Here is a 115,343-nt window from a genome sequence, read left to right as displayed (position 1 = left end):
CTCGGTGTCTTCCGTCACGAGGGTCCCATAGGCCCCGACGGTGAGCGTGCCGTATCCACGGTTCGCCCCCACGCGCAGGAGCCCCTGGTTGGTCCACGTGCCGCCCCAGCCGCTCACGGTCGCGTGGCTGTTCAGGAGGTCATCGCCGTCGATGCTCGCGCCCACCGTCAACAGCTCGCCGCGGTGAACGTTCAGGAGGCCACGGCTCGCCACGCCGAGGACGAACTCCCCCGTGCTCACCCACTTCGTCGCGGAGCCCGTGATCACGACCTCGCCCCCGCAGATCGAGCAGCCGTGGACGCCGCCGATATAGACGTCATGGGAGAAGAGGCTCCCTCCTTGCTTGAGCTCGACGTAGCCCTGCCCGAGGTCGCCGATGTAGGTGTTTCCTCCGCTCGTCAGGGTGGCGTCGTACCCCTCGACGAACAGACGACCATGACCTAGCGTGCCCCTCGCGCCCACCACGAGGTCATCGGTGATCACCTCGGCGCCGTTCCGGACGACGACCCAGCCCTCGGAGAGGTTGGCTCTGCCGATCCCCATGGATCCATGGTTGATCCATGTCGAGCCATACCCCTCGATCAAGACGGTGCCGAAATCGGCGTTCCCCCCGTTCACGGACGCGCCGGGGCTGATCAACGTCCCACCATCGGTCACCTCGACCGTGCCGGATCCCACGACGAGCTGGCTCGTCCCCAGGTCCCAAGGATCGGATGGATTCTGAGGAGATACGCCTCCGGCGATGGTCACGGCTGCGTGGGCCTGTTCTGCCGCGCCCGCCGACGCGGCAGCGAGCAGCACCGAGAGAGCGCATCGAGCTTGGTATTTCGTCATTCTCATCCCTCCACGAGAAGGTTCCGTGCGCGTGAGAGCGCGCCATTGCCTGATGCCCCAGCAGCGCCGGAGCACCATGCGAATGTGGTCTCCCACGATGAAATGGATAGGCGAATCGATTCACCATTGCAATGAATTTCGCCGTGTCATCGCGACCTGGGCCCGCGTGCGAGCGGATGGTAGAAATCGAGTCACACAAGCCCGGCAGCGTGCCTGTTGGTGCCTGTTGATCGACGTGCGACGTGCGACGCGCGACGTGCGCGCTGCCCCGGGGCGCGGTGGGCATGAGCCCCGAAGCCTTCGCGCGGTGTCCGCCTGTTCGGCGTTCTAGCCGCTCGGCGGCGCGCCCTCGGGCGCCACCTCCCGTTCGGTCGGCGCGGCCGCGCCGGAGGTGTCCGCGGGCTCGGTCGCGGGGTCGTTGGAGGACGCGGCGCGGCCGCCGCGGCCCTTGTAGAGCGACGGCGCGATCGTGTCGGCGTCTCCGTCGTTCCAGCGCAGGTAGGTCACGGCGCGGCGGGTCTGGTCATAGGCGTGCACGAGCAGCGCGAAGGCGCGCGCCCGCTTGTCCGCGGCCTCGGTCGGCCCGGGCGCCTTGCCGTGCTCCCGCGCGCCGAGGGCGGTGAGGAGCTGCGGCCCGATCTCTCCGGCGCGCTTCACCTCCTCCTCCGTCGCCGCCGTCTTGCCGGCGATATCGGACCAGCGCCCGCCGAGGAGGGCCGAGAGCGCGACGAGGTCGTTGGCCATGTCGATGTGCCCGTGGCCGGCGCGGATCTCCGCGACGGCCGCCGCGTCGAGCAGGCCGCGACGGGCGAGCGCCTCGGCGTCGCCCAGCAGGTTCTCGCGCAGCGCGGCCGCCTCGGCGAGGAGCGGCTTCAGCGCGTTCTCGCCGCCTCCGCTGGACAGCCACAGGAGGTGCGCGTACCAGGCGGCGAGCGCGTACGTCTCGAGCCGGTCGAGCAGCGCGAGCTCGTGCTGCTGCAGCTGCGCGGCGATGGCGGGGCGCAGCGCGAGCAGGCCTGGCAGCACGCCGAGCACCTGGGAGACGGCGCGAGGGATGTCGATCTTGATGGAGACGAGTCGATCCGGGCTCAGCGACTCGATCTCGGGGAGGGTCCTGTCGAACGCCGCCGCCGCCTGGGGCGGGGCCGCGAGCGCGCTGGGCGCCGGCTTCTTCTTGCTGACCGGAGAGGAAGGCTTGGCCATGAGGGGAACACCTCTCGTCGAAGTCCTTCGCCGGGCGGCGAAGGGACACAAGCGCCGTGCTCCCTACTCCCCTGCGCTGGACGTGTTGTGCGCGTCCGGCGCGCGCCGGACGTTCGTGCCAGGGGTAAGCACCCGTACCGCTCGGTCAACGGACATGGCAAGATTTCGACGGCCCATGGCCGAGCGCCGCGGTGTCGTGCCTGCGCAGCGCGGCCATTGGGGAGCAGGGCCGCCTCCGATGCCGGAGGAAAGCTCAGCTATCGTGGCAGGGCCGCCTCCGATGCCGGAGGAAAGCTCAGCTATCGTGGCAGGACCGCCTCCGATGCCGGAGGAAAGCTCAGCTGTCGGAGCGGGGCCGCCTTCGATGCCGGAGGAAAGCTCAGCTATCGGCGCCGGGTCGCCTCCGATGCCGGAGGAAAGCTCAGCTATCGGAGCGGGGCCGCCTCCGATACGTGGGTCAACATGAATCCATCGAGATCGGCACGAGCCACTTCGAGAGTTGGGTCATCATCCGTAACGGCGCCGAGGCGATCACCGATGATCTCGTGGTGGGCGCCAGGGGCTCGACGGGCGATGGCCATCTGCTCGTCGAGGGGTACGACGCCACCATGACGAGCACAGCGAATACCTACATCGGTCACACTCGACAGGGCCGCGTCCAGCTCAAGCAAGGAGCGAGCCTCTTCTCCCACAACGTCTATCCAGGTGGGCGGGGACCTCCTCCTCGACGGGGCGCTGAGGGTGCTCCCGGACGACGGTTCGGCGTCGTTCCAGGTCGGCGACACCATCGCCCTGCTCGGCTGGAGCGGCGGCCTCACGGGGACGTTCGCCGCGGTGGACATCGCCGTGCCGCTCGCCCCAGGGCTCGCCTGGGACACCTCCGCGCTGTACACGACCGGCGAGATCACCGTCGTGCCCGCGACCTGAGCGGCCGTCGGCGTCACGCGCGGGGCCGATCCTGCGACCGGGGCGAGCTCCTGCACGTCGCCGGCGGCGACGATCTCGGGCAGACCAGGCCGACCCCGATCTCCGCGTCCGATTTACCCGCCGCATATTTCGGCGAAACTCATGGGAAACACGGCGACCGCTATACCCGGTCCGGCGTGTTCGTCGAGGACGGTCACGCCCCTCCTCCATGGCCGCGCGCTCCTCCCTCCACCTCAAGGTCGTCACCTCCGAGACAACGCGGACCCATTGCCCGTACTGCGCCTTCCAGTGCGGCATGGTCGTGACCGATCTGTCGCCCTTCTCCGGGCCGATCGAGGTCCGGCCGGACGAGGAGTTCCCCGTCAACCGCGGGCAGATGTGCATCAAGGGGTTCACCTCCGCAGCGCTGCTCGATCACCGCGAGCGGCTGACGTCGCCGCTGCTCCGCGGGCGCGACGGCCGCCTCCTCCCGGCGCGGTGGGAGACGGCGCTCGATTTCATCGCCGAGCGACTCCTCCAGCTGCGCGAGGCCCACGGCCCCGCGGCGCTGGCCGCGTTCGGCAGCGGCGCCCTGACGAACGAGAAGACCTATCTCCTCGGCAAGTTCGTCCGCCTGGCCCTCGGGTCGCCGAACGTCGATTACAACGGCCGCTACTGCATGTCCTCGGCGGCGGCGGGGCAGAACAAGGCGTTCGGCGTCGATCGCGGCCTGCCGTTCCCCGTGTCCGACATCGCCCAGACCAAGACGCTCCTCCTGTGGGGCGCGAACTGCGCGGAGACCCTGCCGCCCATCATGCAATGGATCTACGCCCAGCGCGACAACGGCGGCGCGCTGATCGTCGTCGACCCGCGGCGGACCGACACGGCGCGCGGGGCGGCGCTGCACCTCCAGCCCACGCCCGGGTCCGACCTCGCGCTCGCCAACGGCCTTCTCTACCTGGCGCTGGAGGAGAAGCTCGTCGATCCGGCGTACATCGCCGCGCGCACGGAGGGCTTCGACGAGCTCCGGCGCGTCGTCCTCTCGTATCACCCGGCGCACGTCGAGCGGCTGACCGGGGTTTCGACGCAGGACCAGCTCCGGGCCGTGCGGCTGCTGGCCGAGGCGCCGAGCAGCATGCTGCTCTCGGGCCGCGGGCCGGAGCAGCAGTCCAAGGGCTCGGACACCGTCCTCTCCTTCATCAACCTGATGCTCGCGCTCGGCAAGGTCGGCAAACCCTACAGCGGCTATGGCTGCCTGACCGGACAGGGCAACGGCCAGGGAGGCCGCGAGCACGGCCAGAAGGCGGATCAGCTGCCGGGCTACCGGCTGATCGAGGACCCGGAGCACCGGCAGGCGATCGCCCGCGTCTGGGGGATCGACCCGGCGGAGCTGCCGTCCAAGGGGAAGAGCGCCTACGAGCTGCTCGACGCGCTCGGCCCCCAGGGCGGGATCCGCGCGCTGCTCGTGTTCGGCTCCAACGTGGTTGTCGCGTCCCCGAACGCGCTCAACGTCGAGCGCAAGCTCGCCGCGCTCGACCTGCTCGTGGTCTGCGACGCCTTCGTGAACGAGACCGCGGCCTCCGCCCACGCCGTGCTCCCCGTCGCCCAGTTCGCGGAGGAGGAGGGCACGATGACGAACCTCGAAGGGCGGGTGATCCTCCGGCAGCGGGCGCGCCGGCCGCCCCCCGGGGTGAAGAGCGATATCGAGATCTTCTGCGAGCTCGCGCGCCGGCTCGGCGCGGGCAAGCACTTCCAGTACGAGGGCGCGGAGCGGGTGTTCGACGAGCTGCGGCGGGCGACCGCGGGCGCGAAGGCGGACTACAGCGGCATCACCTACGACAGGATACGGCGCGAGCGAGGCGTCTTCTGGCCGTGCCCGTCGACCGAGCACCCGGGGACGCCGCGCCTCTTCGCCGATCGCTTCTATCACCCCGGCGGCCGGGCGCGCTTCCACGCCGTCCACCACCGGCCGGCCGCCGAGCTCCCCGACGACGCGTATCCGCTCTACTTCACGACCGGACGCTACAAGGAGCATTACAACTCCGGCGCTCAGACGCGCCGGGTCTCCGCGCTGGACGAGCCCAAGCCCGAGCCGAAGGTCCAGGTCCACCCCCGGCTGGCGGCGCGGCTCGGCGTGGTCGAAGGCGACTGGCTGCTCGTCGAGAGCCGCCGAGGGTCGGTCGTCTTCCGGGTCTCGGTCACGCCGGAGATCCGGCCCGACACGCTGTTTGCGCCGTTCCACTGGGGCGGCAAGAAGGCCGCCAACGTCCTCACCAAGCCGGCGCTGGACCCGACCAGCCGGATGCCGGAGTTCAAGGTGTGCGCCGTCAGGGCGCGCCGGGTCTCGGAGTCGAACTGATGCGAAGGAAGGACCTTGTCGTCGTTGGCAATGGCATGGCCACCTGCCGCCTGCTGGACGAGCTCGTCTCGCGCGGCGCCCGGGACCGCTACAACATCACCGTGTTCGGCGAGGAGCCCGGCGGCGCGTACAGCCGCGTCCTGCTCAGCAAGGTGCTCGCGGGCGAGGCGCCCGACTCCATCGTGACGAAGCCGCCGGCGTGGTACGAGCGGAACGGCGTGAAGCTCGTCAGCGGGACGTCCGTGGCGCGGCTCGACACCGCGGCGAGGATGGTCGTGACGGACGGCGCGGCGGCCCACCGTTACGACGTCGCGGTGATCGCTACCGGGAGCCGGCCGCTCGTCCCGCCGCTCGAGGGGATGACGACGGCGGAGGGCGATCTGCGTCCGGGCGTCTTCGTCTACAGGACCATGGACGATTGCCTCCGGATGCGCGGCCACGCGCGGGCGGGCGACAACGCCATCGTGGTCGGCGGCGGGCTGCTCGGCCTGGAGGCCGCCAAGGTGCTGAGCGACATGGGGCTGCACGTGACCGTCATTCACGTCGCCAAGGGCCTCATGAACGCGCAGCTCGACCAGATGGGCGGCGACATGCTCGAGCAGCAGATCGAGCGCTGCGGGATCTTCGTCCGCACCGGGCGCACGGTCGAGGCGATCTGCGGGGACGAGGTGGTGGAAGGGGTCCGGCTCGACGACGGCAGCGTCTTGCCGGCGGACATGGTGATCATGGCGTGCGGGGTGCGGCCGCGCGTCGACGTCGCGCGCGCCTCGGGGCTGCCCATCAACAAGGGCATCGTGGTCAACGACACCATGGCCACCCAGGTGCCCGGCGTCTACGCGATCGGCGAGTGCGCGGAGCACCGGGGCAGGCTCTACGGCATCGTGACGCCGATCTGGGAGCAGGCCGCCGTCCTCGCGGATCTCCTGACGGGCGCGAACCCGCAGGCGCGCTACCGGGGCTCGAAGCTCTACAGCCGGCTGAAGGTGGCGGGGGTCGACGTCACCTCGATGGGCAGCGTCGAGCCGGAGCTCGAGAGCGACGAGGTGCTGCAGATCGTCGAGACGCGGAAGTGCACCTACCGGAAGCTCGTCATGCGCGACGGGCGGCTCCTCGGGGCCATGTTCGTCGGCAACACCGCGGCCTCGGCGGCGCTCGTGCAGCTGTTCGATCGCAACGATCCGCTGCCGGCCGACCCGCTGGAGGTGCTCTGCGCGGGCGGCGGCGGCGGTGGTGGAGGGGCGGCGGCGCAGGGCGAGCGGATGGTCTGCAATTGCCACAAGGTCAGCGAGTCGGCGCTCCGAGAGGCGATCCAGGGGGGCGCCTGCACGCTCGAGGCGGTGTGCGCGGCGACCAAGGCGGGCACCGGGTGCGGCTCGTGCCGCAGCGAGGTCGCGCAGATCGTGGCCCGGCACGCCCCCGCGGAGGAGCCGCCCGCGGGACGCATCGTGGCCGCGGGGTAGGCGCGGGTTCCTGGCTTCTCGTGGGGGTTCGCGCGGCGCGTACCGGAGGAGCAGGCGATTCCGCGCGAGCCCGGGCGCTTACCTCTTGTTGATGTTCGACACGGCGAACTGGCTTCGAACCGGATAATGCACGCCGACCTTCGCGGTCACGTCGACGTTGGCCTTGCGCTCGAACACCATCACGCAATCCGAACCGCCGAACTGGAAGTACGAGAACATCTCGCCTTTGCCCAGCGGCTTGCCCACCAGCTCGGCTCGGATCTTCTGGTTCAAGAGATCGACCTGCTGCTGGTAATCGCGCCCCTTCTTCTCCTCCGGCGTCAGCGTGATAGGCCGCTGTCCGTCGGCCGCGGGGGTCACGAACACCACGGAAGAGACCTGCGCCATGCCCATGGGCAGGACCGCGACCTTGCCGATGTCGGACTCGAGCACCAGGAGGCCGCGGCACTGCACGAACTGGTATCCCGTCGGGTCCCCGGCGTCCAGGTAGCGCTGCGGGATGACCGCTCGCGCGAGATCGCCGTTCACGTCGTTCCCATCCTGCGTCTCGAGCGCCACCTCCAGGTAGACCTGCCCCGGGATGAACTTGGCCTCCAGCACCCTGCCCGCCACGGGCGTGTGCTGCCGGTGGTAGTCATAGGTGTTCAGGAAGCTGTGGCAGAAGACGCCGCCCTCGAAGAAGCTCGCATACTCGCTGTCCTGGAGGAGCTCGCGGATCGACCACTCGATGTGCTTGACCACGATCGAGGGCGGCGCCGGCAGCGGCTTGCCCACCTTCGTGCTGACCGTCCACTGCCCCACGAACGTCGATTCGGCGGGGAACACGATGACCCGATCGTCCTTCGCGGAGGCGACCGGCCGCTGTCCATCGATGTCCCTGAATTTGCGCGCGAAGAACTCGTTGAAGGTGGTGTATTCCTCGGGCGCCTTCTCGTAGTCCTGCCAGGCATACTCAGGCGCGTACTTGAAGCTCTCGATGTACTTCATCGACTCCGGCGTGTCGAGGAATGCCCCCCACTCGACGGCGAAGTCGCGCAGCCAGCGTGAGACCGGGGAGAGCTTCGCCCCGTCGAGCGGCGCGATCGGGCTCTGCAGGACCTCCAGCGACGGCTGGTTGAAATAGTAGTAGAACTGCGTGATCCGCAGGTACACCGTGCGCTCGTGCAGCTCCTCGCCATCCCAGTCCCAGACGCGGATCTCCGGGATCCAGGTCACCAGCGCGTCCACGTAGAAATAGAATTGGTCCAGGGTCTTGATCTGATCCAGCTCCGGGACCCTCTGGGCGCTCACGGCCTTGATGGCGTCCTCGAAGGCGCCACGATAGTAGTTCGCCTCGATGATGGACTTGAGCTCCTTCGTCGCCCGTTGCTGGGGCTCGTAGGCCACCCCCTCCTGGGGCAGGTCTCGCAGGAACGGCGGCGCCTGCGGCGGAAGCTGCTTGGCCGCCGCGGAGGCGAGCTCGCCCGTCGCTGGCCCTGCGGTCTCGTGGGAGCGCTTCAAAGCCCGATCCAGGTCCTGAGCGGACGCGACGCGCCTCCGTCGGACGGAGCTGGGAACGATGCGGTGCTTGCTGCTCATAGGCCTCTCCTTGGCGCGAGTCGTTGGTTGGTGGCTCGAACGTTCGACGTCCGGCGCGCGCCGACACGAGAGCGCTGGCGCTGCGCGTGTCGCCGCGATGCTTTGCAGTGGGCGTGCCATGGCCACGGAGACTCGAGAGGCGGCTGAGACACCGGACGGCACGCACCTCGGGACGGCCCCGCGGTCGGCCTAGATCGCGCAGACCGGCGCAACGGCCCGCGCGCATCGGGGGCGCCCGGGAGCTCTTGCCGACGGCAACGCCTGGCAGATCCTTGCCGGCCGGCAACGACTTGCCGGCAAATCCTTGCCGGATGGAGCGCCGCCTGCGAACGGTCCAGCTAGCTGCGGGCGCGCCGGGCTCGCGCGTGAGCCCTGCGAAGCGTTGGTCGGGCTCGGGCGCCTCGCGGGCTCACCGCCGGAGCAGCGTCTCCGCCCCCGCCTGCGAGCTGCCCAGGCTGGCCCATCGCCCGGTGAGCTGCCTGCCCTCGATCGCATAGCTCACCACGCCGACCGGCTGCCCCGGCGACCAGCCCACCACGAGCTGGTCTCCCGAGCGGAGGCCCACCCCCTTCAGCGCGCCGGTGCTCAGCGTCCAGGTCACCGCGTACGTGTCGCCCGTGCGCGCGATGGCGACCGTCCCTGTCCGGCTCCCCTCGACGATGCGGTAGCTGCCGGTCAACCCCTCGGGCCCCTGCAGCGTCTCGGCCTCGACCTGGCCGGGCCGATCGCTCGCGATCCACTGCCCGCGCAGGCGATCGCCCTCGATGCGGTAGGCGGCCGCGCCGTACGGGCCGCCGCTCGCCCAGCCCACGGCGAGGGTCTGCCCCTGCAAGAACGCGATCCCCTCGTAGCCGGCGCCCTTCGTGATGATCCAGGCGATGCGGTACGTGTCCCCGCTCCGCGACAGGAGGACGTTGCCCGCATAGCTGCCCTGCCCGCCCGGGTTGCGCGACGCGGTGATGTCGTACGTGCCGGCCAGGTCGACGTCGCCGGCCGTCGCGGCGCCCGGAGGCCGGGCCGGCGGCGTCGGGGCGCCGCCGGGGGCCGCGCCGGCGCTGCCCGCGCTGCCGGCGCTGCCGTACGGCGGCGTCGTGCTCGTCGCGCGCAGGCGCGCGACGAGCACGACGCCGCCGACGGCGAGGGCGGCGACGGCGAGCAGCCCGCCGCCGGCGATCGCGAGCAGCAGGCCCCAGGGCGCCCTGCGCGCCGGTCGCGCCGGGACCGGCACCAGGGTGCCGCCGGCCACGCCGCCGACGCCGGTGCCGACGAGCGTCGGGTAGACCGCGCCCGTGGTCGCCGGCGGGGCCGGCGCGAACGGCCCGGGCAGCGGGGCCGCGGGCCGGTGGGCGGCCGCGGCGAGCACGGGATCGAGCGCGGCCATGGCCTGCGCGGCGTCGGCGAAGCGAGCGCGGGCGTCGCGCGCGACGCACCGGGCGAACCAGGCGTCGAAGCCCGCCGGGATCAGGTGCGGGCAGCCGAGGCGCGCGGCGCGGGCGGACGCCGGCTCCAGCGGGACGAACAGCACCTCGCGCATCAGCGACATGACCGAGGCGCTCGGCCCGCGGCTCGGCTCGAGCCAGTACATGCGCCCGGTGAGCACCGTGAAGGCGAGCAGCCCGAGCGCCCAGACGTCCGACGCCGGGGTGACGTGCTGCGACGCCTCGGTCTGCTCCGGCGCCATCCAGAGCGGTGTCCCGACCGACGCGGTCAGCGCCGTGGTGGCGCGCGCCTCGGCCACGATCTTCGCGACGCCGAAGTCGAGCACCTTGACCTTGAAGCGGACGTTCTGCTGCCGCGGCCGCGCGATGAAGACGTTCTCGGGCTTGAGGTCGCGGTGCACCACGCCCGCGCGGTGCGCCGCCGCGAGCGCGTGGCACAGCTGCCCCATCAGCTCGCGGACCTCGTCGGGCGGCAGCGCGCCGCGCTGCGCGATCACGGTCGACAGATCGGCCCCGTCGAGCAGCTCCATCGCGAGCCACGGGGTCTGCGTCGCCGGATCGACGCCGGCCGCGACCACCTCCACCACGTGGTCGCTCTCGATGCGCGCCCCCGCCCTCGCCTCCTGCTCGAAGCGCTCGCGGAACCGCGGGTCCTGCGCGAGCTGCGCGTGCATCAGCTTCACCGCGCGCTGCTTGCCCGTGGAGATCTGCTCGGCCACGAGCACGGCGCCCATGCCCCCCTGGCTCAGGGGACGGACGATGCGGAAATCGCCCCCGAGGACGGCGCCGGGGGCGAGCGGTGCGGCTGTCGTGAGGTCGACCATGGCGAGAGGGAAGCCTCCGGGCGGCGTCGCGGGCGACGCGCCCCCGTAGCCTATCCCCGGACGCCCGACCGAGGGGCGCCGCAAAGCGCCCGGCGCCGCCGCCCGAAGGGTCGGGTCCCGGTCGCGCCGGGCGCGATCGGCCCCCGGCCCGCTCGAGCTGCACCACGATCTGGTTCGTCGCGCTCAGACGGACCGGATAGGTCTTGAGCCCCGGCCCGCCGTTCAGGGCCTCTCCCGCTTCCTCTGCATGGCTCAGATCTCCGCCAGGCCGATGTCGATCGTCGCGAGGCCGCGCGTCCCTTCGGGCGCGCCGACGAACAGCTCCAGCACGCTCTCCGGGTGGATGTCCTCGACGATGACGAGCTGCACGTGGATCGCCCCCTTGGCGCCGATCGGGAAGTAGCGCATCGGGTGGCCATCGCGCTTGAGCAGCAGGTAGATGAGCTCGGACGTGGAGTTGCCCGCGCGCAGGTAGATGAGCTGCGCGCGCTTGTCTCGCGGGACGGTGTACCCGATCGCGGGACGGAGGGGGACCGGCCGCTCCAGGCCCTGCCCCTCGAACCCGTAGACACCCTGTATGAACCTCGGTGTTTCCAATGTGGCCTCCCGGGCGAGTCGCCGGACGGGCGCGCGCCGCCGTCGGACGGGCGCACGCCGCGTGGGACGCGATGCAATTGCACCGCAGTCGTACAGCGCAGCCGGTTTCGAGCGGACGCTGCGGGCGACGCGATTCCGTGTAGGCCCAGTTTCCAGGGTGTTTCGGACGTCGTTGTCCACTTCGTCTTCATCCCGCTCTTGCAGCGCCGCAGAGGTCCTCGCGGTAGGGCCCGGCTCGGTGGTGGCCGCATCGAGGTCAAGGAGCGATCGGGGCCGCCGTCGCTGCCTGGAGCGGGCCGCTGGGCGGATCCGTCGTCTCGGCGGGGGCACCTGGAGGCCGGGTGCCGTGCACCAGGGCCTGCCGGGAGGCGTCCAGGAGCAGAAAGTAGACAGACCTGGCTCCGGGAGCGCGGCCGGAAGCGAGAAATCAGGCAGAGCAGGCTGTTTTGCCGGACCTCGGTGTGGGCTGGCACCCACGATGGGCTGCGAGACGAGGGGGGAGGCGTGGCTTGGGATACAAACCTGCCTCCTCGGGCGGTCGCGCGCCTTCCCGCGCAGGCCGGGGTGCCTGATTGGCTACCTCGAGGTCCACCGGCGTGGGCCGGGGTGCCTGATTGGGTGCCTCGAGGTCCAGCGCCGGAGGGTTTCCCGGCTCCTGGCTGAGCCTGGTAGCTTCGGCGACCATGGCGAAACCCAAGATTCGACCCGAGAAGTCCCCGGCGCAGGCCGGTGGAGAGCAGGGGGCCCGGAGCTACCAGGCCCTGTACAGGCAGTACCAGCCGATCGGGGCGGGGCTCCCGCCCGGGGAGGTGCAGGCGTGCCGCGCCGATCCGCGCCTCGTGCTGGTCAACGTCAAGCGCGGTGTCGCGGCGGTGCTGGGCACGAAGGAGCAGGTGAAGGCCGTGCGCGAGCACCTGCCCAGGATCGCGGTCGACGTCGAGAACAGCGGTCAGCCGCAGCGGCCCGCGCTGCTGGTCTTGCCGGGGATGAACGACGACGTCGAGGAATACGACAACCGGGTCGTGCCCGTTCGCATCCTGTGAGGGAAAGCAGCTCAGGGGGCCAGCAGGAGCACCTTGGTCTGGCTCGGGGTGACGCGCACGCCGGAGCCGTTGGTCACGTTCTGCTGGCTCATGCTGGTGAGGCGCGTGGCCGGCATGCCGTCGAACAGCACGGTGGACGCGCCCGTGACCGGGCGCGCGGCGCCGCCCACGGTGCCCGAGGAGACGCCGGCGACTCCGGCGTTGTTGCCGTCGCTGAGGGGGACCTTGGTGGCCATGTTGTGCGCGGGCATGCCCTGGAGGAAGACGTTGCCGGCGGGCGGGACGCCCTGGGCGCCGTGGGCGGTGTTTGCATACGGCACCGGCGCCATGGCGGGCGGGGTCAAGAGCACGTCGGGGAAGGCGGAGTCGATGCCTCCCGCTTGTGTATTAGCGAACATGATTTCTCCTCAGCCCAGGTGGATCTGCTCGGCGTCGACCTTGACCAGCTCCTCGGCGGTGAGGAGCGTGTGCTCGCCGTGGACACGGACCGTCTTCTCGGCGGTGTAGTCGATGCGCTCGGCGCGGAGCTGGTCGGTCTCCACGACCGTGCGGTACGAGCGCTGGACGCGCTGCGAGAGGCGCTCGAGGACCGAGTCGACGCGGGCGGCGAGCAGCTTCACGGCGCCGAGTTCGGCGCGCACGAGATCGCCGAGGAAGGAGAGGCTGCGCACGGTGACGTGGCCCTCGTCGGCGTCGGCGCGGAGGACCGGCGCGACCACGCTCACCTCGCGGCCAGCCGCGACCTCCACGCCCTGCTGCGCGGCGATGCGGAGGCGGCCGCCGGCGAGGCGCAGGTCGAGGTCGCCGTCCACCGCCATCGTCTTCGCCGCGGCGGGATCGCGCCGCAGCACCGCGAGGACGAAGGCGCCATCGCGCGGCGAGCGGGCGAGGAGCACGAGGTCGTCGACCTCGGCGGCGATGAGGCAGCTCACGGCGCGGCGGGCCTCGTGGTTGCCCGAGGCGGTGCGGACGACCACGGCGCCGTCGTCGCGCAGCGCGAGGACGCGGCCGGTCTCCTGCACGGCGCGGTCGGCGAGCGGGCCGGGCTCGTCGTCGTCGTTGTGGATGTGGATCTTGCGCGCCAGGTTGCTCATGTTTCTCCGTTCGTTCGTGCCGGTGCTCGTTCCTTGGGCTGCCACAGCTCCGCGGCGGTGAGCTCGGCGTCGTCGGCGAGCGCCGCGCTGCGATCTCCCCACTCGGTGTCCTCGTCCATGACGCGGTGCAGGCGCGCGCGCCCGAGCGCGGCGCCGGTGAAGACGGCGCGCGCGACGTCGGCGCGCGAGAGGTCGGCGTGGCGCAGGCTGGCGCCGTCGAAGCGGGTGCCGAGGCACGTGGCCTCGGCGAGGACGGACCGATCGAGGTTGGCGCCGGAGCAATCGGCGTCCGAGAGATCGGCGCGGAGGAAGATCGACTGAAGGAGGTGCGCGCCGGCGAGGTTGGCGTCCGCGAGCTTCGCACCGGTGAAGAGGGCGCGCCCGGCGCGCGCGCCGCTGAGGTTCGCGCCGGCGAGGTTCGCGCCGGTGAAGTTGCTCTGCGTGAGGGTCGCAGCCGACAGATCGCAGCCCGAGAGATCGGCGCCGATGAGCTGCGTCATCAGGATCTCCAACCCGGCGAGGCTCTGCCCAGCGAGGCGCGCTCCGGCGAGCATGGCCAGCTCGAAGCGGGCGCCCGAGAGCGACGCGGTCGTGAGGTCGGCCTTGTGGAGCACCGTCTGCTTGAGGTTCGCCTCGGCGAGCGAGAGCGAAGCGGTCACGGCGTCGAGGATGGCCGCGCGATCGAGGTTCGTGCGGGCGAGGCAGGCGGCGCCGAGGTCGACCTGGTTGAGCAACGCGAGCGCGAGCTTGGCGCCGGTGAGATCGGCGCGCGCCAGATTCGAGGCGAGGAGCTTGGCCTTGAGGAGCGTGGCGTCGCGGAGCGCGGCGCCGGCGAGCGAGCAGCGCGTGAAGACCGCCAGGGTGAGGTTCGCGCCCGTGAGGTCGGCGCCGGCGAGATCGCAGCCGGTGAGCAGCGACTCCTTGAGGTTCGCGCCCGCGAGCCGCGCGCCCTGGAGGCGCACGTCCTCCAGGATCGCGCCGCGGAGATCGGCGCCCGCGAGATCGGCGCCCGCGAGATCGGCGCCGGTGACGATCTCGCCGCTGTGGATCAGGTCGATCAGCTCAGCTCGCTGCACGCGCCCTCCTGGTGACCCGGGCCCGGGTCAGGTTCGCTTCGTCCAGCACGGTCGCGTCGTCGGCCTCGATCTTCGAGAGGTCGGCGCGGAAGAGGTTCGCCCCGCGGAAGCTCGCGCCGCGCACGTTGGCGCGATCGACCAGGGCGAGCATCAGGTTGGCGTCGACCAGCCTCGCCCCGGAGAGGTCGGCCTTGGTGAAGCGGGCCTCGTGGGCGATCGCGCGGTCGAAGCGGGCGCCGCGCAGATCGCAGCCGGAGAGGTCGGCGCCGCCGAGGCGGGCGCGGGCGAAGCTGCAGCCGGCGAGGTTCATGCCGCGCAGGTTGGCGCCCTCCAGGGCGGCGCCGGTGAAGTCGGCGCCCTCGAACGAGGAGCCCTGCACGGCGCGCAGCCTGGTCAGGGTGGCGCCGCGCAGCCTCGCGCCGGCCGCGTCGGCGGTGACGAAGGTAGCGGCGCTGAGGTCAGCGCCGGTCAGGTCGGCGCCGCGGAGATCGACCTCGATGAAGCTGCACTTCACGAGCGACGCGCCCGCGAGCTTGATGCCGCGCAGCTCGGACCTGAGAAAGGTGAGGCTCGTGGCGGCGACGCCGCCGAAATCCGTGTCGTCGAAGATCGCCTCCTCGAGATCGACGCCGTGCAGGCGCGCGCCGCGGAAGCGGGCGCGGGTGAGATCGGCGCCCGCGAGCACCGCGCGGGTGAGATCGGCGCCCGCGAGGTCGGCGTCGGTGAGCGAAGCTTGACCGAGGTTGCAGCCCGCGAGCCTGGCGCCGGTGAGATCGGCGCGGGTGAGATCGGCGCGCGCTAGCACCGCGCGGGAGAGGTTGGCGCCGCTCAGGTTGGCGCCGGCCAGGCTCGCGCCCTCGAGGAACGCCGAGCCGAGGTCGACGCCGCGCAGATCGAGGCCCGCGAGGTCGGCGCCGGTGAGATCGCGCCCGGCGAAGCTGACGCCGCCCTGCGCGCCGGACGGCAGCTCGACGCGCGCGCGCTCGCTGACGGACGCCGCGGCGGGCGGCGCGGCAGGGAGGCGGTGCGCGGCCGCGCGGTACTGCTCGCGGAGCTGCTCCTCGACGGCCTGGAGCTTCTCGCGCAGGCGCGGGTCTGCGAGCCGGGCCTCCACCGCGGGCAGGGGCGTGCCGGCGTTCTGCGCGAGCTGCAGCATGTCGCGGAGGCGCTCGTTCTCGGCCTCCGCCGAGAACTTCGGAGGGCCGCCCTGCTGCTTCTTCTGCTCGAGCAGCGCCTTGTCGTAGTCGATGCCGGCCGCCTGCGCCCGGCGGCGCGCCTCCGCTTCCGTCGCGAGGCGCTCCTCGGCCGCCTCGGCCTTTCGCCTGGCGGCGTCTTTCTGAGCGCGGGCGAGGATGCCCTCGATCTCGTCGAGCGTGGGCGCCGTCGCGCTCGGCCCGGGCTCCGCGGGCGGCGCCAGGGGGAGGTGCTCGTCCGGGTCGAGACCCGCGGCCTGGATGCGGGCTCGCACCTCGTCGCGCTGGCGCGCCGTCTTCCGGCGCATGTTCCTGGCCTTGAGCTGCTCGCTCTGCACGGCCAGGTCCGGGTCGGTGAGCTCGTCGAGCGCCACCTCGGCGGCCGGGCCCGGCGGCATCAGGTCGCCGTCGCGCAGCGCGGCGAGGGCGCCGCGCTTCCTGTCGAGGCGCTCGGCGAGCACCGCCTGGTAGTGCGCGAGCGGCCGCGGCGAACCAGGGGCCTCGCAGGCCGCGATGAGCTGGAGCACGTCGGAGGCGTCGTCCTCGGCGACGGGGGTGACGCCGCGGAAGAGCAGCAGCATGCGCTCGGCCGCGGGGAAGAGCTGCACCGTCTCGAAGCGCATCGGGACCTCGCGCAGCTCGCCCTCGCGCAGCTTGACGAAGGCGCGCGGCCGCAGGCGCGGGAGCCTCCCCGTGAGCACGGGTTGGTCCGGGTGCATGTGCTCCAGCGTGAACGGCTCGCCGCCCGCGAAGGGCTCGTCGAGCTGCTGATCCGCAGGGGCGGTGTTGTGATAGGCGGGGTCGAAGTCGAGCGGCAGATCCGGCGATCGCTCCTCGAGCCAGGCGTCGTCGTAGGTGCCGGCCCTGGCCACGCGCTCGGGCGCCATCGCGTCGAGCGGCCCGAAGCCCGTCGCCTTGCCGCTCACCCGCATCGCCTTGTCGATGGGGCCGAGCGAAAGGCGCAGCGGCCGCTCCTCGCCCTGCGGGTACGCCTGCCCGATCACCAGCACCTCGGCGCGCGGCTTGGGCATGCCGGCGTCGGGCGGCGTGTCCGGGCCCAGCTCCGCGGCGAGCAGCTTCCACAGGTTGGCCTCGTGCAGCGGGCTCTCGGGCGCGTCGAAGGGGGCCGCGAGCAGCACGGTCACGCACAGCTCGACGCGCCCCGCTGCCTCGAACGTGCGGTAAAAGACGCTGAGCTTCTGCGGCTTGATCGCCTTCATGAGACGATGAAGAAGCTGGTCATGGTGAGGTGGAGCCCGGCGTGCGCGAGGGCGAGGGCCTGGTCCTTCAGGTCGAGCGAGGTGTGGCTGAGCGATGTCCCGGTCTCCGAGATCGAGACCTCCGTACCCGAGACGTTCAGGGTGTTGTACGAGAAGCTTCCCGCGAGCTTCGCGGAGACCGTGGCGCCGATGAAGAGCTCGGCCGTGGCCCCGATGGTGAGGTTGGCCTTGCCGCCGATGAACACGCCGGTCTTGCGCCCGAACACGACTTCGTCGGAGATCCCCCCGGTCAGGGACAGCGAGCTCCCGTCGGTCCTGAGGATCATGTTGTGGCCGTCGTTGGGCGCGCCCATGCGCAGCACGGTGTTGCAGTAAGGCGTCTGCAGCGTGATGCGCTGATGGCCGGCCTTGTCCTCCAGCTCGAATCGGTTGCGCCCACCCGTCTGGATGACGTTGGTGGTGTCGTTGCTGCGGGTGACGGGGCTCGGCGTGAGCATGTTGGGGACGACGCCGGCGATCACCGGCCGGTCCGGATCGCCGCCGAGGAACGTGAAGAGCACCTCGGTGCCCTTGCGCAGCGGGAAGTGCCAGCCCTCGATGCTGCCGCCGTGGGGCTGGAGCATGCGCACCCAGGTGGAGGCCTTGCCGTCCTTGAGGTCGCTCTCGTCGAAGTGGAACTTCACGCGGTAGCGCCCGGCGTCGTCGATCTGCGCGTACTCGCTCTCCGCCGGGCCGCAGATGGTGCCGCTCTCGGAGCCGTAGATGCGCGGCCACGGCGTCCGGCTCTCGGCGCGGAACTGCACGCTGGCAGGGATCGCCTGCACCTCCACGCGGTACCCCTCGGAGCCCTCGACGCCGGTGAGCGCGCGCAGCGCCGGGTCGGCGATCGCCTGGTTGCCCTGATGCTCCACGGCGACGGCGAGGTACTCCATGTCGAACGCCGCGCGCGGGTGCTCGCGCAGCTTGAAGCGGTAGCCGGACCGCAGGCCCAGCGCGCCGCCGGCGCCGCGGTACACCACTTCCAGCGCGCGTAGCTCCTCGGCGCGGATCGCGGCCAGGCGCTTGCCCTCCTCCGGCGAGAAGAAGCGCCCGCCGTGCACGTTGATCTCGCCGAGCCCGACCCGCGACACCGCGGCGCTGCCCGACACGTCGAGCGTCGGCCGGCCGTAGTCGTAGTCGCGGAGGCGCACGCTGCCGGTGAGCGCCTGGTGCTTGCACGTGAAGGTGTTGAGCGCCTCGCCCGCCGTGACGTCGCTGCCGCCGAGCGCGAAGAAGCGCACGCCCCTGCCGTCCACCTCGGACTGGAACGACTTGTTGTCGGTGATGACGAGCTGCTCCGCGGCCTCGCCGTGCCGGAAGTAGTAGTACATCCCCTCGCGCTCCATCCAGCGGGTGATGAAGTCGAAATTGCTCTCCTGGTACTGGCAGACGTGCTCCTGCGGCGGGTAGCGCTCGAGCAGCTCGAAGGCGAAGTCGCCGCTGTTCAGGCCGCCGTCCTCGAGCACCTCGCGCAGGATCTCGGGGACGCTCATGTCGGTGAAGATGCGGCTGTGGCGCGTCTTGGTCAGGTGCCACAGCTGCGGCACCAGCGTGGCGCGGAACAGCGAGTGCTCGTCGGTCTCGTGGAGCAGCTCGAACGCCGCGAGGACGCCGTGGAGGGCGAAGGGCGGGCGGCCGTCCTCGCGATCCACCTGGAGCGTGGCCCTGGTGCCGACCACGTCGCCGAGGTCGAGCTCTCGCCCCTCGGCGCCCACCAAGAGTAAGATCTCGAACGCGTAGAGCCGCGAGATGCCCTCGCTCCCCTGGAAGGCGGCGACCGTCGTGGTGTCGGGCAGCGCGCTCGATTGAATGGTGAAAAGGTCCTTCATCCGTCGCTCCGTTCGCCGGGGTCGATCTCCACGAGCCCGCGGGGGTTGGTGCCGAGCTTGGCGGTCTTGCGGGACGCTCCGAAGACGTTGGCGCCGGCCAGGTCGGCGTCGCGCAGGTCGGCGCCTTCGAGGTCCGCGCGCGCGAAGCTCGCCCCGGCGAGGCGCGCCCCGCGCAGGCTCGCGCCCGCGAGGTCGGCGTGATCGAAGCGGCAGCCGGCGAGCTCCGCCTTGGTCGCCGAGAGGTCGCGCAGCACGGCGCGCTCGAAGCCCGCGCCCTCGAGCCGCGCCTGCCGCAGGTCCGCGCCCTCGAGCCGGGCCTCGCGCAGGTCGGCGCCGTCGCCCGTGAGGCGCTGCAGGTTGGCGCCGCCGAGCGAGGCGCGCGCGAAGCTCGCCCCGGCGCAGCGCGCGCGGCGCAGGTTCGCGCCCTTCAGGTCGGCGCCCGCGAACGAGGCGCGGTCGAGCGTCGCCTTCTCCCAGACCGATCCGGGCGCGTCGACCTCGGCCAGCGAGGCCCCCGCGAACGCCGCGCCCGTGGCCCGCGCCTGCGCGAGGCGCGCGCGCTCGAAGACGGCACCGGGAGCGCGCGCCTCGTCGAAGCACGCCGCGGCCAGGTTCGCGCCCTCGAAGCGCGCGCCCGCGAGCGAGGCCGCGGTGAAGTCCGCGGCCGCCATGTCGGCCCCCGCGAAGCTGGCCTCGTCCCATGTTCCGCGCGCGAACGTGGCGCGCGCCGCCGTCACTCCGTGGAAGCTCGCGCCCTGCCCCGCCGCGCCGGCGAGGCTCGCGTCGGTGAGCACGGCCCTGTCGAGCTGCGCCTTCGCCAGCACCGCGCGGCCGAGATCGGCGTCGCTCAGGTCCGCGTCCGTGAGGTCGGCGCCGCTGAGGTCGGCGTCCGCGAGCTGCGCCGCGCCGAGGCGCGCGCGCGCGAGCTTGCAGCGGCCGAGGTTGGCGCCGGTGAGGTTGAGCTTGGCGAGCGTGGCGCCGGTGAGATCGAGGCCGTGCAGGTCCGCGCCGACGAGGTCGAGGTCGAGCAGGGGCTCGCGGGCGGCGATGCGCGCGAGCACGATGGCGCGGAGGCCGGTGGGCGGCGGGTCGGCGGCGGGGGATGCGGGGGCGGTCGATGTCGGTGGAGGTGCGTACGAGCTTGTCGCTGGGAGCAGCTCCGCCGCTGCTGGGGGCGGCGCGAGGAACGCCGGCGGCGCCACGGCGGGCGGCGGGGCGAGGAACGCCGGTGGCGCCACCACCGGCGGCGCCACCACCGGCGGCTCGGCCGCGAGCGACGACAGGGCCACCGCCGGAGGCGCGCTCGGCCTCTCCGGCTCGCGCTGGAACGGCAGCGCGGGACCGCGCGGCGCGCCTTCTCCCGACCGCAGCTGCAGCGTCGCCGAGCCCGCCGTCTGCTCCTGTCTCGGCTCCGGCTCGCGCCGGAACGGGAGTGCTTCGTCGGGCGCGCGCAGCGCGCCTTCTCCCGACCGCAGCTGCAGCGTCGCCGAACCCGCCGTCTGCTCCTGCCTCGGCTCCTCACGCCTGCTCGCCGCCTCGTCCCGCGGCGTTCCGGGCCGGAACGGGAGCGCGTCCTCGGGCACGCGCAGCGCTTCTTCCCCCGATCGCAGGCGCAGCGTCGCCTGACCCGCCTCCTCCTGCCTCGGCTCCGGCCGGGGCTTGAACGGCAGCGCGCCCTCGGGCCGGCGCTGCGCGGTCTCCTCGAGGCGGAGCACCATCGTCGACCCGTCGGCGGCCGGCGGCGCTTCGGCCTCCGGCGCGACGTCGATCCGTGGCGGCCGGCCGGGCAGCGGCCTCGCAGCAGCCGCCGGAGGCCCCTCGGGGTCGGGCATCGTGAAGCCGCGGGCGGCGAGCTGCTTCGCCAGTTCGCTCGCGCTCATCCTGATGGTCGTGGGCGCGGGCCGCTCGGGCGCCGTCACCGGCCACGCCACGGGTCGCTCCGGCAGCTCGATCCCGGCCGTGATCTGCAGGGACCGCAGATCGAGCCCCGTGGCCGGGAAGTGGCCGCTCCACAGGATCGTGCAGCTCCGCGCCAGCGTGTCGATGTGCACCCGGTCGGGCCAGAGCTCGATCGGCTTGCCCGCCTGGAGATCGTGCGCCGGCCCATAGAGCCGCGCGACGCCGCGCGCGGACGGGAGCTGCGTCTCCACGTGCGGCAGCTCCGGGTGCAGGCCGTCGAGCACGATCCACTCGTCGCCGCGCAGCTTGTCGAGCCGCTGATCGGCCGGCGCCGCCTGGAAGTAGGCCCAGGGGAAGTCCGCTTGGAGCGTCGGGACCAGCGCCTCCAGTGCGGCGATGTCGACGTCGCGGAGCAGCCTGGCGCGCGAAGGCCAGACGCACGGGATGGGCGCGAAGCCCGCCGGCAGCGCCCGCCCCTCGGGATCGAGCAGGTTCGGCGAGCGCTCCGGCCCCACGCCCGCCGGGTTGTCCGTGCCGGGACCGCCGAGCGCGCGCTCGTACACCAGCGGCATGCGCTGAAAGGGCCGCGGATCGGCGCCCTCCTCGGCGCGCTCGCCCTGCACCTGGATCGCCTTGTCGATCAGCACCGCGCCGTCACGCAGCAGGCGCAGCCGGGCAGTCACCGCGCTCGCGCTCTGACCCGGCGGCGCGTACGCGTCGCCGGTGAGCAGGACATCCACCTTGCGCACGTGCGGCGCCAGCTCACCGGCGGCGCGCAGGCTGCGCTCGGGGACATCGCCTTCGTGCTCGTCGTCGCGGACGACCGGCGCGGCCGCCATCGGCGTCATCGGCCCGCCGTTCACGAGGGCGAACGTGCCCTTGACGACCGCCGTCACGCGCAGGTGCCCGCGACTGCTCCACAGCCGCGTCCCACAGGCGGCTTCGCCGAGGGGGATGACGCGGACTGGCCACATTTGCAGGGAGGTCGTCACCTTACCTCACTTGCGCTGCGCGCTGTGCAGACTGCCGCGTACACAGACATCACCCGCCCGCCCACCGGTGTTGATCCGATCCGACTCCGCTCCGGTGGGATCGCGTTATCGATGCTGCCTGGGTGCATGGCAGAGGGACACTCTCGCAGGTAATGTGCCACTCCGTGATCCCCTTGCTGCGCCGGAGATCGGCCTCGTCGGGTGAGGTGTGCCGTCCTCATGTGCTGAAAGCAGGCTGCTGTCTCGGAGGATCGCCCCCGCGTTGCCTTCGATCGACCAGAAGCGGTTGCCTTTCCACGTGCGAGACGACGCCGACGTGACCCTGCCACGAGCCCGGCTCGCCGCGGGTCCAGACCACTACCATGCCCGGGCGGAGCGCGCCCAGATCCTCGCGCAGGCAGCGGCCCACCTCGGGATGAGCGCCGCCTCGCTGAGGATGACGCTCGAGGGCCGTGCGATTCTGGTTCGCGCACCGGTGGCAGCCGCGGGCGCTCTCGGCCGCCGCCGAGGTGCCCGACGCCGACGACCGCGGCGAGCTCGAAGACTACCTCGGCACGGCCGTCGAGCGCCCGAGCCGGACGTGGCGCGCCAGGGCCTGCCTCGAGATCGAGGTCGCAAGTCAGTGCGAGACGGTCGAGGAGGCACTCGCTCACCTCAAGGAGGCTCGAGCTCTACTCAGCGAGGGTTCGTTGCCCGGCGGCGCGATCCCGTGTAGGTCGAGTTTCCAAGATGTTTCGATCGTCGCTGCCCTCTTCGCCCGGCCCGGCTGGCGCCGCAGAGCTCGTCGTGGTCGGCGCCGGCTCGGCCGGCGCGGTGATCGCGGCGCGCGTCACGGAGCGCGCCGATCGCGAGGTGCTGCTGCTCGAGGCGGGCCCGGACTACCCGGACCACGCGCGCCTGCCCGCCGACCTGCGGGACGGCACGCGCAACTCGTGGCTCGCGCACGACTGGGGCTACCGCCACCGGCCGACGCCGGGGCAGATCATGTTCCTGTTCCCGCGCGGCAAGGTGGTCGGCGGCTCGTCGGCCGTGAACACGTGCATCGCGATCCGCGGCATGCCGTACGACTACGACGAGTGGGCCGCGCTCGGCCTGCCCGAGTGGGGCTTCGACGCCTGCCTGCCCTACTTCAAGCGCCTCGAGGACGACCGCGACTTCGGCGAGCCGTGGCACGGCAAGGGCGGCCCGGTGCCCATCCGCCGGGCGCGGCGCGAGGAGCTCGTGCCGTGGCAGGCGGCGTTCGTCGACGGGTGCAGGGCGCTCGGCTACCGCGAGTGCGCGGACACGAACGATCCGCAGGCGCCCGACGGAGTCGGGCCGCACGCGATGAACAAGATCGACGGCCAGCGCATGAGCGCGGCGCGCTGCTACCTGACCGCCGAGGTGCGCCGGCGGGAGAACCTGCGGCTCCGGCCGCGCACGACGGTGCGGCGGGTGCTGGTGCGGAATCGCCGCGTCGAGGGGGTCGAGGTCGAGACCGACGGGCGCGTCGAGGTCGTCGCGACGCGGAAGGTGGTGTTGAGCGCGGGCGCGATCGCGACGCCCGGGATCCTGCTGCGCAGCGGGATCGGGCCGCGCGACCAGCTCGCGCGGCTCGGGGTCGAGCCCGTGTCCGACGTGCCCGCCGTGGGGGCGCGGCTGCTCGACCATCCGGGGGCGGCCATCGGCCTGTGGCCGCGCCGCCGCGGGCTGATCGACGTCCTGCGCCAGCCGCTCGTGCAGACGGTGCTCCGCTACACGTCGCGCGGCAGCCCGTACCCGAACGACATGCAGCTCCAGCCGGGCTCCTTCTTCCCGGTGCACCCGCGCCTCACGATCCCGGCGTTCGCCATCGCGTGCTGCATCGGCAAGCCGCGCGGCGCTGGCCGCATCGAGTACCTGAGCGCCGACCCGCACGCGCGGCCGCGCATCGTCTCCAACATGCTCGTCGACCGCGACGATCGCGCGCGGGCGGTCGACGCGCTGGTGCTCGCGTACGAGGTCGCCCGCACCGCGCCGATGCGCGATCTCGGCTTCTTCCTGTGGCCCACGGAGCGCACGCTGCTGCGGCGCGAGGCGCTGGAGCGGTGGATCACCCGGAGCTGCGGCTCCGGGTATCACCCGTGCGGGACGGTCCCGATGGGGCCCGAGGGGGACGCGGCGGCGGCGGTCGACGGGCGCGGGCGGGTGCGCGGCGTCGAGGGCCTGATCGTCGCGGATGCGAGCATCATGCCGACCATCCCGAGCGTGAACACGAACCTGACCGCGCTGATGATCGGCGAGCGCTTCGGCGAGTGGCTCCGCGAGGGCGCGGTGTAGCCGGCGGCGGACGCGGACCAGCGCGCGCAGCGTGACTGTCTGGGGGAGCGGCCAGCTGTGGAGTGCATGGGCAGCAGCGCGGGAGGAACGTCATGAATCGACCGGAGCAGCTACACGAGCGGCTGGACGCGATCGGTCGCTCGCTGGAGAGCAGCGGCAAGGCGCTCGCGTTGATCGGACTGGGCTCGCTGGGCGTCGAGACCGCGCGGGCCGACAGGTACTCGGACCTCGACTTCTACGCCGTCGTGCGCCCCGGCCACAAGGCTGAGCTCCTCCGCGATCTTCGCTGGATGAGCGCGGCCCATCCCGTGGCGTGGTGCTTCCAGAACACGCCGCACGGCTACAAGCTGCTCTACGAGGACGGGATCTTCTGCGAGCTCGAGGTATACGAGCCAGAGGAGCTGCCCAAGGTGCGCTATGCCGAGGGGCGGTTCGTCTGGAAGGCGCGGGACTGCGATGCGTCTTTGCGGATCCCGGCCCAGGAGATCGGAGATCGAGAGGAGCGGTCGGTCGCGTGGAACGTGGGCGAGCTGGTGACCAACCTGTACGTCGGCCTGTGCCGGTATCGACGCGGGGAGAAGCTCTCGGCGTACCGGTTCGTGCAGGGATACGCGGTCGATCGGGTGATGGAACTGCTCCCGCACATCAGGACGCCCGAGCCGGTGCACCGCGATCCGTTCGGTCGCGAGCGGCGCATCGAGCAGCAGTATCCGGACATGACGGCTGATTTCGCCTCGTTCATGCAGGGCTACGAGAGGACGCCGGAGTCGGCGCTTTCGCTCTTGCGCTGGGTGGAGCGGTACTTCGAGGTGAACCCCGCGATGCGCCGCCTCGTCGAGGAACTTTGCCTGCGGTGAGGCACGGCGGGGGCCGCGCGCGATGATGTCAGGCGGTGGTTGCGGATGGCGCCGCTCGGGCCGACGGTGCACCCGCCGCCGCTCGATCTCGCCAGCTTCTGGTTCGCGCTGATCTGGCGTCGGCGCGCGCAGAACGAGCCGGCGCAGCGCTGGCTGCGCGACCAGGTCGTGAAGGCAGCTTCCCGACGGCGGCGTCCCTCGGAACGAGCGCCTCGTTCCTGTAGGCTCGGCCGTCATGCGCACCCGATACCTGATCTTTCTCGCCTTCACCTCGGCCACCTTTTCGCTTGTCGCCTGCGGGGATGATGCCGGCGCAGACCCCCAGGCCGAGGGCGGCGGCGGCGCGGGCGGCGCGGACCCCCAGGCCGAGGGCGGCGGCGGCGCGGGCGGCGCGGACCCCCAGGCCGAGGGCGGCGGCGGCGCGGGCGGCGCGGACCCCCAGGCCGAGGGCGGCGGCGGCGCGGGCGGCGCGGACCCCCAGGCCGAGGGCGGCGGCGGCGCGGGCGGCGCAGACCCCCAGGCCGAGGGCGGCGGCGGCGCGGGCGGCGCAGACCCCCAGGCCGAGGGCGGCGGCGGCGCGGGCGGCGCGGACCCCCATAGCTCGGACGACATCCTCGATCAGCTCCAGGCCGTCGAGGGGCTCACGGTCGAGGAGCAGGACTCGGGCCTTCCGGGCTACCGCTACTTCGTCATGGAGATCGACCAGCCTGCGGATCACGATGAGCCGGACGGCGCGCGGTTTCGCCAGCGCCTTGTGCTCCACCACCGGGACCCCGCCGCGCCCGTGGTGATCGCGACGGAAGGCTACAACCTCTGGCCGGACTACCAGTGGCTCGACGAGCCCACCGAGCTGCTCGCCGGCAACCAGATCCGCGTCGAGCACCGCTTCTTCACGCCTTCCCGCCCGGAGCCTGCGGACTGGTCGCAGCTCACCATCGAGCAAGCCGCCGCGGACATTCACCACGTCATCGCGTCGTTGAGGCCCTTCTACGAGGGCAAGTGGATCTCCACCGGCGGGAGCAAGGGCGGTATGACCTCGATCTACCATCGTCGCTTCTATCCCGACGACGTGGACGGCACCGTGGCTTACGTGGCGCCGCACAGCATGGGCAACCCCGACCCGCGCTACCTCGAGTTCCTGGCCGAGCGCGGCGATGCGGCCTGCCAGGGCGCGCTCCGGGAGTTCCAGCGCGAGGTGCTGCTGCGGCGCCCGGCGATGCTGGCGCGCATGGAGGCCGATGCCGCGGCAGAGGGCTTCTCCTACGACCTGCTCGGCATCGAGAGGGTCCTGGAGACCGCGGTGGTCGACTCCGTCTTTGCCTTCTGGCAGTACATGGACGCGACCCTCTGCGGCGCCGTCCCGACCGCGGCGTCGGACGACGAGGACGTCTGGGCCTTCCTCGATACGGTGAGCCAGCCCTCGTTCTACAGCGATGCTTCCCTCCTCGTGTACGAGCCGTACTACTGGCAAGCTGCGGTCCAGCTTGGTTATCCGGCGATCGCGACGGAGCACCTCGCCGACCTCCTCGTGTACCCCGACGCCGACACGGCCACGTCGTTCATCGTCCCTGGACCCGGCAAGGATCCGGTCTTCGATCCCGGGGCGATGCGGGACATCTCCGCTTGGCTCACCGCCGAGGGCGAGCGGCTGATGTTCCTTTACGGCGAGAACGACCCGTACACGGCCGCCGCCTTCGACGTCGGGGAGGCTCGGGACACGCACCGCTTCGTCGTGCCGGATGGAAACCACCTCTCCAGCCTGGGCGATCTCTCGCCGCCCGAGCGCGATATCGCCTTCGGTGCGCTCGCGTCGTGGGCGGGTGTCCCGCCGATCGACGTCGACCGCGCGCGCGCGCGTGCGCCCCGCATGCTGCTCCGCGGCCGTCGGTGGATCATGCGGCGCTGACCGCAGTCGCCGGTAGTGATCAACTTTGCCCGGAGAGAGTCCACATGAAGGCGGGAAGATCATGAAGGTTTTCTTCCCGCCTTCCCGCCTTCATGTTCAAATTTGACCACTACTCAGTCGCCCGTCCTAGAGGGCGGAGTTCCTGACGGGCGGAGCTAGGTGGCCGACTGCATGCTCCCCCGCGCCGCGCGGTAGTCGGTGAACATCGAGCCCAGGATGTTGGCGGCCCCTGTGGCAATTTGGACGAAGGCGGCGAGCGGTGCGCGCTTCGTGTACCCGAGCGCGAACGGCGCCGCGATCACCGAGGCGCTCCACACATAATCGAGCACCTCGTGCGCCTGGATCGGGATCAGCTTGGCCAGGCTCATCCGGTAGTCGGTGAGCAGGGACACGGAGATCACCGAGGCGCCGAGGATCGCACCGGCGACCTTTGCCTCACGTCGGTTCGAGGCGAGGCCGGCCAGGGCCACCACGAGGCCGTTCGAGTAATCGAGGGCGGAGTGGACGTCCTGGGGGACGAGGCGCCGGATGGGCAGGACGCCGAAGAGCAGCTTGGAGGGGATCGCAGCGTTCCTCTGGACCGCCGGCGCGGCGGCGCCCGGCCTGGTCACCTCCGGCGACAGCATGTCTTCGGTGCTCGGATAGATCGCGGACTGTGTCATGAGAAACCTCCCGCCCCGCGGCTTAGCAATCCGCGGACCGAAGGCCGTCAAAGCCGCGTTCGTCCGCTCGGCGAGCGAGCGCGAGCGCGGTTACCGCAGGATCTCCTCGAGCAGTCGGTTCGGCTCGCCGCGGAGATCGTCGCCGAACGACGCCACGCCGAGCCCATAGTACTTGCCGTCGCCCTCGCGGATGGCGTCGAGCCGCGCCGCGAGCGCCGCGGTCTTCTGGCCGAGCCAGCAGTTGATGGCGGCGAAATCGAGGTTGCTCTCCTCGATGATCCTGTATCGGCCGCCCTCGGTCGCGCGGTCCAGGGTGCCGGCGCCGTGCTGGGAGGCGTGGTAGTGCAGGCCGCTCTCGGGCCTGTGCGCGAGTCCGACCTTGGCGCGGACGTCCTCGGGGATGCACCGGTATTCGAGCTCGGAGCGAGCGTCGTCGAGCATGTGGGTGACGACGCGCGTCACGTCGCATCGAATGACCATGACCAGGAGATCGATCATGACGTTCGCGTGGTCTTCGTGCTTGTACTCGCCGGCCTTCGTGCTGTCTTCCTCGGTGAGCCCCTCCCCTGCCCCGGCGGCTCGGGCACCATCCCGCGCTCGGCGATCGGCGCGCAGCCCAGGTTGCCCGGGATCGTCGACTGGACCCGGGCCACGTTCTTCTCGATCTCCCGCAGCGAGTCCAAGGTACAGGCCCCCTCGGAAGTCAAGCACCTCGCCGCGAGCGCCTCTCTCCAGGTCCTCCCCGGAGCACGACCCGGCGTCTCCCCTCCAGCAAGAGGAATTCCGGCGGCGCAGAGGACTCGGAGAGAATCCCAGAGAGCCTCTGTGCTCTCCGTGCCCTCTGTGCTCTCTGTGCCTGCGCGGCGCGGATCTCGGGCTTTCGCGCCCCCCGGCGCGAGAGGCCTCTCCCGGAGGGCCCGCGGCTTGCTCTCCCCAGCGCAGGTGCGCGCTTCGTGGCACCGGGAGGGGCTCATGCGGACTTCGAAGACGGGGAGAAACAGCGGTAGGTCAACAAGAGGGAGAGGCGTCGTGGGGGGGCTCGCCGGGCTTCTCGGGCTCGGCCTCTGTCTCGGCATCTCCAGCGCTTCCGCGGGCGACGCCGCACAGGCCACCTCGCTGCAGGCGCATGCGCATGCGCAAGGCCGCCTCGGGCCGCAGCGGGCCTCGATCGGCGCGCAGCAGGCCGCCTCCACCTACGTCGCGAACCCCCAGAAGCGGCGCTGGATCGTCGCCGGAGCGTCCACGCTGGGCGGCTTCTGGACCGCGTCGGCCATCTACGGCGCCGCGCTCAGCCTCGAGCGGCCGCACTCCCGGCTCGTTCCCCATTGCACCAAGTGCGCGTGCTCCCTCGTCCGGCAGCGCGACAGCGCCTCGGCGAGCCCCACCACGCTGCTCATCCCCCTCGCCGGCCCCTGGATCCACCTCGGCACGGGGCGGCACTCGGCGGCAGGCGCGGTCGGCCTCTCCGTCTTGGGCGCCGGCCAGGCCGTCGGCCTCGGGATGCTGCTCGGCGGCATCGCCATGCCGCGGCAGGTGCGCGTGCCGATGAAGCGCGGCAGCGTGCTCCAGGTGGGCGCAGCGCCGGTCGTCACCCCCGACGGGCTCGGGCTCTCGATCCACGGCTCGATGTAGCCGCGGATCGAGGTCCCCGCCCGCGCCCGGATCGCGGAGCGCCCGCGGCGCGCCGGCGCGTACTGGTCAAATTTGAACATGAAGGCGGGAAGGCGGGAAGAAATCCTTCATGATCTTCCCGCCTTCCCGCCTTCATGTGGACTCTCTCTGGGCAAAGTTGACCACTACCCGCCGGCGCGCGGGTCACGGCGCGAGGCCCAGGATCGCCCGCACGCGCAGCCGCTCCTCGGGCGTGAACGCGCGCGCGAGCAGCGCCTCCTCGGCGGCGCGGCGCGCCTCCGGATCGGCCTCGGTCGCCTCGATCTCCGCGCGCGCGCCCTCGAACGCGTCGAGGCGCCGCTGCCAGTCCGCCCGCTGCCGGTCGAGCTCCGCGAGCCGGTCCGCGGCCGCGGAGCCCACGGTTGCGACCCGGTGCGCGTAGAGCTCCTCGTCCGAGGCGCCCGCGTCGCGGAGCGCCTGCTCCTCGGCCTGCTGGACGAGCGGGCGCACCGCCGCCTCCCGCGCCTCGCGGAGGTGCTCGGGCAGCGCCGCCTCGACCTCGGCGAGCCGCGCGTCGCGCTCCTCGGGCGAGAGGGTCGCGTCCGCGAGGACGCGCGACGCCTCGATCGCCGCCTCCCCCTCCCGCTCCTCGTCGCCGAACAGCTGCGCCGCGACCTCGTCGCCGAAGTGCGCCCGCCGGATCTCGCGCAGCGCGGCGAGCCGCTCGGCCGGATCGGCCGCCTGCGCGGCGCGCGCCGCGCCGGCCGCCTCGCGGTAGCCGAGGTACCGGTCGAGCAGGGCGATCGCCTGGTCCGCCGCGGGCCCCTCCGCGCGCTCCCGGATCGCCGCCACGATGCGGGCGCGGATCGCCGCGGCCGGCGCCTCGCCGGTCGCGCTCAGGAAGTAGTCGAACAGCGCGAGGAGCTCGGGCCCGACGATCAGATCGCCGTTCGCGTCGACGAGCACCGCGCCGTCGACGTCCGTGCCGCGGAGCGACGGCGCCGCGGCCGTCCGCGGCAGCGCGGCCGCGGGGGGCGCGACCGACAGCGCCTGCCGGACGCGCGCGGGGGCCGCAGCCGTCGACAGCGCCGGCCGCGCTTCCGCCGGGAGGGAGCGCGCGCAGAGCCCGCTCGTCCGCGCGGCGGACGCGGCCGGTCGGGGCCGCTCCCGCGAGAGGAGCCGCCCGGCGCCGAGCAGCGCGGCGACCGCCATCGCCGCGACGAGGACGTTCCTTCTACGACGCTCCACGGGCCCTCACCGGATCAGAGACCGAGGTTCTTCAGGCGGCTCGCGTGCGCCCGGAACACGGATTTCGGGTTCGGGCCAGACAGGTTGATAAACCCGAACAGCTGATTCACCTCGTCGAGGTGGTTCATCCCGTAATCGTCGCGGACCACCTCCCCGAAGTGGGCGCTGCACCTGCCCACCATCCCGTCGTTCGACTCCGAGTACAGCTTGGAGATGAGCCCGAGCGTCACGTCGGTCGGATCGAGGAGGCTCGTGATGATCCCGGTCCCCGACCACGAGAAGAAGCGCACGCCGTTCTCCTCGGCGGCGCCCTGCCCGCACCGGTCGGCGGGCAGCCCGGCCGGGTAAAGCGCGTTGAACTCGCGCATCCCCTCGGCCGAGAGCGACCTCACGGCGGCGATCGAGTCCTGAGGCGCCACGTGACCGCTGAGCAGGCTGAGCACCGTGCCCAGGCCGTTGGCGAGGAACGAGAGCGCCCCCTGGGCGAAGCCGCCGTCGCGCAGGTTCTCCTGGAGATAGCTGGCGAGCTCGGCCCCCTGGTGCGGCGACCCGATCGTGGTCACCGAGGCGACGAGATCCGGCCGCACCGCGGCGACGTACCGGACGTCGAGCCCGCCATGGCTGTGCCCGATCAGGTTGACCTTCCCGCTCCCGGTGCGCGCGACGATATCCTCGACCTGGGCGAGCAGCGCCTCCCCGCGCGCCTCGGTGCTGTCGAACTGGGGCACGGAGGTGGCGTACACCTCGGCTCCGCCGGAGCGCAGCGTCGACGCGATCCCACCGAAGTAGTCGACCACACCGAACATCGCCTTGAAGCCGGCCATCCCGTGACAGAGCACGATCGGATACTGCGTCTTCGCATAGCTCTTCAGCGCCAGGGCCGCCTCGCCGACGTCGGCGCGCTCCTCGCCCGCCGCCTCATCCATCGACGCAACGCATCCTTGCGAGAGCAGCAGGACGGCAGCGCCGGCCGCACAGCGCAATGCGTCAATCCACATTCGACACCCAGCCCCTCGTTTTCTCTCGACTCTCTGCCCATTTCGAGCAGGTGTGACGGTGGTGGGTAGTACAGCGCCCGTGTTGGAGGAATGAGCTCGTCTGATCACCTGTCACCTCTGATAGAGTATTTTTTTAATTTGAATCAAGCAGAACTCACAGGCTCTCAGCGCAATAAGCACCTCGCTCATCCTGGACAATCGGCAGGCAGGTGTCCGGCCCCGCACCGGTCACGTTCGTCCAGGCGACGCGACAGGCCACGAGCCGCGCGCGTCAAACCGTCCATGTCGCGCCGATCCGCGCGGGAAGCGGACGCGCACGGGCGGGCGAGGCGGAGGGTGAATGCACCCCTCGGGCCGGCTGGCTCGCTGCGACGCGAGGCCGGCTAGGTCGACGCGGCGCCCAGGACGATGCGCGCGTTCTCCGGCACCGCGGTCAGGAACCGCTCGCGCCGCCGTGGGTCCGCGATGCGCTGGGCCCGCGCGAGCAGGCTCTCTCTGGCGTCGGCGAGGACGGCGTCCGCCTCGGCGTGCGCGCCGGACGCCGCGAGCGCCTCGGCGTACGCGAGCCGCACGAGCGACTCGCCCTCTTCCAGGGACCCGAGCGCCGCGAGCTCGCCGAACGCCGCCCGCGCCGCGCCGAGGGCCGCCGCGACCTGGCCGCCGGCGAGCAGCGCGCGCGCGCGCACCGCCATGGCCGGCGCGCGCAGCCGCGGGGCCACGCGCAGCGCCGCCTCGGCCGCGCTCGCCTCCCGCTCGGCGGTCGCGGCGTCGCCCGAGAGCAGCGCGATCTTCGCGAGGTACGTGCGCGCCACGCCCTCCATGCGCAGGTCGCCCCGCTGCTGGAACGCCTCCACCGCGCGCCCCTCGACGAGCTGCGCCTCGTCGAGCTTGCCGAGCTGCCCGAGCACGTGGCCGAGGTTGTGCAGCGCCACGGTCGCGAGCTCGCGCAGCCCCATCCGATCGGCGGCCTCCAGGGCGGCGCGCAGGGCCGCCTCGGCCGCCTCGAGCTCGCCGAGCTCGGCGTAGATGAAGCCGACGTTCGCGCGGATCACGCAGGCGTTGCGCCTGTCCCCGGCCTGCTCGAACGCGGCGAGCGCCGCCTCCAGGCCCTCGAGGCAGGCCTCGGGGTCGCCGCCGGCCGAGGCGCGGATGGCGCGGAGCTGCTGCGCCATCGCGACGAGCTCGGCGTCGGGCGGCGGGGCCGCGCGGAGGTCCTCGTCGATGCGCGCGAGCAGGGCGTCGGCCTCGGCGTAGCGGCCGCCGAACACGAGCTGCGCGCCGCACTCGCAGAAGCACGCGATCCGCGCGCGCCGCAGCGCCGGCGCGCCGGAGGGCGGCGGCGCGGGCGCGCTCGGGGGCGGCGGCGCGGCGGGATCGCGCGCCGCGGACAGGCCCTCGGCGATGGCGGCCCACCCCGCCACGCGGTCGACGGCGCCGAGCTTCCCCGCGGCGACGGCGATCTGCGTCACGGCCCGGAACCACCCGGGGGAGCCGGCCGGGAGCAGCTCGGCCGCGGACGCGCCCAGCGCCTCGGCGGCGGCGAGATCGCCCTCCCAGACCTTGGCCTCGGCCGCGACGAGCCGCAGCGCGCCGAGGTCGTCGCCCGCGGCGCCGCACGCCTCGCCGCTCGCGGCGCGCTCGATCGCGGCGCAGAGGTCGTTCGCCTCGAGCGATTGCTCGGCCGCGCGCCGGTACCAGCGCACCGCGCGGCCGGGCTCGCCGCCCCGCCGGAAGTGCTCGGCCACGACCTGCGGATCCACGGACGCGCCCCGCTCGAGCCACGCGCCCGCCAGCCGGTGGCCGAGCGCGCGATCGTGCTCGGTCAGCATGGCGTAGGCGGCCTCGCGGACGAGCGTGTGGCGGAAGACGTGGTCGGCGGCGTCGGCGAGGCCCCCCGACCCGGAGGCCGGCGCGACGAGCTCGCGGTCGGCGAGCGCCCGGAGCCACGCCTCGACGTCGGCGAGGCGCTCCTCGCCGCCGAGCAGCGCCGCGACGCCGCGCTTCGAGAAGCGATCGCCGAAGATGCTGGCCGCCCGGAGCACGCGCTTGCCCTCGCTGCCCTCGGCGTCGAGCCGCGCCTCGACCGTGCCGAGCACCGAGTCGGGCAGGAGCTCGCCCTTGCCGCTGGCGACCGCCCGGATGAGCTCTTCGAGGTAGAACGGGTTGCCGCCGGCGCGCTCGACCAGGTGCGCCACCACGCCCTCGGGCACGGGCTCGCCGAGCGCCGCGCGCACGAGCTCCGCGCCCGCGCGGCGCGGCAGCGGTCCGAGCTTGATCGTCTGCACCTCGCGCTCGGCCCAGAGGTTCGGGAACTGCCGGTGGACGTCGGGGCGCGCGAGCGCCAGCACGAGGAGCGGCAGCTCGCGGAGGTTCCGCAGGGTCGCGTCGAGCAGGCGCACGGTGGCGGCGTCGCCCCAGTGCAGGTCCTCGAGCGCGAGGAGCACCGGGCGCGCGGCGCACTCGGCCGCGAGCCAGTCCTCCCACGCGGCCCACACGCCGTCGCTCACGCCCGCGGCGCTCTGGCGCGCGGCGCGCAGCAGCCGGGCGTGCTCGGGCGACGGCGCGCCGGCGATCTCGCCGAGGAACGCCGCCGCGCGCTCGAGCGCCGGGCCGCCGAGGTGGCGCCCGAGCCGCTGCTTCAGCTTGCGGTGGCGCGCCGCCTTCGGGTCGCGCTCGCGGAGGCCCGCGGCCCGGCAGAGGACGTCGGCGATCATGCCGAACGGCGAGCCAGGGGAGCTCGAATCGGCGCGGCCCCAGAGGATCTCGACCGGCTCGTCCTCTTGCCGCAGGGCGGCGAAGAGCTCCAGGCGGAGCCGGGACTTGCCGGCGCCGGGCGGCCCGACGACGAGCACGGCGCTCGCGAGCGACTCGGAGATGCAGCCGGAGAGCGCGCCGTGGAGCATCGAGAGCTCGCGGGCGCGGCCGACGCAGGGCGTGCGCTTCCCGAGCAGCGCGGGGGCGATCTCATCCACGGCGCGCTCGCCGGAGAGGACGAGCGGCTCGCCCGGCGCGGGGCGCGCGACGACGAAGCGGGGCCCGAGCATGTCGGCGGTCGCGCGGTCGAGGCGCACGGCGCGCGCGCCGCCCGCGCCGCGCGCGTCGCGGAGCTCGGCGAGGCCGCGGTCGATGGCGTCGCCCCCGGCGACGCCCGCCGAGAAGACGCCCCGCCCCGTGACGACGCAGAGCGGCGCGCCCGGCAGCTCGGCGCGGAGGGCGAGCGCGCACTGGGCGGCGCGCTCGGCGCGGTCGACGGCGCTGCCGGGGCCGGACATCACGACGAGGTCCACGCCCGGGGCGAGCTGGGTGAGCCTGCCGCCGTGGAGCTCGACGAGCGCGCGGACCTCGGCGCCGCGCGAGCTCGACGCGGGCGGCGAGCCGGCCTCGCCGAGGGCGCCGCGGTCGACCTCGGCGACGGCGCCGTGGTCGGCCGCGCCGAGGAAGACGAGGCTCGCGACGCGCTGCTCGTCCAGCGTGAGGGCGGCGCGCTCGCGCGGGCCGGGGCCGCGGCCCCGCGCGCTCCCCGCGCGCGTCGGCGCGCCGGGCGGCACGCTCCCCGACAGCGTCGGCGCGTCGGGCGGGGCGATCCACGCGCCGGCCATCGCGGCGATCCGGTCGATCTCCGCCGCGACCTCGGCGCCGTCGCGCGGGCGATCGCCGGGCTGCCTCGACAGCATGCGCGCGACGAGCTCGTCAAGCGGCGCGGGCACGTCCGCGCGCGCGTCGCGGAGGCGGGGCGGATCTTCGAGGAGCATCTTGCTGAGCGCGGCCATCGGGCTCGCGGCCGCGAAGGCGGGCTGGCCGGTGAGGCACTCGAAGAGGACGCACCCGAGGGAGAACACGTCGCTGCGCGGATCGGGCGCGCTCCTGGCCTCGACCTGCTCGGGGGCCATGTACCCGGGCGTGCCGAGGACGCCGCCGGTGATGGTCACGCGCCCCGCGTCCGCGCTGGGGCGCGCGATGCCGAAGTCGACGAGCTTGACCCGCCCCGCGTCGCCGCCGGGGAGGAAGAGGTTGCTCGGCTTGATGTCGCGGTGGACGATGCCGCGCGCGTGCGCGAACGCGAGGGCGTCGGCGGCCCGGCGCACGAGCGAGAGCCCCTCGCTCGCGGGCAGGACGCGGCGGGCGAGGCGCGCGGCGAGGTCCTCGCCGTCGAGCCACTCCATGGCGAGGTAGCGGTCGCCCTCCGGGGTGCTGCCGTGCGCGACGTAGCGCACGATGCCCGGGTGGACGAGCGCGGCGAGGAGCGCGGCCTCCCGCTCGAACCGCTCGACCTGGATCGGGCTCCGCAGGCGGACGATCTTGAGGGCGACCGACGCGCCGCCGAGGCGGTCGTGCGCCTTGTAGACGGTGCCCATCCCTCCGGCGGCGGCCTCGCCCTCGAGGACGAAGCGCCCTGCGACGACCTCCGCGTGGCTCACGTCAGCGCAGGAACACGGTGACCGAGCCCGGGTGCGGCACCTCTTCGACGGCGAGCTCGCCCGAGCGGCCGCGGTCCGTGCTGCGGCAGTTCCGGAAGCTCCCGTCGCTGCTCGGCGCGTCGCACAGGCGCTCGCACGATCCGCCGACCTCGATCGCGCACGTCTCGAGCGACGGCCCGCAGACGCGGGGGATGGCCGAGATGCCTTGCGGGAGGCACGCGCGGTAGAGGGGCCGCGCCGCGAAGATGTCGCCGTAGTACGTCGCCTCCCGCACGGGGAACGCGGCGCGCTCGACCTTGTCGGCGAGGAGCTCCGCGCGATCGCCGCGGAGGGAGATCCTCACCCGCTCTCCGAGGTAGTTGACGCGGGCGAGGACGCAGCCGCTGACCCAGCTCCGGCACGCGCCGTCGCAGGATCCGCCCTCCTTTCCCCAGCGCGGCGCGAGGCCGAGCTCTCCCGGGAAGGAGTGCTCGTCGCCGTCGATGGTGAGGGCGAGGCGCTCGCCTCGCGGCAGCGCGCAGCTCGCGATGTACTTCAGCGCCGTGCGCGCGGCCGGGTCGCGGAGCGCCGCGGCCGTGAGCGGGTTTTCCGAGAGCGCCTCGGCGGTGAGCGCGTTCGACGTCAGCGCCTTCGACGTCAGCGCCTCGGCGGTGAGCGCGTTCGACGTCAGCGCGTTCGACGTCAGCGCGTTGTTCGACCCGACGGCCTGGGACGCGTCGCCGTCCTCGGCCTCGGCCGAGGGGTCCGGGTCGAGCGGGGCCGCGCAGGCGCCTGTGCAGAGCGCGGCGACGGCCAGGACGAGTGCAGCCAGCTTCGGCGAATGCTCCATGGTTAACGCCCCCTGGGATGCCCATGAGCTCTTCGCCCATGAGCTCCCGAAACGACCGGCGCCTGAACGCGGACCACGGGTGCTCGCATCGAACGCCGGTGCGTACATCTTGGTTCAAATGCACGAGCCGCGAAGAAGTCTACAAGGCCGGAGCGGCCGACGTGAGTCATCTCCGCTACAGCGACACGTGGAAAGATGTCACTGATAAACCGCGTGGCAAAGACCGACGCGCACGCAATACGCTCTTTTTTTGTGTCGCGGAGGTATCGCTCTGTCGGGGCGAGACCACCGCTCTGTCCACGCCGTCACGGACAGCGATGCTCCCACCGGGGACGGAGGCGCGATGAGCGGCGGAGGCGCCGCTGAGGCGCTGACAGCCACCCTCCTGCCGGGCGGAGCGCGGAGGCGCTCGTCGCTGGCGTCGTCGGCGCCGAGAGTCGCGCTGGCGTCGCCGGGGCGGAGGACGAGGACATCGTGGTCTGCCGACCTGCGTGGCCGGCGTTCCCTGGGTCCGCGTCGACGCGCCGGGGGCGCGGGGTCGCGGGGCGGCGACGGCAGCGCTGGCTCGTCCGGGCCGGGGGCGCCCTGTCTGCGCGCGGCCGTCCGCGGCGTTCGCTCGATCGAGGGGCGCGCCGCGGGCGGGGGCGCACGGCGGCGGGACGGACTGCTCGGCGCGGTGCGTCGATGCGCCCTTGACGCCGCTGCGCCTCGATCATTACATGCCGCAGACCATGAAGGGCCATGCGCGCAATCTGATGACCGAGCGCGTGATCGCTTTGGAGCAGGGCACGCCGGTCACCGACATGCTGCAGCTGTTCGCGAAGCAGAACCTGAGCGGCGCGCCGGTCATCGACGAGGGGCACCACATCGTCGGGTTCGTCAGCGAGACGGATCTCCTGGGCGCGCTGCTGCGCGAGGAGTACGAGGGCATGACGGCCGCGGACGTGATGAGCACCCCGCCGATCTGCGTGGACGAGTTCATGCCCACCGACGAGGTGATGACGCTGCTGCGCGAGAACCGGATCCACCATCTGCCGGTCGTGCGCGAGGGGCGGCTCGTCGGGATCATCACGCCCGAGGACATCCTCCGCTACCTCGTGGAGCGGGTGCTGCCGGTCCCGCCGACCTCTGCCTGAGGCGACCGGCGCCCGGAGGGCAGCCGGTCGCTGTCCTCACCAGCACATCGACGTGGCCACAGGATGGCTCGCTGGGACGCGTGCCGACACCTCGAGGTCTCGAGCGGCACCGGCGCGTCGAAGCCGATGGCTCCCCGGCGTCCTCGAGAACGTTGGGCGATTTCAGAACGAATCGGGGCCTCTCCAGCAAGCGCTGAGTTTCCTTGTGCATTACACGGGATGCTTCCTGTTTGCCGCCGAATGCGATGCGAGATCGCAGAAACTGGCATACTCGCTCTCACGCTATTCGTGCGTTGAAAAGCATCCTATCGCGTGCGCCCCGGCTTCTCTGCCGAAGGCTTGCCTCCTGCGCGTCGGTCATCGAGGGTTGCCCCATGCCGAAGTTGCCGCGGAAGCGTGCGCTGAGCTCGCCCCACGATGCGCTGTTCCAGTGGACCTTCTCCCAGCGCGAGCACGCCGTCGGCCTGCTGAAGGCCGCGCTGCCGCCGCCGCTGGTCGCCGCGGTGCGATGGGGCACGCTGCGCGTCGAGAAGGGCAGCTTCGTCGACCGCGCGCTGCGCAGCCGCCATAGCGATCTCGTGCTCTCCGCCAGGATCGGAGAGGGGCGGGTGTACTTTCACGTGATCGTCGAGCAGCAGCGCGACGTCGAGCCGCTGATGGTCTTCCGCATGGGCCTGTACATGATGCGCCTCTGGGAGCAGCTCGTCCGCGAACAGCCGGGACTGAAGAAGCTGCCGCCGGTCATGCCGGTGCTGGTCCACCACAGCGACACGGGGTGGACGGCGGCCAGGGCCTTCGAGGACATCGTCGCGATCGATGGATCGGCGCGGGCGGCGCTCCTGCCGCACACGCCGCGCTTCGAGCTGCGCCTGATCGACGTGAGCGGCGGGCGCACCGGCGATCTGGTGGAGCAGGCGCTGACGGCGCTGGGAAAGGTGGTGCTGTGGTGCCTCTCGGTGTCCGGCGACGACGCGCGGCTCGAGCGGGAGATCGGGCGCATCGCGGCCGCGCTGGACGAGGTGCTGCAGGCGCCGAGCGGGCTCGCTGCCCTGGAGGCGCTCTTGCGCTATCTTGTGACCACGCACGCGCGCTTCAGCGCGCGGAAGATCGGTCGGCTCTTGGAAAAGGCGGCGGGCCCGCGGGCCCAGGAGGCCATCGTGAACGCGCTGGACGAGATCGAACGCAGAGGCGAACGCAGGGGCGAGCGCAGGGGGCGTACGCAGGGACGCGCACAGACGCTCCTGGAGCTGCTCGCGGCCCGGTTCGGCGCGGTGCCTGCCGACGTGAGCGCCCGGATCCTGGCCGCGGACGAGGCGGCGCTCGTCGCCTGGACGACGCGGGTGCTCACGGCCCCGACGCCGGAGGACGTCCTCGCCGAGGACGGCGAGCGCCCCGCAGCGGCGCGGCGCCCTGCGGCACGCAAACGCGCCCGGCGGGCCTGATCCGGGGAAACGTCGCCGCGCCCGCCCGGAGGCGGCCGCCCGCTCGGCCGCACCCCCGGCCGCAGGTGAAGCGCCCGCGGAGCCGCCGGCGGACGCCCCCTACCGCCGGTCGAACTGGTACCGCGCCCGCTCCGCGCCCTCGATCTCGACCACGACGCGCTTCGGGCCGAGGCGCACCACGGCGTGCGCGGCCGCGGGGCGGCCCGGCGCGTCGTCATCGAGGTTCTCGATCAAGCTCTGGAGCGTCACGTACGGGATGCCGCGGATCACGTCGAGGTGGTTCCAGTGCAGGTGACCGTTGAAGACCGCGAGGACGCCGTGCTCCTCGAAGAGCTTCCGCATCGCGCGCCGCTCGCGCACGAGGCAGATGTGCGGGCTCCCCTCGAACCAACGGTTGCCCCGGAGATCCTGATCGGCCGCGCTGTGGTGCATCAGCACGACCTTGGGCAGCGAGGTCCCCGCGAGATCCTCGGCGAGCCAGGCGAGCTGCTCGGGCCCCACCGACACGTCGTGATCCTTGCGCTCGCGCGTGTGGAGGACCGTGAAGTGGTACCCGCCGCGGTCGAACGAGTAGTGGAGCCGCGTCACCTCGGGCCTCCCCCAGGCGGACAGCAGCTCGGCCTCGCTCAGGTGGATCACGTCGTGGTTGCCGGCGACGTGAAAGAGCTCGGCCCGCACGCCGCGGAGCGCCGCGATGCACTCGCCGTAACGCGCCCGATCCGCCTCGGGCCCCTCGTCCTCGATGTCGTCGCCCAGGTTCACGACGAGGTCGGGCCGCGTGACCTCGTTCATCCGCTCCACGAAGGCGCGCGTCAGCGCGGGCGCCTCGCCCGTGAGCTTGCGCAGCTTGCCCCCGAACGACGCCTGCGGGCCGAAGTGCAGGTCCGAGACGAGCGCGACGACGAGCTCCATCCGCGCCTCGCCGCTCAGCTCGACGCCGCGCCGGGATCCGGCGTCCCCTTGGAGCCGCCCAGGCACGCGGGCGAGCGGAAGCCCGCGCTCCCCTGCCGCTCCCACTCGTCCGGCGTCATCGCGCGGATCGTCAGGGCGTGCAGCCCGGCGCCGAACTCCTCGCGCACGACCTCGTTGACGCGCCGGTGGCGCTCGAGGGGGCTCAGGCCCCGGAACGCCTCGCTCACCACGAGCACCTTGAAGTGCGTCTCCGAGCCCGCCGGCACGCTGTGCATGCGGCTCTCGTTCTCCACCTCGAGGTGCACGGGCTCGAGCGCGCGGGCGAGCTTGCTCTGGATCGACTCCTGCCTCGTCGCTGTCGTCATGGCCGCGCGAAGCTTAGCCTCGGCCGCGCCGCCGGTCACCCGATGAGCGCCGCCGCGGAGGGGCGCCCGCCCGCCGGGACCCTGGCCGGAGGGCCCTCCGCGGGCCGCGAGATGGCCGCCGTGGACGAAGAGATTGCCCGGCGCCACGCCAACGGATAAACCGCGCGGCATGGCATCTCCGATGGTTGCGCGGCTCGCGCTCGTCCTCGTCGCCGGGCTCGCCGGCGCTTCCGGCTGCAGCGACGATGAGACATCGACCGCCCCCGGCCCGACCGGAGTGCCAGAGCTCGAGATCGTGAGCCCGAAGGACGGCGCCTGCGTCGCCATCGGGGAGCCCTCGGACGCCTCGTCCGACGATGTGCCGACGGTTCCGATCAGCGTCACGGTCTCCGAGCTCCTCCTCCGCCCTCCCGGCACCTGCCTGACGTACCGGCAGTGCGGGCACCTCGTGCTCAGCGTCGGCGGCGAGAGGAACAACGCCGCGGCCGGCCGCGTGATCGACGTGCGCCTCGGCGCGCTCGATCCCGAGGAACGCTACGGTGAGCTCGAGATCACCGTCGCCGCCGTGAGCGACGCGGGCGAGCCGATCCTCGGCGGCGAGAGCAAGCAGGAGCCGCTCACCCGGAGCTTGTCGCTGACCGTCGCTCCATCGTGTGACGACGGCAGCGGCGGCGCGGGCGGTGACGGCGGCGGCGGCGGCTCGGGCGGTGACGGCGGCGCGGGCGGCGGCGGTGGCTCGCGCGGTGACGGCGGCGCGAGCGGCGATGGTGGCGGCGGCGCGAGCGGCGATGGTGGCGGCGGCTCGGGCGGTGACGGCGGCGCCAGCGGCGACGGTGGCGGTGGCTCGAGCGGCGATGGTGGTGGCGGCGGCTCGGGCGGTGACGGCGGCTCGGGCGGTGACGGCGGCTCGGGCGGCGGCTGAGGCGACCTCTCGCGAGCGCGGGAGAACCCGACGCGCTGGCGGGAGAGCCCGACGTGCCCATCGCCGGAGCGCGGAGACGCACGGCCGCTGCCGCCTCTCCTGGGCGCCGTGGCGCTTGGCCCCTTCTCCTCCGGGCGCCCTAGCCCGCTCGCTGTTGCCCCGCGCCGGTCCAGCCCGGCCGATCGATCATTTCGCCTCTGGATCGGCGCGCGGCAGGCCGCGCTCGTCGAACAGGAGCGCGATGTCGACGTGGAACTGAGCTCTGCGGGAGGAAGGCGGGGCCCGGTGTGAGCTCGGCGGCGGGGTGGAATGGCTGCCGTGGGCCTCACCTTCCAGCGCACCCGGCGCGAGCGCCTCTCGCTGCGCTGGTGCCGCGCCCACCTGCCCAGCCGTGATCTCCGGCTGCGGGTACCCCGCTCCGCGCTGCGAGGCCGGCACCGGCGTCTCCTGCCGAAGAGGCGCCCCGGCGAGCTGCGCCTCCCGCCGCGAGCTCGGCACCGCCGGCTGCGACAAGGGCGCCGCCGGCCACGAGCTCGGCGCGGCCGGCCGCGAGCTCGGCGCCAGCGGCTCGCGCCGGGACGACGCCCCGGCCGGCCGCGAGCTCGGCGCGGCCTGCCGTGAGCTCGGCGCGGCCGGGCGCGAGCTCGGCGCCAGCGGCTCGCGCCGGGACGACGCCCCGGCCGCCTGCCACGAGCCAGGCACCGCCGGCTGCGACAGCGGCGCCGGCGTGTCCCGCCGCGGCACCGCGACGCCCGGCTGCCCCTCGCGCCGCAGGTAGGCGGCGGCCGGCCGCGACAGCGGCGCCGGCGTGTCCCGCCGCGGATGCGCGGCGGCCGGCAGCGTCGCGCCCCGCGCGTACGTCGCGGCCAGCTGCGAGCCCGCCACCGGCGTATCCCGCCGCGCGTACCCGCCCGCCGGCTGCGAGCCCGGCATCGGCGTGTCCCGCCGCGCGTACGCGCCCGCCCTGCCCGCGGGCGGCACCGACGCGTCCCGGCGCGCAACCACCACGCCGGTCGGCGCCGGCGGCGACGAGGGCAGCGCGCGCGACGTCAACGCCATCACGCCCAGGCGCTCCGCGCGCGGCGCCGCCGGATCGAGCGGGCGGTGCGACGCCTCCCCCTGGCCCCCGGCCGCCAAGCGCTCCGGCCGCTGCGAGGCCACGGCGGCCGCCACGCGCTCGCGGAACGCGAGATCCTGCGCGCCCGCGCTCCGCGGCCCGGAGCGCGGCAGCGGCGTCGCCTCGGCGTCGCGCCGCGACGACGCATCCGTCATCGCCCCGAGGGTCCAGCGCTCCGAGCGCGGCCCCGCGCCGTCGTCCGCGGGCGTCAGCGAGTAGCGCCCCGGCGTGTGCTGCCACGAGCGCTGCTTGCGGCTCTCGCGCGCCGCCGTGCCGAGCATCGCCCCGAGCTCGTCGTCCGTCAGCGTCTCGTCGACGCGCACGAGCGTGCTCACCACCTCGCGCGCGATCTCCTCGAACCCGTCGGGAGCCAGCGCGTAGGTCGACGACGTGACCACGATGGCCACCGGCCGGCGCTCCTCCGCCAGCGCCGCGGCCATCGATACGGGGCACGCCTTGACGACGATCCCCACATCCATCGCTGCCGCCTGGCAGCGCTCTAGCAGCGCCTGATCGCCGCCGATGAGGAGGGCCGTCGGGATCTGGGCGCGAAGCGTGGCGTCGGAAATTCGCGGCATCGGTCCAAGGATCCTAACCTCCTCGACCCAAACAGAGGTCAGGAAAATCCTGTCATCGGACATTCCCCGTCATGTCTGGATAGCGAGCTCAACCGATGTGGGGAACTGCGCTCCGCCGGATCACTTCACGGATGCGTAGGTGCGGTGGGCAACTCGGTGAGGTGGCAAGCTGCCCAGTGACCGGGACGGCGCTCCTCCAGCGGAGGAGCCTCGATGCTGCACCGCTCCATCGCATACGGACAGCGGGTGTGGAAATGGCACCCTGAGGGCGGATTCAGCGGACTCGGCACTTCGCCGACGAGCGTCAGGCGACGCCGCTTGCGCTCCTGGTCGGGATCCGGGATCGGGATCGCCGATAGCAGCGCCTGCGTGTACGGATGCTGCGGTGAGCGGAATAGTGCATCTGGGCGGGCGCGCTCGACGATCCGGCCGAGGTACATCACCGCGATCTCGCTTGACAGGTGGCGGACCACCGCGAGGTCGTGCGCCACGAACACGTACGTGAGGGACAGCTCGCGCTGGAGCGAGGCGAGCAGGTTGACGATCTGCGCCTGGATGCTCACGTCGAGCGCGCTGACCGGCTCGTCCGCGATCACGAGCTTCGGCTTCAGGGCGAGCGCGCGGGCGATGCCGATCCGCTGCCGCTGGCCGCCGGAGAACTCGTGCGGATAGCGGCGCATGTACGAGGGCGAGAGCCCCACGAGCTCCATCAGGCGCGCCACCTCGCGGAGCGATTCGTCGCGCGACGAGGCGAGGCCGTGGGTGAAGAGCGGCTCGGCGATGAGGTCGTGGACCGTCATGCGCGGGTTCAGGCTCGCGTACGGGTCCTGGAAGATCATCTGCATCTCGCGGCGGGCCTTGCGCAGCGCGCGCGGCTCGAGCGTCAGGATCTCCCGGCCGTCGATCTTCACGCTCCCCGACGTGGGCGGGACGAGGCGCAGGATGCCCCGCCCCGTCGTCGACTTGCCGCAGCCGGACTCGCCGACGAGGCCGAGCGTGGCGCCGCGGCCGACGTCGAAGGAGACGCCGTCGACCGCGCGCACCGTGCCGACCTGCCGCTGGAGCAGGCCGCGCCGCACCGGGAAGTGGACCTTGAGATCGCGCACCGAGAGCAGCGGCGGAGGTGTGGCGGGTGTGGTCATGGCGCTCGTCCGGCGACGTCCTCGACATGGCACCGCACGACGTGCAGCGCCCTCCTGTCCCCCTCGCCCGAGGCGACCCGGGGCAGCGGCGCCTCCTCGCGGCACGCGGCGACGGCGTGCGCGCAGCGCGGGTGGAACGGGCAGCCCGGCGGCAGGCGCGCGAGCGACGGCGGCATCCCGGGGATGGGGACGAGGTCGGCGCCGCGCGGGCCCTCGATCCGCGGGATCGACCGCGACAGGCCGATCGTGTACGGGTGCCGCGGGGCATGGAAGATGGCGCCGACCGGGCCTTCCTCGACGATGCGCCCGGCGTACATGACCGCGACGCGATCGGCCATCTTCGCGACGACCCCGAGGTCGTGCGTGATGAGCAGGACCGCCGCGCCGAGCGCCTCCTTCCGCTCCCGGATGAGGTCCAGGATCTGCGCCTGGATCGTGACGTCGAGCGCCGTCGTCGGCTCGTCGGCGATGAGCAGATCCGGGTCGCAGAGCAGCGCCATGGCGATCATCACGCGCTGCCGCATCCCGCCCGAGAGCTGGTGCGGGTAGTCGTCGATCCGCGACGCCGCCGCGGGGATGCCCACCGCCTGCAGCATCTCGACGCTGCGCCGGCGGGCCTCGGCGCGCCCCATGCCGCGGTGCAGCTCCAGCACTTCGATGAGCTGCTCGCTCACCCGGAGGTAGGGGTTCAGCGACGTCATCGGGTCCTGGAAGATCATCGCGATCCGGTCGCCGCGGATGCGCTCCATCCGCGCCTCGCTCGCCTCCACGAGGTCCTCGACGACGCCCCCCTCGGACTCGAGCAGGATCTGGCCGCCGACGATCCGCCCCGGCGGGTCGGGGATGAGCCGGAGCAGCGAGAGGCTCGTCACGCTCTTGCCCGAGCCCGACTCGCCGACGATCCCGAGCACCTCGCCGCGATCGAGGCTGAAGGAGATGCCGTCGACCGCGCGCACCACCCCCTCCTCGGTGAAGAAGTGGGTCTTCAGGTTGTTGACCTCGATCAGCATGGTTCGTCTGGGCGCGCGCGCCGGCAGCCCTTCAGTCCTTTCGGATGCGTGGATCGAGGGCGTCGCGGAGGCCGTCGCCGAGGAAGTTGAAGCAGATCAGCGTGAGCGCGAGCATCAGCGCCGGGAAGATGAGCTGCCAGGGGAAGAGGTCCATCGCGTCGGCGCCCGTGGACGCGAGCAGGCCCCAGCTCGAGAGCGGCTCCTGCGTGCCGAGGCCGAGGAAGCTCAGGAACGCCTCGGTCATCATCACCTCGGGGATGGTGAGCGTCGTGTAGACGATGATCGGGCCGAGCGCGTTCGGCACGAGGTGCCGGAAGATCAGCGCGGCGTGGCCGACGCCGATCGAGCGCGCCGACTCGATGAACGGCTGGCTGCGCAGCGCGATGACCTGGCCGCGGACGATGCGGGCCATCGTGAGCCACGAGATGCCGCCGAGGGCCGCGAAGACGACGACGATCTGGAAGATGGGGAAATAGCTCGGATCCGAGGGATCCTGCACGAACAGGCCGAGCGCGACCTTCCAGGCGCGGTAGAGGGGCGTCTGGTCGTTCGCGAAGAAGACCATGAGCAGGATGACGAGGATGAGGAACGGGAACGTGTAGAGCACGTCCACGATGCGCATCATGATCGCGTCGACCTTGCCGCCGAAGTAGCCGGCGACGCCGCCCCAGCTCACGCCGATGACGAAGCTCACGAGCGTCGCGATGATGCCGACGGCGAACGAGATGCGCCCGCCGAAGAAGACGCGGGCCATCAGGTCGCGGCCGAAGTAGTCGGTGCCCATCCAGTGCGCGAGCGACGGCGGCTGGGCGCCGAGCTTGAGGTCAGCCTTGTCGTACCTGTAGCTGGAGAGCTCGGGGACGAGGATGCAGGCGAGGATCATCGCGAGGAGCACGGCGCCGCACACGACCGCCGCGCGGTTCTTGCGGAGCCGCCGCCACGCGTCGCGCCCGAGGCTCGACCCCTGCTCGAGGGCGTCGAGCCGCAGCGGGCCTGCGGGGCGCGGCGCCGCGCCGCCGGGGACGGCGGGCAGGTCGCCGGGCGCGGCGGGCGAGGCGCCGGCAGCGGCGGCCTCTGCGGCGGGCGGCGGGGGGGCGGCGGGCATGGTCAGCGCAGCTCCACGCGCGGGTCGATGAAGGCGTACGCCACGTCGACGAGCGCGTTGAAGAGCATGAGCAGGAAGCCGTAGACGAGCATGACCCCCATCACGAGGTTGTAATCGCGGTTCGTGGCCGCCTCGACGAAGTAGCGGCCCATGCCGGGGATGTTGAAGATCTTCTCGACGACGAGGGAGCCGACGAGCAGGCCGCTGAAGCCGGGGCCGAGGAAGCTCACGACCGGGAGCAGACCGCCCCGGAGCGCGTGCTTCAGGATGACCTTGCGCTCGGACAGCCCCTTGGCGCGGGCGGTCCGGATGAAGTCGGAGCGGATCACCTCGAGCATCCCGCCGCGCGTCAGCCGGGCGATGTAGGCGGCCACCGGCAATCCGGCGCAGATGACCGGGAGCACCATGTGCCGCCACGTCTCCCAGCGGGCCACGGGGAACCAGTAGAGCTTGAGCGAGAAGACGAGCATGAGCAGCGGCGCGAGCACGTACCGCGGCACGCTGAGGCCGACCATGGCGACCCCCATGGCCGCCGTGTCCTTCCAGGTGTTCTGGCGGATGGCGCCGACGATGCCGAGCGGGATGCCCATCGCCAGGGCGAAGAGCATCGCCCAGAACCCGAGCTGCATCGACACGGGCAGGCTGAGGGCGATGATCTCGTTGACGGTGCGGTTCGGGTACTTGAACGTCGGGCCCAGGTCGCCTCGCGTGACGAGCGCAAAGAGCCAGTCGCCATACTGCTTCAGCACCGGATCGTTCAGGTGGTACTTGGCGTCGAGCTGCCGCTGGACCTCGACGGGCACGGCCCGCTCCTGATCGAACGGGCCGCCCGGCACGATGCGCACCAGGATGAACACCAGGGTGGCGACGATGAAGAGCGTGGGGATGATCGAGAGCAGCCGCTTGATGGCGTAGGTGCTCACGGCGCGCCGCCTGCCGGCCGTCGTGCCGCGCCGCTCGCCTCGTCATGCCGCCGCCTTGCGTGGATCCCGAGCGATGTCACGAGGTGCCTCCGTGCTGCCTTCCTTCAGCGCGGCGACGGCCGCGAGGGCGCGCCGCGTCTTCCCGCATATCACGGAATCGCTGGCCGGCGCGGCGTTTCGCGCGGCGCTGCCGCGGCCGAGGCGGCCTGCGCGCTGGGGGCGCCGGCCGTCGGCGGCGTTTATCCGCGCCCGCTCACGGTTGCTTCTTGAGCTTGCCCTGATCGCGGAGCTTCACGAGCTCCGCGTAGCCGCCCTCGAGGACCCCGTCGACGAACACCATGGGGAACGTCGGAAAGCCGGCCCAGAGCTTGATGGCGAGCCGCTCCTTCCACTTGGAGAGGTAACTCCCATATTCCAGGTAAGTATATGTCACGCCCTCTCCATCGAGCAGCTGCCGCGCCTTCTTCACGAAGGGATTCTGGGCCATCCCGACGACGACCACCCGGTCGCGGCTCACGGCGCCGGCGACCTCGTCCACGATGGATCGATGAAGGCTCGCGACCTGCGACTTCACCGTGTCGGAAACCTTCTCGGGAGCGAGCGTGGGACGTTCGGACATGAGATGAGCACCTCCGCGCCGGCAGCCTACCGGCGCGGAGGGCGAGCGGTCAACCTCGCGCCAGAACGCGTTACGGCGCCTCGCCGTCCAGCGCGAGCGCCCCGGACGCCCACACGATCTCGCCGCCGACCATCGTGAGCTCGCTGGTCGTGCCCACCATCTCCTCGCGAGAGAGACGCGCGGACCTTCGATCCGGGCCCGCCTCGCCCGGGCTCGCAGCCCTCGTCGAGGGAGAGCGGCGCGCAGATGGAGCGGACGCGGATCGGGAGATCCGCCGCCTCCAGGACGGCGAGGGCGCGGCCGTGCGGGAGGCCGACCGCGATGTCCTGCAGGCTGGTGAAGCCGCGGTGCAGCGCCTCGCGCGCGAAGCTCCGGTAGTGCGCGGCGAGCTCCTCGTCGGACCGGAGGCCGTAGAGCTTCCGCCGGATCTGGTGCTCGGCATACTCGTGACCCGGGGTGAGCGCCGCGCGCATCGCCGCGGCGCTCACCCCGGCGGACGCGAAGGCGGCGTGAGCCGCCTCCAGAGCCCGCAGAACGTCCTACGGGCGGAACGTCGCGACGAAAACGTCGAAGCCCCCAGCGTGGGCGATCGGGCCTGCGCCGAAGTCCACCGCCGCGAAGGCGGCGCCCGTGACGGCGATGGGGCCGAGCGGAGAGACGGCGAGGCCGTACACGGGAGCATCGAAGTGGCGAGCCCACTGCGGCTCACCGGAGGGGGCAAGCTTGGCGACCCCGCGCCCGGCGACGAGGATGTTGCCGTCCCCATCGACCGCGATCCTGTCCTCGAAGGGGATCGAGCGGCTGAAGACGTGCTCGCCGTTCGCGTCCAGCTTGACGAGGACGGGGCCGGCGGGGGGCGCGCCGCCGCCGAAATCGGTGACTCCATGGGTATGGCCCGCGACGAGCACCTCGTCGGCGGCGTTGACGGCCACCGCGAGCGCGAGCGCCCCGGGATCTTCGGGATCGAAGACCTCGGGACCGATGAGCCGGCTCCAGAGGACCTCCCCCGTCGGATCGAGCTTGGAGACGGCGAACCGCCTTGCATCGAAGCCGGTGGCCGGGCTGCTGGCGATGGACTCGCGCGTGGCCAGCACGTTGCCGGCGCTGTCGAGCGCGAGGCTCGAGCGGTTGCCCAGATCTCCGCCTCCGGGGATCTCTCGATTCCAGAGCAGTTGGCCCGCGGGATCGAGCTTCACCACCGACATGAGGCTGCGCTGATAGGCGAAGACCGCCAGGTGGATGTTGCCGACGGGGTCGAGGGCGAGCTGATGGGTGCCCACGTCCGCAAAATAGGCCCAGTCCGGGGGGGCGATGGAACCCAGGCTCCAGAGGTGCTCGCCGTCGGGATCGAGCTTGACCGCGAAGACGAGCCCGTAGGTGTCCGAGTTGTCGAGCGGCCCTCCGCCGAAGTCCACGGTGGCAGCGCCGAGCCCGCCGGTGTAGCTGCCGGAGAGGACGATGTTGCCGCTCCCGTCGACGGCCACGGCGTGTCCTTTCTCGCTCAATCCGCTCCCGAATCGTTTGCTCCAGAGCAACGTCCCCGAGGGGTCGAGCTTGACGAGGAAGATGTCCTCTTGTCCGGCGCTCGTGAGGGGGCCATCGCCGAAGTCGACCGTCCCCGAGAAGAAGCCGGTGATGTAGAGGTTGCCTGCGGCGTCGCTCGCGATGCCTCTGCCCTCATCGGTGCCGGGGCCGCCAGCGCCGCGCGCCCATTCGAGATCGCCGTCGCCCCCGCTGCCGCCTTCGCCTGTCGAGCCGCCGTCGCCCCCGGTGCCGCCCTCTCCCGTCGAGCCGCCGTCGCCCCCGCTGCCGCCTTCGCCTGTCGAGCCGCCGTCGCCCCCGGTGCCGCCCTCTCCCGTCGAGCCGCCGTCGCCCCCGCTGCCGCCGTCTCCCGTCGAGCCGCCGTCGCCCCCGCTGCCGCCGTCTCCCGTCGGGCCGTCGTTGACGGTCAGCTCGCATGCCGCGGAGGCGGCCAGGCACGCCAAGCACACAGCGACGGAGGCACACCTGCGAACCCGTGAAGTCAAACGCAGAACGTCGGAGCCGCTCATCATGCCGGCTCCGATGCCTCGCCGCGGCCCCGCATTCATCCGGGCCCGCTCACGCTCGCCGCGCGTCAGGCCGCACGACGGACGCTCTACGGGATGAGCAGCACCTTCCCCGTCGTCGCCCGCCCGGCGAGTGCGCGGTGCGCCTCCGCCGCCTCGGCGAGCGGGTACGTCGCGCCGACCGAGATCGTGAGCTCGCCGCGCGCGATCGCGCCGAGCACGTCCTCCGCGCGCTGGAGCAGCTCCTCGCGCGTCGCCGTGTAGTGCCCGAGGCTCGGCCGCGTCAGGAAGAGCGACCCCTTCTGGCTCAGGATCTGCGGGTCGAACGCGGGCACCGGCCCGCTCGACTGGCCGAAGAGCACCAGCATGCCGCGCGGGCGGAGCGCGCCCAGGCTCTTCTCGAACGTGTCGCGCCCGACCCCGTCGTAGACCACGTCGACCCCGGCGCCGTCCGTGAGCCGGCGCGCCTCGACCTCGACGTCGGCCCGCGTGTACAGGATCACCTCGTCGGCGCCGGCCTCGCGCGCGAGCCGCGCCTTCTCCTCGGTCGAGACGGTGCCGATCACGCGCGCGCCGAGGCGCTTCGCCATCTGGCAGAGGAGCAGCCCCATCCCGCCCGCCGCCGCGTGGACCAGGCACGTGTGGCCTGGCCCGAGCGCGAACGTGGACCGCACGAGGTAATGCGCGGTCATGCCCTGGAGCATCGCCGCCGCCGCGCGCTTCGCGCCGACGCCCGCGGGCACCGGGACCAGCTTCGCGACCGGGATGCGGACGTGCGTCGCGTACGAGCCGGGGCCGCCGGCCCACGCGACCTCGTCCCCTTCCCTCACCCCGGTGACCGACGGCCCCACCGCCTCGACGCGCCCCGCGCCCTCGAGCCCGAGCGGGATCGGCGGCTCGACCTTGTACTGGCCGCTCCGCTGGTAGATGTCGATGAAGTTCACCCCGGCGGCCTCGACGCGGACCACGGCTTCACCCGGACCTGGCGTCGGCGTCGGGTGCTCCTCCAGCGTCATCACCTCGGGGCCGCCAGCGGCTTTCGGTCGGATCGCGAGCATGCCGCCCATGTTGCCGAGCCGGAGCGGCCCGTCAAGCGACCGGCGCGGGCATCGACGCATCGCTTCACGCTTCAGCCGGGCGCCACCGCGCCGCGGGCATCGATCCCATTGCTGCCCAACGCGCGCCGTGGATGATGCGCTCTCATGTCCGCTTCCACTCCTTCCGAGTCGCTCACCCAGCACAACGCCCCTGGCGCCTCGCCCGCCCCGTCCGCCGCCGCGGCCGCCGCGTCCGGCTCGGCGCCCGCGTCGCCGGCCCCGTCGGCCGGCGCGGGGCCGGCAGGCACGACGGCCGCGCCGTTCCCCGAGGGCTTCCTGTGGGGCGCGGCCACCGCGGCCTACCAGATCGAAGGCGCCGCCACCGAGGACGGCCGCGGCCCCTCCGTGTGGGACGTCTTCTCGAACACCCCCGGGAAGGTCTTCGAAGGGCACACCGGGAACGTCGCGTGCGACCACTACCATCGCTACAAGGAGGACTTCGGGCTGCTCGCCGAGCTCGGGGCCAAGAGCTATCGCTTCAGCGTCTCGTGGACGCGCGTCCTCCCGGAGGGCACGGGCAAGGTCAATCAGAAAGGGCTCGACTTCTACGACCGGCTCGTCGACGAGCTCCTCCGCCTCGGCATCGTGCCCCTGTGCACGCTGTTCCACTGGGACTTCCCCCAGGCGCTCCAGGACCGCGGCGGGTTCCTCCAGCGGGACGTCGCCGACTGGTTCGCCGACTACACGACCGTCGTCGCCGAGCGGCTCGGCGATCGCGTGCCGTGGTGGGTGACGCAGAACGAGCCGCAGGCGTTCATCGGCAACGCGCTCCTCGAGGGGCACTTCGCCCCCGGGCTCAAGCTCCCGTACCGGGACTACCTGACCGCCGCGCACAACCAGATGCGCGCCCACGGCAAGCAGGTGGACGCCCTGCGCGCCGCGGCCAAGGCGGCGAAGGTCGGCTACGTGCTCGCGACCCAGGTCCAGCGCCCCGCGACGGAGGACCCGGGCGACGTCGAGGCGGCGCGCGAGGCGATCTTCTCGGTCTACGAGCGGCACCCGTGGAACAACGCCTGGTGGATCGCGCCGGTGCTGGAGGGGCGGTATCCGGAGAGCGGCCTCAAGCTCTTCGGCAACGACGTGCCCGACTTCCCCGCCAGCGACTTCGACCAGATCAAGCGGCCGCTCGACTACCTCGGGCTCAACATGTACTCGGCGGGCACGTGGCGGCGGGGCAAGGACGGCAAACCCGAGCGCGTCGCGTCCCCGCCCGGCTACCCGCGCGCGACGCTCGACTGGCTGCAGGTGGTCCCCAGCACCCTGTACTGGGGCACGAGGTATTTCTGGGAGCGGTACAAGCTGCCCATCGGGATCACCGAGCACGGCACCGCCACGCGGGACCAGGTCTTCCTCGACGGGAAGGTGCACGACCCGCAGCGCATCGACCTGATGCACCGGTACCTGCTCGGCCTCGCGCGGGCGATGAAGGAGGGCGTCGATGTCTTCGGATACTGGGCCTGGTCGCTCCTCGACAACTTCGAGTGGGCCGAGGGCTACAGGGAGCGGTTCGGGCTCGTCTACGTCGATTACCAGACCCAGCGCCGGATCCCGAAGGACTCGTTCTCCTGGTACAAGGAGGTCATCGCGACCAACGGGCGCTCGCTCCTCGGGCCGACCGCGGTGGCCTGGGACAACGTGACCGGCTGATCCCGGAGGCCCGCGGCCCGATTCCCCGTCGGGCCGCGCGGCCGGCGCGCTCCTCGTCAAGCTTCCAGGGGCTCTTCGTCGCCGGGCTCGACCCACGCGGGAGCGCTTCTGCAGCGTCTCCTTCCACATCTCGGGCCACATCTCGGGCCACATCTCGGGCCACATCTCGGGCCACATCTCGGGCTTGTGCTGATTCACGGCCTCGAGCAGGTCACGTCGAACGATCTGTTCGTTCCCCTCGGCGGATTGCGGCACGAGGCCACCTCCCGTCGGGAACTCACATTACATCCGCAGGTGCGCGGCAGTCCACCGGCCTCGGAGAACACAGTGGCTCGGCCCATCGCGGCGCGCAAATCCTGCCGCGAGGGGACGAGCTCTGGTGTGCAAAGACTCTGTGGATTCCACGCGAATGCGCTAATCTCTGCGTCTTTGCGTGTGCGCGCGGACGCACAGGCGCTCACAAAGGACACAGGGATATGGTTCTACGCAACGTTGTAGTTACGCTCACTGCGGCAGGTGTGATGTTCCTCGTCGCGTGCGATCCCGGCGACCCGCCCCCCGCCGGCGCTGGCGCTGCGGGTGGGGCTGGCGGCTCGGGTGGGGCTGGCGGCGGCGGCGGCTCGGCCGAGCCGGGGTGCCCCGCGCCGTCCGGCGGCCCGACGGATCACTCGGGCGATGTGAGCGAAGATGAGACTTGGACCGCGGAGGGGAGCCCGCACGTCGTGACTTTCCCTGTCCGCCTACGCCCCGGCGTGACGCTCACGATCGAGCCGTGCGCCGAGGTGCTGCTCGAGGAGGACACGGGCATCTCCGCGATGGATGAGGGCGCCGAGCTGAAGGCCGAGGGCACCGAGGCGCGGCCGATCACGTTCCGCGGCAGCGAGGGCGCGCGGTGGAACGACGTGCACGTCGCGTGGCCGGCCAAGGCGACCCTCCGCCACGTGACGCTCGAGGGCGGCGGCGGCGATCGCTTCCACGCGAACGCGGCGCTCTCCGCGTACGGCGCGTCCGTGACCCCCGCGGCGCCGGTGCTGCTCGTCGACCACGTGACGGTGCGCGGGTCGCTCGGCGCCGGGGTGCTCCTCTTGCGGGCGTCGGCGTTCGCCGAGGGCTCCACCGATCTCGTGATCACCGAGAGCGGCAGCGAGGAGCACCCGTATCCGCTGGAGCTCGGCGAGCAGGCGCTCGGCTCGATCCCGGTCGGCGTGTACACCGGCAATCGAAGGGACGAGATCCTGATCCAGGACGAGGGCGCCAATCAGACCTCCGGGCTGCAGCAGGACACGACCCTGCGCGACCGCGGCGTGCCCTACCACTTCGGCGACTGGCGCGACGCCCGCTTCAACATCGGCGGCGGCGGCGAGGGCGCGCCGCTCACGACGCTCACCATCGAGCCCGGCGTCACCATCCGGTTCGAGCCCGGCAATTTCATGCAGATCGAGCGCTTCACCGGCGACTTCGCCGCGAGCGGCGCCCTCCGCGCGCTGGGCACGCCGGAGCGGCCCATCGTCTTCACCTCGGCCGCGGAGACCCCCGCGCCCGGCGACTGGGGCGGGCTCTGGTTCGGCGGCATCCCGCGCGACGAGAACGTCCTGGAGAACGTCATCGTCGAGTATGCGGGTTACGACTGCGGCTGCATCCTGCTCAGCTGCAACGATCTCACGACCTTCAACGGCGCCGTCATCTTCAGCCAGGCGCCGAGCAGCGCGTTCATCCAGGGGTCGACGTTCCGCCACGTCGCCGGCCACGGCGTCACCCGCGGCTGGAACGGCACCGCGGGGCCCGATTTCGTGTCTGGAAACACCTTCGAGGACGTGAGCGGCTGCGAGCAGACGCGCCCCTGGGTCGAGGGCCAGCCGTGCCCTGACCCGAAGCCCTCCTGCCCCGAGGGCTAACCCACCGCGGGCCCGACCGGCCGCCTTCGGAAGCTTCAGCGTCCACCACGGCGGGAGCGGCGCAGGGGGGCGCGTGGATGTCAGCAGGACCTGCCGGTTCGCGCGCGCGACCAGCAGCCGGCTGCCGTCGATCGGCGGCGACGCGTCTCCCCTCGATCCCATGTCGGCGCAGCTGGTCTGCTCGTGCGTCGAAGCACTATCCTCGTTCCGTGTTCGGCATCGTGCTCGATCGCGCCTCGCGGCGCTCCCTGGCGCTCCAGCTCGCGGACGGGCTGCGCCAGGCGGTCGTCGCCGGCGAGCTGGCGCCCGGCGCCAGGCTCCCCCCCTCGCGCCTGCTGGCCGCGGAGCTGGGGATCTCCCGGCGGCTGGTGACGGACGCTTACGAGCAGCTCACCGGCGAAGGCTATTTCGAGACCCGGGCGGGCCACGGGACGTACGCCGCCGCGCTGCCGGTGCGGGCGCCGCACGCCAGCGTCCCGGGGTCGGCCATGCTCCGGCGGCACCGGCCCACCATCCGCTTCGACTTCACCCCCGGGATCCCCGATCTCGCCAGCTTCCCGCGGCAAGCGTGGCGCCGCGCCGCCGACGACGCGATCTCTCTGGCGCTCGCCGCCGACCTCTCCTACGGCCCGGCGCTCGGCGACGCCCGGCTGCGCCAGGCCATCTCCGACTACCTGTACCGGTTCCGCGGGCTGGCCGCCGATCCGGAGCAGATCTGCATCACCTCCGGCACCTCGCATTCCCTGTCGCTGCTCTCACGGCTCCTCCCCGCCACGACCCTCTTCTGCGAGGAGCCCGGGCTCACCTTCGCCCGCGACGTCTTCGGCTCGGCCGGGTTCCGCTGCCGCCCGATGCACGTCGACGACTCCGGCGCGCTCCCTTCCGGCCTGGGCGAGGTGCCCCGCGGCGCGCTCTTCTACCTGACGCCCTCCCACCAGTTCCCGACCGGCGCGCTCCTGCCCCTCAAGCGGCGGGTGAAGTTCCTGGAGCTGGCCGCCCCGGCCGAAGGGCTGGTGCTCGAGGACGACTACGACTCCGAGTTCCGCTTCCGCGGCAGCCCGGTCCCGCCGCTCGCCTCGCTCGACGCCGAGCGCGTCGTCTACCTGGGGACCTTCTCGAAGTGCCTGGCGCCGTTCGTGCGGGTCGGGTATCTCATCGCCCCGCCCCACCTCGTCGGCCCGATCGCCGACCTGGTGCGGCGTACCAACCTCCGGGGCTCCATCCCGCACCAGCGGACGCTGGCCCGCTTCATCGAGGAGGGTCATCTCGAGCGCCATATCTTCGCCATGAAGCGGCGCTACCGCGCGCGGCTGGAAGCGATCCTCGACTTCCTGGGGACCCGCTACGGGGATCAGGTCCGCACCGGCGGCGGCGAGACCGGATTCCACCTGCACGCGCGCTTCGGCGGGCGGCGCTTCGGCCCGATCTTCACCGACGCCTGCAGCGCGGAGGGGCTGCGGATCTCGACCGAGGACGAGTTCCGGGCCGAGCCGCCCCACGCGAGCGACGCGCTGGTGATCGGCTATGGCAACGTGGCGGACGAGAAGCTCGACGAGGGTCTCGAGCTGCTTGGAGCCCTCGTCGAGCGGAATACGGACCGTGAGATCCGTTCGCCATGAGCCCTTCGTCGCCGCGCCTGCGGCGTTGCGATCAGGACAGGCGGAGTCGATGGGCGGGCTCTACAGGTTCCGATCCTCGTACGCCACGAGCTCTGCCACCTGACGCGCCTGATCGGCGGTGAGCGCCCCCTTCTCCATGGCCCGCGCGTTCTCCACGGCCTGGGCCGTGCTCTTGAAGCCGGGGATGGGGATTGTGTTCGGGCTCTTGGCCCAGATCCACGCCAGCGCGCCCTGGACCAGGGTCCGGCCGTTGCTGGTCAGGATCTCGCGGGCGGCCTCCAGGCGGCGGGCGTAATTGGGGTTCACCTTGCCGTCCTTGAACCAGGTGATCCACTCGAAGTTGCTGGTCCGCACGTCGCCGCGGGGCAACGTCTCGCCCTTCGTGTACCGGCCCGAGAGCATGCCCATGGCCAGCGGGCTCCGGCACAGGAGCGCCAGCCCTTTGCCCTCGCCGTAGGCGATCAGCCGGTCGTTTCCCTCGAACACGTTGAGCAGGATCTGGGCCGCGCCGCAGTGCGGGCCGCGGGCGAAGGCCTCGACCGAGGCCTTCACGTCGGTGCTCCAGCCGTAAGCGCGTATCTTTCCCTCCTTCACGAGCTGCTCGAGCACCTCCACCACCTCGCCGGCTTTCTGCGGCGGGTGCTCCCAGATGTGGAGCTGGTAGAGGTCGATTCGATCGGTCCCCAGCCGCCGCAGGCTCCCCTCCACGGCGCGCCGGATGTACGCCGGGCTGGCGTCGGTCCTGCCCAGGTTGGCGTGCTTCTCCTCGTCGAAGACGTGACCGAATTTGGTCGCCAGGGTGACACGGTCGCGGATCCCCTGGATGGCCTTCCCGACCAGGACCTCGCTGTGCCCCGAGCCGTACACGTCGGCGGTGTCGAGCAGCGTGACGCCGGCGTCGATGCCGGCGCGGATGGCCCGGATCGACTCCGCGTCGTCGGTGCCGTGCCACTCCCAGCTCGCGCCCGGGTCGTTCCACTTCCCAGCGATGGCCCAGCACCCCAGGCCCAGCGCGCTCGTCTCGATGCCCACGCTCTCCCATCGTCGCTTCATGGCGTCCTCCTCATGGATCGAATGTCCGGGCCCAGGTATGAGGCCGCAGGCGCGCGGGAACGAGGACCGCCGCTGCGGTTCCGGCGTGGACCACCGGGAGAGCCATGGTCGGGGGCGGCCGCCGCGGACCACGCTCCGAGCATGGGCCCATGCTCCGACGCCCGTCGAGCGATGTGTCGGCAGGGCCGGAGGGCGGCGCCGGCGCCGCGCTTGCTGCCGGTCCACGTGGGGAGTCTGCCCGGCGGGCGGCGGCCATGCCGCGGTCGGGCTCCCCGGAAGACTAGCTCACACGGGCGAGAGCCCGCGCGCGTCGTGCCCGTTGGCCGCGGCGAGCCGGGCTCCGTCTTGGCGGAGCACCACCGTCTGCGCCGGGGCCGGGTAGCCCAGCTTCGCGACCTCGTCGTAAACGACGAGGTGCGCGGCGGCGAGCGCCAGCGGGTACTTCGAGCTCTCGATGTAGGGGTGCGCGACGAGCAGCGGGCCGGTGGGGGTCACGCCCACCAGCTCGACGAACGGCGCTGGGCTGCTGACGGCGTGAGGCGCCTGAGCGAGCTTCTCCTTCAATACGGCGATAACCTTGTGCACGTCGGCGCCGTGAGGGAGCTGCACGTTGATGTTCAAGCGCGCGACTCGGTTCTCCGAGTGGTTCTTGATGATCTCGCCGAAGATCTTGTTGTTGCCGAGAAAGGTGCGTTCGTTGTCGAAGGTGTCGACCGACGTGACGAAGAGGCCGATCGAGTGCACGATGCCCGTCACGCCGGCGATGGTGACCACGTCGCCGACCTTGAAAGGGCGCAGCACGATCATGAAGACGCCAGCGGCCAGGTTGGCGAGCAGGCCGGACCACGCCATGCCGATGGCGACCCCGGTGGCCGCCAGGATCCCGGCGAAGGTGAAGGTCTGGACGCCGAAGACGCCGAGGACCGTGATGACGAGCAGGATGTTGAGAAGCACGCTCGCGACCGAGTGCAGGTAGCGCGCGAGCGTCTCGTCGATGTTGCGAAACTTCGTCGTTCGATCGAGCAGACGAAGGATGCCGCGTATGACCAGGCGCCCTGCGATCCACAGGACGATGGCACCGATGATCTTGGTGCCGATCTCGGCGCCGATCACGAGCCCGACGTCCACGTACCTCTTGAGGGTCTCGTTCATCCCGCGATTCTCTCCCTTCTCTCGGTCCAGCGATGTCCCCGCGAGCGAGCGGGTGATGGTTCGTCGCGCCCGCCGACCTCTGCCGATCGCCGCGGCGCCCTCGCAAAAGAACCCATGCGAGCCGTGGGAGCCGGAATGCGCTCGCACGCCTCGGCAACACACCGTGGCCGGGCGGCCGAGCAGGACAAACCTCGGCGCGGGTGCGCCAACCCCCCAAGCTGCGTGGCCGAACCTCGTCCCAGCCGAGGTCCAGCACGATCATGGTACCGAGCAACACAGCGAGGGGTCAAGTCTCGCCGTCCCATCCTCCGTCGCTTCTCCGACGTGGCAGGCCATGCGCGCCTGTGTGCTCCACGACCTCCGACCGGGCGCGAGATCTGCGTTGCCCCCTGACGGCCAACCGTCGATGAACGCCGTGCCCGCGCCCAGCATCGAAGCGGCCATGACCATAGACTCCGAGCGTATCCATTCAGCATCCACGGCCAGCATGAGCGCCTCGGCCGCCTTCACCATAGCGGCAGTCCTCGCCGCCGCGGCGTGCGAGCCGGCGGCGCGCCGGGGCGCGGCCGGGGATCGCCAGAGCGGCAGCGCCACAGCGGACAGCGACCACACGGTCAACGCGCGGAGCGCGCTGGGCGACGGGGGCGCGGACGACTGCGAGGCCTCGAGTGGCAGCGCCGGCGAGGGCGGCAGCGGCGCTACCGGCGGCGGCGAGGGCGGCAGCAGCTCTACCGGCGCCGGCGGCGAGGGCGGCGCCGGCTCGACCGGCAGCGGGATGCCAGGCACGTGCGCGCCAGGCTCGGTCGTCGCCTGCTACACCGGCCCCGCGGGCACTGCGGGCGTCGGGCGCTGCGCTCCTGGAACGCAGACGTGCCGCGTCGATGGCCTCGGCTACGGCCCCTGTACGGGCGAGGTGACGCCCGGCACGGAGCTCTGCGCCACGTCGGTGGACGAGAGCTGCGACGGCGTGCCCGACTGCCCTCAGGCGTCGCCGTGGGCGCGGGGGTACGGCAGCCCCGGCTACGATCACGGCCTGTCCATCGTGAGCGACATCTCGGGCAACTACTACGTCTCCGGGCACTTCGAGGGGACGGTCGACTTCGGCGCCGGCCCCCTCACCAGCGCAGGGGGATACGACATCTTCCTTCTCAAGCTCGATCCCACGGGCTCGGTGATCTGGAGCAGGCGCTACGGGACCGAGTTCGACGATTGGAGCGGCGTCATGACCGTCGACGGGAACGGCAACATCTTTCTCTCCGGCGCGTACGACGGCATCATAGGTCTCTTCCCAGGCCCGGATCTCGGCGGGGGCCCGATCGCGGCCGGCGACGACTCCGGAGTCTTCGTGGCCAAGTTCGACGCCGGCGGCGATCATCTCTGGAGCACCGGATTCCCAATCTTTGGCGCCACGGGGGTGTGGCGAGTAGCTGAGATCGCGGTCGATGCCGTCGGTAATGTGTACATGCTCTACAGCATCTACGATTACACCTACCTGGCGAAGATCGGCGCCGGCGGCGCCGGGATCCTCTGGACACAGTTTGTTCCGGCATCCGACCTCAGCAATGCAGCGGTGAGCCTCGCGGTCGACAGCGCCGGCAACGCGATCGTGGCGAACGAGGATCCCCCGGACGGTTCGCATCTCGTCGGGGAGTACTTCACCGTCTTCAAGTTTGACCCGGCGGGCGCTCTGGTCTGGACGCGGATGTTCGAGAACAGCGGGGCGATGGGCGCCTCCTCGGTGGCGGTCAACGCGTCGGATGAGATCCTCGTGGCGGGCTCCGCGGATGGGCTCGTCGACTTCGGCGGCGGCGTGCTCCCCGCCGGCCCCGTGCTCGTCAAGCTGGACTCGGCAGGCCAGCACGTCTTCAGCCGCTCGGTCCGCTTCGGCAACAAGATCGCCCTGGATCCTGCCGGCGGCATCATCGTCGCCGGGGGCGGGCTCGCCAGGCTCGACGCGAGCGGCAACGAGCTCTGGTGGGTCGATTTCGATGCTCGCGTGGAGGATATCGCGATCGCGCCGAATGGCACGATCGGCGTCACCGGCGACGTGATCGGTCCGGTCGATTTCGGGACCGGCCCGGTACCTTACGCGGGGGGCCGCGATATCTTCGTCGCCACGTTCGGCCCCTGAGGGCCTCGGCCCCGGCGTCGTCGCGACGCCCGCGCCATCCTGCGGCGCGGGCGTCGCGCGGCGAGCGGGGGCGATCCCGCCCGCGACCCGAGGCGCGGCGCGCCTCGCCTCACCGCGGGACGTCGACGGGCACGAAGCAGGAGATGTTCGTCTCGATGTGGAAGTTCGACCCGTCGGTGTGGCGCTCCGCGTGGAAGATATCCATCGTGTACGTGTTGCCCGGAGCGATTCCCAGGTAGTCGGCCTGGGCGTCGAAATCGATCACGCCCGACTCGGGCCCGTGCATGCTGCCGAGATCGAGGGCGAGCTTGCCGTTGATGAAGATCCACATGTCGTCGTCGCCCCGGAAGCTGAACTCCTGGCCGGCGACGTAGCCGAACTTGAGGTGGATCTCGGTGGTGAAGAGGAAGTTCTGGTTCTTGCCGTTGGGAGGGTTGATCCCGAACCCCTCCTCCGGCGCGAGCGGGAAGAAATCCGTGCTGTCGAAGACGTACCGACCCGAGCCGGGCGGCGACTCCTCGAGCTCGAGCTGCTTGGGGAAGGTCATGTTCACGCCGGGCACGTCGCGGTACCACTGGTTGAACGACTCGCTGCTCGTGATGACGACCTGGTTCGGGGTCCCGCCCCCGCAGTCGAGCGGGGTCTGCAGGTCCGCCTGGCAGCCGATCGAGTCGAGGAACACCGGCTTGCTGTCGCCGTCGAGCTGCGGCTCGATGAGCTTGCGGCGAACCACGTCTCCCCGGAAGTCCATCTCGAAGTCGGGGTGCGTGTCCTTGAAGTCACGGTAGAGGACCTCGAGCGTGCTCTTGCAGTCGCTCCCGCCGGCGCCGCCGGCGCCGATGGTCACGTTGCCCCCCGAGATGCTCCCGATGTCGTCGCCGCTCGAGCTGCTGCTCTCCCCCGAAGGCGTCCCGCTGGTGCCGCCGGTGGTCGGCCCGCCGCCGGAGCCGGAGCTCGAGTTGCCGTTGTTGTCGTCAGGCCCCGAAGAGCAGGCCAGGGCCGCGATGGCGAAGGTCACAAGAAAGAGAGAGCGAGGGGACATAGAGAGTACTCCTGGGATAAAGTAGGACAACCACACCTCGTGGGGGTTGTCAACGTCGCCCCTGGAATCCTACGCGAGATCGCGCGGCGCCTGCCGCCACGATCGCGTGGAGATCGCTTAATTCAGCCCTGCTGCATCCGACGGAATCCTGCCTCGTTTGGCAAGAGAGAGAACTAATGCGCTGCGTCGTCCCGCGCGGGCCGGTCAGGGCGAGGCGGGTTGGTCGGGCGCGGGCGCGGCGGCGCCGCACCCCTCGGGCTCCATCGCGGCGATCCACGCGCGGACGAGCTCGACGCCGTCCGCGTCCGGCAGACGATTCGAGAGCTCCGGCATCTTGATCTCGGGATCGGTCGAGCGCATGCGGAAGATCATGATGCTCTCCTCCGGAGCGCCGGGGACGATATCGTAGGTGTTACCGCCGGTGCCCGCGCCGGCCGCCGCCGCGACCTTGCACACGCCGTTCTTGGACGGGTCGGTCTCCCAGGCGAGCAGGACCAGCCCGCTCACGCCGCCGCCGCCGCCCGGGCGGTGGCAATGGGAGCAGTTGCCGTGCAGGTACGCCCGGGCGCGGGCGTCGAGCGGCGCGTCGCCGAACGGATCCGGGAAGCTGGGCAGCCGCTCGGGCGCGCCGAGGGGCGCGCGGAAGATCCCCTGCGCCTCGAGCCACGCGAGCTGGTTCCGGGGCGCCCCGTCGACGACGATCTCGCGGTTCAGCTGCGGGGTGATCAGCCCGAGCACGGCGGTGCGGTCGTCGCGCTCGTGACAGCTGTTGCACTGGTTGGTGTTGGGGACGAGGTACTGCGCGCGCGTCGGGCTCCCCGAAGCGTCGATCACGTCGACCGCGATCCGGGCGCCCGCCACGCTGCGCGTCGCCTCGGTCTGCTCCTCGTTCCAGACGTAGGTGTGCGGCTTCCACCCCTCTTCCCCGAGGATGAGCAGGCGTGTCTCGAGGATGCGGGCGGCGCTCGAAGGATCGCGCCGATCGATCCCCAGAGAGAACGTCTTGATGACGATGGTGCCGAGCGGGAACTCCCAATCTTCCACCTCGCTCGCCGCGATCTGCTCCCCCGCCGGGAGCACCAGGAATCGCCCTTTGCCGGCGTGGTCGGCCCAGAGCGGCGCGGCCACCTCGTAGGGGATCACGCCCTCGGCCGGCCGCAGCGCCGACAGCGCGCCCTCGAAGAAGCCGTATTCCGACAGCGTGTCGTACGGCATGCTCTTCTGTGGCGGCTCGGGCGGGTCCGGCGGATCGGGTCGCTCGGGCTCCTCGGGCGGCGGGGCGCCCCCCGGCCGGGCGTCCCCCTCGCCGGCGCATCCGAAGGCCGCGAGCGAGAGGCACGCGGCGAGGCTAAGGCTGCGCGGGAGGGAGCGGGTCATAGGCGCACTCGACCGCAGAGACATCCTGGCTCTCCGCCGGCAGCTCGCCGCAGAGGTTGAAGTTCACATATGTGGCCTCGGGCTCCGAGACGCAGTTGACGAGGTGACCGTCGTCCTCGGCGCTCGGGTCGGTGCAGCCGTCCCAGGCCACGTCGGGCATCGGCCGAATCGCCGTGAACAGCGAGAAGAACGGGAGCGGATCCGTCCCGTTGTCCTCGTAGACGTTGTCGTGGACGAAGTTGCCCTGCGGGAAGAGGTCGAAATCGTCGTCCATCACCGGGCCGAGGAGGTCTTCGCTATAGCTCAGGATCGCCACCGCGACGGACTGGTTGCCCCGGATCTCGTTCTCGTGAACCTCGTTGTCGTCGGAAGCGAGGATCATGACGCCGAGCCCCGGCGGCAGGGCCGCGACGACGGTGCCCGCGGCGGCGAAGTTCGGGCCGTTGTTGTTCTCGATCCGGTTCTTGTACACGTTGACGCGCTTGCCGTCCTGGACCGGCAGATCCGGCAGGTTGAAGAGGAGCAGGCCGCCCGTGTTGTCGTGCGTGTAGTTGTCGCGCACGACCGCATCCGTCGAGTTCTCGATCTCGATGCCGGCGACATTGCCGTAGGCCTCGTTCGAGGCGACGAGGATGTGCTGCGACTGACCGACGTAGATCCCGGCGTCGCGCGCCCCCTTGACCACGCACCGCTCGATCACGACGTCGGTCGAGCCGACCGGGTAGAGGCCGTAAGCGCCGCTGTCCTCCGACGCGTCCGCCTCCCACATCACGGCGACGTCGCGGAAGGCGATCCCCTGCACGCTGTCGGCGCGGATGCCGTCGCCCGGCGTGTTGCGCACCTGGAGATCCCGCACGGTGACGCCGTCGCCGCGAATGAGGAGCCCGTTGGCGCCGGTGTCCTGGTCCGAGAAGTCCAGGATCGTCTCGTCCTTGCCCGCGCCGATCAGCGTCACGCCGTCGACGTCGAGCGACAGCTCGGTGGTGAACGAGAACGTCCCCGCCTCGAAGCAGACCGTCGCCCCGGGCGCGGCGTCGATCAGCGCCGTCTGCACCGCCGTCGTGTCGTCGTCGCCCGGCGCGAGCCGGATCGCGCACGCGTCCTCGCCCCCCGCTCCGCCGCCGCCGCCCGCCCCGCCGGTGCCGCCGCCCGCCCCGCCGGTGCCGCTCCCGCTGGCCGGGGTGACCCCCTCCTCGCTGCTGCAGGCGACCGCCGCGAGCGCCAGGCCCAGGCTCATGCAGGCTCCCAAGAAGACATTCCGCTGGAATTTCACACCGCGCAGGCTACCGGAGCGCGCTCGGGTTGTCCAACCTCGCTCCGCGGCCGAATCGCGCACAACTCCACGCAATCACACAACAAATCGGCGAGCTCTCCGGCGGTGAGCCCCGTCTCTGCCCCTCGCGCCTCGGCGCTTCCCGTCGCGTCACGCCGCCTCGGCGGGGTAGTGCTCACATTTGCCCGGAGAGAGCTCCCATGAAGGCGGGAAGGCGGGAAGATCATTGGTCTTTCTGCCCGCCTTCCCGCCTCCCCGCCTTCATGTTCAATTCTGAGCACTGCCCCCGGCGGACGGGCTCAGACCAGGCGGTGCCCCCCGTCGACGTGCAGCGTCTCGCCGGTCGTGAACCCGTTGCCCATCAGGAAGAGCGCGGCGTGCGCGATGTCCGCGGGCGCGCCGACGCGCCGGGCCGGGAGGCGGCGCGCGTGCTGCTCGAACCGCTGCCCCTTCTCGCCGCCGGCGATGGAGTCCCAGATCGGCGTGTCCACCCAGCCCGGCGACAGCGCGTTCACGCGCACCGGCGCGAGCTCGATGGCCAGGGCGCGCACGAGCGCCTCGAGCGCGCCGTTCGCCGCCGCGATGACCGCGCCGCCCGGCCCCGGCCGCGCCGCCGCGATGCCGGTGGTGAAGACGAGCGAGCCGCCGGGCTCGATCCGCGCGTGCTTGGCGATGTGGAGCGCCGCCACGAGCTTCGAGTCGATCGTGCGGCGCGCCGCGGCGACGTCGAGCTCGCGGATCGGCTGGTAATGGCCCTGCACCGCCGTGACCACCACGTGGTGCGCCGGCGGATGCTCGCTGAACAGGCCCTGCACCTCGGCCTCCTGGGTCGCGTCGGCCGCGACGGTGCGCACGCGGCGCGCCTCCCCGAGCTCGGCCGCGGCGGCGGCGAGCCTCTGCGGCGAGCGGCTCACGAGGGTCAGCGTCGCGCCCCGCGCGAGGCAGGCCCTGGCCACGCCGAGGCCGATGCCCGACGAGCCCCCGATGATGACGACATGCTGGTGTTCAAGGTTCATGAACGAGGGGTAACGCGCGCGCCCCGCGAGCACCATGGGACGATATGGCATGCTTCGTCCCATGGACGGGATGATCTCCCTCGAGGACGTACGGCTCTTCGCGGCCGTCGCGCACCACCTGAGCTTCGTCGAGGCGGCGCGGCGCACGGGGGTGCCCACCAGCACCGTGAGCCGCCGGGTGGCGCTGCTGGAGGAGGCGCTGGGGGTGCGGCTGCTCCAGCGCACCTCCCGCCGCGTCGGCCTCACCGGCGAGGGCGCGCGGCTGCTCGAGCGCGCCGGGCCCCTGCTCGACGAGCTCGGGTCGGTGCTCGACCGGGTCGCCGATCGCGAGGACGAGCCCGCGGGCAGGCTCCGGGTGACGGCGCCGGTGATGACGGGCGCGCAGCGCATCGCGCCGGCGCTGTCCGCCTTCGCCGCCCGGCACCCTCGCCTGACCGTGGAGCTCACGCTCACCAACGCGGTGGTCCCGCTGGTCGAAGAGGGCGTCGACCTGGCGTTTCGCGCGGGGCCCGTTCAGGACGCCGAGCTCGTGGCGCGGCGCCTGTGGTCGCTCCCGTACGCGCTGGCCGCGTCGCCGCGCTTCGTGCAAGAGGCCCTGCGCGGCCGCACGCGGCTCGCGCGCGCGTCGCTCGGCGACTTGCCCGCCGTCCTGAGCCGCGCGGACGCCGCGTGGCGCCTCCGCCGGCGGGACGGCTCCGTCGAGGAGGTCCGGCCGCGCGCGCGCTTCTGCGTCAACGATCCGCGCGCGGCGATCGCCGCGGCGGCGCAGGGGCTGGGCGCGGTCTGCGCGCCCCGCGAGGTGATCGCGCAGCACGGCGAGGCGCTCGTCGAGCTCACCGTGACGGGCCGCACCGTCGAGCCGCGCGAGCTCTTCGCGGTGTACCCGTCGCGGCGGCTCCTTCCCGCGCGCGTGCGCCTGGCGCTCGACTGGGTGATCCGGCACGGCTGAGCGCCCCGCGCCGGCGCCGCCGGCGCTCAGGACGCCCGGAGCTCGATCCGCCGCCAGTCGGCCGCCACCTCGAGCTCGACGCCGCCGTCCAGCGCGCGGTGCGACCTCGCCCCGACCACGGCGCGCGGCGGCGGCACGCCGTAGACCCGGATCGTCTCCACCTCGCGCGCCGCCGGCGCCGGCAGCTCTCCCTCGACGCTGCGCTCGAGCGTGAACGCCGCGCCGTCGAGGCCGCCCGAGAGCCGCGTCGTGCGCGACGCGCCGTGACCGTCGCCCTCGTCCTCGTAGAGGCGGCCGCTCACCCGCTCCGCGGCGTGCACGTGCCAGGTGATCTCCTCCCAGCGCGCGCTCGTCGTGTGCATCCGCGGCGCGGTAAGCGCGACCGCGCCCCCGGCGCGCAGCCACACGGGGACCACCCCGAGCGGCGCATCGGCGATGACGTGGCGCCCGCCCTCCTCCACCCTCCCCGCGCGCTCCAGGTTGGCGAAATCCATCCACGCGCCGGCGGGCAGGTACGACAGCCGCTTCGACTGCCCCGGCCGCACCACCGGCGCGACGAGCAGGTCGTCGCCAAAGAGGAACTGATCGTAGGCGTGGAGCGCCTCGGGATCCTCGGGCGCCAGGAGGGACAGCGGCCGCATGACCGGCAGGCCCGTCTCCGCCGCCTCGCGCATCAGCGTGTACAGGGTCGGCAGGAGCCGGTAGCGCCGCTCGAGCACGGCGCGCGCGAGGCCGAGGTACGGCTCGCCGAAGCGCCACGGCTCCTGCGCAGGCCGGCCCCGCGCCGCGTGGTTGCGCATCAGCGGGTAGAACAGCCCGGCCTGCATCCAGCGCACGAGCAGCTCGCCGTTGGCGCGGCCGACGAAGCCCGGGATGTCCGCGCCGACGAACGGCACGCCCGAGAGGCCGAGGCCGAGGAGCATCGGGATGGACGCTTCCAGGTGCGTGAAATTGCTGGCGAAGTCGCCGGTCCACACCGCGGCGTAGCGCTGGATGCCGGCGAAGGCCGCGCGCGTGAGCACGAACGGGCGGCGCTCCGGCGCGTGGCGGGCGAGCCCCTCGTGGGCGGCGCGCGACATGCCGAGGCCGTAGACGTTGTGGACCTCGAGGTGCCGGCGGGCGCCGTGGCGCGCGTCGTAGGGGAGCGTGCTGCCCTCGATCGTGCCGAGGCCCGAGGTGCGCCCGCCGTTCGGCGCGGGCAGGCCCCGGTCGGGCCGGACGGAGAAGCACGCCGGCTCGTTCATGTCGTTCCAGATGCCGGCGACGCCCGCGTCGATGAAGGCCTTTTGCAGATCGCCCCACCAGCGCTGCACGTCCTCGCGCGTCAGATCCGGGAAGACCGCTGGATCGGGCCAGACCTCGCCCACGAGCGTGTCGCCGCGCGACAGCCGGACGAGGAAGTCGCGCGCGCGCGCCTCTTCGTACACGGCGTAGCCCACATCCGCCTTGATCCCGGGGTCGACGATGGTCACCAGCCTGACCCCCTCGGCCGCGAGATCGCGCGCGAGCCGCGCCGGGTCCGGGAAGCGCGAGCGGTCCCAGGTCCACACCCGGTAAGCATCCATGTAATCGATATCGAGGTGGACAACGTCGAGGGGGAGGCCGCGCGATCGGTAGCCGCGGACGACGCCGCGCACGTCGTCCTCGTTCTCGTAGCCCCAGCGCGACTGGTGCGCGCCGAGGCTCCAGAGGGGCGGCATCGCGGGGAGCCCGGTGAGCGCGGCGTAGCGCCGGAGGACGTCGGCCGGGCGCGGGCCGGCGAGGAGATAGACGTCGAGCTCGGGCCCCCGCGACTCCCATTCGATGCGATCCGGGTGGCTCAGGGCGATATCGACCTCCGAGCGCCACGGCTCGTCGAGGAAGAAGCCCCAGGCGGCGCCGCCGCGGAGGGCCAGGAAGAAGGGAATCGAGGCGTAGAGCGGGTCGGACTCGACGTGCGGGGGGAAAGCGTCGGTGTTCCAGAAGGTGAAGCGCAGGCCGCGCTTGTCGAGGGGCCCGACCTTCTCGCCGAAGCCGAGGTAGGCCTCGCCGGGCGGCGCCGCGAGCGAGAGCCGCGAGCGGAATTCGTCGACGGGGAAGGCCGGCCGGACCTCGCCGGACACGCCCTCGCTGCGCGCGAGGGCGCGGCCCTCTCCGTCGCCGAAGGTCCATGTGCCCGAGGCGAGCGAGACCTCGAGAGAGGCGCCCTCGGCGCTCACGTGGAGCGCGTCCCCCTCCCGACGCGCGGTGAGCGGCAGCGCGCCGTCGGCCACCACGGCGAAGGAGCGCTTGGGCGGCAGATCGGGGTGCGTGAAGCCCGTCACGGCGGACGAGGGGGCGTGGCGCACGCGCAGCACGCCGGGGCCTGGACAGCGGATCTCGACGGCGGCGCGCGGGCCGGAGAGGAGCACGTGAGTCGCGCCGATCGCGGCGTCGGTGAGGAACATGCGGCGACTCTAGCCGGGGCCCGCCGCGCTCGCCACGATCCCCGCGCGGCGCGGAAATACGGGCGTGCTGTTGCAAGCGCCGGCGAGGTTCTCCTACGCTCGCGCCGTGGTCGGGGAGACGCTCGGCGGGAAATACAGGATCATTCGCCTGCTCGGCCAAGGCGGGATGGGCGCCGTCTACGAAGCGCAGCTCGCCGCGTCGGAGCGGCGGGTCGCCGTCAAGGTCATGCACGGCGCTGCCCTCCAGGGGGGCGGCCTCGCCCTGAAGCGCTTCCAGCGCGAGGCGCGCACCGTGGCGATGCTCGATGACCCGCACATCGTCAGCGTGATCGACGCCGGGGCGGACCCGGCGACCGGCGCTCCCTTCATGGTCATGGAGCGCCTCGAGGGCGAGGATCTGCACCAGCGGCTCCGCCGCGCCGGTGCCCTCGCGCCGGAAGCCGCGCTCCGGATCGCGGCGCAGACGTGCCGCGGCCTGTCGCGGGCGCACGAGATGCGCATCGTCCACCGGGACATCAAGCCCGCCAACCTGTTCCTCGCGCGCGTCGATCAAGGAGAGATCGCCGTCAAGCTGCTCGATTTCGGCATCGCCAAGATCAAGGAGCAGGCGGCGCAGGGCCTCACGACGACGACCGGACTCACGCAGAGCGGGGCGATCCTCGGCTCTCCCCACTTCATGTCCCCGGAGCAGGCGCGCGGGCTCCGGGACATCGATCATCGAACCGACATCTGGTCGCTGGGCGTCGTGCTCTATCACGCCCTGACGGGCCATGTGCCCCACGAGCATATCCATGCCCTCGGCGACCTCATCCTGGCGATCTGCACCGAAGGGCCGCCGCCGATCCGGGCGCGGGCCCCGTGGGTCCCGGCCGAGGTGGCGGCGCTCGTGCAGCGCGCGCTGGAGCGCGATCCGGACCGGCGCTTCCCGAGCGCCGCGGCGATGCTGGACGCGATGGGGCCGCTCTTGCCGGCGGGCGGCTGGTCGCTCGACGAGCAGCTGCTGGCGCGTCCGGCGCCGCGCGAGGTGGCCGCGGCCCCGGCGCCGGCGGCCGGGCGGGACGAGCCGACGGTCGTCGGGACGGTCGAGGGCGTGGAGCGGCGGGTGGTGCAGGTCGGCGGCGATCCGCTGGTGAGCGGCACCGACACGACGGTTCCGGCGCCGGGGCCCCCGGGGGGCGTGGAGCCGACGGCGCCCAGCGAGGCCGCGGGCGCGCCGGCGGCGCGGCGGAGGGCGCGCGCCTCGCTGGGCGCGGGGGAGCAGGTCGCCCGGCGGCTCCGCCACGGCCCGTTCAGGGCCCGGGCGAGCCACGCCGCCGCGCTCGCGCTGGCGGCCACGGTGGCGCTCGGCGTGGCGTGCTTCTTCCTGCTGTCCGGGACGACGCGCACGCTCGCGCCGACGTCGGCAACGCGTGCCGAGAAGATGCGAGAGCGCGTGAGCTTGGCGGCTGGGATCTCCGTGCCGGCTGTGCCGTCTTCCGTGGTTGACCCCTCAGGGACTTCACCGGCGTCCCCTTCGGGTCGCGTTCCTGGAATCATGGGTCCACGAATCATGGGTCCACCACCGGCAGCTTCGCCTGCCGGAACCAGGGTGCGCGGTCCGCGTAAGCTACCGGCGACGGCCCCTTCGGCTCGACCTGTTGCCAAGACCAACGAAGACGACTCTGCCCCGGAGGGGCCCATCGATCCGAGATTGGGATACTAGGAGACGCCCTCCAGCGATCGCGCGGTGGCGCCTCTCACGACGTGCCGACCGCGCGACCCGGGTGTCCGGTCGGCGAGGGCGCGCTCGACGGCCGGGCAAGCCCGGAGCCGGTGGCCGCGGGCATCGCGTCGACCGGTCACGGCGGCGGCGCGCCCGGCGCCGCCCCCAGCCGCCCCGGCGGCGGCAGCTCCAGCACGGGCGGTGGCTCGCCGGCCGGCCGGTGCTGCCAGTCGGGGTCGATCCAGAGCCATTTGACGAGCTGCGTGTTTCGCGCGTTGGGGATGTACCCCCTCACCCACGGCTTCACCAGCGTCGTCTTCTCCTCGAAATAGAGCGGGATCCGGCACATGCCGCCGAGCGCCCGCCGCTCGGCCGCGCGGAAGCGACGGATGCTCTCCCGCGGATCGGCGATCGCCGCGGCCCGGCGGAGCTCCTCGTCGAACTCCGCATCTGCCCAGCCGCTCCGGTTGTTGGGGCTGTACGAAAGGAAGTTGCCGAGCCACGTCTGCGGATGGTTGTAGTCGGCGTACCAGGCCAGCCGGATCACCTGGAAGTTGCCGTCGCGGAGGTTCTTGAGCATCACCCGCCACTCCTCGTTCCGCAGCGTCGCGGAGATCCCGAGGTGGCGCTTCCACATGTCCTGGATGGCCACGGCGACCTGCCCGTGCCCCTCCCCCGTGTTGTAGAGGACCTCGAGCGGCGGAAACCCCTTCGCGCGGAGCTCGTCCCCCTCGCGGACGACCTCGTACCCGGCCTCGGCGAGCAGCGCGCGAGCGCGCGCGGGGTCGTGGCCGACCTCGGGGCTCGCGAACGGATCGGCGCCGCGCGCCCGGTCCTCCGCCACCTGCTCGGCGTAGCCGGATCCGGTGATGTCGGGCACGTAATGCGTCGCCGGCTTCCCCACCCGCGTGATCTTCTCGACGAGCTCGCGCTTGTCGACGGCGAGGTTCAGCGCCCACCGCACGCGCGCGTCGTCGAGCGGCGGCTTCGCCGTGTTGACCTCGTAGTACACGGTGGAGAGATACTCGATCCGCCGGAGGTCCTTCTTCCCGGACAGCCAGCCGAGGTGGTCGTACGGGAGCTCGGAGTTGTCGCCGAGGTAATCGAGATCCCCCGCCTTGTAGAGCTGCAAAGTGGCGTTGTACTGGGCGATCTCCATCCAGACGATCCGGTGGATCCGGAGGGCGTCATGGGCCCAGTACGCCGGATTGCGCTTCATCGTGATCTCGTACCGGAACTTCCACTCGTCGAGCTGGTAGGGCCCGTTGACGACGATGTTCTCGGCGCGAAACCAGAGCTCCGGCTCGCCGCGCGCCTCGAACGGCTCGATGACGTCGCGGCGCACCGGGAACAGCGTGACGAAGCTCGTGAGATCGGTGAAATAGGGCGTGGGCTGCTCGAGCTCCACCTCGAGGGTGAGGTCGTCCCGGGCCCGCACGCCCACGGCGGCGTCGTCCTCGACGAGCTCCGAGGCGGCGACGAACCCAGTCACCCCGCCGCCGGAGGGCGGCGACGACCGCGGCGCGGCGGGGTCGTACGTGGGGAGGCTCGCGTGGGGCGCGACGAGCGCGTACGCGGCATCGTCGGCGGGCCCGAGCAGGCAGCCCGGGAGGAAGCCGCGGCCCTGGGGTCCCTCGATCTCGAACCAGCGGTCGGCCGCGCCGTTGCAGGCGACCGGCGGGCCGGCCGCGAGGAGGGCGACCTCGGCGCCGCGCCACGCGCCGCCGGCGGCCGCGTCGACGGGCGCGGGCGCCGGGGCCGAGCCGGCCGCGCCGAACGAGAGCCGCTCGCCGGCGCCGGTCTTCTCGTCGGGCTCGGCGTACGTCACCGAGGCGACCCCGGGAGGCGGCGCCGCGAGGGGCGGCACCGCCGACGTCACCCGGGCGGGCGACTGGCCGAGCACGACGACGAACGCGCCCCGCGGCAGGGCGAGCGCGGGCGGCGCGTCGGGCCGCGGCGCCGCGCGGAGCGTCGCGGCCTCGCGCAGCGCCTTGAGCTTGCCCAGGTTGAAGAGCTCGCCGTTCTTGAGGACGTGCAGGTTCGTCGCGGCGAGCGAGGCGGTGGAGGGGCGCAGCACGCGCTTCCACGCGTACTCGAAGTCGCGCGCCGTCACCGGCTTGCCGTCCGACCAGCGCGCCTCGGGCCGCAGGTGGAACCGGAAGATCCGGTTGTCGTCGCTCTGCTCCCAGCGCGTCGCCACCCCCTGGACCGGGCGGAGGTCGCCGGGGCCGTAGGCGGTCAGCCCCTCGAACATCTGCTGGAGCAGCGAGATGCTCACCGAGTCGACGGCCTTGCCGGGATCGAGGTATTCCGGCTCCTCGCCGTTGTTGACGTAGAAGGTCGCTGCGTCCTTGCCGGTGCGCGCCGTCGTCCCGACGTAGCCCTCGCCCTCGCCCGTGCAGGCCGCGAGCGTCGCGAGCAGCGCGCCGAGGACTGTGCCTCTGTGGTTCAAATTCCACCCATCACGGATCCAGCGACGCGCGAGAGATGCGGTGTCAGTCGGCGAACCCCTTCGGGTTCTGCTCTTGCCAGCGCCAGCTGTCGCGGCACATGGTCTCGAGGTCGCGCTCCGCGCGCCAGCCGAGGAGCTCCGTCGCGCGCGCCGGGTCCGCGTACACGGAGGCGACGTCCCCGGGGCGCCGCGCGACGATCTCGTAGGGGACCCGCTTGCCGCTGACCTTCTCGAACGCGGCCACCACCTCGAGCACGGAGTTCCCGCGCCCGGTGCCGAGGTTGACGGTGAAGCTGTCGCCGACGGTGAAGATGCGGTTCAGCGCGGCGAGGTGCCCGAGCGCGAGATCGACCACGTGGATGTAGTCGCGCACGCCGGTGCCGTCCGGCGTCGGCCAGTCGCCCCCGAACACCCGGAGCTTGTCGCGCCGCCCCACGAGCACCTGCGTGATGAACGGCGTCAGGTTGTTCGGAGTGCCGTTCGGGTCCTCGCCGATGAGCCCGCTCTCGTGCGCGCCGACCGGGTTGAAGTAGCGCAGCGACGCGAGCGACCAGCCCCCGGTGGCCGCGACGTCGCGCAGGATGTACTCCACCATGAGCTTGGATTGCCCATAGGGGTTGGCCGGCCCGAGCCGGCACCCCTCGTCGAGCGGCACGCGCTCCGGATCCCCGTAGACGGTGGCCGACGAGCTGAACACGAGCTTCCGCGCGCCCCGGGCGTCGAGCGCCTTGAGCAGGCACACCGTCCCGGCGACGTTGTTCTCGTAGTAGGCGAGCGGCTTCTCGACCGACTCGCCGACCGCCTTGAGCCCCGCGAAGTGGATCGTCGCGTCGACCGGGTGCTCGGCGAGCAGCCGATCGAGCAGCGCCGCGTCGCGGATGTCGCCCCGGACGAACGTCACCTGCTTGCCGGCGATCCGCTCCACGCGGTCGACGGCCGCCTTGCGGCTGTTGCAGAGGTTGTCGAGGATGACCACTCGGTAGCCCGCGCGGAGGAGCTCCACGCAGGTGTGCGAGCCGATGTAGCCCGCGCCTCCGGTGACCAGGATCGTCTTGCTCATGTCGTTCTCCCGAGAGGGTCCATGCTGCTCTCCGGTGGATGAGGCCATGGCCCAGGCCAGCGCGTCAACGGGGACGTCTCCTCACCCCGCGGCGGCTCGGCCCGCGAAATCGTTGCGCCGCATCATCGCGCCGCGCGGCCCGCGGGCGCTGCCGCGGCTGCCTGTCGCGCTCAGGGCGCGGCCGGCCCGCCCAGGGCCGGGCCGAGCCGGCCCGGCGCGGGGAGCTCGAGCTGAGGAAACGCGATCTCGTTCGACGGGTCGTCGCGCCAGCGCGGGTCGATCCAAAACCACTTCACGAGCTGCAAGCTCCGCGCGTTGCCCTTGAACCCCTTGACCCAGGGCTTCACCAGCGCCGACTTCGTGTAGAAGTAGAGCGGCATCTTGGGCATGCGGTCGACGGCCCGCTTCTCCGCCCTGCGGAACGCCCGGATGCCCTCCGCGGGATCGGACGTCGCCGCGGCGGCGCGCATCAGCTCGTCGAACTCCTTGTCGGCCCAGCCCGTCCGGTTCTGCGGGCTGTACGAGAGCAGCGTGCCGAGCCAGGTCGCCGGGTGGTTGTACTCGCCGATCCAGCCGAACCGCACGACCTGGAAATGGCCGTCGCGCACGTTCTTGAGCATCACCTTCCACTCCTCGTTCCGCAGCGTGGCGGAGACGCCGAGGTGGCGCTTCCACATGTCCTGGACCGCGACGGCGATCTGCTTGTGCCCCTCGCTCGTGTTGTAGAGGATCTCGAGGGCCGGAAAGTTCTTCGCCCGGTATCCGTCGCCCTCGCGGACGACCTCGTAGCCCGCCTCCGCGAGCATCGCGCGCGCGCGCTCCGGGTTGAACATCACGTCCGGCGACGAGAACGGATCGACCCCGAGCCGCCTGTCCTCGGCGACCGCCTCGGCGTAGCCCGAGCCCGTGTAGTCCGGGACGTAGTGCGTGGCCGGCGTCTGCCCGCCGCGCGTGATCTTCTCGACGATCTGCTGCTTGTCGACGGCGAGGTTGAGCGCCCACCGGACGCGGACGTCGTCGACGGGCGGCTTCCTCGTGTTGAACTCGAACCAGTACGTGGAGAGGTAGGGATAGCGCTGGAAATCCTTCTTGGTCGACAGCCAGTCCAGGTGCTCGGAAGGAAGCGAGGAGTTGTCGCCCGAGTAATCGAGATCGCCCGCCTTGTAGATGTTCATCGCGGCGTTGTACTGCTCGATCTCCAGCCAGACGATGCGGTGGATCTTCAGCTTGTCGCGGTTCCAGTACATCGGGTTCCGCTTCATCGTGATCTCGTAACGGAACTTCCACTCATCCAGCGTGTAGGGGCCGTTGACCACGATGTTCTCGGGGCGGAACCAGAGCTCGGGCTCGCCGCGCTGCGCGAACGCCTCGATGACGTCCTTGCGCACGGGGAAGGTGGTCACGTAGCTCGTGAGATCGGTGAAGTACGGCGTGGGCAGCTCCAGCTGCACGTCGAGGGTGAGGTCGTCGCGGGCGCGGACGCCGACGGCGCTGTCGTCCTCGACGAGGAGCGCGTCGGGCACGAACCCGACCGGGGGCTCGCCCTGCGCGGGCGCGGGGGCCGCCGCGGGCTCGTACGTGGGCAGGTCCGCGTGCGGCGTGACGACCGCGTACGTCTCGCGGGGCGCCGCGCCCGCGCCGGCCTTGCCCGCGGCGGGGGGGACGAGCAGGCAGCCCGGGAGGAAGCCGCGCGCGCCGTCCCGCGCGACCTCGAACCAGCGGTCGGCGGCGCCGTTGCACTGGCACGGCGGGCCCGCGCCGACGATGTCGACCACGGCGCCCTGCCAGCCGCCGCCGGCCGCCGGGCCGAGGGGCGCCGCGCCGCCCTCCCCGAACGAGAGCCGGTCGCCGGCGTCGCCCTTGGCGAACGTCACCGCGGCGGCGCCCTCGGGCAGCGCCGCGAGCGGCGCGATCGCGGTGTCGACCTGGATCGGCGAGCGCGCCAGCACCACGACGAACGACCCCTTGGGCAGCTCGAGCGCGGCCGGGGCGTCCGGCCGGGGCGCCGCGCGCAGCGTCGCGGCCTCGCGCAGCGCCTTGAGCTTGCCGGCGCTGAAGAGCTCGCCGTTCTTCAGGACGTAGAGGTTCGTCGCGGCGAGCGAGGCGGTGGAGGGGCGCAGCACGCGCTTCCACGCGTACTCGAAGTCGTGCGCCGTCACCGGCTTGCCGTCCGACCAGCGCGCCTCGGGCCGCAGGTGGAACCGGAAGATCCGGTTATCGTCGCTCTGCTCCCAGCGCGTCGCCACCCCCTGGACCGGGCGAAGGTCGCCGGCGCCGTACGTGGTCAGCCCCTCGAACACCTGCTGGATCAGGGTGGCGCTCGCCGAGTCGTTCGACTTTCCCGGATCGACGTACTCCGGCTCTCCGCCGTTGTTGATGTAGATGGTCGTCTCGTCCTTGCCGACGCGCGAGGTCGACCCGGCGTATCCGCCTTCGCCCTCGCTGCACGCCGCGAGCGCGAGGCCCGCGAGCCCGAGCGCCGCGAAGGCCCCCCGCGCCGCTCGACCGGCGCTCCCGCCGCCCCCCTCGCCGCCGGCACCTCGTCGCTCCGGAGCCCGTCGCATGCTGCGGAAGTAGCACGGGGCGGTAGGGGCAGGAAGGCAACGGCTGCGCGGTCCGGCCGTCCCGCCTCTCCAATCCGCGATCCCATCGCAGCCCTCCCGCGGTCTTCGTGGTAGGTCGCGCGCTCGTCATGCTGCACGCTCGCGTGATCGTCTCGTCGGCCGCTCTCTCGGTCTGCTCGGCGCTCGCCCTCGGGCTCCTCGCCGCCGGCTGCGGCGGCGCGAGCCCCGCGGGCGGCGCGCCCCCGCCGGCGGCGCGCTGCGATCCCGCGCACCTCGACGCGTGCGAGCGCGCCCTCGCCGCGGCCCTCGCCGAAGGCCGCGCGCCGCGCGAGCTCGCCCTGGGGTACGTCGAGGCGCGCGCCGCCCGGGACGAAGGCGATCCGTGGGCGCGCCTGCTCCGCGACCTCGACCGGCGCGGCGGGTCGAGGCCGGGCGTCGCGATCGTCGTCGAGGCGGGCGCCGAGGGCGCCGGCAAGGCGCCGCGCGGGGGCGCGGCGGGCGCGACCTGGATCCGCGCCGCGCCGCTGCCGGACCCCGGCGCGCTCGGCGCCGACGCGCTGCTCCTCGCGCTCGGTGAGGCCCTCGGGTACGAGCACCTCATCCACGCGCGCGCTCGCGGCGGCGCGGTCCAGATCTTTCCGCGCGACCCGCTCGGGCCGTTCATGGCCGGCCTCGCGCCGATCGCGCGCGGCGACGCGGCGCTCGCGCGCGCCGCGGACGACATCGCGCTCGCGGCGCTCGTGCGCCGCGCCTTCGGCGCCGCCGGCGCCTTCCGCTACGTCGAGGCCGCCCGCGCGGCCGACGCCCTCGCCGCGGCGCTGAAGGGGCGCGACCCGAACGACGAGCCCGCGCTGCGCGGCCGGTACGCGCTGCAGCTGCTCGGCGCGGCCGGCGTCGCGCTCGAGGACGACGGCGACGCGACCGGCGCCGCCGGCGCGCCCGCGGGGGGTCCTCCGCCCGCCCCGGGCGACACGCCCTACGGCGATCTGCTCCGCGTGCGCACGGCCCGCGACGGCCGCGCGGCGTGGCGCGCCCGCGCCGCGGCGGTGCTGCGGGCCGTGCCCGCGGACCGACGCGCCGCGCTCGACGACCTGCTCGGCAAGGCCCCGGGCTGCGGCCGGGACCTCGCCCCGCCCATGGACGGGCCCCGCGACCTCGTGTTCGCCGCCGCGCTCGCCGGCGCCCTCGCCCCGGGCGACGCCGCGCCCGCCGCGCCCGCGGCCGGGAGCTCCGGGGCGGCGGCGCCGGGCAGGCGGCTGCCGCTCGACGCGTGGCTGCCGCGCTACGAGGCGCTCGTCCGCGCCGTCGACCAGACGAGCACCGCGTGGGCCCACGCGCCGAGCCTGCTCTACGAGCGCGGCCCCGCGCCCGCCGCAGGCCAGGCGGGCAGCGCCGCGCGCCGCCGCGTCACCGAGCTCGGCCTCGCGCACCTCGCCGCGCTGCGCGCGCTCGCCGAGGCCGAGCCGCGCCGCTACCGCGCGCTCGCGCAGATCCCCCTCGCCTACAGCCCCGGGGTGCTCGCCGACGAGCGCCTCCGCGACGCCATCGTCGACCTCACGCAGGTGGCCGTCCAGCGCCGCATGGCCGACGCGCGCGACCCCGAGGCGGTCCTCGGCGCGGCGCTCGCCGGCGTCTTCGCCGGCATGTCGTACCCGCCCGAGGTGCAGCCCGCGCACTTCCTGGCCCTCCAGGGCGCGCTCACCGCGAAGCTGCGCGGCGACCTCACCGCGCAGGCCGGCTGGGGCGTCGCCGGCCTGTACGCGGCCGACGCGGCGTACCGGCTCCTCTCGGATCAGGCGCCCGACCTCGCGTTCTCGTCGGCGCAGATCGAGCGCGCGCTCGCGCCCGCGCCGGCGCTCCCCTACCCCGGCCTCGCGGCGCTCGCCGCGAGCCTCTCGCGCTACGCCGCGCTCGGCGCCGCCGGCGCGCTGGATCCGCGGGCGACCGACGCGGCCCGGCTCCCCCCGGAGCGCCGGGCGGCGCGCGACGCGCTCCGCCGCGCGGTCGCGGGGCTCGCGGCGCCCGGAGCTTCCGGCGGCGCGGCGGGCGACGCGGACGCGCCCCCGCCCGGCCTCGTGGAGGACATCACCGCGCTCGCCGACGGCGTCCTCGCCGTGCTGCTCACCGAGCGCTCGCGCAAGCCCCCGCCCGCGAAGGACGCGTGCGCCGCCGCCGGGCGCGGGCCGAGCGCCGAGGCGCGCCGCGCGCTCGCGCGGCTCGTCGACGTCCGCGGCCGGGTCCTGCTCGCGCCGCGGTACCGGCAGGGCGACGGCGCGTGGGCGCGGAAGGCGCGGCTCCTCGTGACGCTCCTCTCCGACGCGATCGACCTGCTCGCCGCGCCAGGCGCGGGCCGAGCCCCGCGCGCCGGCGCAGAGGAGCCGCGCGTGCGCTTCACCGTCCCCGACGCCGACGCCGAGGCCGCCGTCGCCGCGGGCCTCGACGGGCTCGGCGACCCTGGCCTCGCGGACGCGCTCACCGGCGGCTACGCGCTCGCCCGCGCGCTCTTCTCGTCCGCCACCGCGGACCGCTTCGCGCAGCAGAGCGGCGCGCCCCTCGGCCGGGTGCTCCGCGGGCTCTCCGCGGCGCTCGGCGGCGGCGCGGCGCCGCGCGGCGCCGGGCGGGGCCCGGCCGGCGTCGCCCTCCTCGACGCGCTCGCGTCGCTGCCCGCCTCCCGGGCGGACGGCGACGTCCGGGGCCTCTTCGTCGGCTACGCCAGGGCGCTCTCGGCGCTCGGGCTGCGCGACCAGGCCGACCTCGCGCTGCTCACCTCGCTCCTCGGCGCGGCCGTGCTGGGCGGGCCGCCGTCGCCGGAGGCCGTCGCGCTCGCGAGCGAGCGCGGCAGCCGGGTCGCGTGGGCGCTCTCGTACCTGAGCGAGATCGCGAAGGCCCGGCGCGGCGTCGCCCCGGACCCGTCGGCCTACGCGGACGCGATGCGCGCGGCGTCGGACGACGCCTGCCAGACGGCCGACGCGGGCGACGTGCTCGCGGTCATGGGCGCCGTGCGCGACTTCGCCGGCGGCCGGCGCGCCGAGGCGCGCGACGCGCTCGACCGCGTCCTCGCGTCCGCCGACGCGCGCGGCCTGCGCGTCCCGCGCATGACCTACCGCTACGAGGAGAAGACCGCGACCCGCGTGTTCTCGCTCAGCTTCGACGTCTCGTACGGCGCCGGGCTCCTCGAGGGGTCGACCGGCTTCCAGCTCGGCCTCGGCCTCCGCACCCGCGGCGAGCCCGAGGGCGCGCTCACGGCGGCGCTCGCGCCCGAGGGCTCGCCCCAGGGCGACGAGGACGCCGCGCGCGCCTACGTCGCCGCGGCGGCGCTCGCGGCCGCCTACCACTTCCTCGACGGCGACGCCGAGCGCGGCGCGGCCGCGGCGCGCCGGGCCATCGCCGCGCTCTCGTTCGGCCTGCGGCTCGGGCCGCGGGCGCTGCGCCCCGAGCAGCCGCTCGCCTGGGGCCGCGACGCGCGCGCGCTGCTCGCGATCGACGCCCAGCTCGCCGCCGAGGCCGGCCACCCCTTCCTGGCCGGCGATCTCTGGACGCTCGTGCGCGGCCTCCTGCCGCCCGACGCGGACGACGCCGCGGTCCGGGCGCTGCTCGATCCGCTCCCGGCCGGGCTCGCCGCGGCGCCGGGCGTCGGCCCGCTCGTCGCGAGGACCGCGCGCTCGCTCGCCGCGGTCGCCGGCCCGCTCGCGTGCACCGAGGCGAAGGTCGAGCTCGGCGGCTACGAAGAGCCCGCGTGCGACGCCTATCCGCTCGCGCTCTCGCTGCGCATCGCGGACGTGCTCGGCAGGCTGCCGCACCTCCGGCGCGCGGGCAGCGCGGCGGCGTGCCCCGTCCTGCGCAGCCTCGACGGCTTCCTCACGGCCGCGGAGCGGGGCACGTACGACCCCGACGCGTTCACGGCCGCGGTGGAGGCGCTGCGCCGGAGCGGCCGGCTCTACGACGCCGGTGTCCTGCTCACGCGGCAACGGCGCGAGGGGCACTGCGGCCCGCTCGTGCTCGCCGCCGCGCGCGCGCTCGGCCGCGAGCCCGCCCTCGGCCCGGCGCTGCGCGCCGACCTGCTCAGCGTCGCGGTGCGCTGCGCGGCCGCGGCGCTCGACGCGGGCGTCGTCGACGACGTGCTCTCGCTCGACGGCGAGACGCGCGCCCTCCCGGACCTCGGCCGCAACCTGAAGGTCGTGCTCTTCGCGACGGAGCTCGCCGTGCGCGCGGAGCGCTGGGACGTCCTCGCGCGGCTCGCGAAGCAGCCCGAGTTCGTCGATCGGTGGACGGGGGAGAGCGACGACGCGGCGGCGACCGCGCACCTCATCGAGGCCGCCGCGGCCGCGCTCGCGGGCGAGCCGCCGCCGCGCGGCGCGCGGGCCGACGGCGCGCACGCGCGGCTCTGCGGCGAGCCTCCCGCCGCTCGCGCCGCGCTGTGCGCCGACGTCGAGCGCCTGCGCGCGGGCGCGCTGCCCGACGCGCAGCGAAGGCAGCGCGCGAAGGAGGCGCTCCTGCGCCTGCTCGCCGCCGCGCGCGGGCAGGCCGACGGCCGGTAGCCGCCTGCCCGCCCGCCGCCTCGCGCCTACTTCACGCTGGCGGGCTTCGTCTCGGCCGGCTTCTGATCGGCGGGCTTCGCCGCGGCGGGCTTCGTGTCCGCGGGCTGCGCGGGCTGCGCCGCGGCGGGCTGGGCGGCAGGCTGCGCCGCAGCGGGCTTCGCGTCCGCCGGCTTCGCCGCGGCGGGCTGCGCGGCGGCGGGCTTCGCGTCGGAGCCCTTCGGGGCCGGGGCCGCGGCCGCGGCGCCCTTCGGCGCGGTGGCGGGCACGCCGGCCGGCTTGAGGCCCTTGGTGACGGCCGCGGCGCACGCGAGCTCGACGCCCGTGTCCTTGCCATCGAGCCGCATGATCTTGATCTCGACCCGGCGGTTCTTCTCCTTCGCCTCCTCGGTCTCGCCCGCGTCGGACGCGCAGTGCGCCCCGTAGCCGGCGGCCCGCAGCCGGTTCTTCTCGACGCCGAGCGCGGTCAGCGCCTTCACCACGGCGTCGGCGCGCTTCTTCGTGAGCGTCACGGTGGCGGCGTCGTTGCCGACCTTCTCGGAGTAGGCCGCGACCTCGACGAACTGGATCTGCGGATGGTCCTTGAAGATCTGGGCGATGTTGGCGAGGAGCTCCTGCGAGGCGGGCTCGATATCGGCCTTGCCGGCGGCGAAGGCGATCTTCGCGTTGAGCTTCACCTCATTGTTGGCGAGCTCGACCGGGGGGACGTCGGGACAACCGTCATCGTCCTTGTAATTGTTCTTGACCTCGGCCTCGTTCGGGCACTTGTCGGCCTCGGCCACGAAGCCGTCACCGTCCGGGTCGGTGGATTTACATCCGTCCTTGGCGTCCGGCGGCAGGCCGTCCTCTTTCTCGGCGACGCACTTGTCGGTGCCGTCGTCGAGCACGCCGTCCGCGTCCGCGTCCGGCGGCGGGGCCGGCGGGGCCGGCGGCGGGGTCGGCTGCGCCGGCGGGGCCGGCGGCTGCGCCTGCATCTGGGGCTCTTTCGCGCAGCCGGCGTTCGCGGCGAGCAGCGATACTGCGAATGCCATTCCAAGCCATCTCGTGGTTCGCATCTCCTGGGCTCCTCTCCTTGGCGTCCTTGATTGCGCCGAGCGCCAGCGTGTTTAGACGACTGCGCCGGAAACTGCGAGATTTAAACGCACGGCGAGGCGCGCGTCTCCCCCTCGGCGGCGCGTCGGACCCGCTCCGGAGACGACAGCACCGCTGGCGAGCCATCGAGATCGACTGCCCCGGGCGCGACGTGGCTCGCCGGGCGGGCGGAGCTAGCGTTTCTCGGGCGGGAAATCCATTTTTTCGAATGCACCACTGCTCTTCAGGTCAGGCGCCTGTGGCTTCTTCGACTTGAGCAGCGGCCTCACAGGCGCCGACAAGGTGGGCGTCGGGGCGACGTCCTGGCGGGGCGGGGGCGCGGGGCGAACGTCGGTCTCGTCCCGCGCTTTCGATTTCTTGACGGGCAGCTGCTCCTGGATCGGCCGCGGCGCCGGCAGCTTGTCCGTCGGCGCGCGGAGCCCGTCGAGCGCACGCGCGCGCGCCGCCGCGACGTCGGGCGCGGCGCCGCCTCGCGGATCGAGCCGGTCCGCCTCGTCGAGCTGGTCGAGGCACCGGCGCCACGCCGCCTCGCCGCAGGCGCGCAGCGCCTCGGCCCTCAGGGAGCGCGCGCGCTCCAGCGGGTCGAGCCGCTCGAGCGGCGGCGGCGCCTCGACGGGCGGGGCGCTCGGCGGCGGCTCGGGCAGCGGCGCGACCTCGGGCACGTCCCTCGTCGATCGCAGGAGCCGGACGATCACGATCGCGAGGATCGCCAGGGCCGCGGCCGCGGCGAGCTCCGCGAGCCAGCGCTCCCGCATCCACCGCCGCATCCGCGACACGCGCTGCCGCACCCGGGCGGCGGGCACCTGCTCCTCGGCGGCGATGCTCTCGAGCTTCTCTCCCTCGCCTTCGCGGGCCATCCACGAGAGCGTCTGCCGCCCGTCGCGGTTCGCCGCGGCCTGCTCTTCGGCCCAGCGCGCCAGCTCGCGCGCCTCGACGGGCGGCGGACCGACCGGCAGGTCGGGCAGCTCGGTCGCGGTCTCCCGGAACGAGCGCCGGTGGTGGTCGGCCACCTTGTGGCGCGCGATCCCGAGCAGCCATCGCCGGAGCTCCGTCGGGTCGGCCGGCCGCGCGGGCGAGGCGAGCGCCTCGCAGAGGACGGTCTGCACCACGTCGTCGACCTCGCCGCTCGGCACCCGCCGTCGCACGAACTCCTCGAGGGCGCGGCGGATCCCTGGCTCGGCCAGGGGGTTCGTCGCGGGGGGGCTGGGCTCGGTGGTCATCGTCGTGCTCATCGCCCCTGCATCGCGCGGCGGCCGCGGAGTGTGACGCGCCCGCTCGAGAATACGGCACACTTCGCTCGGGCGTCCCACGCCGTCGCGCGGCGCGCGGTGCCGACCGTCGGGCATGGTCCACCGGCCCCCTGCCGCTCGACGGCGACGAGGTTGACGAGGGCGCGGCCCGGCGGGACCTCGCCGGACGGCGCCAAGATCGTGATCACCGACGGAACGGTGGGGTGCTAGGGTACCCGGTCACATCGACGGGCTGTCCGTCGAAGATGGGGGCGCGACGGCCCGACCGCCGCCGCCCTCATGCCCGCCCGGGAGATCGTGCATGTCTCGCCGTTACTGGCTGATGAAGAGCGAGCCTCAAAAATATTCGTTCGCGCAGCTCATACGCGACGGCCAGACGATGTGGGACGGCGTCCGGAACTTCGAGGCCCGCAACAACATGCGGGCCATGAAGCCGGGGGATCTCGTGCTCTTCTATCACTCGAACGAGGGCAAGGCGGTCGCGGGCGTGGCGCGCGTCAAGCGCGAGGCGTACCCGGATCCGACCGCCGAGGCGGAGGAGGACTGGAGCGTGGTGGACATCGAGCCGGTCGCCCCGCTCAAGGTGCAGGTGACCCTTGACACGATCCGCGGCGACGAGTCGCTGGTCGAGATCGCGCTCTTGAAGAAGTCCCGGCTGAGCGTGGTCCCCGTCTCGAAGGAGCACTTCGACCGGGTGCTGAAGCTGGGCAAGACCAAGATCGCTTGACGCGGGCACCCGGGGTAACGACTAATCCCGGCGTGAACCTCCGCCCTGGAGCCCGAGCCCTCGCCCTCCTCCTCCTCTCCAGCGCCGCGTGCGGCGGCCCGCCCACGCCGTCCCCGGTCGAGGGCGAGCCGATCTGCCCCGACTTCGAGGTCGGGGCGACGCGCGCGCCGATGCGCGGCAGCCTTCGCTTCCCGGTCGCGCTGACGGTGCGCGACGGCAAGGACCCGATCACGCGCGCGACGCTCACCGGGCGCCGGTCGAAGGACGATCCGGTGAGCCGCATCCTGCTCGCCGACGAGGACGCCGAGTACGAGCTCGAGTGGGCGCAGTGCGAGAACGAGCGCGCGCCGAGGGCGCGCACGCTGTCGCGCGAGACGAAGGACGCCGCCGAGTACGCGTGCGGCAACGCGACGGTGTACAAGACCGACAAGCTCGTCACCCGGAAGGGCGACGCCGCGTCGCGCACGGTCCACTTCGCGGCCCCGCCGAAGCCGGAGTGCTGGGAGAGCGAGCTCCCGGCGGCCGCGCCCGCTCCCTCGCCCGACGCGGGCGCCGAGCCGGCGCCGGCCGACGCGGGCGCGGCAGAGCCGGCGGCCGCCGACGGGGGCGCGGTCGACGCGGGCGCGGCCAGCGGGGGCGCGGTCGACGCGGGCGCGCGCGGCGCAGGCGCCACGCCGGCGGACGCCGGCGCGCCCCGCGACGCCGGCGCCGCGCCGCGCGACGGGGGCGCGGGCGGCGCGCCGAAGCCCCCGAGCGCCGGGGCCGGGGACGCCGGCACGCCCGCGCAGGGCAGCTAGCCTCGACCTGGGCGCTTCTTGCCGGCCGGGCGGCGCGGAACGGCCTGGATTGGAAGGCGGCGCGCACTTTCGCACGGGTCGCCGGAGGCGCTGCGACCCGCCGAAACCCGGCGGATGCACGGGTAATCCTCCAAATAAGGGCCGACGCACAAAGCGATCAGAGAGGGTACGTCACCGCGTGCCTACTCCGCTGTCCCGAGCGCCTCGCTCAATCCTTTCGTCTCTTCTGGGGGGCCCTCCTCAATCCAGTATTTGACGTCATCACTGATGAAGTGGGCGGCGCGGAGCTCCTCGGGCGCCAAGGGCACGCTCTCGGCCGTGACAAAGCGGAATCTGTTCGCCGACTCGCGCCGGAACACGAGGCGCGCCCACTGCGCCTCGTTGCATGTCGGGCAGCACCAGCCATGGATTACGCGGAAGTCGGTCCCGTCCGTCGGGCTCCGTACCCGTACATAGGTCGTGTCGAAATCGTCCGGATCGAGCGCGAGCTCCTGATCCGGCACCACCCACTCGTCTCGAGGCTCTGGATTGAGCCCGCGCGTGTGGAGCCCCGTGAGATTGCCCGCAATCTCGGCGCCACAGCTGAGGCACTTGAGTGGCGCGTTGAACCAGAACGCATAGGACATGGCTCTTACCTGTGCAGGATCATGGAGCGGGGGTCGACCTCGAGGTCGAACCTCGGAACAATATCTCGAGGCTGTGGCCCCGGATCGTGATGGTGAATCTACCAGAGGGGAAATCCCTGACCAGCTGCGGCCACCATGTCGCCTTGGGACCGGTCGGCGCGAAGCGGACGGGCGTGGCGAAGTGCTGCGCGAGGGCCACAGCGATGTCCTGATCGGTCGTGATCAGCCGGCGCGTCCCGCCGCCGGCCAGGTCGGCGAACATCGCATCCGCCACGACCGCTCGGTCGCGAGCGCCTTTTTCCGCGCCGACCTTCATCGATCGGAGGTCGGCGATGACCAGCGGGTAGTCGGTGTGCGAGCGCGCCACGTCGATGCCGCGGAGCCGAGGGAGGACGGGCGACGGGCCGACAGCAGCCACCCCTTCGAGCGTCTCTCCAGAGACCACGACGCCCGCACGCAGATCTGCGCCCGGTCCGACGATGTACTCGAACGTCGGGAGCGTGCCCGTCGGCGGGTCGACATAGGCGCCGAGGCCGCGCGCCTCGCGCAGCGCATTGAGCGCGTCCTGTCGGTTCGGTGGGAGAGAGGCGAACGTGATGGGGTTGCCCGCGGAGTTCGCGCCGCGCATCAGATCCTCGATGGCGAACAGGGCGTTCGAGTCGAGCATGAGCGAGGCGGCGTCGAGGGGCGCGCCCACAGGGATGTCCGCGGCCCCCGACCGGAGCGCGTCGGCGAACCGTTGCACCCTGCCGAGCCGGTTGGCGTGCGCCTCGACCCAGTCCAGCCAGTCGCGGATCGACGCGTCGTGCACGCGCTGCCGGAGCGTATGCAGGTGGGATCCCCGCAACGGACCGGCCGTTCCGAGGCTGAGCGCCCGGTTCACGCGGTCGATGCCGAGCGCGGCGATCATCGCCTGCGCCTCGGCTGCCGTGATGTCGGTGATGACGGCGCGCGCGCTCGGCGTGAGCTGGTTGAGCAGCGACTCGGCCTCGGCGATGGGTAGCCGCGCCGCCCACGCCACGTGCGGGGCCTCGTGGCTCGCGATGACGCGCTGCATGGCCTCGCGCTCCGGCGCGGTTGCGGTCTGCGCCGAGCGCAGGAACGCGCCGACCTGATCGTTGGCCATCGCCTCGAGCACCGCCTCCAGGCGTCCGGCGTCACCGCCGTCGAGCAGGCGTTGCAGGCCCCCCAGCACGTCGTCGTCCAGCCCTGCACCGGACTCCGCGATCCGCAGGAGCGAGCGAGGCGTCACCGCCGTCCCCCGGGCGCGCAGCGCGTCCAGCACCCGATCGGCCAGGGGGTTCTCCAGCGCGTTCACGCGCCGCGCGAACTGCTCGAGGTCGTCGAGCGAGCCGGCGAAGCGGCCCGACATCAGCGCCGCCACCTCGGCGGAGTTGCGGCGGCTCGCGAGCGCGAGCACCGCCTCGGCATCGAGCAGCGGCCGCAGCTGGTTGCGCGCGACGAGGCCGCCCGCAGCGGCCTCGTCGAGCCCGGCGAGGAAGCGCAAATAGGGGTCGATGCGCTCGGGCGTGCGCCGGGCCTGCTGGAGCAGCGTCGCGATCGCATCATCGCTCAGCGTCGCGCGACCCAGGCGGAGCAGGCGCTCCAGGCCGGCCGCCGCGTCCCGGGTCAGCGCGACGCTCGCGAGATCGATGACCTCCCGCTGCAGCGTGCCCCGCACGCCGGTGAACACCGCAGCGCCCGCCTGCTGCATGCGCTCGCGCACCGTCGCGAAGATGCCGTTGGCGATCGCGTCGTCCGCGATGTTGCCGAGGAAGGCGCGGAACTGCGCGAGCGAGACGCTCACCTCGGAGAGCCACTGGCTCGGCGTGACCGGGGGCTCGCGGCCGCGCAGCATCGTCGCGATGTCCGCGAGCCGGGCGAGCACCGTATGATCGGCGGCCCGGAACAGGGGGGTGAGCAGCGCGCTGCCGCCGATCTCGACCACCGCGCCGATCAACACCCCCCAGGCGGCCGCGCGCAGGTAGGCCGCGAACGCGCTGAAGTCACCGCCACGGGCGACCCGCACGAGATCCTGCACGAACAGCGACGCGGGCCCCACGGTGCCGCCGGTGAGCGCGCCGACCGTGCCGTGGCGGAGCAGCCAGGCGGCCACCACGCGCCGGAACGCCACCTGCTCGAGCGCCGCCGGGAGGATCATCCGGCTCACGGCGCGGCCGACGGGCGCGAAGACCCGGAACCCGACCGCGGCCAGGTACCCTTCGATCCCCGCGAGGAGCAGCCCCTCGAGCGTCCACCGCCGGTGCGTGAGCATGTGGAGCGCGACCGAGAAGCCGATCGACGCGAGCACGGGGACGGCGCCGCCGCCCGCCGACGCCAGCGCGGCGAGGACCCCCACCTCCCATGCCACGGCGACCACCGCGCCGACGGCGACGGCGACCGCGAGCGCCTGGACGACGTCCGCCGTCTGCGAGTAACCGTACCAGAAGAGCGCGTACTCGAAGTCGGACTCGCCGCGCCAGCCACGGCTGTCCGCCACGGGCGTCCACGGCGTGCCCCCCGCGCTGCCGCCGACGACGCGCTGGACCACCTCGTACTCCACGTCGTAGCGAGGGACGCCGTCGCCGCTCTCGGCCGCCCTGCGCACGCCGAGCAGCCGGAGGCTCTCCTGCCACTCGACGTCCTCGATGTCCTGATCCGGATCAATCCGGGCCGCTTGCCACGCCAGCCCGAGCAGGTGCTGGCCGATCTCCTCCTGGCCGCGCAGCGGCTCCTGTCCGGCGAGCAGCCGCGCGAAGTACGCCCTCGACTCCGCCTCCAGCGCCTGGTTCAGCCGCTGCTGCGCGCCCGGCGAGAGCTGCTCGCGATCCTCGTCTCGCAGGTAGTGGCTGTCGATATCCCCCGCGACCTGCCCCGCCTCGAGGCGCGTCCCGCCGTCCAGCAGCACCGCGCCGCCGCCATCCGTCACGACGTAGCCGTGCTCGCGGGCCTCGCCGTGGCGCTGGATCAGCGCGGCGAGCGCGCGGCGCACGCGAGGGTGATCCCGGTAGCGCCCGGCGCGCGACGCCTCGACCAGCGAGCCGAGGGCGGCGTCGCCCGGGATGCCCTCCACGGCGTCGAAGAGGCGATCGAGCCAGCGTCCCTCACGGGCCGCGAGGTCGTCGAGCACCGAATCGAAGAACTGCCCCTCTCGCACGGCCCTCTCCAGCTCGGTGCGGAAGCCGGCGTGACGCACGGGCCGGTACATGTCCTCGGCCGCGATGAGCGCCACGAGGCGGTCCGCGCGCTGGCGAGCGGCATCGCGGTTGTGCTCGTCGATCCGCGCCCGCTCTGCGCGCTCGCGCTCCGCCCGCTCTGTGAGGTACGCGTCGACGGTCGCGGTGCGCTGCGCGCTGTCGAGCTCCGGCAGGTACACGGCGACGAGGATCGCGGCGCTCTCCTGGGCGGCCGACGCGGGCCCCCTCTGCTGGCGAGCGAGCGTCGCGGCGACCTCATCGAACCCGGCCCTCTCCCGGGGCGAGAGGCGGTGCGCCGCCTGGTCCAGCGCGGTCCAGATCCCGAAGTAACTCTCGAGGGCGCTGACGCGGTGAGGGCTCTGCGCCACGAAGACGAAGTAGTGGCGACGGTCCAGCCGCTCGCGCCGGTCCTGCTCCACCGCCCGCGCCACGTCGATGCGCGGGTGGATGAAATCCCGTCGGGCGCGCACGAGCGACGCCGTACCGTGGAGACGCCGCGACTGCTGTCCGTACAGGCGCCTCAGCAGCTCGATCCGGTCCTCGCGACGGAGGCTCGCCGGCGCCGCGCCTCCGAACAATAGCGCGTCGAGGATCTCCCGATCGTCAGTGACCATGGAGTAGAACGCGTCGTAGAAGCGGACGGTGTTCTCCCCCAGCACCTCGATCGGCAACTGCACCAGCGTCTCCGGGCGGCGCGCGTAGGCGCGCGCGCGAAGGAGGGAGCTCTCGGCCCTGCGGATGGCGTCGAGGTCGACGCCGAGCCCCTGGATCTGCGCGCGCGCCGGGTGATGTTCGTCCTGCGCCGCCAGCGCGAGGGCGAGGAAGGTGCGCGGGCCCAGGACGCCGTCCCGGTCCAGGCGCGCGCCCTCGATGAGCGTCGCGCCGTGCTCGTAGAGGAGCCGCTGCGCGCGCAACGTCCGGTTGGACCAGGCGCGGGGCTGACGCTCCGGGGTGAGATCGCGGATCGGTGTCACGCTCGACAGCGAGAGGTCCCGCCACCATCTAAGGTTGGCCTCGCCGGCGGCGGGCCACTCGATCCCCCGCTCGACCAGGTCATCGTCGGGCACCACCGCGGCGTCGCCCCCCGCGGGCCTCGCCTGCTCCGCTGCCGGCGCCGCGCCGTCCGGGGTTCGCTGCAGCGACAGGGCGTAGGTCGCGCCGGACGGCCACGAGGCGCCCTGCCCGAGGTCGGGCGATCTCGATTGCTGTACCACGTGCGCGAGCTCGTGCGCGAGCAGGCGCCGACCTGCGTGGCGGTCGGGCGCGTACATCCCCGCGGCGAACACCACGTCGCGGCCCACGGTGTACGCCTGCGCCCTCACCGCCCGCGCGCTCGCCGCCGCCGCCGCGTCGTCGTGCACGCGCACCTCGCTGAAGTCATGCCCGAAGCGCGACTCCATGAAGGCCCGCACGACCGGGGCGAGCGGTCGCCCCGGCGAGCGCAGCACCTCGCCCACAGCCGGCGGCGCCTCCAGCGCTCCGCCGTCTCGCGGGCCGCGGCGTCGATCGTCCTCCTCCGCGCGCCTGCGCTGCCCGAGGCTGGGCAGCACGTCGATCCAGGGCGCCAAGCCGCCGCTCATCACGGCGTCGGCGGCCCGGTCAGCTGCGCGCTCGTACGCGTCGTCCTGAGGCATGACGCGCGCCGCCGCGGGGGCCTGCGCCGGACCGTTCGCTGCGTGCCTGCCGCCTGCAGTAGCCTTGGCCTTCATGCCCGTCGCCCGCGAGGAGGCGCCCGATGACGAGAATCGTGGAGCCGGCGGTTCAGGGAAGTACCGTCACGTCCGCGCCCGCCGGCGCGCCGTCAGGTGGGCGGCACCTGCGCCAGCGCAGCAAAGCGCTTTCGCACGTCCACCACATTGGATATCCGCTGCCCGGCTCCCAGCGTCACGAAGGCCAGCGGCGCGTGGTGCAGGACGACGCCATGAGGCGGACGGAAGCTCGCCTCCCGCGCGCCCTGGCCGCTCGGGGAAGCCTCCGTCGGCCAGAGCACGTCGCCCGTCGCCGTGCGCGCCGGGATCAGCCAGAAGTCCCCCGCGCGGAGGACGCGCAGGCCCTTGTCGTTCTCGGGCCTCTCGAAGCGCACCTGCACGCCGTCCTCCAGCGGAATCCACGTCCCGAGCTGTGACAGCGTCACGGGGAGCGCGCCCGCCTCGTGCGCCTGCGCGCCGCTCGCGCCGTGATCCCAGCGGCGGAGATACGGGTGCAGGGAACGGACGCAGATCTTGGCGATCTTCGAGCCGATCACGGTCACGGTCACGTCCCGCGTCTCGGGATCGATCGCCGTCACGCGACCGAGCGCGCCCGCCTGGCGCAGGTCGTCCTGCCCCTGCTCGTGGACCGCGACGCCGCCCCGCGTCACGCCGTCGTGCACGAACTCCACGATGTCGCCCGGCGTGAGCCCGAAGCGCGCGTCCCGCCCCAGGTGAGCCACCTTCACCGTGACCGAGATCTCCTTTCCCTCCTCGACGCGATCGGGCCCGCTGTACGACTCGATGGGAAACACCACCGAGCCATTGTCGCGCGACCACTTGAACGTAAAGAGGGTCTGATCGTCCAAGGGCTCTTCGCCGGCGAAGGCGGCCTGCGACACCCCGCGGTGGATCTCCAGGCGATAGAGCTGGTTCTCGTGACCGCGATAGCGGGCCCCGGGCGCCAGCTTGCACGGGTCGCTCGAGGCGTCCTCCGCAAAGGCCCGGGCCGCGAGCCGCAGGCTGCGCCGCGACCGGAGGTGATCGCGCAGGAGCTCCTCGGCTCGCTCCGAGCGGTTCACGTCGTCACTCGTGCCGTCATCGCGCTCCAGCCGGAGCAGGTTGACCCGCCACACGACCTCCGCGCGCGTCGCCGTGTCAGGCCCGAGCAGCGCGATCTCCCGGATCGCCGGATCCTCGACGGCGTTCACGTGGCGCTCCCAGACCTCGAGATAGGCGAGGAAGCTGGCGCCGTTCTGCCCCGGGCTGATGCCGGTCTCCACCCGCCGCCACTCCGGCAACGCGATCCGTATCCCGTCCACATAATAGGTGCCCTGGCTGACGAAGAAGTCGATATCTGCCTTGTCCGTGTTCGGGTTCACGCGGCTCGCTTCCACGCCGTCCGGCAGCTCCGCCGCGATCTGGAAGCCCAGGTCGCCCGCGGGGCCCCCGTGCTGTCCGATGATGTCCTTCAGCGCGAGCCGCAGCGCGCGCGTGTGGATCGCCCACTGCTCGTTCCAGTCCGCGTCGAGCTGGACGCGGCCCTGCTGCATCAGGACGCCGCTGTAGCTCCGATCGGGATCGTCACTGCTTCGCGTAAAGTCGCCTTCCATCTCGCTCACCCCGTTGGCTGATCACGTCACAAAGAAGATCCCGGCCTCGGTACCCGCGGGCACGTACTCCGAGAGCCGCGCCGCGAGCGCGTCCTCCCGCTGGGGGAGGTAAAGATCGTGGAGCGCGCCCATCTCGCCCTCGTCGTCGGCGCCGCGCGCGATCTCCCGCGCGACGTCCCGCCAGAGCTGCACGTACGCCGGATCGCCGTAGCTCCGGCTCGTCCACACCGGCCTCACGCGCTGCGCCGCGAGCCGCCGCTCCGCCTCGCCCTTGACCGCCTCCAGCGCCAGATCGGGCTGGCAGTGGTAGCGCCGCGGCGTGCGCGACCCCTCGGGCACGTAGCAGAAGCGCATGCAGCCCGGCTGCCGCCGCGCGACCTGCACCTCGCCCGAGAAGATCGAGTTCTCCGCCAGCGCGATGGCGTGCGCCATCACCCGGCCGAGCACCGTCGTCGTCCGCACCGTGAGCGCCGCGCGCGCGATCCTCCCCTCGCCGTCGCTCACCGCCTCGTCGTCGTCGTGCCCAGCGTCGACGACGCTCCCCACGATCTCCACGCGCGCCGGCTCCACGGACGCGGCCTCGCCGTGGCTCGAGACGATCACCGGCCCGAGGATCGACCGCTCGATCCGCACGTCCCCCGCCACGCCGTCGAGCACGAGGCTCGCCCCCGGCCCCGCCTCCCGCGGCTCCTCCGAGCGCCCCGCCGGCAGGAGCGTGGTGTGCCGGATCACCACCTGCTCGAGCGGGCCGCGCACGTCGACGCCGCGGCCGGCCACGAGGAGCCCGTCGAGCACGAAGCGGCTGCCGCGCTCGCCCCGCACGTGCATCGAGTCGGCGCGGTCCGCCTCCTCGTCGAGCAGGCGGATCACGGGCCGGGACCGGTCCGCCGCGCGCAGGACCAGCGTCTCGCCCGCGGGCAGCTCGATCGTCACGCGCCCGGTCTGCGCCCCGCGCGTCGCCACCTCGATGATCGACCGCGGCGGGATCGCCGGATCGTCGCGCCGCTTCGCCGTGTCCGCGCGCCACCTCGAGAGCGCGTCGCGGAGCGTCGCGCACTGCCCCGGGCCTTCCCCCACGACGTAGCACCGGTGCGCCTCCGCCGGGCCGATCAGGTCGCGGTCGTACTCCCCGCCGCCGATCGCCGCGCTGAAGCCGTAATGAAAGCTCACGCGCGCCTTGCGCACCTCGCCTGCCACCTTGAAGCGGCCGAGCTCCGGGTCGACCAGCACCGCGTCGGCGGGGACGCGGTACCGCCAGTCGGTCAGGTCCGCGACGACGATCCGCGCCGCGGGCACCGGGGCGAGGCCCTGGCCGTCGCGATCGAGCCAGATGCACAGGCTCTGGTCCTCGCCGTAGTACCGCTCCTTGTCCCGCTCCAGCATGCCGCGCGTGAGCGGCGCCGGGACGTGCCACGGCTCGGAGAGCGTGTGCGCGTCGGGCTCGGCCTCGGGGCGGACGAAGAGCGGCGTGTCGTCGCCGAGCACGTTGAACGAGAAGCACCCGAGGCCGCCCCGCCCGATGTTCTCGTGCAGGTACGCCTGGCAGCGCGTCACCGGCCACGCCCGCAGGCGCCACACGAACACGCCCACGCTCGGGATGTTGTGCCGCCCGCGGCCGCGCGCCGACGTCGGGCGGCGGATGTCCGCCGTGTGCGCCGCCGCCCCGAACGCGCCGCCCAGGGCCTCGAGCCCGGCGCCGTCGCGGAGATCGATCGTGCGCCCGCGCTCCAGGCGCTGGTGGCGGATCGGCTGCGTGTACGAGAGCTGCCGGTAGAGCTCCACCGCGTGCGCCGGCCACCCCGCGACCATGCGCGCGAGCTCCTCGAGCAGCGGCAGCGTGCCCTTGCGGCGGCGCTGAGCGAGGGTGCGGGCGATGTCGCTGCGCGGGGCGAGCGTGCGGCGGAGGAGCATGCCCTCGGCGCCCTGGACCTCGCCCGGCTCGCCCGCGCTCGCCACGGCCCGGAAGCCCACGAGATCGCCGAGGTACGGCACCACCCAGTCGTCGCAGGTCTCGATGAACCAGTTGTCGTAGAGCCGATCGAGATCCCGCTCGATCACGGAGGCCTGCTCCTCGATCACCCGCAGCAGCGTGCGCAGGGGGTGGCCCCGCTGCGCGTCGCGGAAGCGGTAGACGTAGGGCAGCAGCGCGTAGAGCCGGTCGTTCACGGGGGCGGTCATGGCGTCACCTCCTGGAGGCTCACCGCGTCGGGGAGCGAGCGCGCGAAGTAGAGGACCTGGTCGCGAGCCGCGGCGAAGCTCCACACCGGCCCGCCGCGCGCCTCCTTGAGGCGGGTGACGAGCCCCCAGAAGCGCCTGACGAGGTTCGGATCGATCGCGCGCGCCGCGCCGCCGGCGGACGGCGCCGGCGGCGCGATCTCCTCGCTGTACATCGGCCCGAACACGTCGATGTCGACCGAGCGCACCCCGGCCACCGACTGCATCACGTCCATGACCCGCGAGCGCCACGCGGGCTCCCCGATCGACCGGGCGGCCCAGCCCTGGCGCGCGTACAGGGCCTCGCGCAGCGCGGGCTCCACGCGCGACCACGTGTACCGCGGATCGAGCCCCACCCTGGCCTGCAGCGCGAGCGGTACGCCCTGCGCGACCTTCAGGTGGAGGCGCGTCGACGGATCGCCGTACCGGCGGAACGCCTCGCGCAGGTTCACGAACAGATCCGACGTCTCGTCGATGGGGACGTCCTCGTCGCCCGCGATGACGACGGTGACCGTCGCGCCGCCGTGCGGATCGGCGCCGAGCCAGGCGCTCGCCTTGTCGACGCCGGCGGAGTTGAGCGCGAAATCCGCGTGATCCTGCACCGAGACGAGGCGATCGATCGCGCGCGCGGCGATGGGGATGCGCTCGCGGATCTCGTCGCGGCCGTCGGGGTCGGCGCCCCCCGAGGCGCGCAGGGGGTTCTTCACGTCTTGCACGCCCATCGGCCGGGTCACGAGCGTCGTGATGAGCCCCGCGCCGACGTTGCCGGCCGCCCCGAGCCCCGCGCGGTACCGCGCGGTGAGGTTCTCGACCCCCGTCGGGAAGCGGGCCCCCCGGTGACCGTCGCCGCCCATCACCTCGTCGCGACCCTCGCCGGTCGTGCGCGTCACCACCACCTCGTCGCGCGGCCCGAGCCCCGTGGGCGACCGCGCCTCCGGCCAGAGCACGCCGCTCGCGCGCACCTCCAGCGTGCTGGCCACGCCCGACGGCGTTGGCGCCGACACCCACGTGCGCGGCGGCTGCCGCAGCTCGAAGCGCTGGCTCGGCGCGGAGGCGTCGCCGCTGCCGAGCACCTCGTCGCGCGTCTCGCCGTGCGTGGCGCGGGCGACGTTGCCCCGGATCACCACCGACGCGCGCGCGTACGCGGACGAGAGGGGCTCGACGAGGTGGATGCGCGTGAACGGCGCTGTCGGGACGGGGGCGCCGTCGTCCCCTGTCGCGTCCTCGGTCGTCCTCGTCTCCGCGTACGCGACGCGCGCGAGCTCCGCCGAGGCGACGCCCGAGGCCCCCTGCACGGCGCGCTCCCCCTCGACGATCAGCCAGCGCCCCGCCTCGAGCCCGTCGATGATCCCCTCGACGTCGATGAAGCTGCCGGATACGTCGGCCTGGATCGGCTCGCCCACGAGGGCGATCGGCTCGCTCTGCACGTACACGAGCGCGCTCCGGATGGCGGCGATCTTGTTCCTTCTCTCTCCCTCGACAGGCGCCCACCACGGGGCCCCGAGCTCCAGGCGGGTCGTCTTGCCAGACAGCCCGTACGCGTAGCGCGACCGCACGGACACGCCGTCGACCCGGATCAGCTTCGTGCGGACGTCGGCGTCGGTCGGGCCGAAGATCGAGCGCACCACGACGTGGTCTCCCGCCCGGATCGTGGGGAAATCGCCGTCGAGGAACATCACGTCGCCGTCGACGTCCTCGTCGGCCGCGGCCTCCCACTCGTCGTACGTCGTCGTCACGGGGACACCGCTGTCCTCGTTCGTCGTCACGGTCATCCGCAGCGGGGCGTTGTGGCCGAAGACCTGCGCGGTCGCGCGGAGCACGTAGGCGCCGGGCTGCTCGGGCGCCGGGGCGCCGCGCAACGCCGCCGCCAGGCTGTCGCGGAGCGCTGGGCTGTCATACGCCAGCAGGCTGAGCAGACCCGGGCGGCTCCGGAGGTACGCCACCGCCCGGCGCCACCGCTGCTCCGGCTCGCCCTCCCGGTCCGGCTCGCCGTCCCCGTCCGGCTCGCCGTCCCGGTCCGGCTCGCTGAAGAGGTGGGCGGAGTCGCCCCCGATGAAGCGCTCCTCCAGGCTGCGCGTCGGCGGCGCCGCCACCGTCGCCCGCGCCGGCTTCATGGCCGTGGTGACCGCACCGAGGTTGAAGGGGGCCGGCGCGTCACTCCAGCTCTCGGGGTAATTGAGCCCGTCGAACAGCACCATCCGCAGCGTGGTCTGGTCGCGCGCGACGTCCGGACGGCTCGCCGCGACACGATAGATCGAGAGGAGCTCGGATTCGGAGGAGGACTCCTGCAGGACCACGACGTCGCCGGCGTGCACGTTCTGATCGATCCCCTTCAGGAAGATCTCGATCCTGCCGGTAGGCTGCGCCTTGTACGTCTCGCGCCGGATGAACAGCCCCCGCGCCTGCGCCCTCGCCGGGAGCGCGTTCCACTGCGCGCGGGCGATGAGCGGCTCGGTCGTCTCGAACGTCTGCGCGGTCTGCCCGGGCCGCGGCACCGACTGCACCTTCGTCCGCGCGGGCACCTCGCCGTCGAAGCTCTCCTGCACCGTGAACGCGAGGCGCACGCTGGCCGCCACGCCCGGCCGCGGCTCGTAGCCCGTCAGCCGGCCGAGCTCCACCACCGACCGCCGCTCCGTCGCGGTGCGCAGGTATCCCTCGTTCGCGATGCGCTCCTGGTAGAACGTCAGCACGTCGGCGACGCAGGCCCAGCCGTCGAGCAGCGCGGTCGCCGCCTCGGGCTCGCCGCCCGGCAGGAACGTCACGTGCGACTCGCCCAGGCACCCGTCGCCCGCGGCGCCCTGGCCGCCGGGCGCGACGTCGGCCGCCGCCCGGAGGGCCGAGAGCCGCGCCAGCATCGCGCTCAGGAACGTCCCGTGCGTGCCGACGCGGTACGACAGCGTCGGCTGTCCGGGCGGGTTCTCGATCGCCTCCGGCCCGCTGGACGGGCCCCCCTCGCAGCAACCGCGGTCGTCGCTCATCGCCCCCCTCGCATCGTGATGTCGAGCACGCCGTCCTCCGGTCGCGCCGGGTCGTTGTCGAGCCGGACGATCTCCAGCGGGCCGACCGCCAGCTCGCCGGCGTCGAGCTCGCCGCGGTCGCCCTCGAACATGCGCGCGAGGCGCGTGACCTGGACGTCGAGCACGCCGGGCACCGCGTGCACCGCGGCGACGAGCGCGCTGAGCGACACCGCCTGCCCGAACGTGAGCCGGTCCGGATCGAAGAACCCGCGCGACGTCGCCGTCCCCACCAGCGCGCCCGCCACCGCCTTGCGGACGTGCGCGCGCAGGTAGCCGGGCTCCACGCACACCGTGAGCGCCACGTCCAGCGGGACGTACCGCGCCCCCGCGACGCGGAGGTCGTGGCCGATGCGCCGGTAGCGCTCGAGGCGGCGCTCCACCGCGCCGCGCAGCGCCGGGGGCGTCTCCTCGGAGCCCAGCGGATCGATGGCGACCAGCGCCTCGTACCAGCTCCCCGTCCACCGGAGGGCGCCCGCGGCGCGCTGCAGCGCCGCGTGATCCCGCGCGGCGATCTCCGCGTAGTCGTCGGCCGTCACCGCGCGCTCGCGCCGCGCGCGCAGCCCCTCGGGCGCCAGGAGCCGCACGTCATCGACGGGCTCGGGCGCGGCGCCCCCCGCCGCGGGCAGCGGGTTGCGCACGCGCACGGACACGCCGCTCAGCCCCCCGCGCAGCGACACGTGCGCGATCGCCTCGGCCGCCACGTTGCCCGACGGGCCGCACCCGACGCGGTAGCGCGCGACGAAGCCCATCCCCGGCTCCGGCGCGCGGCCGTTCACGCCGTCGCCGAACCGCACGTGGGCGTAGCCCTCGTCGTCGATCTCGACCGCGATGTGCGCGTCGTCGCCGCTGCTGTCGAGCAGGTCGAAGCGGGCGGTCCAGTCGATCGTCTCCAGCGCCGCGGAGCACGCGACGCACGCGGGCGGCGGCTGCGCGTCGCGGGGGCGCCGCCGGTCGACGCTCCCGCGCGGCTGCTCGGCGCCGCAGGCGGTGCAGCGCGCGCAGCGGCGCTCGTCGCCGCAGGGGGTGGACCGCAGCGAGACCACGGGCAGCGCCTCGCGCGGATCGTGGCGGAGCGCCGCGCTCGCGGGCGGCGGGACGCGGACGACGTTCCCCTGCGCGTCGAGCGCCTCCCACGCCAGGAGCGGCGCGCGGAACGTCACGGGGCGCTCCCGCAACGTCGGCCGGTACGGCCGCGCCCGCGGGCTCGTCAGCGCGGTCCTCCCCGGACCGTCGCACACCGGCGGCGCCTCGTCGCCCTCGACGCAGCCGAGGTCCTCCTCGCGAAAGCGGCCGTGGTCGACGAGGATCACGTTGCCCCGCGCGACGCTCACGTCGCGGATCGGCGCGCACCCGCGCGCGGCGTCGAGCGACGACAGGCGCAGCGGGAACGGCAGCGCGTCCTCCGCCATCCACTCGACGTCGTAGAGCGCGACCTCCTGCTGCGGGCCCTCCCCGGGCCGCGCGCCGCGCTCCGCCAGCGGGTCGCGCACCTCCGTCACGCGCGCGAGCCGCACCGGGTGGCGGTGCGCCGGATCGGCGTGCTCGGGGAGCCCCGTCGCCGGTCCGACCACCTCCTCGAGGATCAGCACGTCCCCGGGCGCGAGGAGCGGCTGCTCGCTCCGGGGGAGCGCGAGCGTGGCCCGCGTCGCGCCGCGGGGCAGGCAGCACTCCTCCCCGCCCCACGTGTAGAACGAGATGCGCCCGAGCGCCGCGCGCAGCGTGATCTCCGCCCGGTCGGTCACCGGCAGGAAGACCTCGTGGCGCTCGCCCGACGCGGCGATCTTCTCCTCGGTGACCGCCGAGGAGAACCCGGTCACCTTCGTGTAGAACGCGACGTCCTCGGCCTTCCAGGTCACGTCTTGGTCGACGCACACGGTCACCCACGCGCGGGCGTTCGCCCCCTCGTGCATGCGGTAGTCGACCAGCCGCGCGTGGCGGCGCACGGAGATGCGCTTCCTGGCCGTCTCGAGGTACGCCTCCGTGGCGACCGCGTCCTGCTGGTAGCTCAGGTGATCGGCCGCGTACGCCATGAGCTCGACGAGCGCCACGCCCACGTCGGGCGCGTGCGTCTCGCGCCAGGCGGGCAGCGTGAGCGAGAGGCGGTCGAAGAGGAGCCGTCGGAAGCTCGCGTAGTCCTTCGCGAGGTAGTCGAGCACGGGCCCGCCCCCGCCGGCGTCCGCGCGCGGCGCCCGCGCGCCCTCGCAGTCGATGTCCGCCGGGCAGTCGAGCTTGAAGCTGAAGCTCGCCCGGTCGTACCTCGGATCGACGCCGTCCGGGAGCGAGCGGTCCCGGTCGGCGTCGCGCACGAGGCGCACCGTGTACGTCGACGGGTCGCCCTCGGCGTCGAGCTGCAGCGCCACCGCGGGGTCGGCCTCGTCGCCCCGGACGCGCGCGAGGCTGACCACCCGGATGCCCGTCACGCGCCGCCCGCCCTCGACGACGAACGACCGCGCGGTGATCCCCTGCGGCAGCGGGCCGAGCAGGTGTACGGTCAGCGTCGGCGCGGGCGCGCGCGCGTAGTCCACGTAGTCGATGCCCGTGAGGCGCGGCGCCTTCCGGACGCGCGCCCGGCGGTCGCTCGATCGGCAGCGGAGCGCGTCGCTCATGGCCCGACGCTCCAGGTGAAGGTCTCGGCCCTGCGCTCGCCGGTCCTGCGGCGCGCGTAGCTCACGGTGACCCGCAGCGCGCCGTCGTCGGCGGTGACCTCGACGGCCTGCGGCTCGATGATGTCGCCGAGCCAGCGGAGGATCGACGCCTGCACGGTGAACTGCACGCCCGCCGCGAGCTCGAGGCTGTTCGGCTCGAACACCTGGCGCAACAGCCCGCAGCCGAAATCGGGGCGGTTCACGCGCTCGCCGGGGCTCGTGAGCAGGAGCTGCTCGAGCATGTCGCGCACGTGGTCGTCGTCGTCGGTGGTCGCCGCGGCGCCGCGCGGATCGAACCGGAACGGGTGATCGATGTTCATCTACTTCCCCCTCGCGCGCGTCTGCGTCACCGCCGTGCAGAGGCCCTGCGCGATCTGCTCGGCGCTCTTGCAGAGGCCCTGGCTCGATTGCAGCAGCGCGAACGAGCCGTTCACCTTCACCCGGGTCGCGGGCCTGCTCCACTGGATCGTCACGCACGGCTGGGGCTTGGTCGTCGCCCCCGCGGGCACCTGGAACGGACAGCCCGCGATCTGCCACCCATCGACCGCCGTTGCGACGGCCATGCCGCTCACCTTCACGCGCGTGTTGGTCGACGCGTCGCTCGCCTTCGCGAGGTGAGGGCATGTCACCTGGGCGCTGACGTGCAGGAGGGGATTGCCCATGTCACGTCACCTCCAGCGCGTTGCCGTTGATGGCGGTCGTGTTGCCCGACAGCTCGATCGTCGCGCATACCAGCGGCTTGGCGCCGGGCGTGGGCTCGTTCGTGAGCTTGAGGCTCGTCCCGTCGATCTTCACGCGGGCGCGCGGCACGAGGGCCGAGACGTGCTCGATCTTGAGCGAGTCGTCCTCGACCGTGATCACCCACGATCCGACCTTGAGCACCTTCTTGGCGGGATCGATGCCGTTGAGCGGCGCGAGCGACGCCGTGATGGCCGCCAGCGCGGTCTCGTCCGCCGGGAAGAAGCACCCCGTCCAGATCGGCCGCTCGGGGTCGCCGTGCTCGAACTCGGCCCACACCCAGGCGTCCTTCGGAGGAATCAAGAAGAGCCCGACGCCCCCGCCGGGCGTCAGGCTCGGGGACGCGTACGGGAACGACGGGAGCGCCCAGCCCGAGACGTTCGTCCCGAGCACGTCGGGGATGATGAGCTGGAGCCGCCCGAGCTTGTAATCGTCCTTGTTGCTGTGGACCCGCGCGCGGTACTTGCCCCAGAACTGTCGTCGCGACTCCGTCATGGCATGACCACCGGGATGGGCGAGATGAACCCGCTCCGCTTGAGGGTGAACTGCTGCTTGTACTCGCCGCGCTGGAGCCGGTGCGTCACCTGCTCGACGGCGTAGAGGCCGTCCCACGTGAGGCCCATCCCGCGGACGCCGACGAGCCTGCGCGTGCGCAGCACCGAGCGGTAACGCACGCCGTCGACCTCGCCCGACACCCGGACCGGATCGCTCCCGCGCGCCGCCGACGCGAAGCCCTCGAGCGCGGCCTGGACCGGGCTCAGGCCGGCGGTGTTGCGCGCGAGCGTCCTCCGCATCGGCGCTGCGGGGCGCACCACCGGTGGGACGGCGAGGAGCTGCGGGACCGGGATCGGGATCTCGACGCCCGTGTTGGGCTCCGTGACGGTCACCACGGGGGTCGACGCGCTCAGCGCGTCGAAGCGCCCCTGGAGCGCGCCTTCCGACGATCGGTGGCTGTCCATGCCGACGTTGATCGCCGGCTGGACGCTCGTCGGCGCGTCGGGGCCCCAGTAGGCGCGCGACACGCCCGGCAGCATCGGCTCGACGTAGAACACGAAGCCGTTGCGCGAGGCCAGGTGGCGGACGTGCGCGAGATCGGTGCCGTGCTGCGACGGCATGCGCTGTGTCGACAGGGGGACGTCGGCGGTGGGCGTGATCGCCGGCACGATCTGGAAGCGCGCCATGTACGGCGCGAGGATCTCGGTGACGATCGCGGCGTCGGGGCGGAGCTCGAAGGTGCGGTTCTTCTCCTCGAGGTCCATCATCAGGGTCAGGTCCTCGCCGGTGACGTGGAGGGTCGACTGCCCGGGCTCCGGCGACGCGCTGAACTGCACGTCGGTGATGATCCCGTCGATCAGCACCTCGGGCATCGCGCCCATCAGGAGCGACACGACGATGCGGCTCGGCGGCTCGAGGATGCCGCTGGCGACGAGCGACGCGTCGACCGGGGTGTCGTGGCCCACCGCGAAGGTGAGCTGGAAGCCGTCGCGGCCGTCGTTGCTCATCCTCACCTCGATGGAGCGCAGCGCCTCCGCCACCGGGAACGGCGCCGGCAGCGGGAGCGTGGGCCCGACCTGGAGGAGGACCTGGATCCCGAGGACGTCGAGCAACATCGTCACGGACCCTGGGGCAGCGGGATCACGATCGCCCGGCCGACGCGCTCGGTGAGCTCGTCGGGCCGCACGGCGCCGTTGGCGTCGCACACGCGCCAGAACTGCTCCGGATCGCCCAGGTGGCGCGCGGTGACGTTGTCGAGCCGGTCGCCCGCCGCCACCACGTGCTCGGCCAGCGCGACCGGCGGGGCGCGCGGGATGAACCGCCTTCGCACGTAGAGCACCGTGCGCCCGTCGGGCGCCGTCCACTCGGCGCGTTCCAGGTTGTAGTACCGGCTCGTTCGCTGGAGCATCGTCGCGCCTCCTTCAGAACAGCTTCAGGGACGTCCCCGCGTTGGCGATCGTCCAACCGGTGTTGGTCACCGCCAGCGCCTCCTTCGTGATCTGGTGCACCAGGAAGAGCGCCCACCCGGGGTTGGTCGGGTGCAGGTCGTAGTAGCTGAGCACGTGCATCGAGAGATCGACCTTCGCCCGCACCGGGTTGAGCAGGTTGTCGTGGGCCTCCTCGGTGATCGTCATCTCGGTGATGCGCACCGGGACGACGCGGGTCGGCCCCCACACGAACAGCGTCAACGGCGCCTCGGGCGCGATGAAGTTGATGATCCCGGCCTGGATGGTCGCCATGTTGGCGATCACGAACGCGCTCTTCGGGTAGAGCAGCATCTCCAGCGCGGCGAGCGGCGCGTGCACTCCGACGGCGGACGCCACGCCCCCGGCCTGGTCCGCGGCGTCGACCTCGATGTTGACGCTGATGGTCTCCTGCGGCGGCCCGCCGAGCCGCTGCGCGTCCGACCGCGCCCCCGCGTCGCCGCCGCCCGCGCGGCCCGAGCGCGCCTGCAGCCGCCGCGTGATGGTGTCGGGGTTGTACTGGAACACCACCACGCTCGCGAGCGGGTTCCACTTGTCCATCCCGATGATGGCGCCCTTGAGCATCCGCGGAGAGATCGGCGTGCCGCTCACGGTCGCCCCCGCGGCGCGGCGGCCTGCGCGATGGCCTCGCCGATCCCCCTCCACGCGCTCCCCGCGCCGCGCGGATCCGGCGTGTGGGTCGCGCGCAGGAGCGGCGCGTCCTGCGAGAACGCGCGCGGCGCCCTGCCCTCGGAGAACGAGGCGGCGATGCCCGCGCGCACCTCGTCCGCGAGCGCCGCGACATCCGCGCCCTCGGGCGCGTCGATGACGATCTTGTCGATGCGAATGATCATCCTGGGAGACGTCACACCCACCCCCCGATCTCGGCCGCGGACACCGACTTCTCGATGCGCGCGCACTCGTCCCTCGCCGCCATGAAGAGGTGCGCCATCCGGACGGGCGCGCGCTCGGCCGCGGCCAGGAAGGCCGCGTGGAGCGCGATGTTGCGGATGCTGGCGCCCGTCGCCTCGAGGCGCGCGAGGCGGTCGACGTCGAGGCCCTCGCGCGGCGCGGCGGCCGGCAGCGCGCGCCGCCACATCTCCCGGCGCTCGGCCGCGCCCGGGAACGGGAACGCCACGACGAAGCGCAGCCGCCGCAGGAACGCCGTGTCGAGCGACTGCTTGGCGTTCGTCGTCAGGATCGCGAGGCCCCGGAACGCCTCCATGCGCTGGAGCAGGTAGCCGACCTCGATGTTGGCGTAGCGATCGTGGCTGTCCTTGACCTCGGTGCGCTTGCCGAAGATCGCGTCGGCCTCGTCGAAGAGGAGCACCGCGCCGCCGCGGTCGGCCGCGTCGAAGATGCTCCGCAGGTTCTTCTCGGTCTCGCCGATGTACTTGCTCACCACCTGGCTCAGATCGACCCGCACCAGGTCGAGGCCGAGCCGCCCCGCGATCACCTCTGCCGCCAGCGTCTTGCCCGTGCCGCTCGGCCCGTGGAAGAGCGCCGTCACCCCGAGGCCCCGCGCCTCGCGCCGCAAGAAGCCCCAGTCCTCGAGCACCGTGCGGCGGTAGCGCACGTGCAGCTCCAGCTGCCGGAGGATCTCCGACTGGGCCTCGGGGAGCACGAGGTCCTCGCGGCGGGCGACCGGCACGCTCACGTGCGCCAGCCCCTCGTAGCGCCCGCGGTTCGCCGCGCGCAGGCGCCGGCGGAGCGGGTGCTCCTCGGCCGCGTCCGCGGTCTCCCCCGCCTCCACCCGGCAGCGCCACTCGTCCGCGACGCGCGCGATCTCCTCGGGCTCCGGGCGGAACTCGCTGACCAGATCGTCGAGCACGTCCTCGGCCACCGCGGCGCCGCCGAGCGCCTCCACCCAGATCGCGCGCTGGCCCGCCGCGTCGAGCGCCGGGAGCGCCACGCTCACCGTCGGCCCCTCCAGCCCGAGCTCGCCCCCGACCGAGACCACCACCGGGTGATCGCTCCCCTGCGCGAGCGAGCGCGCCGCCGCGATCCGCTCGGCGGAGCTGCCCGGCGCGGCCTCGATCAGGAGCCCGCCGCCGCGCAGCATGAGCTCCCGGCGCACGAGCGCGACGAAGAGCTCGCGCTCGGCGGGCTGCGCCGGCACGTCGCCGACGCGCGCGACGAGCGGCGCCGCGCGCCTCGCCCGGAGGGCCGCGCACGCGACCGCGGCGCGCGACGCCGCGCTCCCGCCGCTCACGACCACGACGGGGGCCGACGGCGCCTCCAGGCAGCGGGCGATCTCCTCGACGGCGCCTCGGTACCGCGCGGGGACGCGGGCGCCCTCCGGGATCGTCACGACGCCCCGCAGGCGCTCGTCGAGCGAGGTCACGCCCGCGATCTCGTGGAGGATGCGCTCGTCGATGCGCAGGGCGGCGTCGGTGATGCCCCCCTCCTGCAGCGTGACGAGCTGCCACCTCCGCAGCGCGGCCTCGGGGCTGAGGGCGCTCCAGTCGGCGTTCGGCAGCACCCAGAGCGCGAGCCCGAACGAAGCGTGGCGCCGGCGCGGATCGCCGTGCAGCGCCCCGCACGCCTGGCCCACGGCGCCGGCGAGCTCCACCGCCGCGACGAGGAGCAGCACCTCGTATTCGAACGGGCTCAGATCGAAGACCCGCCGGATCCGCTCGAGCGCCGCGGGGACGGGCATCGCCTGCGCGAGCTCCCGGAGCTGCCGCGCGGCCTCGTCCCCCGCGCCGTCCGGCGGCGCCTTGTCGTCGATCCGCCGCGCCGCGTCGGTGAGGCGCGCCTGCACCAGCCGCACCGCCGCGGAGACGTAGCGCTGGTTTTCGTCGATCCAGGCGCTCCCGGCGCCGGCGCCCGCGCCGTCCATCACGCCACCACCTCGACGAAGGGCGACGCCACGGCGCCCGGCGCGGTCGGGTCGGGCGGGTCCGTGAGCGCGCTGGTCGCCCGGTCGACCTCCACGCGGACCGGGTGACGGCCGGCGCCGACGGCCGCGGGCAGCGTCACCTCGATGGTCGAGAACTCGGTCGGCCCCCCGGGCGACGGCGCCGGCGGGGCCCACGCGGCGGCGTGCCTGCCGACGATCACGCGCACGGCCTGCGCGCGCACCACCGGGGGCTCGACCGCGAGCGAGAGCACGCCGCCGACCGTGGCGGCGAGCGGCGAGGCGCTCGTGATGGCCGGCGCGAGCACGAACGGCAGCGCGTTCGACTCGAGCTCGAACGGTCGCGCCTCGCCGGCGTTGTCGAATGCGTGGGTGACGAGCGCCTGCGCCACGTGGACGCCGGCGCGCAGGTCGTCGGGGACGGCGACCACGACCTCCGCGTCGTCGGCGGAGATCGCCGCGACGGGATCGAGCGGGCCGAGGCGCACGCGCGTCGACGCGCCGCGGAGCGCGGCGCCGGCGAGGGTGAGGCGCGCGCGGCCCCCCGCGACCGTGCGCGGCGTCAGCTGGGGGCTCACCGCGGTGAGGGACGGCGGCCGCGGCGCGCCCGAGTAGATGCCGCGCTCGCGCACCGGCGGGCGGGGCGCCGGGGTGAGCGGCGCCTCGAGCAGCAGCACCGACGCCTGCACCCCGACGGAGAGCTGGTACGGCGTCTGGAAGAACACCGACCAGAGCTTGGAGAGCTCCTCCAGGTTCATCGCGGCGAGCGAGAAGCGCACCCGCTCGACCTGCTGCGCGAGGTCCGCCTGGCGCAGGTAGCTCCCGGGCGCGGCGTTCATCACGATCGCGTCGATCTTCTCCGCGGTGAGCTCGGCGCGCGCGTGGAGGCCCGACAGCGCGACGCCCATGATGCGCTGCGGCTCGAGCGACGTCTCGTCGCCCGTGAACGTGAGGACGTAGTGCAGGTCGAGCGCGAGCTGCGGCCGCCGGATCAGCTCGCCGCTCGCCCGCCGCGTCGGCAGATCGGCGTTCCTCAGGGCGACGTTCGGCGTCACCTGGTAGAGGAACGCGTTCACCCCGCGCGCGCCCGCGTCGAGCGTGTGAGGCCGCACGGAGGTCACGACCGCGCCGGCGACGCTGACGTCTCCCGCCTCGAGGAAGGCATCGGAGAGCAGGGCCTTCAGGCCCTCCGTGGCGACCGCGATGGCGATTCCGTTGCTCACTGTCCCTCACCCCTGCTCGCGTCGCCGGAGATACTCGCCGAGGTCGACCACAGGACGAGGCGGCGCCGCGGCGCTGCGCGGCGCCGCGCGAGGCGCCGGCGCGACGCGCACCTCGATGCGGCCGATCGAGACCTCGACCGTCGGCCCAGCGCCGCTCGCCTCGGCCGCCGGCGGGCCGGGCGGCGGCGAGGGCCTCCCGTGCGCCCCGGGCGCCTCCCCATCCCCTGTCCGCGCCCCTGGGGTGGCGCGTTCGCCGTCGGGACCGCGCTCGCCCGCCCACGGGGCGGGGCGCGCCAGCGGCCGCCCGTCCGCGGACCACGCCCTTCCGGCGCGCGTGCGCCGCGCCGCCGGGCGTCGATCCAGGAGCGCCTCCGCGTCGATCGGCGCCACGGACGACCATGTCCCGGCGCCGGGTTCCCCTGTCGCTCCAGGCGGCGGCGCCTCCACGGCGATGTCGGCGAGCGCCTGCCCCGCGGCGCGCGGCTCGCGCTGCGGCGCCAGGCGGCCCTCGCCGGGCGGCGGCGCGGCGCGCCCCTCGGCGGGCGGCGGTGCCGCGAGGCGATCTCCGCGCGGCGCCGGCTTCGCCAGCGGCGCCGCGGCGGGCTCGCGCCCGGCCGGCGCCTCGTCGGTCGCGCGCCCCCCTGGCGCGGCGGGCTCGATCGCGGCGGGCGCGGCCGACGCGGGCGGGAGCGCGCCGCTCCCGAGGAGGCCGCTCGCCGGCGCGCGCGGGCCCGGCGGCATCGCCTCCTCCGCGCGCTCAGCGCCGTCGGACGCGCGACCGACCGCGTCGACCGGGGCGGCGAGCGCCGTCGGCTCCTCGAAGGAACGCGCTCCCGGGGCCGCGGCTGCCGCGGCGCGCGGCGCGGGTCCGCGCGCCGCCGGGTGCAGCGGGAGCGCGCTCGGCGCGCCCGTCGCCTCGTCGGTCGCGCGCCCCGCGGGATCGGCCACGGCGGCGTGCGCCGTCCGGTCGTCCCACGCCTCTGCGCCCGGGTCGGGCGCCGTGATCGCGGGCGTGAACGGGCGCACGACCGCGCGCTCCCCGCGCGTGTGCTGCACGAGCCGCGAGAGGTAGCCGCTCATCGCCCCACCATCTGGAGGTACGCCTCCCGGCGGCGCCCGGACATCGCGAGGATGTCCGCCTCGCGCCAGCCGTAGCTGCGGGCCAGGGTGTGGACCTCGTACACGAGCCGCCGCGCCCTCGCCGTCACCTCGCGAAAGAGGAACTCCCCCGCGTCGAACGCCAGCACCCACCGGTGCTCGCACCGCGCGCAGGCGAGCTCGATGAGCGTCTCGGCGTTCTCGTCCATCGCCGCGAGCGCGTCGCCGACCCGGGCGAGCACGGCCTCCGGGAGCGCGGCCGGGTCGCACGGCTGCCCGCCACGCGAGGCCGACAGGACGCAGCGGCGGACGAGCGCGCGCAGCGCCTCGTCGGCGTCGTGGCACCAGGTGAGCGCCGCCTGATCGCGGCTGTCGGGCACCCGCACGACGAGCTCGTGGTCGAGGACCGTGAGCGCCACGGGCTCGCGGGGCGCCTCCGGGGCCGCGAGGATGGCGTCGATCGGCGGATCCACCTGGTACACCTCCCCGCAGCCGGGGCACTCCCCCACCCCCTCGCATCGCGGCCCGAACGTGTGCACCCGCAGGGCCGCGGCGCGGCGCTCGCGCTCGCCGATCGGCAGCGCGGCGAGCGCCTCGGGGGCGTCGTGCGGCCACCCTGCCTGGAGCATCGCGAGCGCGCGATCCACCGGGTGCAGCGAGGCGCACCGCTCCCACAGCTGGAGCACGTCGACGGCCGTGAGCGCGCGCACGATCACCTCGGGGTCGCGTCGGGTTCCTTCGGCTCCGTGACGCTCTCGTCGAGCTCCCAGCCCTCGTTCTCGATCTTGATGTGCTCGAGCGCGACGGCGTTCGCGTTGGCGTCGAGATCCGGGAGCGCCTGGTACTCCGACACCCAGCAGCGATAGACCTTGTAGGCGAGCACCTTCTGTCCGGACTCGTTGTAGAGCTCGATGATGATGTCCTTGCGGAAATTGCCGAGCCCCATCTGCTCCGGGGAGCTGCCGACGACGTTGAACGCCTGCGCCGCGCGGGCCCAGTTCTGGAACTCCCTGTCGTGCGTCACGCCGCGCTCGAGCGTGATCGCCTCGTACTCGGTGCGGCCCGGCGACTTGCGGCTGCTGGAGAAGTCGCCGCCGTCGCGGTGCTTGACCACCTCCGTCGTCCGCTTGAGCGCGCCGACCTTGCTCACGCCCGCGACGACGTCGTTGCCGAAGCGCACCCGAAACTTGAAGTTCTTGTAGGGATCGAGCCGATTGGGATTCTGGGTGAACTGCGCCATGACGCCCCTCCTTAGACCTGGACCTGGCCGGCGAGCTGCTGGATCTTGATCACCACGAACTCCGCCGGCTTCAGCGGCGCGAAGCGGACGACGATGTTCACGACGCCCCGATCGATGTCATTCTGCGTCGTGGTCTCGCTGTCGCATTTGACCTCGTACGCCTCGCGCGCGGTCTTTCCCTGAAACGCCCCCTGGCGGAAGAGCGAGTGCATGAACGCCCCGACGTTGAGGCGGATCGAGGACCACAGGGGCTCGTCGTTCGGCTCGAAGACGACCCACTGGGTGCCGCGGTACAGGCTCTCTTCGATGAAGAGGGTGAGTCGCCGCACCGGGAGGTACTTCCACTCGGAGGCCAGGCGATCGGATCCCTCGCGGGTGCGCGAGCCCCACACCACCCGCCCGGCGCCGGGCATGGCGCGGAGGCAATTGACGCCGAGGGGGTTCAGCTGACCGATGTCGTCGTCGGTGAGCCTCACCGAGAGATCCGGCGCGCCGACGAGGGTGGCGGCGAGGCCCGCGGGGGCCTTCCAGACGCCGCGCTCGCCGTCGGTGCGCGCGATGACGCCCGCGACCGCGCCGCAGGGGGCGAAGTCCTCGAGCTGGTTTTCCCGCAGGGGATCCGGGGCGCGCAGCCTGGGGAAGAAGATCGCCGCGTTGCGGCTCACGCTGCCGATGGGGGCCGTGTCGATCGTGGTGGCCGGCGCGTCCGGGGTCTTCCACGCGAGCGGCGGGTCGATGATGAGCACCGCGCGGCGCTTCTGGCAGTACGCGATCGCGTCCTCGACGAGCCCGCTCTCGATGTCGGTCTCGCGATCGTGGGGCGGGATGCAGAGCATGTTGAAGAGATCGGCCTTCTCCAGCGCGTAGAGCCCCGTGCGCGCGCTCTCGGTCGTGCCCCCGGTGAGGATCGCCTGCGTGAGCGCGGCCCCGTCCGATCCGGCGCTCCCGCCGGCGTCGATTCCGACGCTCGTGGTATTGCCCGAGTTCCTCCCCCAGAGCGGGTTTTGCGACGTGGGCTTGGCGTGCGCGGCGGGCCGCGTGGCCGCGCCGGTCGCCGGGGTGAACGACGACGGCGTGCACGCGAGCTGGGACTCGGCCGCGAGCACGCGATCGACGCGCCGCCGGTGCGATTCCATGAGCGATACGTTCCGGAAGACCTCGATCTCCGAGACCGCCTCGACCTTGCCGTTCGCGTCGTGTCGAACGAGCGCGAGCGTGAGATTGAAGAGCGACGCGTCGCCGGGCGCCACGTCGTAATCGACGCGCGCGCGCAGCGCGTCGCCCCACGCGCCGGGGCTCGCCGCCTCCAGCGTGAGCGACGCGTCGATTACGATACGGGACGCGCCGGTCGTCGTGCCCGTGCCCGCGCCGGTGCCTGTTCCAGTGCCCGTGCCGGTGCCTGTTCCAGTGCCCGTGCCGGTGCCTGTTCCAGTGCCGGTACCTGTTCCGGTTCCCGTGCCGGTACCTGTTCCGGTTCCCGTGCCGGTGCCTGTTCCAGTGCCCGTGCCGGTACCTGTTCCGGTTCCCGTGCCTGTTCCGGTGCCCGTGCCTGCGCCGTCGTTATAGGCACGCACGATGAGCGCTTGTCCGCCGCCGTTGCGGAAGAAATCGCGCACGGCATAGCTCATGGTGCTGTCGGCCCATAGCCCGCCGAATTTGCGCTCGAAATCGCCGAAATTGTTGATCAAAACAGGGACATCGGTCGGCCCCTTCCGTGCGCGCCCGACGAACGCGGTGATGGACGTCGCCACCCCCATGATCGTGCGAACGCCGCTCGGAATCTCCTCGATGTACACACCGGGATATGTGAGCGCACTGGGCATGGCGACCCCTCCTCATTTTCGGCGCAATCCAAGCACGGGACGAACACGCTCGCTCGCGCGGCAGCCCCCCGCCGATCGCCCGATTCATTCAAGGAAAACGTCTACTGTCGTTGTGTCCGGCTCGGACCACGACGTAATGACCTGTACGAGATTGCATTGCCTTGTGTCAAAATATTTTTCCGCGCCCATCTCGATTAACGTTCAACTTCATGAATCTACTTCGTTTGTTCTCGTTCATCCCGGCCGGCGAGCTGGCCGCGCGGGCGTCCGGCGCGGGCACGCCCTTCGGATGCGGCTAGCGCTCCGGCATCTCCACCGGCTCTGGGCGGCTGCTCCACGCCCGAGGGCGCGTTGTCTCGGCGACCGCGTGGCGTTGCTCTATTGCGAGCGCGGCTGCCCCCGTCGGCGCCGGGGGCGAGACCCGGGTCGGACGGCGGGCGGGCGCGAAGCGTCAGTCGGCAGGAAAGGGCTTCATCGGCGCGCCCTCGGCCTCCAGGCGGCGCCACAGGCGCAGCTGGTCCACACCGACATCGTCCCTCGATACGACGTCTTGGGCGAGCTCGGCTGGCCTCCGCCGGCGCGACGAACGCCCTCCCCGGGGGGACCGGGCGGCCCGGCAAGACCTCCTGCGCGACCGGGGACGCGCCAGGCGACGCCGAATCAGGACGCCCCCGGCCTCGTGATGGGCAGCCCCGGCGTCAGCTTCGCCGGGTTGAACAGGCCCGCGCGCTTGTGGTGGTTCGCGTGCATGTAGATGCCGTGCCAGAGGAGGTTGCCGAGCCAGTAATACCCGTGGTTCAGGTTCACCGGCTTGAAGTCGCCGTCCGGCGAGGACGCGTTGTGCGTCGACCAGTTGAAGTGCACGAGGTGCAGAAAACCCACGATCGACGCGGGCACGAAGAGGAAGAAGAACGCGACCGGGCCGAGGAACACGTACCAGCACGCGATGAGCAGCAGATTCGTAGCGTAGCTCATGTACGCGCGGACCCGCTCGTAACGGCGGCTCTCGGGCGTATCGCCGTAAAGATCGAAGTAGATCTGCTGGAGCTGGCGCTCCACGTTCACCACCGTCTGCACCAGGAACGCCCAGTAGCTGGCCACGACCGGGTGCGGATCCCTGTCGACGTCGTCCGAGTAGCGATGGTGGCGCTGGTGGATCACCTCCCAGGAGGCGAACCGCGTGAGCACCACGAGCCCGCAAAGCTCGCCGACGAGCCGGTTGATCGGCCTCGGAAAGTTGTTGTGGGTCGCGTTGTGGATGAACACGCTGCAAAGGATCTGCGCGTGGCAGACCAGCGGCAGGAGCAGCCAGAGGCGGCTGTCCCATCGCTCGATGAGCGGCTCGTGCCCGCCGAGGAGCATGCACGCGAGGAGGGCCACGCACGCGAGCGCGTAGAACCCGTCGTAATAAAGATAGAAATATCGGTTTCGTCGGAGCTGCGTGAACGGCAGCGACGTCAACGTGGAAACGATCACCGACATGTGCTTGAGCCTCCCCCGCGCCCGAGGCGGCGCTGCCCTGGCGCGGAGATGGCCCCACGCCGAGGGCCGCCTCCGCCTCGCCGCGAACGCCGTTGTCGAGACATCTGGATTACACCGGTTCCTTACTTCCGTCCATAGATTGTCCGCGCTCCCGCCGCGCCGAGCTGGATTTCGGCGCGCCGCTGGGGCCCACGCGCAGATCGGCCTGCGAACGTGAGTTCGCAGCGCGGCGCGACTCCCAGGAGCGGCGACGCGACCGTGCGAGGCGCCTCCGCGCGGCTCGCTCAACGTTGTTGGAGCTGGGCAACAGTGATAGTGACGGTGGGGTGACAGCCGAAGTCGCCACACGAGCTCCAGCGTCCGGCGGCGAGGAGCGCCCCGGCGCGGCCGGGGCAATGGGGAGGGACGCGTCGCCCGCTCCGGGGGAGCGGGCGGGGCAGCAGGGCGCGGACGCGCGCGACCAGCCCCGGCGCCCGCGGCGCGCGCCGTGGCTCGTGAAGCACCCGGCCGAGTGGCGCCAGATCGGGATCGTCGCCGCCTACCTCGGCCTGCTCGCGGCGATGTTCTGCGCGCCCGCGTGCCGCAACGTCGTCGTGTTCGCGGCGGCGTGCTGCCTGAGCTTCCTGAACGCCGTGGTCATCCACAACCACCTGCACCAGGGCATCTTCCAGAGCCGCCGGCTCAACATGCTCTTCCGCTGCGTGCTCAGCTTCGGCGCGCTCTACCCGGCGTCGGCGAACGTCCCCTCTCACAACCTGGTCCACCACCATTTCGACGACGAGGGCCAGCCCGACTGGGCGGCGCCGGAGCACGTCTCGTTTCGCTGGAACCTCCTCAATCTGATCCATTTCCCCAACGTCGCTGGGCCGAACACCTTCGCCGGCGTCGCGCGCTGGAACGCGCTGGCCGGCCGGCCCGAGCACGTCCGGCAATACCGGCTCGAGACGGTCTTCGCCTTCGGGCTCACCGGGGCGCTCCTCCTCGTCGATTTCTGGACGGCGCTCTTCTTCGTCGTGCTCCCGCAGCTCTACGGCGCGCGCTGCATCCTCCGGATCAACCTCATCCAGCACGACGGGTGCGACGTCCGGAGCGAGTGGAACCACTCGCGCAACTTCGTCGGACGCGCGTTCAACTGGATCATGTGCAACAACGGTTATCACACGATCCACCACAACCGCGCTGGGCTGCACTGGTCGGTGCTCGCCGAGGCGCACCAGCGCGAGGTCGCCCCGCGCATCGATCCTGGGCTGAACGAGCCGAGCATGCTCGGCTACCTGCTCCGGACCTACGTGCTCCGCTTCGATCGGCCCGCCCCGCGCGACGTCGCCCGGGCGGAGCGGTCCGCTCCGCCGATCGCGCTCTCGCCCCGCGAGCTCCGCCGCGCGGAGGCCGAGGCCGCCAGCGTGTAAGGCGCGCCGAGCGATGCTGACGCGCGAGCTCATGGGCGCCCTCGCCCTGGCCATCCTCTGGGTCAACACGCTGCTCATCGCCGCGGCCGCGCTCAAGCAGCTCGCGGCCGTCGCGGCGACGCTCCGGCGGCTCGGCGCGCGCCCTGATCAACGCGGCGCCGCGCTGATCGAGGCGCGCGTCCTCCGCGGCGACGGGCGCGGCGGCGCGCTCGCCGGCCACCGGATCGAGCAGGTGGGCCGCGCGGGCGTCGGCGGCTCGGCGCGCGAGGAGATCGTCTTCGTTGACAGCGGCCGCGGCGGCGAGATCTACGGCGGCGCCGTCGTCGCGGGCGGGCGGGAGATCGCGATCGCGCCCGTCGTGGAGGGCGAGGTCTGGGTGTCGCGGGCCGAGGTCCGCGCGGCGTCCGCGTGCCCCTCCGAGGCGCGCTTCGACGAGGCCTACCAGCACGCGCGCAAGCCGCGCGGCTTCTCCCGGACCGTGGAGGCCCGGATCGGCCCGGGCGCGCCGGTGTGGCTGCTCGGCGACGTGGAGCGCGCGGTGGACGGCGCAGACGGCGCGGATCGCATGCGCCCCGCGCTCGTGTCCAGCGTGGACCCGCGCGCCCTTTGCCGGCGGAGGCTCGCGCTGCTCTCGCTCGGCGTGGCCGGCGTCCTCGGCGGCCTCGTGGGCTGCACCGCGCTCGCGCTGTCGCGACCGCGCTTCGGGCCGCTGAGCACCGCGGGCGGCGCGCTCTGCCTCGCGTTCTTCCTGCTCGTCCAGCCGCTCGGGACCGCCCTGCGCGACGCCGCGCGCCTCCCGAGCGCCGCGCCCGCGCGCGGCCGCTGGGTCCGGCGGCGCGCGGGCGGCGCGTCGCCGCGCGCCGCCTCCAGCTAGGCGCGAGGCGCCGATCGAACGAGCGCGCGAGCGTCGCCGCGCCCTCGCTCCCGCTCTCTCTAGCCGGGCGACAGGAGCCGATCGAACGCGTCCTCGGGGAGCTCATCGAGCCGCTCGACCGAGAGATCCGCGCCGAGCGTCGCGTGCCGCGGGCCCACGCCGATCACCTTCATGCCGCCGCGCTTGCCGGCGAGGGCGCCGGCGGGCGCGTCCTCGACCACGACGCACCGGCCCGGCGGGGCGCCCACGGCCTCGGCCGCGCGGAGGAACACCGCGGGGTGCGGCTTGCCGTGCGACACCTCCTCGCCGCTGACGATGGCGTCGAACGCGCCCGCGAGCCCGGTCGCCGCGAGGATCGCGTCGAGGTTCTCGCGCGGCGCGGAGGACGCGATCGCCATCCGGAACCCGCGCCGGGGGAGCGCGCTCAGCCACGCGCGCACGCCGGGCAGCGGCTCGATCCCCGACGCGGCCACCCGCTCCCGGTAGCGCCGCTCCTTCGCGCCGGCGATCCGGGCGATCTCGGCTTCCGGGATCCCCGGATCGATCATTCGGCGGAGCAGATCGTCGTTGCGCATCCCGAACACCGCATCATGGTCGCTGCGGTCGTAAGTGCGCCCCTCGGCCGCGAGCGCGTCTCGCCAGGCGGTGAAATGGAGCTCGCTGGAGTCGATCAGCGTCCCGTCCAGATCCCAGAGAACGGCCTTCGGTTGCGAGAGCGACATGGAAAGACACTAGCACCCGCCGCACCGCGGAATCTCCGCGGCGCCGGCGCGCACGCCCGTTCGCTGCTCGCAGGGTTCCCCGCCGGCGACCGGTCGCTGCGTCACGGATTTCTGCTATCGCTCCCCCGCGATCCTCGGGCCGCCTCCCTACGTCGGCCGCGCCCGGCCGCCTCGCCGAGCGCGCTCCGCTGTTCCGCGGGGAAGCTGTTCCCTAGGTAGGGCGTAGCTCACTCCGGCGCGTTCGCGCGCTCACCGTTCCAAGCCCCCGGATCCCCTGACCTCCTCATGCCCTCTCCGCAGATGCCACCCGCGGCGCCTCGCTCGCCGAC

83 protein-coding genes (2 of these 83 running past the window's edge) are annotated in these 115,343 nt (G+C 73.1%); 23 read left to right on the top strand and 60 right to left on the bottom strand.

The window, feature by feature from the left end:
* Positions 1-678 carry the 5' portion of a hypothetical protein gene (locus tag WMF26_RS20915; RefSeq protein ID WP_438001774.1) on the bottom strand. The gene continues 669 nt to the left of window position 1, outside the view, so only the first 678 of its 1,347 coding nucleotides appear in the window; it begins with the start codon at positions 676-678; its stop codon lies off the left edge, out of view.
* Positions 679-1,161: 483 nt separating this feature from the next.
* Positions 1,162-2,037, bottom strand: coding sequence for a hypothetical protein (locus WMF26_RS20910; protein WP_438001773.1), 876 nt, complete (start codon positions 2,035-2,037; stop codon positions 1,162-1,164).
* A 705-nt stretch (positions 2,038-2,742) separates the two neighbouring features.
* Between WMF26_RS20910 and WMF26_RS20905 the strand changes: the two genes are divergently transcribed.
* From WMF26_RS20905 to WMF26_RS20895, 3 genes are all read left to right on the top strand, one after another.
* Positions 2,743-2,964, top strand: a complete 222-nt coding sequence (locus WMF26_RS20905; RefSeq protein ID WP_438001772.1) for a hypothetical protein — start codon at positions 2,743-2,745, stop codon at positions 2,962-2,964.
* A 208-nt stretch (positions 2,965-3,172) separates the two neighbouring features.
* A complete protein-coding gene (locus tag WMF26_RS20900; RefSeq protein WP_438001771.1) occupies positions 3,173-5,302 on the top strand; it encodes a molybdopterin oxidoreductase family protein in 2,130 nt (709 codons plus the stop codon).
* Entirely contained in the window at positions 5,302-6,762 is a 1,461-nt protein-coding gene (locus WMF26_RS20895; protein ID WP_438001770.1) for an FAD-dependent oxidoreductase, read from the top strand. Before WMF26_RS20900 ends, WMF26_RS20895 begins: the two co-directional genes overlap by 1 nt.
* Before the next feature lie 78 nt (positions 6,763-6,840).
* On the opposite strand, the gene WMF26_RS20890 is transcribed toward WMF26_RS20895, so the two are convergent.
* The 3 genes from WMF26_RS20890 to WMF26_RS20880 form a co-directional block, all read right to left on the bottom strand.
* Positions 6,841-8,262 (bottom strand): phosphatidylserine decarboxylase, encoded by a 1,422-nt coding sequence (locus WMF26_RS20890; protein WP_438001769.1) that lies wholly within the window; start codon positions 8,260-8,262, stop codon positions 6,841-6,843.
* Between the two features lie 487 nt (positions 8,263-8,749).
* Complete coding sequence (locus tag WMF26_RS20885; protein WP_438001768.1) at positions 8,750-10,603, bottom strand: serine/threonine-protein kinase; 1,854 nt, start codon at positions 10,601-10,603, stop codon at positions 8,750-8,752.
* Between the two features lie 252 nt (positions 10,604-10,855).
* On the bottom strand, positions 10,856-11,200 hold the full coding sequence (locus WMF26_RS20880; protein WP_437947936.1) for a molybdopterin oxidoreductase: 345 nt from the start codon (positions 11,198-11,200) through the stop codon (positions 10,856-10,858).
* 683 nt (positions 11,201-11,883) lie between these two features.
* Here WMF26_RS20880 and WMF26_RS20875 point away from each other — a divergent pair.
* A complete protein-coding gene (locus WMF26_RS20875; RefSeq protein ID WP_438001767.1) occupies positions 11,884-12,243 on the top strand; it encodes a hypothetical protein in 360 nt (119 codons plus the stop codon).
* Positions 12,244-12,254: 11 nt separating this feature from the next.
* On the opposite strand, the gene WMF26_RS20870 is transcribed toward WMF26_RS20875, so the two are convergent.
* The 6 genes from WMF26_RS20870 to WMF26_RS20845 are packed head-to-tail and all read right to left on the bottom strand — an operon-like array spanning position 12,255 to position 21,489.
* Positions 12,255-12,641 carry a DUF4150 domain-containing protein gene (locus WMF26_RS20870; protein ID WP_437947935.1) on the bottom strand — a complete coding sequence of 129 codons (387 nt, stop codon included), beginning with the start codon at positions 12,639-12,641 and terminating at the stop codon, positions 12,255-12,257.
* A gap of 9 nt (positions 12,642-12,650) precedes the next feature.
* Positions 12,651-13,337: a DUF3540 domain-containing protein gene (locus WMF26_RS20865; RefSeq protein ID WP_438001766.1), complete on the bottom strand. Its 687-nt coding sequence runs from the start codon at positions 13,335-13,337 to the stop codon at positions 12,651-12,653.
* The gene (locus tag WMF26_RS20860; protein WP_438001765.1) at positions 13,334-14,413 is read right to left on the bottom strand and encodes a pentapeptide repeat-containing protein; all 1,080 of its coding nucleotides are present in this window, start codon (positions 14,411-14,413) and stop codon (positions 13,334-13,336) included. The genes WMF26_RS20865 and WMF26_RS20860 overlap by 4 nt, the downstream gene beginning before the upstream one ends.
* Positions 14,400-16,826, bottom strand: a complete 2,427-nt coding sequence (locus tag WMF26_RS20855; RefSeq protein ID WP_438001764.1) for a pentapeptide repeat-containing protein — start codon at positions 16,824-16,826, stop codon at positions 14,400-14,402. The genes WMF26_RS20860 and WMF26_RS20855 overlap by 14 nt, the downstream gene beginning before the upstream one ends.
* Complete coding sequence (locus WMF26_RS20850; RefSeq protein WP_438001763.1) at positions 16,823-18,694, bottom strand: type VI secretion system Vgr family protein; 1,872 nt, start codon at positions 18,692-18,694, stop codon at positions 16,823-16,825. The genes WMF26_RS20855 and WMF26_RS20850 overlap by 4 nt, the downstream gene beginning before the upstream one ends.
* Positions 18,691-21,489, bottom strand: coding sequence for a DUF2169 family type VI secretion system accessory protein (locus WMF26_RS20845; RefSeq protein ID WP_438001762.1), 2,799 nt, complete (start codon positions 21,487-21,489; stop codon positions 18,691-18,693). Before WMF26_RS20845 ends, WMF26_RS20850 begins: the two co-directional genes overlap by 4 nt.
* Positions 21,490-22,314: 825 nt before the next feature.
* Between WMF26_RS20845 and WMF26_RS20840 the strand changes: the two genes are divergently transcribed.
* The 3 genes from WMF26_RS20840 to WMF26_RS20830 all read left to right on the top strand — a co-directional run bounded on the left by WMF26_RS20840 (position 22,315) and on the right by WMF26_RS20830 (position 26,646).
* Positions 22,315-23,883 (top strand): GMC family oxidoreductase, encoded by a 1,569-nt coding sequence (locus WMF26_RS20840; RefSeq protein ID WP_438001761.1) that lies wholly within the window; start codon positions 22,315-22,317, stop codon positions 23,881-23,883.
* A 92-nt stretch (positions 23,884-23,975) separates the two neighbouring features.
* Positions 23,976-24,740 (top strand): hypothetical protein, encoded by a 765-nt coding sequence (locus WMF26_RS20835; protein WP_438001760.1) that lies wholly within the window; start codon positions 23,976-23,978, stop codon positions 24,738-24,740.
* 235 nt (positions 24,741-24,975) lie between these two features.
* Positions 24,976-26,646 carry a S28 family serine protease gene (locus tag WMF26_RS20830; RefSeq protein ID WP_438001759.1) on the top strand — a complete coding sequence of 557 codons (1,671 nt, stop codon included), beginning with the start codon at positions 24,976-24,978 and terminating at the stop codon, positions 26,644-26,646.
* A 155-nt stretch (positions 26,647-26,801) separates the two neighbouring features.
* Here WMF26_RS20830 and WMF26_RS20825 read toward each other — a convergent pair whose 3' ends face one another.
* Together WMF26_RS20825 and WMF26_RS20820 are read right to left on the bottom strand one after the other, a co-directional pair.
* On the bottom strand, positions 26,802-27,308 hold the full coding sequence (locus WMF26_RS20825) for a hypothetical protein (protein WP_438001758.1): 507 nt from the start codon (positions 27,306-27,308) through the stop codon (positions 26,802-26,804).
* Positions 27,309-27,398: 90 nt separating this feature from the next.
* On the bottom strand, positions 27,399-27,806 hold the full coding sequence (locus WMF26_RS20820; RefSeq protein ID WP_438001757.1) for a hypothetical protein: 408 nt from the start codon (positions 27,804-27,806) through the stop codon (positions 27,399-27,401).
* A 531-nt stretch (positions 27,807-28,337) separates the two neighbouring features.
* On the opposite strand from WMF26_RS20820, the gene WMF26_RS20815 reads away from it, so the two are divergent.
* Entirely contained in the window at positions 28,338-28,940 is a 603-nt protein-coding gene (locus WMF26_RS20815; RefSeq protein WP_438001756.1) for a hypothetical protein, read from the top strand.
* A gap of 183 nt (positions 28,941-29,123) precedes the next feature.
* On the opposite strand, the gene WMF26_RS20810 is transcribed toward WMF26_RS20815, so the two are convergent.
* The 4 genes from WMF26_RS20810 to WMF26_RS20795 form a co-directional block, all read right to left on the bottom strand.
* Entirely contained in the window at positions 29,124-30,167 is a 1,044-nt protein-coding gene (locus tag WMF26_RS20810; protein ID WP_438001755.1) for a lipase secretion chaperone, read from the bottom strand.
* A gap of 14 nt (positions 30,168-30,181) precedes the next feature.
* Entirely contained in the window at positions 30,182-31,093 is a 912-nt protein-coding gene (locus tag WMF26_RS20805; RefSeq protein ID WP_438001754.1) for an esterase/lipase family protein, read from the bottom strand.
* A 455-nt stretch (positions 31,094-31,548) separates the two neighbouring features.
* Positions 31,549-35,583 carry a serine/threonine-protein kinase gene (locus WMF26_RS20800; protein ID WP_438001753.1) on the bottom strand — a complete coding sequence of 1,345 codons (4,035 nt, stop codon included), beginning with the start codon at positions 35,581-35,583 and terminating at the stop codon, positions 31,549-31,551.
* Between the two features lies 1 nt (position 35,584).
* A complete protein-coding gene (locus WMF26_RS20795) occupies positions 35,585-36,412 on the bottom strand; it encodes a hypothetical protein (protein ID WP_438001752.1) in 828 nt (275 codons plus the stop codon).
* A 692-nt stretch (positions 36,413-37,104) separates the two neighbouring features.
* Between WMF26_RS20795 and WMF26_RS20790 the strand changes: the two genes are divergently transcribed.
* Positions 37,105-37,548 carry a CBS domain-containing protein gene (locus WMF26_RS20790; protein ID WP_437321085.1) on the top strand — a complete coding sequence of 148 codons (444 nt, stop codon included), beginning with the start codon at positions 37,105-37,107 and terminating at the stop codon, positions 37,546-37,548.
* 230 nt (positions 37,549-37,778) lie between these two features.
* A complete protein-coding gene (locus WMF26_RS20785; RefSeq protein ID WP_438001751.1) occupies positions 37,779-38,990 on the top strand; it encodes an Rpn family recombination-promoting nuclease/putative transposase in 1,212 nt (403 codons plus the stop codon).
* A gap of 99 nt (positions 38,991-39,089) precedes the next feature.
* On the opposite strand, the gene WMF26_RS20780 is transcribed toward WMF26_RS20785, so the two are convergent.
* Positions 39,090-39,902 (bottom strand): metallophosphoesterase family protein, encoded by an 813-nt coding sequence (locus WMF26_RS20780; protein WP_437321083.1) that lies wholly within the window; start codon positions 39,900-39,902, stop codon positions 39,090-39,092.
* Between the two features lie 14 nt (positions 39,903-39,916).
* Complete coding sequence (locus tag WMF26_RS20775; RefSeq protein WP_044988516.1) at positions 39,917-40,267, bottom strand: BolA family protein; 351 nt, start codon at positions 40,265-40,267, stop codon at positions 39,917-39,919.
* Between the two features lie 169 nt (positions 40,268-40,436).
* On the opposite strand from WMF26_RS20775, the gene WMF26_RS20770 reads away from it, so the two are divergent.
* Positions 40,437-41,189, top strand: coding sequence for a hypothetical protein (locus WMF26_RS20770; protein WP_438001750.1), 753 nt, complete (start codon positions 40,437-40,439; stop codon positions 41,187-41,189).
* 186 nt (positions 41,190-41,375) lie between these two features.
* Here WMF26_RS20770 and WMF26_RS20765 read toward each other — a convergent pair whose 3' ends face one another.
* The 8 genes from WMF26_RS20765 to WMF26_RS20730 all read right to left on the bottom strand — a co-directional run bounded on the left by WMF26_RS20765 (position 41,376) and on the right by WMF26_RS20730 (position 50,789).
* Positions 41,376-42,884 (bottom strand): hypothetical protein, encoded by a 1,509-nt coding sequence (locus WMF26_RS20765; protein ID WP_438001749.1) that lies wholly within the window; start codon positions 42,882-42,884, stop codon positions 41,376-41,378.
* A 125-nt stretch (positions 42,885-43,009) separates the two neighbouring features.
* Entirely contained in the window at positions 43,010-44,026 is a 1,017-nt protein-coding gene (locus WMF26_RS20760; protein ID WP_437338802.1) for an ABC transporter ATP-binding protein, read from the bottom strand.
* Positions 44,023-45,036, bottom strand: a complete 1,014-nt coding sequence (locus WMF26_RS20755; protein ID WP_438001748.1) for an ABC transporter ATP-binding protein — start codon at positions 45,034-45,036, stop codon at positions 44,023-44,025. The genes WMF26_RS20760 and WMF26_RS20755 overlap by 4 nt, the downstream gene beginning before the upstream one ends.
* Before the next feature lie 31 nt (positions 45,037-45,067).
* A complete protein-coding gene (locus tag WMF26_RS20750) occupies positions 45,068-46,141 on the bottom strand; it encodes an ABC transporter permease (RefSeq protein WP_438001747.1) in 1,074 nt (357 codons plus the stop codon).
* 2 nt (positions 46,142-46,143) lie between these two features.
* Positions 46,144-47,064 carry an ABC transporter permease gene (locus tag WMF26_RS20745; RefSeq protein WP_438001746.1) on the bottom strand — a complete coding sequence of 307 codons (921 nt, stop codon included), beginning with the start codon at positions 47,062-47,064 and terminating at the stop codon, positions 46,144-46,146.
* A 253-nt stretch (positions 47,065-47,317) separates the two neighbouring features.
* Positions 47,318-47,683, bottom strand: coding sequence for a glutaredoxin (locus WMF26_RS20740; RefSeq protein ID WP_438001745.1), 366 nt, complete (start codon positions 47,681-47,683; stop codon positions 47,318-47,320).
* A 539-nt stretch (positions 47,684-48,222) separates the two neighbouring features.
* Complete coding sequence (locus WMF26_RS20735; protein ID WP_438001744.1) at positions 48,223-49,668, bottom strand: SBBP repeat-containing protein; 1,446 nt, start codon at positions 49,666-49,668, stop codon at positions 48,223-48,225.
* A 152-nt stretch (positions 49,669-49,820) separates the two neighbouring features.
* Positions 49,821-50,789, bottom strand: coding sequence for a quinone oxidoreductase family protein (locus WMF26_RS20730; RefSeq protein WP_438001743.1), 969 nt, complete (start codon positions 50,787-50,789; stop codon positions 49,821-49,823).
* 144 nt (positions 50,790-50,933) lie between these two features.
* Between WMF26_RS20730 and WMF26_RS20725 the strand changes: the two genes are divergently transcribed.
* From WMF26_RS20725 to WMF26_RS20715, 3 genes are all read left to right on the top strand, one after another.
* Positions 50,934-52,475, top strand: a complete 1,542-nt coding sequence (locus WMF26_RS20725; protein ID WP_437947910.1) for a GH1 family beta-glucosidase — start codon at positions 50,934-50,936, stop codon at positions 52,473-52,475.
* A 752-nt stretch (positions 52,476-53,227) separates the two neighbouring features.
* The gene (locus WMF26_RS20720; RefSeq protein ID WP_438001742.1) at positions 53,228-54,370 is read left to right on the top strand and encodes a hypothetical protein; all 1,143 of its coding nucleotides are present in this window, start codon (positions 53,228-53,230) and stop codon (positions 54,368-54,370) included.
* Positions 54,371-54,579: 209 nt separating this feature from the next.
* Complete coding sequence (locus WMF26_RS20715) at positions 54,580-55,989, top strand: PLP-dependent aminotransferase family protein (protein ID WP_438001741.1); 1,410 nt, start codon at positions 54,580-54,582, stop codon at positions 55,987-55,989.
* Positions 55,990-56,049: 60 nt separating this feature from the next.
* On the opposite strand, the gene WMF26_RS20710 is transcribed toward WMF26_RS20715, so the two are convergent.
* Both WMF26_RS20710 and WMF26_RS20705 read right to left on the bottom strand, forming a co-directional pair.
* Positions 56,050-57,042: an aldo/keto reductase gene (locus WMF26_RS20710; protein WP_438001740.1), complete on the bottom strand. Its 993-nt coding sequence runs from the start codon at positions 57,040-57,042 to the stop codon at positions 56,050-56,052.
* 285 nt (positions 57,043-57,327) lie between these two features.
* The gene (locus WMF26_RS20705; protein WP_438001739.1) at positions 57,328-58,194 is read right to left on the bottom strand and encodes a mechanosensitive ion channel family protein; all 867 of its coding nucleotides are present in this window, start codon (positions 58,192-58,194) and stop codon (positions 57,328-57,330) included.
* A gap of 442 nt (positions 58,195-58,636) precedes the next feature.
* Here WMF26_RS20705 and WMF26_RS20700 point away from each other — a divergent pair, with 442 nt between their 5' ends.
* On the top strand, positions 58,637-60,325 hold the full coding sequence (locus tag WMF26_RS20700; protein WP_438001738.1) for a hypothetical protein: 1,689 nt from the start codon (positions 58,637-58,639) through the stop codon (positions 60,323-60,325).
* A gap of 109 nt (positions 60,326-60,434) precedes the next feature.
* Here the strand turns inward: WMF26_RS20700 and WMF26_RS20695 are convergent, their stop codons facing one another.
* The 4 genes from WMF26_RS20695 to WMF26_RS20680 all read right to left on the bottom strand — a co-directional run bounded on the left by WMF26_RS20695 (position 60,435) and on the right by WMF26_RS20680 (position 65,084).
* Positions 60,435-61,367, bottom strand: a complete 933-nt coding sequence (locus tag WMF26_RS20695; RefSeq protein WP_438001737.1) for a fibro-slime domain-containing protein — start codon at positions 61,365-61,367, stop codon at positions 60,435-60,437.
* A 204-nt stretch (positions 61,368-61,571) separates the two neighbouring features.
* The gene (locus tag WMF26_RS20690) at positions 61,572-62,744 is read right to left on the bottom strand and encodes an SO2930 family diheme c-type cytochrome (RefSeq protein WP_438001736.1); all 1,173 of its coding nucleotides are present in this window, start codon (positions 62,742-62,744) and stop codon (positions 61,572-61,574) included.
* A complete protein-coding gene (locus WMF26_RS20685; protein WP_438001735.1) occupies positions 62,716-63,981 on the bottom strand; it encodes a parallel beta-helix domain-containing protein in 1,266 nt (421 codons plus the stop codon). Before WMF26_RS20685 ends, WMF26_RS20690 begins: the two co-directional genes overlap by 29 nt.
* A gap of 335 nt (positions 63,982-64,316) precedes the next feature.
* Positions 64,317-65,084 (bottom strand): SDR family oxidoreductase, encoded by a 768-nt coding sequence (locus WMF26_RS20680; protein ID WP_438001734.1) that lies wholly within the window; start codon positions 65,082-65,084, stop codon positions 64,317-64,319.
* On the opposite strand from WMF26_RS20680, the gene WMF26_RS20675 reads away from it, so the two are divergent.
* On the top strand, positions 65,083-65,982 hold the full coding sequence (locus WMF26_RS20675) for a LysR family transcriptional regulator (protein WP_438001733.1): 900 nt from the start codon (positions 65,083-65,085) through the stop codon (positions 65,980-65,982). The genes WMF26_RS20680 and WMF26_RS20675 overlap by 2 nt on opposite strands.
* Positions 65,983-66,008: 26 nt before the next feature.
* Here the strand turns inward: WMF26_RS20675 and WMF26_RS20670 are convergent, their stop codons facing one another.
* On the bottom strand, positions 66,009-68,408 hold the full coding sequence (locus WMF26_RS20670; RefSeq protein WP_438001732.1) for a glycoside hydrolase family 31 protein: 2,400 nt from the start codon (positions 68,406-68,408) through the stop codon (positions 66,009-66,011).
* A gap of 64 nt (positions 68,409-68,472) precedes the next feature.
* On the opposite strand from WMF26_RS20670, the gene WMF26_RS20665 reads away from it, so the two are divergent.
* Positions 68,473-70,110, top strand: a complete 1,638-nt coding sequence (locus tag WMF26_RS20665) for a protein kinase domain-containing protein (protein ID WP_438001731.1) — start codon at positions 68,473-68,475, stop codon at positions 70,108-70,110.
* Positions 70,111-70,246: 136 nt separating this feature from the next.
* On the opposite strand, the gene WMF26_RS20660 is transcribed toward WMF26_RS20665, so the two are convergent.
* From WMF26_RS20660 to WMF26_RS20650, 3 genes are all read right to left on the bottom strand, one after another.
* On the bottom strand, positions 70,247-72,562 hold the full coding sequence (locus WMF26_RS20660) for a peptide ABC transporter substrate-binding protein (RefSeq protein ID WP_438001730.1): 2,316 nt from the start codon (positions 72,560-72,562) through the stop codon (positions 70,247-70,249).
* Between the two features lie 43 nt (positions 72,563-72,605).
* Entirely contained in the window at positions 72,606-73,622 is a 1,017-nt protein-coding gene (galE, locus tag WMF26_RS20655) for a UDP-glucose 4-epimerase GalE (RefSeq protein ID WP_438001729.1), read from the bottom strand.
* A gap of 170 nt (positions 73,623-73,792) precedes the next feature.
* Positions 73,793-76,186 carry a peptide ABC transporter substrate-binding protein gene (locus WMF26_RS20650; protein ID WP_438001728.1) on the bottom strand — a complete coding sequence of 798 codons (2,394 nt, stop codon included), beginning with the start codon at positions 76,184-76,186 and terminating at the stop codon, positions 73,793-73,795.
* A 128-nt stretch (positions 76,187-76,314) separates the two neighbouring features.
* On the opposite strand from WMF26_RS20650, the gene WMF26_RS20645 reads away from it, so the two are divergent.
* Positions 76,315-80,724 (top strand): hypothetical protein, encoded by a 4,410-nt coding sequence (locus WMF26_RS20645; protein ID WP_438001727.1) that lies wholly within the window; start codon positions 76,315-76,317, stop codon positions 80,722-80,724.
* Between the two features lie 26 nt (positions 80,725-80,750).
* Here the strand turns inward: WMF26_RS20645 and WMF26_RS20640 are convergent, their stop codons facing one another.
* Together WMF26_RS20640 and WMF26_RS20635 are read right to left on the bottom strand one after the other, a co-directional pair.
* A complete protein-coding gene (locus tag WMF26_RS20640; protein ID WP_438001726.1) occupies positions 80,751-81,752 on the bottom strand; it encodes an OmpA family protein in 1,002 nt (333 codons plus the stop codon).
* Positions 81,753-81,986: 234 nt separating this feature from the next.
* A complete protein-coding gene (locus WMF26_RS20635) occupies positions 81,987-83,033 on the bottom strand; it encodes an RNA polymerase sigma factor (RefSeq protein ID WP_438001725.1) in 1,047 nt (348 codons plus the stop codon).
* Between the two features lie 331 nt (positions 83,034-83,364).
* Here WMF26_RS20635 and WMF26_RS20630 point away from each other — a divergent pair, with 331 nt between their 5' ends.
* Positions 83,365-83,790 (top strand): EVE domain-containing protein, encoded by a 426-nt coding sequence (locus WMF26_RS20630; RefSeq protein WP_437338773.1) that lies wholly within the window; start codon positions 83,365-83,367, stop codon positions 83,788-83,790.
* 32 nt (positions 83,791-83,822) lie between these two features.
* Positions 83,823-84,587 (top strand): hypothetical protein, encoded by a 765-nt coding sequence (locus tag WMF26_RS20625; RefSeq protein WP_438001724.1) that lies wholly within the window; start codon positions 83,823-83,825, stop codon positions 84,585-84,587.
* Positions 84,588-84,769: 182 nt separating this feature from the next.
* Here WMF26_RS20625 and WMF26_RS20620 read toward each other — a convergent pair whose 3' ends face one another.
* The 20 genes from WMF26_RS20620 to WMF26_RS20525 all read right to left on the bottom strand — a co-directional run bounded on the left by WMF26_RS20620 (position 84,770) and on the right by WMF26_RS20525 (position 112,009).
* The gene (locus tag WMF26_RS20620) at positions 84,770-85,213 is read right to left on the bottom strand and encodes a hypothetical protein (RefSeq protein ID WP_438001723.1); all 444 of its coding nucleotides are present in this window, start codon (positions 85,211-85,213) and stop codon (positions 84,770-84,772) included.
* 19 nt (positions 85,214-85,232) lie between these two features.
* A complete protein-coding gene (locus tag WMF26_RS20615; protein ID WP_438001722.1) occupies positions 85,233-90,044 on the bottom strand; it encodes an eCIS core domain-containing protein in 4,812 nt (1,603 codons plus the stop codon).
* Between the two features lie 167 nt (positions 90,045-90,211).
* Entirely contained in the window at positions 90,212-91,711 is a 1,500-nt protein-coding gene (locus WMF26_RS20610) for a DUF6519 domain-containing protein (RefSeq protein ID WP_438001721.1), read from the bottom strand.
* Between the two features lie 21 nt (positions 91,712-91,732).
* Positions 91,733-93,889, bottom strand: a complete 2,157-nt coding sequence (locus WMF26_RS20605; protein ID WP_438001720.1) for a hypothetical protein — start codon at positions 93,887-93,889, stop codon at positions 91,733-91,735.
* Positions 93,886-96,903 carry a baseplate J/gp47 family protein gene (locus WMF26_RS20600; protein ID WP_438001719.1) on the bottom strand — a complete coding sequence of 1,006 codons (3,018 nt, stop codon included), beginning with the start codon at positions 96,901-96,903 and terminating at the stop codon, positions 93,886-93,888. The genes WMF26_RS20605 and WMF26_RS20600 overlap by 4 nt, the downstream gene beginning before the upstream one ends.
* Positions 96,900-99,548, bottom strand: a complete 2,649-nt coding sequence (locus tag WMF26_RS20595) for a putative baseplate assembly protein (protein WP_438001718.1) — start codon at positions 99,546-99,548, stop codon at positions 96,900-96,902. The genes WMF26_RS20600 and WMF26_RS20595 overlap by 4 nt, the downstream gene beginning before the upstream one ends.
* Positions 99,545-99,907, bottom strand: a complete 363-nt coding sequence (locus tag WMF26_RS20590; RefSeq protein WP_437338767.1) for a GPW/gp25 family protein — start codon at positions 99,905-99,907, stop codon at positions 99,545-99,547. The genes WMF26_RS20595 and WMF26_RS20590 overlap by 4 nt, the downstream gene beginning before the upstream one ends.
* Positions 99,908-100,249, bottom strand: coding sequence for a hypothetical protein (locus WMF26_RS20585; protein WP_437947866.1), 342 nt, complete (start codon positions 100,247-100,249; stop codon positions 99,908-99,910). It abuts the gene before it with no gap.
* 1 nt (position 100,250) lies between these two features.
* Positions 100,251-100,820 carry a phage baseplate assembly protein V gene (locus WMF26_RS20580; RefSeq protein ID WP_061622523.1) on the bottom strand — a complete coding sequence of 190 codons (570 nt, stop codon included), beginning with the start codon at positions 100,818-100,820 and terminating at the stop codon, positions 100,251-100,253.
* Positions 100,817-101,935: a hypothetical protein gene (locus tag WMF26_RS20575; RefSeq protein ID WP_438001717.1), complete on the bottom strand. Its 1,119-nt coding sequence runs from the start codon at positions 101,933-101,935 to the stop codon at positions 100,817-100,819. Before WMF26_RS20575 ends, WMF26_RS20580 begins: the two co-directional genes overlap by 4 nt.
* Before the next feature lie 2 nt (positions 101,936-101,937).
* Positions 101,938-102,228, bottom strand: a complete 291-nt coding sequence (locus tag WMF26_RS20570) for a LysM domain-containing protein (protein ID WP_438001716.1) — start codon at positions 102,226-102,228, stop codon at positions 101,938-101,940.
* 13 nt (positions 102,229-102,241) lie between these two features.
* Positions 102,242-102,895, bottom strand: coding sequence for a hypothetical protein (locus tag WMF26_RS20565; protein WP_061622520.1), 654 nt, complete (start codon positions 102,893-102,895; stop codon positions 102,242-102,244).
* Entirely contained in the window at positions 102,892-103,137 is a 246-nt protein-coding gene (locus WMF26_RS20560) for a hypothetical protein (protein ID WP_061622519.1), read from the bottom strand. The genes WMF26_RS20565 and WMF26_RS20560 overlap by 4 nt, the downstream gene beginning before the upstream one ends.
* An 11-nt stretch (positions 103,138-103,148) precedes the next feature.
* The gene (locus WMF26_RS20555) at positions 103,149-105,125 is read right to left on the bottom strand and encodes an ATP-binding protein (RefSeq protein ID WP_438002430.1); all 1,977 of its coding nucleotides are present in this window, start codon (positions 105,123-105,125) and stop codon (positions 103,149-103,151) included.
* Positions 105,125-106,366, bottom strand: coding sequence for a DUF4255 domain-containing protein (locus WMF26_RS20550; RefSeq protein WP_438001715.1), 1,242 nt, complete (start codon positions 106,364-106,366; stop codon positions 105,125-105,127). The genes WMF26_RS20555 and WMF26_RS20550 overlap by 1 nt, the downstream gene beginning before the upstream one ends.
* A gap of 6 nt (positions 106,367-106,372) precedes the next feature.
* Positions 106,373-107,446, bottom strand: coding sequence for a hypothetical protein (locus WMF26_RS20545; protein ID WP_438001714.1), 1,074 nt, complete (start codon positions 107,444-107,446; stop codon positions 106,373-106,375).
* Positions 107,443-108,174, bottom strand: coding sequence for a phage baseplate protein (locus tag WMF26_RS20540; protein ID WP_438001713.1), 732 nt, complete (start codon positions 108,172-108,174; stop codon positions 107,443-107,445). Before WMF26_RS20540 ends, WMF26_RS20545 begins: the two co-directional genes overlap by 4 nt.
* Before the next feature lie 2 nt (positions 108,175-108,176).
* Positions 108,177-108,704: a phage tail protein gene (locus WMF26_RS20535; RefSeq protein WP_438001712.1), complete on the bottom strand. Its 528-nt coding sequence runs from the start codon at positions 108,702-108,704 to the stop codon at positions 108,177-108,179.
* 11 nt (positions 108,705-108,715) lie between these two features.
* On the bottom strand, positions 108,716-110,527 hold the full coding sequence (locus WMF26_RS20530; RefSeq protein WP_438001711.1) for a phage tail sheath family protein: 1,812 nt from the start codon (positions 110,525-110,527) through the stop codon (positions 108,716-108,718).
* 660 nt (positions 110,528-111,187) lie between these two features.
* On the bottom strand, positions 111,188-112,009 hold the full coding sequence (locus WMF26_RS20525) for a fatty acid desaturase family protein (RefSeq protein WP_438001710.1): 822 nt from the start codon (positions 112,007-112,009) through the stop codon (positions 111,188-111,190).
* Positions 112,010-112,335: 326 nt separating this feature from the next.
* On the opposite strand from WMF26_RS20525, the gene WMF26_RS20520 reads away from it, so the two are divergent.
* Together WMF26_RS20520 and WMF26_RS20515 are read left to right on the top strand one after the other, a co-directional pair.
* A complete protein-coding gene (locus WMF26_RS20520; protein WP_438001709.1) occupies positions 112,336-113,418 on the top strand; it encodes a fatty acid desaturase family protein in 1,083 nt (360 codons plus the stop codon).
* Between the two features lie 13 nt (positions 113,419-113,431).
* On the top strand, positions 113,432-114,292 hold the full coding sequence (locus tag WMF26_RS20515) for a hypothetical protein (RefSeq protein ID WP_438001708.1): 861 nt from the start codon (positions 113,432-113,434) through the stop codon (positions 114,290-114,292).
* Between the two features lie 59 nt (positions 114,293-114,351).
* Here the strand turns inward: WMF26_RS20515 and WMF26_RS20510 are convergent, their stop codons facing one another.
* Positions 114,352-115,014, bottom strand: coding sequence for an HAD family hydrolase (locus WMF26_RS20510; protein WP_438001707.1), 663 nt, complete (start codon positions 115,012-115,014; stop codon positions 114,352-114,354).
* 285 nt (positions 115,015-115,299) lie between these two features.
* On the opposite strand from WMF26_RS20510, the gene WMF26_RS20505 reads away from it, so the two are divergent.
* Positions 115,300-115,343, top strand: the beginning of a protein-coding gene (locus WMF26_RS20505; protein ID WP_438001706.1) for an efflux RND transporter permease subunit. The gene runs 2,575 nt beyond the window's last position; the window shows 44 of its 2,619 coding nt (coding positions 1-44); the start codon lies at positions 115,300-115,302; its stop codon lies beyond the right edge, outside the window.

The sequence above is a fragment of the Sorangium sp. So ce185 genome (genome assembly GCF_051526825.1).
Taxonomy (GTDB): domain Bacteria; phylum Myxococcota_A; class Polyangia; order Polyangiales; family Polyangiaceae; genus Sorangium; species Sorangium cellulosum_D.
This window is presented reverse-complemented; position numbering and strand designations above follow the sequence as displayed.

Excerpts from the sequence above, each read along its gene's own strand:
- WMF26_RS20910 (WP_438001773.1), bottom strand. The coding sequence starts at position 2,037 with ATGGCCAAGCCTTCCTCTCCGGTCAGCAAGAAGAAGCCGGCGCCCAGC.
- WMF26_RS20900 (WP_438001771.1), top strand. The coding sequence starts at position 3,173 with ATGGCCGCGCGCTCCTCCCTCCACCTCAAGGTCGTCACCTCCGAGACA.
- WMF26_RS20895 (WP_438001770.1), top strand. The coding sequence starts at position 5,302 with ATGCGAAGGAAGGACCTTGTCGTCGTTGGCAATGGCATGGCCACCTGC.
- WMF26_RS20885 (WP_438001768.1), bottom strand. The coding sequence starts at position 10,603 with ATGGTCGACCTCACGACAGCCGCACCGCTCGCCCCCGGCGCCGTCCTC.
- WMF26_RS20875 (WP_438001767.1), top strand. The coding sequence starts at position 11,884 with ATGGCGAAACCCAAGATTCGACCCGAGAAGTCCCCGGCGCAGGCCGGT.
- WMF26_RS20870 (WP_437947935.1), bottom strand. The coding sequence starts at position 12,641 with ATGTTCGCTAATACACAAGCGGGAGGCATCGACTCCGCCTTCCCCGAC.
- WMF26_RS20865 (WP_438001766.1), bottom strand. The coding sequence starts at position 13,337 with ATGAGCAACCTGGCGCGCAAGATCCACATCCACAACGACGACGACGAG.
- WMF26_RS20855 (WP_438001764.1), bottom strand. The coding sequence starts at position 16,826 with ATGAAGGCGATCAAGCCGCAGAAGCTCAGCGTCTTTTACCGCACGTTC.
- WMF26_RS20850 (WP_438001763.1), bottom strand. The coding sequence starts at position 18,694 with ATGAAGGACCTTTTCACCATTCAATCGAGCGCGCTGCCCGACACCACG.
- WMF26_RS20840 (WP_438001761.1), top strand. The coding sequence starts at position 22,315 with ATGTTTCGATCGTCGCTGCCCTCTTCGCCCGGCCCGGCTGGCGCCGCA.
- WMF26_RS20835 (WP_438001760.1), top strand. The coding sequence starts at position 23,976 with ATGAATCGACCGGAGCAGCTACACGAGCGGCTGGACGCGATCGGTCGC.
- WMF26_RS20830 (WP_438001759.1), top strand. The coding sequence starts at position 24,976 with ATGCGCACCCGATACCTGATCTTTCTCGCCTTCACCTCGGCCACCTTT.
- WMF26_RS20825 (WP_438001758.1), bottom strand. The coding sequence starts at position 27,308 with ATGACACAGTCCGCGATCTATCCGAGCACCGAAGACATGCTGTCGCCG.
- WMF26_RS20820 (WP_438001757.1), bottom strand. The coding sequence starts at position 27,806 with ATGATCGATCTCCTGGTCATGGTCATTCGATGCGACGTGACGCGCGTC.
- WMF26_RS20805 (WP_438001754.1), bottom strand. The coding sequence starts at position 31,093 with ATGGATGAGGCGGCGGGCGAGGAGCGCGCCGACGTCGGCGAGGCGGCC.
- WMF26_RS20795 (WP_438001752.1), bottom strand. The coding sequence starts at position 36,412 with ATGGAGCATTCGCCGAAGCTGGCTGCACTCGTCCTGGCCGTCGCCGCG.
- WMF26_RS20780 (WP_437321083.1), bottom strand. The coding sequence starts at position 39,902 with ATGGAGCTCGTCGTCGCGCTCGTCTCGGACCTGCACTTCGGCCCGCAG.
- WMF26_RS20775 (WP_044988516.1), bottom strand. The coding sequence starts at position 40,267 with ATGACGACAGCGACGAGGCAGGAGTCGATCCAGAGCAAGCTCGCCCGC.
- WMF26_RS20770 (WP_438001750.1), top strand. The coding sequence starts at position 40,437 with ATGGCATCTCCGATGGTTGCGCGGCTCGCGCTCGTCCTCGTCGCCGGG.
- WMF26_RS20765 (WP_438001749.1), bottom strand. The coding sequence starts at position 42,884 with ATGCCGCGAATTTCCGACGCCACGCTTCGCGCCCAGATCCCGACGGCC.
- WMF26_RS20760 (WP_437338802.1), bottom strand. The coding sequence starts at position 44,026 with ATGACCACACCCGCCACACCTCCGCCGCTGCTCTCGGTGCGCGATCTC.
- WMF26_RS20755 (WP_438001748.1), bottom strand. The coding sequence starts at position 45,036 with ATGCTGATCGAGGTCAACAACCTGAAGACCCACTTCTTCACCGAGGAG.
- WMF26_RS20750 (WP_438001747.1), bottom strand. The coding sequence starts at position 46,141 with ATGCCCGCCGCCCCCCCGCCGCCCGCCGCAGAGGCCGCCGCTGCCGGC.
- WMF26_RS20740 (WP_438001745.1), bottom strand. The coding sequence starts at position 47,683 with ATGTCCGAACGTCCCACGCTCGCTCCCGAGAAGGTTTCCGACACGGTG.
- WMF26_RS20730 (WP_438001743.1), bottom strand. The coding sequence starts at position 50,789 with ATGCTCGCGATCCGACCGAAAGCCGCTGGCGGCCCCGAGGTGATGACG.
- WMF26_RS20725 (WP_437947910.1), top strand. The coding sequence starts at position 50,934 with ATGTCCGCTTCCACTCCTTCCGAGTCGCTCACCCAGCACAACGCCCCT.
- WMF26_RS20710 (WP_438001740.1), bottom strand. The coding sequence starts at position 57,042 with ATGAAGCGACGATGGGAGAGCGTGGGCATCGAGACGAGCGCGCTGGGC.
- WMF26_RS20705 (WP_438001739.1), bottom strand. The coding sequence starts at position 58,194 with ATGAACGAGACCCTCAAGAGGTACGTGGACGTCGGGCTCGTGATCGGC.
- WMF26_RS20700 (WP_438001738.1), top strand. The coding sequence starts at position 58,637 with ATGACCATAGACTCCGAGCGTATCCATTCAGCATCCACGGCCAGCATG.
- WMF26_RS20695 (WP_438001737.1), bottom strand. The coding sequence starts at position 61,367 with ATGTCCCCTCGCTCTCTCTTTCTTGTGACCTTCGCCATCGCGGCCCTG.
- WMF26_RS20690 (WP_438001736.1), bottom strand. The coding sequence starts at position 62,744 with ATGACCCGCTCCCTCCCGCGCAGCCTTAGCCTCGCCGCGTGCCTCTCG.
- WMF26_RS20685 (WP_438001735.1), bottom strand. The coding sequence starts at position 63,981 with ATGAGCCTGGGCCTGGCGCTCGCGGCGGTCGCCTGCAGCAGCGAGGAG.
- WMF26_RS20675 (WP_438001733.1), top strand. The coding sequence starts at position 65,083 with ATGCTTCGTCCCATGGACGGGATGATCTCCCTCGAGGACGTACGGCTC.
- WMF26_RS20680 (WP_438001734.1), bottom strand. The coding sequence starts at position 65,084 with ATGCCATATCGTCCCATGGTGCTCGCGGGGCGCGCGCGTTACCCCTCG.
- WMF26_RS20670 (WP_438001732.1), bottom strand. The coding sequence starts at position 68,408 with ATGTTCCTCACCGACGCCGCGATCGGCGCGACTCACGTGCTCCTCTCC.
- galE (WP_438001729.1), bottom strand. The coding sequence starts at position 73,622 with ATGAGCAAGACGATCCTGGTCACCGGAGGCGCGGGCTACATCGGCTCG.
- WMF26_RS20650 (WP_438001728.1), bottom strand. The coding sequence starts at position 76,186 with ATGCGACGGGCTCCGGAGCGACGAGGTGCCGGCGGCGAGGGGGGCGGC.
- WMF26_RS20645 (WP_438001727.1), top strand. The coding sequence starts at position 76,315 with ATGCTGCACGCTCGCGTGATCGTCTCGTCGGCCGCTCTCTCGGTCTGC.
- WMF26_RS20640 (WP_438001726.1), bottom strand. The coding sequence starts at position 81,752 with ATGGCATTCGCAGTATCGCTGCTCGCCGCGAACGCCGGCTGCGCGAAA.
- WMF26_RS20635 (WP_438001725.1), bottom strand. The coding sequence starts at position 83,033 with ATGACCACCGAGCCCAGCCCCCCCGCGACGAACCCCCTGGCCGAGCCA.
- WMF26_RS20630 (WP_437338773.1), top strand. The coding sequence starts at position 83,365 with ATGTCTCGCCGTTACTGGCTGATGAAGAGCGAGCCTCAAAAATATTCG.
- WMF26_RS20620 (WP_438001723.1), bottom strand. The coding sequence starts at position 85,213 with ATGTCCTATGCGTTCTGGTTCAACGCGCCACTCAAGTGCCTCAGCTGT.
- WMF26_RS20615 (WP_438001722.1), bottom strand. The coding sequence starts at position 90,044 with ATGCCTCAGGACGACGCGTACGAGCGCGCAGCTGACCGGGCCGCCGAC.
- WMF26_RS20610 (WP_438001721.1), bottom strand. The coding sequence starts at position 91,711 with ATGGAAGGCGACTTTACGCGAAGCAGTGACGATCCCGATCGGAGCTAC.
- WMF26_RS20605 (WP_438001720.1), bottom strand. The coding sequence starts at position 93,889 with ATGACCGCCCCCGTGAACGACCGGCTCTACGCGCTGCTGCCCTACGTC.
- WMF26_RS20600 (WP_438001719.1), bottom strand. The coding sequence starts at position 96,903 with ATGAGCGACGACCGCGGTTGCTGCGAGGGGGGCCCGTCCAGCGGGCCG.
- WMF26_RS20595 (WP_438001718.1), bottom strand. The coding sequence starts at position 99,548 with ATGAGCGACGCGCTCCGCTGCCGATCGAGCGACCGCCGGGCGCGCGTC.
- WMF26_RS20590 (WP_437338767.1), bottom strand. The coding sequence starts at position 99,907 with ATGAACATCGATCACCCGTTCCGGTTCGATCCGCGCGGCGCCGCGGCG.
- WMF26_RS20585 (WP_437947866.1), bottom strand. The coding sequence starts at position 100,249 with ATGGGCAATCCCCTCCTGCACGTCAGCGCCCAGGTGACATGCCCTCAC.
- WMF26_RS20580 (WP_061622523.1), bottom strand. The coding sequence starts at position 100,820 with ATGACGGAGTCGCGACGACAGTTCTGGGGCAAGTACCGCGCGCGGGTC.
- WMF26_RS20575 (WP_438001717.1), bottom strand. The coding sequence starts at position 101,935 with ATGTTGCTCGACGTCCTCGGGATCCAGGTCCTCCTCCAGGTCGGGCCC.
- WMF26_RS20570 (WP_438001716.1), bottom strand. The coding sequence starts at position 102,228 with ATGCTCCAGCGAACGAGCCGGTACTACAACCTGGAACGCGCCGAGTGG.
- WMF26_RS20560 (WP_061622519.1), bottom strand. The coding sequence starts at position 103,137 with ATGATCATTCGCATCGACAAGATCGTCATCGACGCGCCCGAGGGCGCG.
- WMF26_RS20555 (WP_438002430.1), bottom strand. The coding sequence starts at position 105,125 with ATGGACGGCGCGGGCGCCGGCGCCGGGAGCGCCTGGATCGACGAAAAC.
- WMF26_RS20545 (WP_438001714.1), bottom strand. The coding sequence starts at position 107,446 with ATGAGCGGCTACCTCTCGCGGCTCGTGCAGCACACGCGCGGGGAGCGC.
- WMF26_RS20535 (WP_438001712.1), bottom strand. The coding sequence starts at position 108,704 with ATGGCGCAGTTCACCCAGAATCCCAATCGGCTCGATCCCTACAAGAAC.
- WMF26_RS20530 (WP_438001711.1), bottom strand. The coding sequence starts at position 110,527 with ATGCCCAGTGCGCTCACATATCCCGGTGTGTACATCGAGGAGATTCCG.
- WMF26_RS20525 (WP_438001710.1), bottom strand. The coding sequence starts at position 112,009 with ATGTCGGTGATCGTTTCCACGTTGACGTCGCTGCCGTTCACGCAGCTC.
- WMF26_RS20515 (WP_438001708.1), top strand. The coding sequence starts at position 113,432 with ATGCTGACGCGCGAGCTCATGGGCGCCCTCGCCCTGGCCATCCTCTGG.
- WMF26_RS20510 (WP_438001707.1), bottom strand. The coding sequence starts at position 115,014 with ATGTCGCTCTCGCAACCGAAGGCCGTTCTCTGGGATCTGGACGGGACG.